Raw genomic sequence first — 114775 nt, 5'->3', positions numbered from 1 at the left:
ATGCCAGCCCAGTAATTCCCGCGTGTGGCAATCAATCACCAAGGCTAGCACCGCCCAGCCATCTCGCCCTGTCCAGATCCGACACAGATCGGTTGCCCAGCGCTGGTCTGGTCCTGTGGCTACCGACGGCAAGGCCTTCACCCTGGGCCGGAAACCAATAGGACGCTTCTTGACCTGCCAACCTTTGATCTGGAAGATCCTCTGCACCGTGTTCTTATTGAACCCGAGCAGGCCAGCCACCGTGCGATAGCCGAAGGACGGCTCTTCCAGGATCATCTTGCGAATGGGTTCGGCAAAGCGCTCCTGCACCTTGGGCTCAGCCTTCACCGGCTTGTAGTAAGCGCTGCGCCTGGCAATCCCAAACCACGCGCATATCTTGCTGACAGCCACATCGAAACCGTCTTGTTTGAGTCCCTGGCGGATGGTCTCGATTACTTGTCTTCCTCGCCCAACAGGGACGCCAATTTTTTTCTGGCGCGCAGCTCCAGCATGGCTTCTCCGTAGGCTTCCTGCAGCTCCTTGAGTTGCCGCTCGTACTGTTCTCTCACATCCAGCGGCTTGGCGCGCAGGGCGTTCTCCATCCCTTTGCGGCCTTCATCGACCCATTCTTCGATCTCGGATGGCGGGATATCAAACGACCGGCTAGCCTCGGCTACCGTCGTCTTTCCCTGGATGATTTCCATCACCAGCGCCGCTTTGCGCTTGGCTGTCCAACGTTTGAATTCTTCTTCCATGACCTTGCTCATTTTGATTCCCTTTTAGGATTATCTACTGAGCAGGTTTTTAGTGGGTCATTACATATCATCCTGAAAGAATAAGTAGAGAAAATAGTTGCTCTAACTTGCCAGCTGGCTTATTGTCGGTCCCACCTGAATTTTTTCCCCTGGAGGATCTATGGCAAATAGCGAATTAGCAAAACTGTTGGCACAGCAAGAAGAATTGGCGCAGAAAATTGAAGAAGCACGGGCCAAGGAAAGGGAGCCCATCATCGAGCAGATCAAGGCCTTGATTGCGCTTCACGATATCACGCTCAAGGAACTGGGTTTCAAGGCGAAATCCGGCAAGGCGACCAAGGTGACTGCCGGGAAAGCCACGCTGCCCGCGCTGTATCAGAATGAGGATGGCCTGACCTGGAGTGGTCGTGGCCGTATCCCATTGTGGCTCAAGGACAAGAATGGCGAAGTCAGCGAACGCCTGAAGAAGAAATACCTGATCAGCCAGGATCAGGAACAGCAATAAGAGAAATATGCAGACATAAGCAGAAATAAGCAGAAATAAAGAACGGGAAGGGAGAGATGGGACATTCTTGTTTCTTCCCGTTCTGATCCAGAGCCAGATTGGCGCTTGTTTCCTCGTTTTCTGCATGGGATATTCCCATCGGTCCATCAGCTGATAGCAATTGACACTGATTTACATCGGTTATCATCAGTCAGCATTAGTTAATATCAGTTAATGAATTGTGCATCTTTTTAATTAATCCCGATCATTCCTGTTTTTATCTGCGGCGGATATGTCAGCAGATTGGAGCGTGAAAAGACCCCCCAGGGATTGGCACACTCATCTGCTCTATCCGATTGAGGATGAAAACTCCACGGACCTGACATGAGCCTGATTGATCATCTCGACCATCTCGTACTGACTTCGGTCAACCCCGATGCCACGACCCACTTCTATGTGGAAGTGCTGGGCATGACGCTGGAAACCTTCGGGCAAGGGCGCATCGCCTTTCGCTTCGGCAACCAGAAAATCAATCTTCATGTGCGCGGCCAGGAATTCGAGCCGAAAGCGCATCTGCCTGTCCCCGGCGCGCTGGACCTGTGCTTCATGGCGTGCGTGCCATTGGAGAAGGTGATCGCTCGCCTGGAAGAAATGAACTGGCCCATCATTGAAGGGCCTGTTCTGCGGACCGGGGCGACGCAGAAGATCCGGTCGGTTTATGTGCGCGATCCGGATTTGAATCTGATTGAGATTTCAGAACCGGTAAATTAAGTCAGGAAAACGCGCTCCGTTATTGGCATTGACAATGCAGACCTGGAATGACCTCAAGCGTGGTCACAATGAGCGTGACCGATACGCGGTGTGCCCGCCACCCGAAATGCTTACGCAACTCGGCGCGGAGCAGATGCCCGTGCTTAAGAACGGGCCAAGCCAGTTTCTGAACGCCGTACCGTGCAGCTTTATTCAAAGAGGCGGGAAAGCTCTCTATCGAGAGAGCGGAGGCTTTATGCGAGAAGCTTCTCACCAAAGGCTGGCTATTCAGACGTGAACAGCTCATAGGTGGTACTTGCAAAGCAAAGTTGAGCAAGCGCTACTTTGGTGTCCGAGCGAAAAGAGAGAGGAGTGCTGGCCGCGACTTAGCCTTGTCCGCGACTCATTGCAGCAACTGATCTAACGTAGCGATGTTGAACGCTTCAACGGCGGTCGCCACTACTCTCGCTGAAGAATCGCTGCCTGGAATTTTGAAGAAGCGGTTCGCCGGCCTGGATGCGAAGCCACGCCTGCGTGTACTCAGCAAGTCCTTGGCTAGTCTCGCGCTGCTCGACGCCTTTGATGACTATTCGGGCACCCTTGAAAGCATCAATTTGGATGGCCGGCCGCGCAGCTTGGGATTGAATAAACGTTCACAGCTCACGTAAAAATTGTTTACGTCGACGACGGCGAATGCCGGGCTCACACCATTCTCCGGACCATGCCAACCACTCCCCCAAATACCTCCAGGATCTCCCCTTCGTTGATGTGGATGGTGGGGAATTATGGATTTTCGGGGTGCAGTTCGTAGATTGAGCCATTCGAAAAAAAAGCCTCTTAATCGTGAATTCATCGTTCTCGATGGCTACAACGATATGGCCGTTCTTTGGGGGGGGGGCGGTGAACGACTACTTTGTCTCCGTGAAATATCCCAGCTAATTTCAATTACCAACCGACAACATCAAATATGAAGGTGCAGGCTACTCGCCCGATGAGACAGCGGTTCAAGTCAAGTTTTTCGGCGGTGTAGTCGGCAGCAGGTGACGGAAAGCCGGCCGGCAATTTCTGAGGAATGCAGAGGGCCAAACCAAAGCTTCTTGGGCCAATTCGGAAATGGGTATTGGCCCGAAGGACAGTGCTGCGCCGTATGGTGGCGGGGTAGGTCATGCAAGCCATTCGAGTCCAAATATACTGTATAAAAACACAGCATATCTGAACCAATTTCATTTATTTGGAAATCCTGGACGGACCTCCGCTGGTTTTCAACGGTGAGAAATGATAATAAACTTAAGCTATTGAATTTAGGTTTAACTACTTGTACTATTATTTATGTGTTCAAGTAATTGGAGCTCTTATGGCAACCCAAGATTCTTTTCCGTACCGCGAATTCGGTGAGCTTTTGGCAAAGTTAAGAGCCGCCGCAGGTTATGCAAAGCAGCAGGAATTAGCCGCCATATTGGGCGTGAAGCAGCAGACGGTTAGTCGTTGGGAGAAGGGGCAGGGGCGGCCGCGAGCAACGGAAATATCGCGGCTAGAGCGTGTCGTAGGTGCAAAAGATGGAGAACTCGCACAGGCCGCGGGTTTCCATGAGATGGCTGTTGAGCCACAGAGAGAAACCTCGACGTCTTTCGATAAACCGCTCCCCCTGTCGGCATTGACGCCTGACACCTTCGAACTCTTCTGCACGGCATTTCTGGACCGCCTCTATAAGCCTATGGGGGGGAATGTCCATCGCTACGGGAGCACGGGGCACAAGCAGCATGGCATCGATATTGTTGCGGATGGTCCGTTCGGAATTCATTCCTTTCAATGCAAACGGGTTATCGAGTTTGGGCCTCAAAAAGTGCATCTGGCGGTAGCGACACAGACTTTTGTTGCTGACCTTAAAGTGCTTTTGTTATCGAGTGTGGCGAGTACGAGTGCCCGGGATGCAATGGCGGCTCATGCAACTTGGCAAATGTGGGACCGAGAAGACATTACGAGGAAGTTTCATGAGCTTCCTTTATGTGACCGGCTGGACCTAGTAGACCGCTTTTTCCATGGCCAGAGATTTGATTTACTCGGTGAAGAAGAGCCGGGTCCGATACAAGATGAAGATAGATTCTTCGCGCAATTCTTAGTCCAAGAGCGCTTCTTTAATCACGCTTGGTCGTTGGTTGGCCGTGAAGATGAGGTTAAGCAGTTGGTCGATTCATTGGGCGACGAAAAAAAGTCACTTACTTACCTGATGGGAAATCCGGGGGCCGGGAAAACACGCTTGCTGCGCGAAATTGCTCGTCAGTATGCGAAAGGGACAATTCGCATGCGATTTGTTTCACCAACTGAGGAGGTAAAAGCTCACCATTTGGATGGGCTCCGCGATAGAGGTGGCGCTGTCAACGTTTTAGTAATTGATGATGCTCATGACCGCGAAGATATGGGCTCCATGTTGCAGTATGCCGCTGACCCCCGAAACAACACGAGGTTGCTGGTGGCTCTGCGCCCGTATGGAGAAGCAAGTCTGGTTAATCAAGCTGCCGGCTTTAGCCTGACTGACTCATTGGTCACACGTGTCGAAATGAAGCCTCAAACCAAGGAGCAGGCGAGAAAATTAGCCGAGTCAATATTGGCAGAAAGCGGTGCAGCACTGGATGCGGCGGCTGAAATCGCGGAGGCGACTTATACCACGCCGCTCGTGACGGTGTTGGCGGCGCAGCTGGTGGCTAAGGATGCAATCTCTCTTCAACTGCTCGGGAATAGTGATGAATTCCGTAAATATGTGCTGTCACGGCTGCAAGATGTCATTACAGCGAAACTCGTGCCTAAGCATGAAGAAGGTAAGCTCAGAGCGGTCTTGCGAGTTACGGCACTGCTTCAGCCAGTGATTCCTGATGACCCCAATTTGCTCAAGATTCTCGCTGACGTCGAGGGGGTAAGTGACTCAGACTCCAAGCGATTGATGATACTTCTAGGTCAAGCAGGTGTTTTGTTCAAAAGAGGTATTCGCTCTCGACTGGCTCCAGACCTTCTGGCTGATGAAATTATTCGTTCAAATTACCTGCAACCGAATGGTGTTGCTGACGAGGGCATCGGGGCCATCTTTGATATTGCGAACACGGACCATCTACGAAATCTTCTTGTCAACTTGGCTCGCCTGGATTGGCGCTTGCGAGAAGGGAAAACCGACGACAGCGTCGTTATGAGTAGTCTCGAGCAGCGGCTGATGTGGCACGGCGACTACGTAAACAGGCATGTGCAAGCGGTCGAGGCAATGGCCTACTATCAACCAAGATTCGCTCTGAATTTTGCCAAACGGCTTATCAATGACGGCCATGGCGATGATTCACACGTATGCAATATCGTCCGTAATGCCTCTTTCACTTATGACCATGTTGAAGAAGGCTGCAGCCTGCTATGGAAGGCGGGCCGTAATGACGGTCGAGCTATGCACCAGCAACCGGGGCATGCCATCCGGATTTTGAAAGAGATGGCAAAGTTTCAGTTGAATAAGCCAGTGGATTATGTGCAGAAGGTGGTGTCCTTCGCATTGACGCTTCTTGAACGACCGGCTGCGCTCACCTCATTGCATACGCCATTTGAAATACTTTTGGGGCCACTGGAGACTGAATTTGAGTCGACGCGCTACACCAGGGGCTCGATGGAAATAACTCGTTATAGAGTGGCATTGGGGCGTGTTAAAGAGGTGAGAAACCAGGTAACAAACGCACTGTTGAAATATTTGAGGCAAGGGAACAGTCGACTGGCATTTCTGGCTGCACAGACGTGGCAAGCTGCGTTAAGCGGAGCGCTGCCAGGAGATGTGAGTGCGGATGAATGGGCAGGGGAACACGCGAATCATCTGAAGGAAATCGGTACGATTGTCGACGAGGTCTATTTGTCTCCGGTGGTACTGGTGCGGCTTGCCCAGTCATTGAGGTGGCATGCATACCATGGCAAGCCCGAAACCGCGTCGCTGGCCAAGCCTATTCTGGATGTGCTCGAGCGAGACCTCCGGACGCGTATGACCCGAGCATTAATTGATGGATGGGGTACTGAAACTTCGAAAACGGAGCAGTACCTTGGTCAGCCCGATTTCGACAAAGCTCGGAGGGAGCTATGCACTGAAATCATGGCAGCGTTCCCTGATGTCTCCGCGCTTTATGGCGAAATTGATTCGTGCTTGGCCGAAATGGAGAGTCTGGGGCCTGGTTACGGAGCACCATTCATTTTCGTTGGATATTTGCTTGATGCATCTCCGGCGTTAGCTACGGAGGTCCTCATTCGTAACGTCAATGGTAGCGCTGGCAACATGGAGAAGTATGTTGCGAAGGCTTTGAGCGTGGTTGTGAGCGCAGGTGACCCAAAGCTGGTTCAGAAGTATGTTGAGCGTTCAATGCAATCAGAAAAGGAGTTGAAGCAACTGACGGAGGCATACGCTGGTTACCAGCCTTCTACCCCATATCGGCCAGACGAAATTGAGCTCTTTGAGCGGATATTTGCGTCTAAGGATGAGTCGGTTCTGTTTGCATCGGCATCATTGTTGCGCCAGATTGCCGTCACCAACCCAGTATTAGCAATGAAACTAGCTTGCAGTGCGGATTTCAATTTGTACCCTCACGTTACACATGAATATTTCATGTGGATTGCAGGCGCCAGTGTAATTCCACCTGAAATCGTAGAAAGCAATCGCGAACGCCTTCTGCAAAAACTTGAGGGTCTAAAGGAATTGGAAGACTACTGGGTGAGGGCATTTTTGGCTCAGTCGGTCGAGAAAAATCCCCGTGCGGTCGTAAACCTGGTCAAAGCCCGGATGATTGAGTGTGCTCGCCAAGGAACGTGGAGGTTTACACCGCTATACAAAGAATATGGCGGCGCGAGCGAGGGAATTGGCTTTGACAAAATTGAGTCGGGGGCACAGTATTTAACTGAATTTTTGGACTGGGTGCTGCTCAACGCGAAAGAGGAAGGGAGTTTGCACAGAGTTGGTGGAGTTGTCGCCGGCATGTGGGGGAGCTACGACGCCGAACTCCTTAAGGCGCTAATTGCATGGATGGAGCAGGGGGCGCTGGACCGAGCTATCATTGTTGCCATGATTGTGCGAGAGGCTCAAAATTCCTTCGTTTATGCATTCCCTGAATTAATTCGGACTTTGTTCAATGTGGCCGAACGCATAGATGACGAAGCAGTTGAAGAAATTCGGGCCGCAGTCGTAGCTGCTACAGGGGGAGGGGTGCGGCATGGCACACCAGGAGAACCATTTCCGGAGGATGTGAAGCTTGAGAAATATAGCCAAGAAATGCTTAAGACCTTAAGCCGGGCTGAGCCTACATATGACCTATATGACAGTTTGCTGAATAGCGCGCGTCGCAATATGTCGATGGATAAGAGAACGCGAATATTTGACGATGATGATGAATAACGATGGATGCACTTGGTTCGGAGCAAAGTGGAAATGCTCCATTCCAGCGCGGTTCACCTTTCCGTCGAAAAGTGTAGTTCTGAAAATTGACCGGAAAAGAAAAATTTCGCCATCGTAATGGCGTACCTTCATAGGCGCGAGCGCGCCTATGAAGGTATTGCGCTCCCAGAACCTGCTTCAATGCGAAGGCTCCAAGCGCTTTAATCGCTTCGAAACTCAGCTCAATGCCTTTCTTCTGGGCCGTATCCTTTATGGCATTCCACACTGTGGCCGAGCGAATCGTGTCTAGGAGGTCATGTCCCTCCATCGTGAGGTGAGGGCTTGACCTGCCCCCAAGATTAGCAACAAGAGTGAGTAGAATCCAATTCTGAAAGGAGTTGGATCATGAAGAAACGCTTTACTGAAGAGCAGATCATCAGGGTTTCTGAAAGAAGCCGATTCAGGTTTGCCAGTTGTTGAGCTGTGCGGCAAGCATGGTTTCTCGAATGCTTCTTACTACAAGTGGAAGGCCAAGTACGGGGGAATGGACGTGTCAGAGGCCAAGCGGCTCAAAGCGCTGGAAGACGAGAACAGCAAGCTCAAGCGTTTGCTGGCGGATGCGTTGCTGGACAATGCAGCTCTGAAGGACGTCGTCTCCCGAAAGTGGTGAGCCCACAGCAAAAGCGCGAAGCGGTTGCCGTTTTGAAAGCGAACTGGCAGCTGTCTGAACGTCGCTGCTGTGGGCTGATGAACATATCGACCTCAGTGCCTCGCTACCAAGCCAGGGGCGATAACAATGCGGCGCTGACTGAGCAAATTACTACACTGGCTGGCCAGCCCCGACGCTTTGGCATCGTGACATCAATCTGTTGGCGCGCGGCATAAATCAGCTGAGTGGTTTCAGCCTCTAACTCGGCATGTCTGACCAACGCAAGGCGGCGGTCTCCGCCAAGCGATTCTTTAAATTCAGCTTTTTTGATAATGTGCCGGACATCAGCGGGAACCACTTTCCGGTATTTGTAGATGCCGGTTTTAGTGATGGAAAGATTGGTAGGCAATTTGACCCTGTCTACTTTCGGGGCCTCAAACTGCTTCCGTGCTTTTGTACCAACGTAATTCAAAAGTACCTGATGTTACGTTAAAACAATGACTTAGGTTAATTGTGGCGGAGGCTGTGAGATTCGAACTCACGGACGGGTCACCCCGTCGGCAGTTTTCAAGACTGCTGGTTTAAACCACTCACCCAAACCTCCTTGCGGTGCGGCCGAGCCAGTTGCCCAGCGCACGAGGGCCGCATTATACATCACATCACTTGCTTTGCATCCACCCCCGTCCCGCTGGCCGAGACCCGCTGCATCACCAGCACCATCGGGATGGCCGCACAGCAAGCCCCAAGCTCCACCGTCAGAACGTCCCCGGATAAGCCCCACCATCCATCAACAGGTTCTGCCCGGTGATGAAGCCCGCCTGCGCACTGCACAGGTAGGCGCAGGCATCGCCAAACTCGGCCGGATCGCCAAAGCGGCCCGCCGGGTTGAGCTTGCGGCGCTCGGCCAGGATCTCGTCGACGCTGCGTCCGCTCTCCTGCGCGGCGCCGCTGGCGGTGGCGCGCAGGCGGTCGGTCTCGAAGGGGCCGGGCAGCAGGTTGTTGATGGTCACGTTGTGCACGACGGTCTTGCGCGCCAGCCCGGCCACAAAACCGGTCAGCCCCGAGCGCGCGCCATTGGACAGGCCCAGGATGTCGATGGGTGCGCGCACGGCGCTGGAGGTGATGTTGACGATGCGCCCGAAGCGGCGGGCAATCATCCCATCCACGGTGGCCTTGATCAGCTCGATGGGGGTGAGCATGTTGCCGTCCACGGCGGCAATCCAGTCCTCGCGGCTCCAGTCGCGGAAGTCGCCGGGTTTGGGGCCGCCGGCGTTGGTGACCAGGATGTCCGGGGCCGGGCAGGCGGCCAGCGCCAGGGAGCGGCCTTCGGGGGTGGTGATGTCGCAGCTCACGGTGGTGATGATGGCGCCGGTGGCGGCAACCTCGGCGCGGATCTCTTGCGCGGCGGCTTCCAGGGCTTCGCGTCCGCGCGCCAGCATGGTCACATGCACGCCCTCGCGCGCCAGCGAATGCGCGCAGGCGCGGCCCAGGCCCTTGCTGGATGCACATACCAGGGCGGTCTTGCCGTTGAGTCTCAAATCCATTGTTTCTTCCTTCCTTTGCTGAGGGGGAGTGCGCTCGCGCAGCCGTGGTCGCGCTGCGCTACACTGACGGGCCTGACCGGCGGGGCTATTTCTTCATCACCATGTAGATCGCCAGCGCGATGAGGGCGACAACGCCCATTTCCAGCGCAAACACGATGATGCCGCTCATGTCAGTCTCCTTTTTTGATTTTCGGTGCTGCCTTGGCGGCAGCGGCACTACTTTACACTCATGACGGCTTCTCTGTTTTTCTCTGGCGTAATCAACTTCCTGCTGGGCGGCCTGCTGGGGGCGATGGGCGGTCTGTTCGGCATCGGCGGCGGCCTGATCGCCATCCCGGTGCTGGGCTACCTCTACGGTATGGACCAGCAATTGGCGCAGGGCACGTCGCTGGTGATGATCGTGCCCAATGTGGTCATCGCCTTCTGGCGCTACAAGCAACGCAACAAGATCGAGTGGAGCACGGCCGCCATGATGTGTGCGCCGGCCGTGGTGGCGACGTATTTCTCGGCGCGGCTGGCAACGGCCATCGATGCGCGCAGCCTGCATTTCTGTTTCGCGGTCTTCATGGCCGTGCTGGCGCTGTATTACCTGTGGACCTTGCTGCGCAGATCGCCGACGGTGGTGCGGCCGGTCGTGCTGGTACGTCGCTGGATTCCTTTCGTGGGACTCTCGGCGGGGGCGTCGGCGGGTTTCTTCAGCGTGGGCGGGGCCATCGTGGCGGTGCCGCTGCTCACCGCCTTCTTCGGCATGACCCAGACCGCAGCGCAAGGACTGGGACTGGCCATGGTCACACCGGGGACGCTGGTGGCGCTGTGGACCTATGCCCATGCCGGCCATGTCGATTGGGCGGTCGGCATTCCGATGGCCTTGGGTGGGGTGCTCAGCATTTCCTGGGGCGTGGCGCTGGCCCATCACTTGCCTGAGCGGCGTTTGCGCATTCTCTTCTGCGGGGCGCTGCTGTTGCTGTCGGTGTGGATGATGGTGGGCGGATAGGCCGCTCAGGCGCTCTTGCCTGATCCGGCCTTGGCCGGGGGCGGCGTGGCGCCGGGCACAAGTGAGTCGTCTTCCGCGCCCTGTGCCGTCTGTTCACGGATGAACTCGACCAGGTTGCGGGCATGCGGTGAGAGGGTGTCGATATCCTGCACCACCATGCTGCGCTCGCGTACGCTCCAGGGATCGCTCAGTTCCACCACCGACAACTGCATGGTCTGCTGATGCCGCTGCGCCGCCGAGCGCGGCAGGATGCCGATGCCCACGTTGGTCTCGATCATGCGGCACATGGCTTCGAAGCTGCGGACCTGGATGCGCAGCTTGAGCCGCTGGCCGTTCTCGGCCACGATCTTGCTGAGGAAGTGATGCAGGGTGCTGCCTTCATGCAGGCCGATATGCTCGTACTCCAGCGTCTGGATGAAGGGCAGGCTGGCGGAGCCGGCCAACGGGTGTTCCAGCGCGGTGGCCAGCACCAGCCGGTCGGTGGAGAAATTCAATATCTGCAAGCCATCGCCCTGCACGGGGCCGGCGACGATGCCGATGTCGGCCGTCCCTTCCTGGATGCCGCGCAGGATGTCGTGGTTCAGGCGCTCTTCCAGCGCCACATTGACCTGGGGATGGCGCGCCAGGAACTTGCCCAGGATCTCCGGCATGAACTCGGTCACGGCGGTGGTGTTGGCAAAGATGCGGATGTAGCCCTTGATGCCGTTGTTGTACTGCTGCATGTCGCTCTTGAGATGCTCGACCTGCTGCATGAACTGCTGGGCATGATGCAGCAGCGTGTGACCGGCCGGGGTCAGTTGCACGCCCTTGCTCTCGCGATAGAGCAGGCGGGTGCCGAAGCGTGTCTCCAGTTCCTTGATGCGGTTGCTGGTGGCGGCCAGCGAGAGGTTCATGCGCTCGGCGCTGCGGGTGAGGCTGTTGTGTTCGGCGATGAGTATGAACAGGCGCAGGTCGGTCAGGTCGAACAGCATGGCGTCTCCACTGGAGCTGGATGAAGAGCTGCCCATCTTACGCCCAATCATGGGCCTGTCGCAGACTTTGCGTGCTGCGCTGCCACACCCGCGACAGCTTCCTGACTTCAGTTCTGCCCAAGCCCCCCTTCGAAAAATACAGATTGTTCACGCGTCATCGCGGCCACACACTGAGGGCCAGTTCATCACTCTATGGCGCGAACACATGGCCTCTCCCGATCTCGACCTGACCCTGCTGCGGCAGTGGCTGGACAAGAGCGAAACCCGACACGATCACCTTCATCCGGCCATGGCCGCCGCGCTGGCGGCGACGCTGGATGGTCCGCGTCGCCCCGTTGCGGGTGAGGGCTTGCCGCCCTTGTGGCACTGGATCTATTTCTGGAATGTCTGCCGCCAGTCCGAGACTGGGCCGGATGGTCATGCGCAGCGCGGTGGCTTCCTGCCGCCGGTGCCATTGCCACGCCGCATGTGGGCGGGTGGCCGCCTGCGCTTTGCGGCAGCCCTGCCGATTGGTGTAATGGCGACCAGGCATTCGCGCATCGCCAGCGTCGACGCCAAGCTTGGGCGCACCGGCGCGCTGGCCTTCGTCACTGTCCATCACACCATCAGCCATGCCGGCCAGACCTGCATGACGGAGGAGCATGACATCGTCTATCGCGAGCTGCCGCAACCGGGCGCCGCCCCGGTGCCACTGCAAGCCGCGCCGACCGATGCGCTATGGTCGCGCCGCATCGTGCCGGATCCGGTGCTGCTGTTCCGCTATTCGGCCTTGACCTTCAATGGCCATCGCATCCATTACGACCGCAGTTACGTGACCGGGGTGGAGGGCTATCCCGGCCTGATCGTCCATGGGCCGCTGATCGCCACCTTGCTGGCCGATCTGCTGGCGCGGCAGATGCCGCAGGCGGTGTTGCGGGCATTCGATTTCCGTGCGGTGGGCAGCCTCTTCGATACCGAAGCCTTCACGCTCTGCGGCAAGCCCTCTGCCGATGGAAAGCACGTGGCGCTGTGGGCGCAGAACGAGCGCGGCGAGCTGGCCATGCAGGCCGAGGCCACGCTTGAGTAGAACGTTTGAGTCAAACGATATAAATCATTTATCTGTTGTGGAGTTGCCTGCATGTCTTATCCGACCGCTTCCGATTCTCATGCCGACCTGCGCGACGCCGTGCGCGACCTGTGCAAGACCTTTCCGCCCGAATACTGGCGCAAGATCGACGAGGCGCGCGGCTACCCCGAGCAGTTCGTCGACGCCCTCACCAAGGCCGGCTGGCTGGCCGCGCTGATCCCGCAGGAATATGGTGGCTCCGGCCTGGGCCTGACGGAAGCCTCGGTCATCATGGAAGAGATCAACCGCACCGGTGGCAATTCGGGCGCGTGTCACGGCCAGATGTACAACATGGGAACGCTCCTGCGCCATGGTTCGCCGGAGCAGAAACAGCGCTATCTGCCGCGTATCGCCAGCGGCGAATTGCGCCTGCAATCGATGGCCGTGACCGAGCCCACCACCGGCACCGATACCACGCGCATCAAGACGGTGGCGGTGAAGAAGGGGGATCGCTATGTGATCAATGGCCAGAAGGTGTGGATCTCACGGGTGCAGCACTCCGACCTGATGATCCTGCTGGCGCGCACTACGCCGCTGGAGCAGGTGAGCAGGAAGTCCGAGGGCATGTCCATCTTCCTGGTCGATCTGAAAGAGGCCATCGGACATGGGATGGAGGTGCGGCCCATCCTCAACATGGTCAACCATGAGACCAATGAGCTCTTCTTCGACAACCTGGAGATTCCGGCCGAGAACCTGATCGGTGAGGAGGGGCGCGGCTTTCGCTACATCCTCGATGGGCTCAACGCCGAGCGTACGCTCATTGCCGCCGAGTGCATCGGTGATGGCTACTGGTTCATCGACAAGGCCACGCAGTATGCCCGCGAGCGCGTGGTCTTTGATCGGCCCATCGGCATGAACCAGGGTGTGCAGTTTCCGCTGGCGGAAGCCTACATCGAGGTCGAGGCGGCCAACCTGATGCGCTACCAAACCTGTGCGCTCTTCGATGCGCAGCAGAGCTGCGGCGCTCAGGCCAACATGGCCAAGTACCTGGCCGCCAAGGCCGCCTGGGAGGCGGCCAATGTCTGCCTGCAGACGCATGGCGGGTTTGGATTCGCCTGCGAATACGATGTCGAGCGCAAGTTCCGCGAGACGCGGCTTTACCAGGTCGCGCCGATTTCGACCAACTTGATTTTCTCTTACGTGGCCGAGCATGTGCTGGGCTTGCCGCGCTCCTTCTGAACCGACCCCGCTATCAGGACACGCCATGTCGCCATCCGACCGCCCGCTGGAGGGCATTACCGTCATCAGCCTGGAACACGCCATCGCTGCACCGTTCTGCACCCGCCAGCTGGCCGATCTGGGGGCGCGGGTGATCAAGATCGAGCGGCCTGGGGTGGGCGATTTTGCGCGGGGCTATGACAGCCGCGTCAATGGCTTGTCGTCGCATTTCGTCTGGACCAATCGTTCCAAGGAAAGCCTGACCCTGAACCTGAAAGACGAGGAGGGCAGGCGCATCATCGACCTGCTGCTGCAGGAAGCCGATGTGCTGGTGCAGAACCTCGCGCCAGGCGCAGCCGCCGGGCTGGGATTGTCGGCGCAGGCCTTGCAGGCCAGACATCCGCGCCTGATCGTCTGCGACATCTCCGGCTATGGCGAGGATGGTCCCTATCGCGACAAGAAGGCCTATGACCTGCTGATCCAGAGCGAAGCCGGCTTCCTCTCGGTCACGGGGACGCAGGATGATGTGGTCAAGGCCGGCTGCTCGATTGCCGACATTGCCGCCGGCATGTATGCCTACTCCAACATCCTGGCCGCGCTGATCAAGCGCGGGCGTGAGGGGCGCGAGGGGCGCGGCAGCCACATCGACCTGTCCATGCTGGAGTCGCTGGCCGAGTGGATGAGCTTTCCGCTGTATTACGCCTACCAGGGCGCCAGCGCGCCGCTGCGCAGTGGCGCCGAACACGCCACCATCTATCCCTATGGACCGTTCAGGGCGGGAGACGGCAAGACGGTGATGCTGGGCTTGCAGAACGAGCGGGAGTGGAAGGTCTTCTGCGAGCAGGTGCTGCAGGATGCGGCGCTGGCCAGCGATGAGCGCTTTTCCAGCAATGCGCGCCGGCATGAGCATCGCGACGTCCTGCGGCAGCGGATCCTGGACGTCTTCGCCGGGCTCAGCGCCGAGCAGGTGGCGGCGCGGCTGGATCAGGCGCAGATCGCCAATGCCCGCGTCAATACCATGCAGGAGCTGTGGCAGCACCCGCAACTGGCGGCGCGCCAGCGCTGGACCGAGGTCGATACCCCGGTGGGCAAGGTGGCGGCGCTGCTGCCACCTGGGGCCAATGACAGCTATGAATACCGCATGGAGGCCATTCCCGCGCTGGGCCAGCATACCGATGCCATCCTGTCGTCGCTGGGCTATGAGGCCGGGCAGATCGCGGCCTTGCGCGAGCGGGGCGCGGTGTGATCGCCAGCAGCTATCTCTTCGTTCCGGCCAACCGTCCGGAGCGCTATGCCAAAGCGCTCGATAGCGGCGCCGATGCGGTCATCGTCGATCTGGAAGATGCGGTGGCCGCGCCGTACAAGGAAGCCGCGCGGGAGACCCTATCGCGCTGGCTGGCGGGGCCGGGCGGGCAGGCGTCGCAGGCGCGCCTGTGGGTGCGCATCAACGCCGCCGATACGGTCTGGCACGATCAGGACCTGTTGACGTTTTCTGCACTGCCGGTAGCGGGCATCGTCCTGCCCAAGGCGGAAGATGCGGCAGGGGTCGGCGCCGTGGCTGGCGTACTGCGGCCCGGATCAGGATTGATCGCGCTCATCGAAAGCGCCGCTGGCCTGGCCGCCATGCGCCAGATCGCCGCCGTGCCGGGCGTGCAGCGGCTGGCCTTCGGTTCCATCGACGCCCAGCTCGACCTGGGCATGCAGTGCGGTCCAGAAGAAGAGGAGTTGTTGTCCCTGCGGGTGGAGATGGTGCTGGCTTCGCGCCTGGCCGGTATCGCCGCGCCGGTCGATGGCGTCACGCCTGGCTTTGATGATGAAGCCCTGCTGGCGCGCATGGTGCAGCGGGCGCGGCGATTGGGCTTTGGCGCAAAGCTGTGCATCCATCCGCGCCAGGTCGAGGTGGTCCGGCGCGGCTTCCTGCCCAGCGAGCAGGAGCTGGCCTGGGCGGCTGAGGTGATGGCGGCGGTGCGGGCCAGTGATGGCGGCGCCATTTCGCTCAAGGGCAGGATGATAGACCGGCCCTTGATCCTGCAAGCCGAGCAGTTTCTGCGGCAGGTGGGGGCGCTGCATGAATGAGCTTGGCAGTGCTCGTGTAATCTAGGCGTTTTCCAACCATCAGGGAGACGACACCATGAAAATCCAGGCCGCCGTGTTGCGCGAAATGAGCGATGCGCATCCATTCGCCGTGAGCCAGCCACTGAAGATCGAAGAACTCGATCTGGATCCGCCCGGCCCCGGCGAAGTGCTGGTCAGGATGAAGGCGGCCGGCCTGTGCCATTCGGACCTGTCGGTCATCACGGGTGTGCGTCCGCGTCCGGTGCCGATGGCCTTGGGCCACGAGGCCTCGGCCGAGGTGGTGGAGGTGGGGAGCGGTGTGACCGATTTACGGGCGGGCGATCTGGTGGTGCTGGTGTTCGTGCCCAGCTGCGGCCATTGCCTGCCTTGCATGGAAGGCAGGCCCGCGCTGTGCGAGCCGGGCGCGGCGACCAATACGGTGGGCGAGCTGCTGTCGGGCCAGCGCCGTCTGCGTGACAAGACGCAGCCGGTGCATCACCACCTAGGTGTGTCGGCCTTTGCCGATCACGCCGTGGTATCGCGCCGTTCCTGCGTGAAGATCGAGGCCGATATCGACCCGGTCCAGGCGGCGCTGTTTGGTTGCGCCGTGCTCACTGGCGTGGGGGCGGCGGTCAACACGGCTGAAGTCAAGGCCGGCACCACGGCCGCCGTGCTGGGCCTGGGCGGCGTGGGCCTGTGCGCGATGCTGGGGGCGCTGGCCTCGGGCGCGCGCGAGGTCATTGCGGTGGACCTGCATGACAGCAAGCTGGCGCTGGCGCGCTCGCTGGGGGCGACGGCCACGGTCAATGCCCGCGATCCGGATGCGGTCGAGAAGGTCAGGGCGCTCACCAGGGGCGGGGTGGATTACGCCTTCGAAATGGCCGGATCGGTCCAGGCCATGGAAGCGGCCTACCGCATGACCCGGCGCGGCGGCATGACCGTCACGGCCGGCCTGCCGGCACCCGGCCAGCACTGGGCCTTGCAGCAGGTCAGCCTGGTGGCCGAGGAGCGCACCGTCAAGGGCAGCTACATCGGTTCCTGCGTGCCTGTGCGCGACATCCCGCGCTACATCGGCCTGTTCCAGGCCGGCAAGCTGCCGGTGGACAAGCTCATGGGCGAGCGCCTGGCGCTGGCCGACATCAATCGCGGCTTTGACCGCCTGCACGGCGGCGAGGGCTTGCGCGACCTGATCGTCTTTTAACGCACGGGGCTGAGGTCATCGGCTCCGGGCTTCACCATAAGGAGACACGCATGACCATCCTCCCGCTGCGCACCGCCCTGGCTGCCTGCGCCCTCGTCACGCTGGGCCTGCCGCATCACGCGGCGCTGGCCCAGCAGCCCCAGCAACCCATCATCATCAAGTTCAGTCACGTGGTGGCCAACGACACGCCCAAGGGCAAGGGCGCCGAACGTTTCAAGGAACTGGCCGAGAAGGCCACCCAGGGACGCGTCAAGGTCGAGGTCTATCCCAACAGCACCCTCTACAAGGACAAGGAAGAGCTGGAGGCCTTGCAGCTGGGATCGGTGCAGATGCTGGCGCCGTCGCTGGCCAAGTTCGGGCCGCTGGGGGCGAGGGAGTTCGAGGTCTTCGACCTGCCCTATATCTTTCCCGACAAGGCGGTGCTCAAGCGTGTCACCGAAGGGCCGATCGGACAGGGCTTGTTCCAGAAGCTGGAAGGCAAGGGCATCAAGGGGCTGGCCTATTGGGATAACGGCATGAAGGTGATGACCGCCAACCGGCCCTTGCACAAGGTCGCCGACTTCCGCGCGCTGAAGATGCGCATCCAGTCTTCCAAGGTGCTCGATGAACAGTTCCGCGCCCTCAAGGCCAATCCGCAGGTGCTGGCCTTCTCGGAGGTCTATCAGGCCATGCAGACCGGGGTGGTCGATGGCAGCGAGAACACGCCTTCCAATGTCTACACGCAGAAGATGCACGAGGTGCAGTCCAACCTGACGGTATCGGACCATGGCTATATCGGCTATGCGGTCATCGTCAACAAGAAGTTCTGGGAAGCGCTGCCGGCGGACATCCGCAGCCAGCTCGAGGCGGCCATGAAGCAAGCCACGCTCTACGCCAACACCATCGCCCAGAAGGAAAACGACGACGCCCTGGCCGCCATCAAGGCCAGCGGCAAGACCCGCGTCTATACCCTGAGCGAGCAGGAAAAGGCCGAGTGGCGGCGCGCACTGCTGCCGGTGCACAAGAGCATGGCCTCGCGCGTAGGGGCGGACCTCATCGAGGCCATCTACAAGGAGAGCGAGGCGGCGGGCGTGAAGATGAACTGAGCGCGGCGGCTGCCGGGCGGCTTATTTTTTCTTCTTCTTGTGCGTCACCACATACTGCTCGGCAGCGGTCACGGCGTTCTGCAGCGCTTCCATCTTGGAGTTGCCGGGCTTGAAGTCGCCGAACTCGTGGGTGCTGCGGTCAGGAAAGTCGATATGGACGAACGCCGTCCACTTGCCGTCAGTACGTAATACCGGGGTCAGCTTGATGGTGGCGTCGAGATACTTGCAGGCTATTGCGCCTAAGGTGGTGGACATCTTGCTTCGAAGCGGGGCGGCGGCGGCTCTTGAGGGCTACCGTCGCCAGCAGTCAGTTGGCGAATCAGGCTGGCATGATGCCACAGCCTGCGGCATTTTGCCGGATTGCCTTTGTCTTCTTTACATCGCTTTACGAGTCGATCCTCTTTCAATGAAGGGTGCATGGCCTCAGGGCTCATGCATGGCGCGCAATCCATGCATGAGCTTCTTCGCCAGATGCGAGTCGGTGATTTGGTCAGCGGGCAAGCATCAGATCCAGGTTCTGCACCGCAGCCCCCGAGGCGCCCTTGCCGAGGTTGTCGAACACTGCGCACAGCAGGATATGTCCATGTCCGGCATGGCCGAACGCCCCCAGGCTCATGTGATTGCTGTGGTTGTGGCGGGTCGGGTCGAGCTGCGTGGTGCTCTCGCTTTGCGCTGCATCCAGTACCGTGACATAGTGCGCGCCGTCGTAATGCGCCTGCAGTGTGGCGCGCAGCCGTTCCAGGCTGGCCTGGGCCGGGAGCAGCCGCGACTGCAGTGCGATGGTGACGACGATGCCCTGGCGGAACGCGCCATAGGACGGCACGAACAGCGGACGTTGCGAGAGGCCGGCGTGCAATTGCATTTCCGGCGGATGCTTGTGCTGCAGGCCCAGTCCATAGGTGACGAAGGGCGCGGCATGGGCCGCTTCGGCCCCCTCGTACTGCTCGACCTGGGCGCGGCCCCCGCCTGAATAGCCCGATACCGCGTGAATGTTCAGCGGATAGTCTGCCGGCACCAGGCCCGCCTGCACCAGCGGACGCAACAGGGCAATCGTGCCGGTGGGATAGCAGCCGGGGTTGCTCACGCGCTGGGCCGTGGCGATGGCCTCGGCCTGGCCGGCGGCCATTTCGGGAAAGCCGTAGACCCAATCGGGGCTGGTGCGATGGGCCGAGCTGGCATCGATGACGCGCACACGCGGATTGGTGATCATGGCGACGGCCTCGCGGGCGGCCGCGTCGGGCAGGCAGAGCAGGGCGATGTCGGCGCTGTTGATGGCCTCGGCGCGGCGCTGTGCATCCTTGCGTTCAGCCGAGGGCAGGGTCAGCACGCGCAGGTCCTGGCGACCGCGCAGGCGTTCATGGATCTGCAGACCGGTGGTGCCTTGGTCGCCATCGATGAAGATCAGGGGGAGTGTGCTCATGGGATTGTCCAGAAGATGCGCCGGGGAAGTTCGGCCAGGCGCGTTACCGATACCGCGTATGCAGTGTATTGAGTGCATGCGGGGTATCTTGCGACAAACCGTATAATTGCAAAAGTTGAATATCCCAAAGCCATGGTTCAGTTTTTCTGAACGATCCCATTGCCCCGGAGCCCCCATGCGTGAACTCAGCCTGGACCGCCTGCGCACCCTGGTCGCCATTGCCGACCTGGGTTCCTTTGCCGCTGCCGCGCGCGAACTGCACCTGGCTCCGCCTACGGTGAGCCTGCACATCAGTGAACTGGAAGAGCGCATCGGCGCGCCGCTGCTGTTGCGCCAGCGCGCCCAGGTGCGGCCTTCGGGCATCGGCGAGACCCTCATCGCCCGCGCCCGGCAATTGCTGGCGGCGGCCGACCAGGCGCTGGAAGAAGTGGGGCGGCAAGTGCAGGGATTGGCGGGAAGGGTGCGGCTGGGGGCTTCCACCGGGGCCATCGCCTATCTGTTGCCGCAGGCGCTGGAGCAACTGGGCCGCAGCCATCCGGGCATTGACGTCCAGGTGATGGTGCTGACCTCGCAGGAAACCCTGGCGCGGCTGGCTGCCGGCGCACTCGATATCGGCCTGGTGGCCTTGCCCCAGGCGCCGGTGGCGGGCTTGACGGTGCAGCCCTGGCGCCGTGATCCGGTGATGGCTTTCCTGCCGGCATCCTGGCGTGCGCCGCGTGTGGTCACGCCGGCCTGGCTGGCGGCGCAGCCGCTGATCCTCAATGCACCCGAGACCCGGCTCTCGCGCCTGACCACGGAATGGTTTGCCCGCGGGGGCGAGCATCCGGCGGCGCGCATCCAGCTCAATTTCAATGATGCGATCAAGAGTCTGGTGGGGGCGGGCTATGGCGCGACCCTGCTGCCACATGAAGCCAGCGCCCAGGCGGCGGCGGTGGCGCTGGATCCGCGCATTGTCATGCGACCCCTGCGTCCGGCGCTATGGCGGCCGCTGGGCATCGCCCACCGGACCGGCCAGCCCGAGCCGGCTACCCGGCACGTGCTGGAGGCATTATGGGCCTTGAAGCAACTGCGTCAGTCTAAGGCGGCGGGCTGATGCGGGCCAGCTCAGTGCATCTCGGGCTGCTTGAGCCGTTGCTGCACGCAGCGCGTGACCAGGTCCATGTAATCGGCGGCACGGGCGGGTTTGGCGGCGTACCAGATGCGGTTGTCCTGTTCGGCAGCGAAGTCGCTGGAGATCGGCGAGGCCGTGAACAAGACCAGCGGAATCTGCGTCAGCTGCGGATAGACGCACAGGGTGCGCAGCAATTCATAACCTTCGGTGCCGGGGAAATTGCGCGGATCCAGCAGGATCAGGGTCGGCTGGTCGCGCAGTTGGCATAGCGCCTGGGTCAGCAGCGAAGCGTTGGCCAGTTCGGCGTCATCGAACCACTCGATACGGCAGGGCAGGCGGCTGCGCCAGAGCGCGAAGCGGGCCGTTTCGATGGCGTCCAGATCGGCGTCGATGATGAGGATGCGGGGAAGTTGTTGTGACTGCACCATGGCGGCCTCCTTGCGTTGATGAGCTCATCTTCGCAGAGCAGGTGCTGGCTGGATATCAGGCACTTCCTGAGGGAGGTTTTTTTTGGGGGGGCAGCCAGGGTGGCCTGGCTGGCGCGCCTGGTTCAGTTGGCCTCACTGGTGCTGCTGGCCTCGAACTGCTTGGCATATTCGGCCCGGCGGGCCTGGTCGGATTCGATCAGCAAGCGGTAGCGGGTTTCCGAGACCCGTTGTTGCAGCACCGCGGCATAGCGCTCGCGTTGCAGCCATTCGATGATGAAGGAGGCGGTCGCCACGATGATGGTGTAGACCAGGATCAGGAAGAGATCCTTGTCGTTGAGGCCATCCATGGTGTAGAAGGGCTTGCGGAAGAAGAACATGGCCGTCGGGATGCTCACCGCCAGGAGCCCCAGCGCATAGAAGCAGCCGAACAGATAGCTCATCACGATGCAGTTGACCGCGAAGAACAGCATCGACAGCGATTCCTCCACGAACGGCGCCAGCGCATAACGCAGGCCAAAGGCGGCGACGAACCCGAAGGCACTCACATACAGGGGGCGGAAGCCCTGCGGACGCCAGCTTCTGGCATTCTTCAGTCGGATCAGGCTCATGATGGCTTTGGAATGGTGACGCGTGGTGTGCATATTCATCTACATTGCCAGGCTGCGCAATGTGCTCATGTTAAGAATCCAGTCTGTCAAAAGGCTTACCGCGCTTGTTTTATGCGCTGGGTGTTGTTTCCTGGCATGTCAGCCGCGCCTGTCCTTCAGGGGCGACGCATGCGCCAGGTGCTTGCGTGAGAATTCGTGACCATGCATCTCGATGCTGCGCCGGATGAACATCACGGTTTCATTGGTCACGATCTCGCGCTCGTTGTCCACGGTAATGATGTGATAGCAGTCTCCCAGCCAGACCACCTTGCGCACTTCGGCATTGATGTACTGCAGGATCTGTTCGGCATTGCGCGGGGACGCGGTCTCGTCGTCGATGGAATGGATGATCAGGGTATCGGTGCGCACCAGCGGCAGGGATTGCTTGACGTAGTCGATCATGCGAAGCGCTGCGCGCAGGTGGCGGGCCGGGATGGAGGCTGCGCCGACGGCGGCCACGCCATCCTTTTCCAGGGCGCTGGCCACGCGGCGGCGCATTTCGAAGTTCTTGATGCCGTAGGGTTCGCTTTCCTTGTAGGACCAGTTGCGGATGCCCAGGTCGTAGACCACGGTCAGCAGCTTCCAGTACCAGGGCACCGACCAGCCGTCGTATTGCAGCACCGGCGAGAGCAGCACCACCGACAGCAATTCCTTGCTGCGGGCGGCCACGGCCAGGGCCAGCGTGGCGCCCATGGACAGCCCGCACAGGGAGACGGTGCGGAATTCTTCCTTCAGGCGTGCGACCCGGCTTTCCACCACGGCGCACCATTCTTCCCAATTCGGGGAGACGCGCGGGTTGGTCAGCGCCGCCGAGTAATTGTCGATATTGAGGGGGATGACGGTACAGCCGGCCTTCTTGAGCTGCTTGGGAATCGAGCCCATCTCCAGTTGCGAGCCGCACAGCCCGTGCAAGAGGATGACGGCATGATCCTTGTGCGGGCCGCCTTGACGGTCTTCTGCGGGGGGCGGTGTGACTGGCCCCGGATGGTCAGTGGATGACAGAGAGTCCATAAATTCAATAAAGCGTGCAGGCTACAAGCCCGTGCCTGGCGAGTCGTTCGCCCCCCGTTTCGTGACAGGCCGTCGCATTGCTGGCATGCGTTCTGTTTCCTGTGACGAATCCGCTACTGTCCCGGGCGGATGATTTTTTTGCGAAAGTCTAACTGTCCGACCGGTCGCTTGTCAGCCTTGAATGACAACTTTTTTTGCTTTCATGCAATGTTACTGGTGTTCGTTCCAGAGCGTGGGAATATGACGCTGCAATAGTCTTGTAACGTTGTAATCCTGCATCTGGTGGACAGCGGGGGATTTCCTGCGAGAAAGAGCACCGGAAAGTGCCGGAAATAGAAAAAGCCCTTCGGGCCGAAGCGCGAAGGGCTTGAGGGGAGAGAGCAGGATCAGCCGCGGCTTTCCAGGTGGCCGTTGACCACACGGACCTGGTCGCCCACGCGCCAGTTGGCGCCGCTTTGCGGGAAGCTGCGCGACTTGCCGTTGTCCATGCGCACATCCACGACATAGCTGGTGGTGGTGCGTACGTTCTTCTCGACCATGTTGCCGGCATAGCCGCCGCCGACGGCGCCGGCGATGGTGGCCAGGGTACGGCCATTACCGCCGCCGATCTGGTTGCCCAGCAGGCCGCCGACCACTGCACCACCGGCGATACCTACGCCGCTGGTCTGGGGAGTGTGTTGCACGGCGCGCACGGCGACCACTTCACCGCAGCTGCTGCAGACGGCGGCTGCACGCGGGGCCTCTGCCGACTGCGACGGATAGGCCGCCTGTTGCGGCGCCAGGCGGGTAGCAGGCGCCTGTTGCGGATTCATCGCGCCGGCATTCTGTTCCACCGCCGCCAGTTGCTGCGGGGAATTGGCGCTCTTGGAGCTGGGCAGCAGTCCCGTCATGGCGGCTACGCCGATGAGACTGACCAGGATCACGGCCACTGCCGCCCCGGCGACCAGGGGATGCAGACGGCTCGATTCAGATTTGACGATTGCGTTGTTGGTTTCCATGATGACCTCTCTAGTTGTTATCTTGTTGATGATGAGTGGATGACTGGATTATGGAGTGGTCATCGGGGAAAAAAAATCCCGATCTTGTGTCAGTTGTAAAAACTTGTAATGTTCCAACATTGCCGTTGGCGGCGGGTTTGCGGCGTGATCATGCCTGCGGCTGGCAGCGTGGCCGGACGCAGGGCAGCAATGAGGGGGGAAGGGGGGAGTCCGCATCCGGAAAGGATGCGGACAGGTGCGTCAGGTAGGACCGGAAGATCAGTCTTCGCGGCGCAGGTGCGGGAACAGGATCACGTCACGGATATTGGGCGAGTCGGTGATGAGCATCATCAGGCGGTCGATGCCGATGCCACAGCCACCGGCCGGCGGCATGCCGTATTCCAGGGCGCGGATGTAGTCGGCGTCGTAGTACATGGCTTCTTCGTCGCCGGCGTCCTTGGCGGCCACCTGGGCGTGGAAGCGGGCGGCCTGGTCTTCGGCGTCATTCAGCTCGGAGAAGCCGTTGGCGATCTCGCGGCCCGTGATGAAGAGTTCAAAGCGCTCGGTGATGCCGGCCACCGTGTCGGAAGCGCGCGCCAGCGGCGAGACTTCGACCGGGTAGTCGATGATGTAGGTCGGATTCCACAGTTGCGACTCGGCGGTCTCTTCGAACAGCGCCAGCTGCAGCGCGCCGATGCCGGCGCCAGCCAGCGGAGCCTGGTCGGTCTTGACGCCGAACTTCTTCAGTTCAGTGCGCAGGAAGTCGATGTCGGCCAGTTGCGCCTCGGTGTAGTTCGGGGCGTACTTGAGGATCGCGCCGGTGATGGTTAGGCGGTCAAAGGGCTTGGACAGGTCCAGCTCGCGACCCTGGTAGCTCAGCACGGCGGTGCCGTGGGCATCGATGGCGGCCTGGCGGATCACCTGTTCGGTGAAGCCCATCAGCCACTGGTAATCCACGTAGGCGGCGTAGAACTCCATCATCGTGAATTCCGGGTTGTGACGCGGCGAGACGCCTTCGTTACGGAAGTTGCGGTTGATCTCGAAGACGCGCTCGAAGCCGCCCACCACCAGGCGCTTCAGATACAGCTCGGGAGCGATACGCATGAACATCTGCATGTCCAGCGCATTGTGGTGGGTGATGAAGGGCTTGGCCGCCGCGCCGCCCGGGATCGGGTGCAGCATCGGGGTTTCCACTTCCATGAAGCCGTGGGTTTCCATGAAGCGGCGGATCGACGACATCGCCGCGGTACGCGCCTTGAAGGTGCGGCGGGTCTCTTCGCTCATGATCAGGTCGACGTAGCGCTGGCGATACTTCATTTCCTGGTCGGCCAGGCCGTGGAACTTGTCCGGCAGCGGGCGCAGCGACTTGGTGATGAGCTTGAGCTTGGTGACCTTGACCGACAGTTCGCCGGTCTTGGTCTTGAACAGCGTGCCTTCGGCACCCAGGATATCGCCCAGGTCATAGTGCTTGAAGGCGGCCATGGCTTCTTCGCCGGTGACGTCGCGGGTGACGTAGAGCTGGATGCGGCCGTCGGCGCGCACGCCCGAGGCGTCCTGCAGGGTGGCGAAAGCGGCCTTGCCCATGACCCGCTTCAACATCATGCGGCCGGCGACGGTGACGGTGACCGGTTCGGCTTCCAGGGCTTCGTTCTCGAAACCGTCGTACTTGGCATGCAGGTCGGCCGCATTGTTGGCCGGACGGAAATCGTTGGGGAAGGCGACGCCCTGTTCGCGGATGGCCGCCAGCTTGGCGCGGCGCTCGGCGATGATGCTGTTCTCGTCGGCTGCCGGCTGGGCGGCGGGGGTGTTTTGCGTGGTCATGGTTGGAATTCTTGAAGGTTGAACGGTCGGTCCGGGAAAGTCCGGTCGCGCAACAGTGCTACGCGACCGGGCTGCATCAGACGCCCTGTTTCAGCGAAGCCGCAATGAAGTCGTCGATGTCGCCATCGAGCACGGCCTTGGTGTTGCCGGTTTCGAAGTTGGTGCGCAAGTCCTTGATGCGGGACTGGTCCAGCACGTAGGAGCGGATCTGGTGGCCCCAGCCGACGTCGGTCTTGGAGTCTTCCAGCTTCTGCTGCTCGCTCATGCGCTTGCGCAGTTCCAGTTCGAACAGCTTGGCGCGCAGCATGTCCCAGGCTTCGGCCCGGTTGCGGTGCTGGCTGCGGTCGTTCTGGCATTGCACGACGATGCCCGAGGGCGCGTGCGTGAGGCGCACGGCGGAGTCGGTCTTGTTGATGTGCTGGCCACCGGCGCCGGAAGCGCGGTAGGTATCGACGCGCACATCGGCCGGGTTGATCTCGATCTCGAAGGATTCATCCACTTCGGGGTAGACGAACAGGCTGGAGAAGGAAGTGTGGCGGCCATTGGACGAGTCGAAGGGCGACTTGCGCACCAGGCGGTGCACACCGGTTTCAGTGCGCAGGAAGCCATAGGCGTATTCACCCTCGACCTTGATGGTGGCGGTCTTGATGCCGGCCACTTCACCATCGGACTGTTCCAGGATCTCGGTCTTGAAGCCCTTGCGCTCGCAATAGCGCAGGTATTGGCGCAGCAGCATGGACGCCCAGTCCTGGGCTTCGGTGCCGCCGGCGCCGGCCTGGATGTCGATGAAGCAGTTGTTGGCGTCCATGGGGCCGCTGAACATGCGGCGGAATTCCATGTCTTCCACCAGCTTCTTCAGGTTCTCGGCATCGGCCTCGATGGCGACGATGGTGTCTTCGTCCTTTTCCTCGCGGGCCATCTCGAAGAGGTCGCGCGCATCCGTCAATTCGCTGTCGATCTTGATGAGGGTGTGGACGATCGCTTCCAGCGATTTCTTTTCCTTGCCGAGGTCCTGGGCCCGCTTCTGGTCGTTCCAGACGTTGGGATCTTCCAGTTCGGCGTTGACTTGCTCGAGTTTCTCCGACTTCACATCGAAGTCAAAGATACCTCCGTAGCTCGGTGGCGCGGGTGGCCAGGTCGTCGAGCAAGGATTGGAGGGAATTGAGGCGTTCTGCTTCCATGATGGTTTCTTTTGCGATCAAACCTTGGATTATACAAGAGGAGCAGGGCAGTTTCATCCCCGTCACGCGCCTGTCATTTTCCATCGCTACCATCGGCGCGCTTGTATGACTGACAAATTCCTGACGGCAGCGCCGCCGCTGCCCGAACCCTGCTAGCCAATACCGGAGAATCCCCGATGAGACAGCCTGCCCCCACCGCCATCCAATCCGCCGCCGACCAGCCGCAAGCCGGCCGCCGCAGCCTGCTCAAGGCCCTGGGCGCGGCCCCGCTGCTGCCGCTGACCGGCGGCCTGTCGGCCTCGGCTCTGCTGGCCGCCTGCGCCACCCCGGGCGCGGGCAAGCCCTTCGCCTCGGCGCGCTTCACCGGCATGCCGGCCCCGACCCTGGCCAACCCGGCAGCCATGGCTTCCACCACCGTCGGCTCGGCCCTGGAAGTGACCTTTGCCGACGGCAGCAAGCAAAGCTACCAGCTGGCCTATCAGCCCTTCTTCATGACCGGCGACATGGTGCCGGATGGCAAGGGCGGCACCATCCTCGCAGGCGGCTACCTGGACATCAACAACCAGCCCATCATCGACCGCTCGGTGCCCGGCAAGGAGCGCCAGTTCTTCTCGGACTGCCCCGATGGCTCCTCGCTCTTGACCGTGGCCGGCGCCAAGGTGCCGGGCGTGAAGGGCAATGCGGTGTTTGCCGTGGTGCAATTCGAATACACCACGCGCGACCAGAAGCAGGCCGCCATGTATGGCCAGTTGCCCTCGCCGATTGCCGTGCTGACGCTGGACCAGGACCCGTCCTCGGGCAAGCTGTCGCTGGTGCAGTATCACAATGTCGATACCTCGCAGGTCAACGGCCTGTGGATCACCTGCGGCGCCAGCCTGTCGCCCTGGAATACCCACCTGTCGTCCGAAGAATATGAACCGGACGCCTCGGCCATCGCCTCCAACCCGCAATTCAAGGCCTTCAGCAAGAACCTGTATGGCGACGAGAGCCGCGCCAACCCCTACCACTACGGCCACCTGCCGGAAGTGACGGTCAACCCGGACGGCACCGGCTCCATCAAGAAGCACTACTGCCTGGGCCGCATTTCGCACGAACTGGTGCAGGTCATGCCCGACCAGCGCACGGTGCTCATGGGCGACGACGCCACCAACGGCGGCCTGTTCATGTTCATCGCCGACCGCGCCGCCGACCTGTCTTCGGGCACGCTCTATGTGGCGCGCTGGGAGCAGGTCTCGGGCGTCGGCCCGGGCGCGGGCAAGCTGTCCTGGGTGCGCCTGGGCAGCGCCACCAGCGCCGAGATCAAGGCCATGGCGGACCGCTACAAGGCCTCCGACATCATGGACATCCGCACCACCGATCCGGCTGACGGTTCCTTCTCCAAGATCCCGTTCAATGGCAAGTTCAACTGGGTGCGCGTCAAGCCGGGCATGCAGAAGGCCGCCGCTTTCCTCGAAACCCACCGCTATGCGGCGCTGGCCGGTGGCAGCCTGGGCTTCACCAAGATGGAAGGCACCACCGTCAACGCCCGCGACAAGATCGCCTACTCGGCCATGTCCTATGTGCAGACCTCCATGCTCAACGGCTCCGGCCACATCAAGGTCGAAGGCCCCAAGGCTGGCGCGGTGTACGCCCTGAACCTGCGCGGCGGCCAGCGCGATGCCGGTGGCAACGCCATCGACAGCGAATGGGTGGCCATCGACATGGCCCCGCCGGCCGCCCTGGTGGGCGTGGACCTGAAGACCCCGGACGCCCTGGGCAACCTGGCCGACCAGGAGCACATCGCCAATCCGGACAACATCAAGTTTTCCGAAAAGCTGCGCACCTTGTTCATCGGCGAAGACAGCGGCATGCACGTCAACAACTTCCTGTGGGCCTACAACGTCGATACCAAGGCGCTCACCCGCGTGCTGTCCTGCCCGGCGGGTGCCGAATCGACCGGCCTGCATGCGGTCGACGAGATCAATGGCTGGACCTATGTGATGAGCAATTTCCAGCATGCCGGCGACTGGGAGAAGGGCTTGCACGACAAGGTCAAGGACACCCTCGATCCGCTGGTGCGCGCCAACTACAAGGACCGTTTCGGCGCCACCGTCGGCTACCTGACCGGCCTGCCGTACACGGCCAAGGCCTGAGCCCGGCCCACCGCCGCCCGAGGGCAGGCGGGCGGCGCAGCGGCAGACAGGGAGGGAACGCATTCTGATAGGATCAGTCCTATCAGCTCGTTTCGTCCCGTCTGCCGATGAGAACAAGAAAGCTGCTTGCCCTCCTGATCCCCTGCACCGCCTTGCTGGCCGGCTGCGCCAGTTCCCCCGCGCCGCATGGCCAGGTCAAAGGGGCCGAGGCCAGTTCGCGCGAGATGGGGCAGTCCGACAGCAACCGCGTGGCTACGCTGGCCATGCGCGCCAATCTGGATAGCCTCTACCTGTTGCTGTCCAAGCTGTATCGGCGCAATCCAGCGGAATGGAAAAAGACCGCCGCCACCCGCGAAGAAGCCGAGAAGAAGGTACGCCAGGCCATCGAAGAGCGCCAGGCCTGGCCGGAACTGCAAGGCAAGCGCGATATCCAGGCCATGACGCTGGCCTTGTCGCCGGAGTTCAAGGGGGACAGGGTGGCCGCCTTCATCGACGCCACCGCCGACATGATCATCGTCGCCCACGGCAACAAGATCGAATTCTTCCTGGTCGACGGCCTGGACGCCCAGCATCTCTACAACGCCGCGCGCAATGTCGAAATCGCCGCCTGGATCCTGGCCAGCCGGCGCACGGCGGCCGGTGCGCCCTTGCTGTTGTCCGACGAGATCGGCGAGCAGGCGCGCAACCTGAGTTTCGAGCGGGAGTTCGGCAAGATCGTCGGACGGCTCGACCTGATGGCCGAATTCATGACCGAGCGTTACCGTCGGGCCGGCATCAGCTATGTGCAGAACCTTCTGGGTGGGTCGTTCCTGCAGTTTCTGCCGGTGCGCTGATCGCCGGGTTGTGGGACGCCGCCCGCGCCGGGGCGATCACGTAGCAGCCTCGGCCATTGGCCTTGGCCGCATACATGGCCTGGTCCGCGGCTTGCAGCAGGCTGTCGGCGTCGCAGCTGCCGTCGCACACGGCAATGCCGACCGAGACGCCCAGCCGGTATTGGCGCTGATCCAGGTAAATCGGTTCGGAAACGGTCTTGATGCATTTCTCCGCCAGCGCTTGTGCGCCTTGCTCGAAGGGCAGCCGCAGGTCGGTCACCAGCAGCACGAATTCGTCGCCGCCGACCCGCGCCAGGGTGTCGCCGTGCCGCGCCACCTGGCGCAGGCGGCGGGTGATTTCCTGCAAGACCTGGTCGCCTGCCTTGTGGCCCAGCGTGTCATTGATGGGCTTGAATCCATCCAGGTCCAGAAACAGCAGGCCCACGCCATTGCGTTCGCGACAGGCATGGGTCAGCGCGGCCTGCATGCGCTCAGCCAGCATCATGCGGTTGGGCAGGCCGGTCAGCACGTCGTGATGAGCCTGGTGCTGCAGCTCGGCCTGGTGCAGCTTGAGGCGCGCCAGCAAGCCGTTGAAGGCCATGGTCAACTGGCCCACCTCGTCGCGCCGGTCGACCGGCAGCGGTGACAGCGGCAGTTCGCCGCGTGTCATGCGGTCGGCCAGCGCTGCGGCGCGCCGCAGCGGGCGGAAGAACCAGAGATAGGCCAGCACCACCATCGCTGCCTGGATCAGGCCGCCGCGGGCGATCAGCGCGCGCGTACGCTCCACCGTCGGCAGCGCTGCCGCCAAGGGCAGCGTGGCCGCTACCAGCCAGCTGGTGCCGGGCACCGAGGCAAAGGCCTTGATCTCGTTGACGCCATTGGCCGCCAGGCCCACGCCATTGCCCCGGAAGCCCTGCAAGGCCTGGTCCATGAGCAGGTCCTGGCCTGCCGCGGGCAAGCGCGTATAGACCAGGGCTTCGTCACTGGAGGCCACGATCATCCGTTGTTCCGGGGAAATCAGCAGGAAGCTGCCGGTCGGTCCCAGTTGCGCGCGCTGCAAATGGTCCAGGAACCCGGCCGCCGTCAGTTCGGTGCTGCCGCCGAGGATGCCGACCACGCGCCCGTCGGCCTCGCGCACGGGCGTGAGCACCGCCATGATGGGTCGGCCCGTGGCCGGACTCAGCAGCGGCGGGCAGATCACGGTGGCGCCCTGCAGGACGCGCTTGAAATCGGGATAGTCCGCCAGCGACAGGGCGCGCCGGCCATTGAGCGTCGGGTAATCGACCAGGATCTGGCCATTGACGTTGGCCACGAACATTCCCTGGGCGAACAGCGGCTGCAGTTCCTGATGTTCACGCAGCCATGCCTGCATGGCACTGCCATCCTCCAGCCTGGCCGCAGGCAGGTGCAGCGCCAGGCGCTCCAGATAGCGGACGCGTTCCTGCACGCGATAGCCGATGTCCTGGGCCAGATAGCTGGCAATGATGCTTTGCTGGTCAGCCGCGACCTGGGCCTGTTCCTTTTCCAGGAAGCCGATCAGGAAGTGATAGCGCAGCACCGCGCTGATCCCGATCAGCATCAGGCCGAACAGGACGAGGCGAGTCACCAGGCTGCAATCGAAGCGCTTGATCTTCATCGAGTGTGGTCTTGTTGTTGTTGTCGTGGTCTGGAGCGCTGCTATTTGCGTTACCACTCGCGCTGCCCCGGCCCCACCCAATGCTGCACGCCGGTTTGTCGCTCCAAACCGGCATTTTGCCATTGCAGACGCTGTTTGTTGAACTTTTTGACAAGCTTCTTGCGCTGCAATCCCGCGTCAGCAAAGCGTCAGCTTTCTGTCAGGCCGGTTCGGCGTGTTCCACCATCAATTGCACCGTGGTGCGGCCGTTGTACTCGTTGGCGTCGAGCCGGAAGGCGACCTTGGCGAGCTCGGGCAGGGAGTCGGTGTGGCCGAACCAGATGGCGTCGTAGCGGCGGCCATCCTTTTCCAGCTGCAGCTTGAGGTGCTTTTCCTTGAGGATGCGCTGGTTGAGCACGCGGAAGTGATCGCAGAAGACTGGCGGCGCGAAGCCCTGGCCCCAGACTTGCTGGTCCATCAGGGTGATGAACTCCACCGAATAATAGGCGTCCTCCAGCACGCCATCGGTCTCGATGACACGCTCCAGCTGGTTCTGCGTGAGCCAGTCGCGACCCACCGCCTCGAAGGCTTGGGAGAAGGCGTCGAAGGCCTCGGCATGGATGGTCAGGCCGGCCGCCATGGCGTGGCCGCCGAACTTGGTCATCACCGAGGGGGCGTGCTTTGAGACCAGGTCGAGCGCATCGCGCAGGTGGAAGCCCGGGATCGATCGCCCCGAGCCCTTGATGAAACCCTCGTCGCCGGGCGCGAAGGTGATGGTGGGGCGGTAGAACTTGTCCTTCAGGCGCGAGGCCACGATGCCGATCACGCCCTGGTGCCAGGACGGATCGAAGACGGCAATGGTGCGGCGGTCAGCCGGGTTGTAGTCGTCCAGTAGCAGCAGGGCGGTGTCCTGCATGCCGGCTTCGATGTCGCGCCGTTCGCGGTTGATGGCGTCGAGCTGCTGGGCGATGGCCCAGGCGCGGCCCTCGTCATCGGTGGTCAGGCATTCGATGCCCAGGGACATGTCGGCCAGGCGACCGGCAGCGTTCAGGCGCGGGCCGACCGCAAAGCCGAGGTCGAACGGGGTAGCGCGGCGCGCTTCCCGGCCAGCGGCGCGAAAGAGCGCGGCAATGCCGGCATGCATCTTGCCGCTGCGCATGCGCTTCAAGCCTTGCGCCACCAGGATGCGGTTGTTGGCGTCCAGCTTGACCACGTCGGCCACGGTGCCCAGCGCCACCAGGTCCAGCAGGCTGTCCAGCCGGGGCTGGGTCTGGGCGTCGAACAGGCCGCGCTTGCGCATCTCGGCGCGCAGCGCCAGCAGCACATAGAACATCACCCCCACACCGGCCAGGTTCTTGCTGGGAAAGCCGCACTGCGGCTGGTTGGGATTGACGATCACGCGCGCTTCCGGCAGGGCGTCGCCGGGCAGGTGGTGGTCCGTCACGACCACGTCGATGCCGCGCCGCTTGGCCTCGGCCACGCCGTCGATGCTGGCGATGCCATTGTCGACGGTGACGATGATGTCGGGATTCTTTTCGCGCACGGTCAGTTCGACGATCTCGGGCGTCAAGCCATAGCCGTATTCGAAGCGGTTCGGCACGATGTAATCGACCTGTGCGCCCAGCAGGCGCAGGCCGCGCAGGCCGACCGCGCAGGCGGTGGCGCCGTCGCAGTCGTAGTCGGCCACGATCACCAGCTTCTTGCGCGCCGCAATGGCGTCAGCCAGGTAGCTGGCGGCGGCATCGATATGCAGCAGGCCGGACGGGGCGATCAGGGCGTTGAGTTCGCTGGCCAGCTCGCGTGCGGTGGACAGGCCGCGGGCGGCATACACCCGCGCCAGCACCGGGTGGACGCCTTCGTTGATCAGTTGCTCGGCCTGGACGATGTCATAGGGGCGGGTGGTGACGCGGATCATGCCGACAACCTCGCCAGCGAGGGCTTGTGCCAGAAGCGCCGCAGCGAGCCGCGCGTGACGTTGACCTCGATGCTGCGGTCGGCGCCGGTCAGCACCAGTTGCAGCGCCTCCAGTGCGCCAGTGCGCAAGGACAGCAGCAGCGGCGCCAGCCAGTCGCGGTCCAGGTGCTCCAGGTGCTGCAGCCACAGGCCCCATTCCTCGGCCAGGGCGGCTTCGGCCAAGGCGTCCAGCACCAGCAGCCGGTGGCCGCTGGATTGGCCGAGCTGGGTGGCATCGCTGGCCGGGTGTTCATCACCGAAGGCGCGCATCCAGCCGCGCAGGCCAAAGCTGGCGGCGTAGCGCTCCTGGGCCAGCACGCCGGCATCGGCGCCGCCCCAGATCCAGATCGAGTTGATGGCCTTCTGGCCGCGCATTTCGCGCTGCTCGTTGAGCGCTTCGGCGAACCATTGCATCTGCACTTCGTTCTGCAGCTTGCGCCAGGCCAGTTCGCCCGGGCCTTCCGGCATCCAGATATCGACATTGCGACCGCTGGCCGCCGATGGCGTGGACGTGCGCAGGCCGGCCCAGGCGTCGGCGCGGATGAACCAGGTGCGGGCGTCGCCATAGACCAGCGCGTGGCCGATCTCGGTAAACAGGGGCAGGGCGGCGTCGAACAGGCGGCGCGACTCTTCCTCTTCCAGCTGCAGCTGGCCGATATCGGTCAGCACCAGGTGGTCCCGGGCCACATGGATGTGGGCCGGGTGCAGCACGAACCAGTGACCGCCATCGGGCGCATGGCCCAGGCGCTGCATCAGGGCAGTCGCCGCGGCCGGGCTGCAATCCTGGGCGGGGGCGGGCAGGCCGAAGCGCTGCGCCAGCCAGTGCTCATGCGGCAGGGCGCGGGAAAACGGATCGTGCGACTGGCGCGGCGCGGCGCGGCCACGGCCCAGCAGCATGGCCAGGGCCGGGGCCTGGCATTGGCGCAGCAGGTCGCGCGCCAGCTCGGCCGGCGGCAGGGCGAAGGGAATGAGGAGATCGAGTTGATTCATGGGGCGCTATTTTAGCGGCTGCCGGGCCGCTTGGCCTTGATGGCCTGCGCAAGTGTTCACTTCAGCATCGGGTCAGGACTTGTTCCAGCTCTGGCGGGCGCGCTGCCGCACCAGCATGCGCACGCTCTCCGGCATGGGCGTGCGGGCGCCGTTGGTCTCGGCGGAGAACCACAGGCTGTCCTCGAAATGCGGCAGCATGCGCGGGGTGATGAAGCGGCTGCGGATGCCGTTGACGTAGCGGTCGCCCTGGGGTGTCTGCTGGGTGATGTAGAAGCGCTGCGGCACCACCAGGTGCAGGTATTGCCGGGCGCGAGTCATGGCCACATAGAGCAGGCGGCGTCTTCAGCGATCTCGGCCTCGCTGCCCGTGGCCAGGTCCGAGGGGATGCAGCCATCGACGACGTTGAGGATATGTACCGAGCGCCATTCCTGGCCCTTGGCCGAATGGATGGTGGACAGGGTCAGGTAGTCTTCGTCGCGCAAAGGCGGGCCGGAAAAGTCGCTGCTGGCCTCGGGCGGGTCCAGGGTCAGTTCGGTCAGGAATTTCTCGCGCGAGGCATAGCCATTGGCCAGCACCGCCAGTTGCTCGATGTCGGCGGCGCGGGCCTGGGCGTCGTCGTAGCGCTCCTGCAGCTGGGGCAGGTACCAGTCGCGCGCGGCCAGGATGTCCGTGGGCCAGCTGGCGCTGGCGCGGCGCATGAGCGCGTAGGTATCGGCGAAGGCTTGCCATTGCAGGGCGATATTGGCGGGCGCGCCGAAGTTGAGCAGGGCGTCGGCGGGATCGGCGGCAGTGGCCATCAGGTCCAGCACCTTGCGCGCCGTGGCCGGGCCGACCCCGGGGATGAGCTGCAGCGCGCGCAGGCCGGCCATGCGGCCGCTGGGATTGTGGGCCAGCCGCAGCAGGGCCAGCAGGTCCTTGATGTGGCCGCTTTCCAGGAACTTGAGACCGCCGAATTTCACGAAGGGGATATTGCGGCGCGCCAGTTCCAGTTCCAGCGCGGCGCTGTGGGTGGCGGTGCGGAACAGGACGGCCTGGGATTTGAGCGTGAGGCCTTCTTCCCGGTGCGCCAGAATGCGGTTGGCGACCCAGCGCGCCTGTTCGGCTTCATCCGGGATCACCACCAGCTGCGGCTTTTGCGACGAGGGCTTGTCGCTCCAGAGGTGTTTGACGTGGCGCTCCGGCGCATCGGCGATCACCGCATTGGAAGCGTGCAGGATAGGCTGGGTGGAGCGGTAGTTCTGTTCCAGCGTCAGCAGGCGCACCGGTTGGGTGAACAGCCCGGGAAAGTCGAGGATGTTGCGCACCGTCGCGCCCCGGAACGAATAGATCGCCTGGGCGTCATCGCCCACGGCGGTCACGCCGGCGCCGTCGGGCTTCATCCGCTGCAGGATCTCGGCCTGCAGGCGGTTGGTGTCCTGGTATTCATCGACCAGCACATGGTCGAAGCGCTGTCCCACCGATTGCGCAATCTGCGCATCACCGAGCATGTCGGCCCAGAACAGCAGCAGGTCGTCGTAGTCCAGCACATGCTGTTCTTCCTTGGCGTCTACATAGCGGCCAAAGAGTTCGCCCAGCGGCCTTTCCCACTCGCAGCACCAGGGAAAGTGCTGTTGCAGCACCTCGCCCAGGTCTTGCCGGGTGTTGACCGCGCGGGAATAGATGGCCAGGCAGGTGGCCTTGAGCGGAAAGCGCTTCTCGGTGGCCGACAAGCCCATTTCATGACGCAGCAGGCCCATGAGGTCTTCCGAATCGCCCCGGTCCTGGATGGTGAAGTCTTCTTCCAGCCCGATCACCTTGGCGTATTCGCGCAGCAGGCGCGCGCCGATGGCGTGGAAGGTCCCGGACCAGTGCAGTTGCGGCGGCGTGTCGCTGGCCGCCAGCCCCAGCACCTGGGCGATCACCTGGCCGACGCGCCGGCCCATGTCGGCGGCGGCGCGGCGCGAAAAGCTCAGCAGCAGGATGCGCTGGGGATCGGCGCCCTCCAGCACCAGCCGCGCCACCCGGTGCGCCAGGGTATTGGTCTTGCCCGAGCCGGCCCCGGCCACGATCAGCAAGGGTGGCTGCTGCGATGGCGGCAGCTTGCCGCCATGCTCGACGGCCTCGCGCTGCTGCGCGTTCAGGCGGGCGAAGGGATCGCTCTCCCGGTCAGGCAGGCTGGTGGTGTCGGGGGCGTCCTGGATGAGTTCGGGCGGCATGGGCGTGCAAGAGAATTCAGGTGAGCGGTGGGGCGGTAGAGCGGTACTGTATATATAACCAGTCCAGGGCGCAACATGCAGCGCGTTTTCTATATGAATCGCTGCAACGCGAACCTCTGCCGTGGAAGTGAATCTATAAGCTTCACCGCGGGCGACCGACGGGTCAGGTGCGAGCATGGGGCAGGTGGTCAGGGATGGGCCGTCGCTCCAAACTGTGGCAAACTTCGCGCTTCGTCTTCGCCCGTGTCAGCGCGTGGCCGGCCGGCTGTTCCCTATGCCTCTCCAGATAGGCAGCCACGTCCGCGCATTGTGCAGGCCCACACCCGGAGCAATTTTGAGTCTGATTAAAAACCTGCCGTTCGAATGGCTGGTCGGCATCCGCTACACGCGGGCCGGCAAGCGCAGCGGCCGCAACAGTTTCATTTCCTTCATTTCCCTCATTTCCATGGCCGGCATTGCGCTGGGCGTGGCTGCACTCATCGTGGTGCTGTCGGTGATGAACGGTTTCCAGAAAGAAGTGCGTGACCGCATGCTGTCGGTGCTGGCGCATATCGAGGTGTTCGACGCCTCCGGTTCCATGAAGGACTGGCAGGCCGTGGCCAAGCAGACCTTCCAGAATCCGGAAGTGCTGGGTGCGGCGCCCTATGTGGCCGCGCAGGCCATGATGACGCGTGACGACAGCGTGCGCGGCGTGCTGGTGCGCGGCGTGCTGCCCCAGGAAGAGCCCAAGGTCTCGGACGTGGCCAAGCAGGTCAAGCAGGGCAGCTTCGATTCCTTGAAGCCGGGCGAATTCAACATCGTCATCGGCGGAGAACTGGCCCGTGGCCTGCGCGTGGGCCTGGGCGACAAGGTCACCCTGATCGCCCCGCAAGGCCAGGTCACGCCGGCCGGCGTGCTGCCGCGCCTGAAGCAGTTCACCGTCACCGGCATCTTCGAGGCTGGGCATTATGAATTCGATTCCTCGCTGGCCTTCATCGACCTGCAGGACGCCGAAACGCTCTTCCGCATGGACGCGCCCACTGGCGTGCGCCTGCGCATCCGTGACATGCTGCAGGCCCCGCAGGTGACCCAGGAACTGGCGCGTACACTCACCGGCGACCTCTACCTGCGCGACTGGTCGCAGCAGAACAGCAACTGGTTCGCCGCCGTCAAGACCGAAAAGCGCATGATGTTCATCATCCTCACGCTCATCATCGCCGTGGCCGCCTTCAACCTGGTCTCTACGCTGGTCATGACGGTCACCGACAAGCAGGCCGACATCGCCATCCTGCGCACGCTGGGGGCCTCGCCGGGCTCCATCATGAAGATCTTCGTGATCCAGGGCGCCCTGGTGGGCTTGATCGGCACTGGCATCGGCGTCGGCCTGGGCGTGCTGGTGGCCTTGAACATCGACGTGGTGGTGCCGGCCATCGAACGTCTGTTCCATGTGCAGTTCCTGCCCAAGAGCATCTATGTGATTTCCGAATTGCCTTCCGACCTGATCTGGTCGGACGTCTACACCATCGGCGGCGTGGCCGTGGTGCTGGCTTTCCTGGCTACCCTCTACCCGAGCTGGTCGGCAGCACGCGTCAAACCGGCGGAGGCCCTGCGTTATGAATGATCCCCTGAAAAACCGCCAGGCCGTGCTGGCCGCCCGTGGTCTGGGCAAGACCTTCACCCAGGGCAAGTACTCGGTGAAGGTGCTGGGTAATGTCGATATCGATGTCTATCATGGCGAGCAGGTGGCCATCGTCGGTGCTTCCGGCTCCGGCAAGTCCACGCTGCTGCATCTGCTGGGCGGGCTGGACACGCCCAGCAGCGGCACCGTCAGCCTGCTGGGCAAGGATTTCGCCAGCCTGGGCGAGAGCGAGCGCGGCGCGCTGCGCAACCAGTCGCTGGGCTTCGTCTACCAGTTCCACCATCTGCTGCCGGAATTCTCGGCGCTGGACAACGTGGCAATGCCGCTGATGATCCGCCGCGTCAAGCGCGCCGATGCCCAGGAGCAGGCCCGCGAGATGCTGGGCAAGGTCGGCCTGGCCCAGCGCGTGACCCACGTGCCGGGTGAGCTCTCCGGCGGCGAACGCCAGCGCGTGGCGCTGGCGCGCGCGCTGGTCACGCACCCGGCCTGCGTGCTGGCCGATGAGCCGACCGGCAACCTGGACCGCAGCACGGCCGATCGCACCTTCGAACTGATGATCGAACTCTCGCGCACCCTGGGCACGGCCTTTGTCATCGTCACCCACGACATTGAACTGGCCGGTCGTTGCGGGCGCGTCCTGCGGCTTTCCGAGCAGGGTTTGCAGGCGGCTGCGCAGCAGGCCTGACGTAATCCGGGTAAGCTTGCATCCTGATCTACCTGATCTACCTTTACACCGCCGTCTCCACGAGACGGCGGTGTGTTTTTGAACCATGGAGTCGCTGAACATGAACACCCGCCAATGGCTAGAAACCCTGGTCGCCTTTGATACCACCAGCCGCAATTCCAACCTGGAGCTGATCACCACCGTGCGTGACAGCCTGCAACAGCAGGGCGTCTCCTCCTGGTTGGCGCACAACAAGGACAAGACCAAGGCCAACCTGTTCGCCACGCTGCCGGCCACGGCCGGTCCCAATGCGGGCAGCACCGAAGGCGGCATCGTGCTCTCCGGCCATACCGACGTGGTGCCGGTGGACGGGCAGAAGTGGGATACCGATCCCTTCAAGCTGACCGAAAAGGACGGCGCACTCTATGCCCGTGGCAGCTGCGACATGAAGGGCTTCATCGCCACCGCCCTGGCCCTGGTGCCGGAATACCTGGCCATGCCGCGCGTGAAGCCCATCCACCTGGCTTTTTCCTTTGACGAAGAAATCGGCTGCATCGGTGCGCCGGTGATGCTGGAAGAAATCGTCAAGCGCGGCATCAAGGTCGATGGCTGCGTGGTGGGGGAGCCCACCAGCATGAACGTGGTGGTGGCGCACAAGGGCATCAACGTATTCGCCTGCAAGGTGCATGGCAAGTCGGCGCACTCTTCGCTGACCCCGCAGGGCTGCAACGCCATCGAGCACGCTGCCCGCCTGATCTGCGCCATCCGCGACTTCGCCGACGGCTACAAGGCCAATGGCCCTTATGACCAGTTCTTCGACGTGCCTTTCAGCACCATGACCACCAACCAGATCCGGGGCGGCATTGCGGTCAACACCATCCCAGAGCTGTGCGAATTCACCTATGAGTTCCGCAACCTGCCGGGCATGAGCGTGGACGATATCCAGGCCCAGATCGACAAGTACATTGCCGAGGTGCTGCTGCCCAAGATGCGCACCGAGTTCCCCGATGCCCGCGTGGAGATCGACAACTTCGCCGGCAGCCCGGCGCTGGAATCGGTGGAACAGGCCGCCATCACCGAACTGGTGCGCGCCCTGACCGGGGATCGCGAGACCCGCAAGGTGGCCTATGGCACCGAAGCCGGCCTGTTCCAGCAGATCGGCATTCCTACCATCGTCTGCGGTCCCGGCGACATCGGCAATGCCCACAAGCCCAATGAGTTCGTGACCCTGGCGCAGATGGAGCGTTGCGAACAGTTCCTGCGCAAGCTGGGCAAGTCGCTGCAGGCGGCCTGAACGGCGCGCACTGCTCGGCAGCAAGCGGAAAGGACGCGTGATCGCGTCCTTTTTGCTGGACTGCTGGGCTGCGGTCATTCTTGAATGCAATTCTTTACGTCTGTTAAGTGTTGCAAGGACCGGTTAAACGGTAAACTGCGCGCTTGAATGCCGGCCAGACCGGCTATGCTGTCAAAAAAATATGCGCTTCGGGGGATGCAGGCCAGGTCAGACCAGGACCACCCTCGGTGCGCGTGTCGTCATCCGGAACCAGCGTCGTCGCGCGCCGGTCTTCCGATTTTCGTCTGAGCAGCCAGCACATGTGGGTCGATACGCACTGTCATCTCGACGCCGGGGAATTCGGCGAGCGCTCCGCCATCCTCGCCGATGAGGCGGCCCAGGCGGGTGTGCGCGTGATCGTCATCCCGGCCATCGCCCGGGCTAACTTCGCACGGGTCGGCCAGCTGGCGCGCGAGGTCGGCAATGCCGTCTACGCGCTGGGCATCCATCCGCTCTACGTCCCGACCTCGCAGGAATCCGACCTGGCCTTGCTGCGCGAGGCCATTGCGGCGGCGCTCGATGATCCGCTCTTCGTAGGCATCGGCGAGATCGGCCTGGACTTCTTCGTGCCCGCGCTCAAGGAGCCGCCCTTGCGCGAGAAGCAGGAATTCTTCTTTGCCGAACAGCTCAAGCTGGCGCGCGACTTCGAGCTGCCGGTGCTGCTGCACGTGCGCCGCTCGCAAGACATCATCCTCAAGCACCTGCGCCGCATCCGCGTACCTGGCGGTATTGCCCACGCCTTCAATGGCAGCGACCAGCAGGCTCGCACCTTCGTGGAACTGGGCCTGCACCTGGGCTTTGGCGGCGCCATGACCTTCCCGCGCTCGCTGCAGATCAGGCGGCTGGCGGCAGCGTTGCCGCTGTCATCCATCGTGCTGGAAACCGATGCGCCCGACATTGCGCCGGCCTGGCGGCATCCGGAGATCAATACGCCCGACCAGATCCCCCGTATAGGCCAGGTGCTGGCCGAGTTGCGCGGCCTGCCGCAGCAGGAGGTGGCCGCCGCTACCACGGCCAACGCCCGCGCCGCGCTGCCGCGACTGGCCCGTTCCGGACTGAGCTTCTGATGCGGTCGCTGATCATCGGTTTTGCCATCGGCATTGGCTTGCTGCAGATGCAGGCGCAATTACCCGGACTGGAATGGTACGGGGTCGGCCTGGTGCTGGCGGCCTTGCTGGGCTTCACCGCCTGGAAATTCTGGCAACCCTTCCTGCGCGTGCCGCTGCTGCTGACCTGTGGCGCCTGGCTGGGCTTTTTGTGGGCTGCCGGTTTTGCCGCCTATTATCTGGACCAGGAGTTGCCGACGGCCTGGGAAGGGCGTGACATCACCGTCATCGGCACCGTGGCCGACCTGCCGGACCATAGCGCCCAGGGCTTGCGCTGGCGTTTCGACGTGGAGCAGGTGGTGCTGCAGGGTGGCGTGAAGCCGCCGGTGCCGCCGCGTCTGGCCTTGTCCTGGTATGGCAACCAGCGCTACCAGTCGCCCGCCGAGGATGGCGAACAGGCCGCCCCGGCGCGGCTGGCCTTGCCGGACATGCGTCCGGGCGAGCGCTGGCGGCTCAAGGTGAGGCTCAAGCGTCCGCATGGCAATGCCAATCCCGGGGGCTTCGACTATGAACTCTGGCTGTTGCAGGACGATGTACGCGCCACCGGCTACGTGGTCGGTGCGCCGGCCGCGCCAGGTGCGCCGGCCACGGCCATCAACCGGCGTCTGGAAGCCTTCGTCTGGACGCCTTCCCACGCCATCGACTATGCACGCGGCTGGCTGCGCGACGGCATCTACGCCGCGCTGCCGGGCGCGCCCTATGCCGGCGTCATCGCCGCCCTGGTCATCGGCGACCAGCGCGGCATCAGCCAGGCCGACTGGAGCATCTTCAACCGTACCGGCATCGGCCACCTCATGGCTATTTCCGGCCTGCACATCACCATGCTGGCGGCCTTGTTCGGCGGACTGGCGAGCTGGCTCTGGCGGCGCTCCTTCTTCACCGGCGCGCAACTGCCGCTGCGCCTGCCGGCCCAGAAGGTGGCGGTGCTGGCGGGCATGGCGGCGGCCTTGCTGTATGTGCTGCTGTCGGGCTTCGGCGTGCCGGCCCAGCGCACGCTGTACATGCTCATCGTGGTGGGCATCGCCTTCTGGCGCGGGCGTATCGTGCGCGTCTCGCTGGTGATGAGCCTGGCGCTGGGGCTGGTCTTGCTGCTGGACCCGTGGGCGCTGTTGTGGCCCGGCTTCTGGCTCTCCTTTGGTGCCGTCGGCCTGCTGCTGTATGGCTCGGTAGGGCGCATGCAGCCCCCGCGCGCGATGGCCGCGGCAGCCTCGCGCAAGCATTGGTGGCCGGCGCTGGTGCAGCGACTGAAGGAAGCCAGTCACGCCCAATACCTGGTGACGCTGGGCCTGGTGCCCTTGACCGTGCTGCTGTTCGGCCAGTACTCAATGATCGGTCCCATTGCCAATGCCGTGGCGATCCCGCTGGTGTCGCTGGTGATCACGCCGCTGGCGTTGCTGGGCAGCCTCTTGCCGACGGTGCTGGCGCAGTTCGTGTTGCAGCTTGCGCATGCGCTGCTGGCCTGGCTGGCCGGTTTCCTGCAAGGGCTCAGCGCCATGCCCTGGGCGGTCTGGCAGACGCCGGTGCCGAGCTGGTGGATGTTCGCCCTGGCCATGGGCGGCACCATGCTGCTGCTCGCCCCGCGCGGCTGGCCGGTGCGCTGGCTAGGCTGGTTCGGCTGGCTGCCGCTGCTGCTCAATGCGCCGGTGGCGCCAGCCGAGGGCAGCATGCGGGTGACCGCCTTCGACGTCGGGCAGGGCATGGCGGTGCTGGTGGAAACGCCCACCCACCGGCTCCTGTATGACACCGGGCCGTACTACACGCCGGAGTCGGATGGCGCCACGCGGGTGATCCTGCCTTACCTGCGCGCACGCGGCATCGATCACCTGGACCGCGTGGTCATTTCGCATAACGACAACGATCATTCGGGCGGCGCACTGTCGCTGTTCGGCAGCCTGCCGGTCGACAGCGTCTATTCTTCGCTGGCCGAGGACAGTCCTATCCTGCGCGCCGCGCCCCTGCACACGCGTTGCCAGGCTGGGCAGACCTGGAACTGGGACGGCATCGGCTTTTCCATGCTGCATCCCACGGCAGCCAGCTACGACAGCGACAAGTGGCGGCCCAATGCGCACAGTTGCGTGCTGAAGGTGCAGATCGGCCGCCAGTCCATTCTGCTGGCCGGGGATATCGAGGCGGTGCAGGAAGATGAACTGGTCAACGGGCCCATGGGCGAGCGCTTGCCCGCCACGGTCTTGCTGGCGCCCCATCATGGCAGCGCCACCTCGTCCACCGAGCCCTTCCTGCGGGCGGTGCGGCCGGAACTGGTGATCTTCCAGGTCGGCTACCGCAATCGCTTCCGCCATCCCCATCCGGACGTCGATGCGCGCTACCAGCGCCTGGGCATCCGTCGCCTGCGCACCGATGAAAGCGGCGCGGTGACCATGGTCCTGGGCGACCAGTTGCAGGTTGAGCAATATCGCCAGCAGCGCCGCCGCTACTGGCAGGGGCACTGAGGGAGCGGGGCAGGTCCGCATTTCGCGATGCGGGAAAATAGCACGCTCGCGGCGCTGGCCGTTTTGCTATGCTGCCGCCATTGTAATCCTGCTTCGCGGCCCGCTTTGTCATGTCTCTTCCCATTCTTCATTTCGCCCACGCCAATAGCTACCCGGCCGGCACCTATGGCATGTTCTTCGATCAATTGCGCGCTCATTACGATGTGTGCGCCTTGCCCATCCATGCCCACGATCCGCGCTTTCCGGTCGATGACGGCTGGCGCACCCTGGCGCGGGAACTGCGCGAAGAGCTGGAGCGCAGCTATCACGAGCCGGTCATCCTGGTCGGCCATTCCATGGGCGGCATCCTGTCCCTGATGGCGGCCCGCAAGCGTCCGGCGCTGGTGCGCTGCGTGGTGCTGCTGGATTCGCCCATCGTGGCCGGCTGGCGCGCCCATGTGCTGCGGTTGTCCAAGATGCTCCGGTATGACGGTCGTTATTCTCCGGCCAATGCCTCGGCGCGCCGGCGCGAGCACTGGCCCGACCTGGAGGCGGCCTACCAGCACTACGCCGCCAAGTCCGTGTTTGCCGCCTGGCCGCAGCAGGTGCTGCGCGACTACGTACAGCATGGACTGGCGCCGCAGCCCGGTGGCGGCGTGCGCCTGCGCTTTTCCCGCGAGACCGAGACCGCCGTCTACCGCACCATCCCGCATCACCTGGGCCGGCTGGTACGCCAGCCTTATCCCTTGCCCATCGGCTTTGTCGGCGGCATCGATTCGGTCGAGTGCCGGATGGCCGGGCTGGAGGCGACGCGGCGGCTGGTCGGCCGGCATTTCCGCCAGATCCCCGGCGGTCACCTGTTCCCCATGGAAGCGCCGGTGGCGGCTGCCGAAGCGACGCACGCCATGATAGGCGAGCTGTTGGGACGATAAAAAGCCAGCGCCAGGGCAGGGCGGCGCAGAACCAATCCCTTGATGGCGGGTCAAGTCCTTCAGCCCCTGCCTGCCTGTTTGCCTGCTGCAAGTTTCACCAGGCCGAGACACTTATCGCAGGGTGGCTTAAAAAACGAGCGAATTTTGGGGTATAATTTGAATTTCCCGCATGTGCCGTCCGGCACTCATCTGTAATGACCAAGTTTGTATTTGTCACTGGCGGCGTCGTGTCTTCCCTGGGTAAAGGGATTGCCGCCGCGTCCCTGGCTGCGATCCTCGAATCGCGCGGCCTCAAAGTCACCCTCCTCAAGCTGGACCCCTACATCAACGTCGACCCCGGCACGATGAGCCCGTTGCAGCACGGTGAAGTGTTCGTCACCGACGACGGCGCCGAGACCGACCTCGACCTGGGTCACTACGAGCGCTTCATCTCGGCCAAGATGAAGAAGGTGAACAATTTCACCACCGGCCAGGTGTATGAATCGGTGATCCGCAAGGAACGTCGTGGCGAATACCTGGGCAAGACCGTCCAGGTGATCCCGCACATCACCAACGAGATCCAGGAATTCATCCATCGCGGCGCCGAAGGCTTCGAGGTGGCGCTGGTGGAAATCGGCGGCACCGTCGGCGACATCGAGTCGCTGCCCTTCCTGGAAGCGGCGCGCCAGCTGAGCCTGCGCTCGGGCCGCAATGCCACCGCCTTCGTGCACCTGACCCTGGTTCCCTTCCTGGCCTCGGCCGGCGAACTCAAGACCAAGCCCACCCAGCACAGCGTGCAGAAGCTGCGCGAGATCGGCATCTTGCCCGACGCGCTGCTGTGCCGTGCCGACCGCCGCATCCCCGACGACGAACGTGACAAGATCTCGCTGTTCTCCAACGTTCCCGCCGACGCCGTCATCTCGGTGTGGGATGCCGACAGCATCTACAAGATCCCGCAGATGCTGCACGACCAGGGCCTGGACACGATCATCTGCGAAAAGCTGGGCCTCTCGCCCAAGCCGGCCGACCTGTCCATGTGGGATAAGCTGATCGATGCGCAGAACAACCCCTCGCACGAAGTCACCATCGGCATGGTCGGCAAGTATGTCGACCTGACCGAGTCCTACAAGTCGCTGACCGAAGCGCTGCGCCACGCCGGCATCCATACCGGCAGCCGCGTCAATATCGAGTACCTGGATTCGGAAGAGATCGAAGCCAACGGCACCGACAGCCTGGACAAGTACGACGCCATCCTGGTGCCGGGCGGCTTTGGCAAGCGCGGCGTGGAAGGCAAGATTGCTGCCGCCCGCTATGCCCGCGAGAACAAGGTCCCCTACCTGGGCATCTGCCTGGGCATGCAAGTGGCGCTGCTGGAATATGCGCGCAACAAGGCCGGCCTGTCCAAGGCCAATTCGACCGAGTTCGATCCCGACACCGAGCAACCGGTGGTGGCCCTGATCGACGAATGGCAAAACCATGACGGCAAGGTCGAGCGCCGCGACGCCAACTCCGACCTGGGCGGCACCATGCGCCTGGGCGCGCAGACCTGCGCGGTCAAACCGGGCACCCTGGCCGCCGAGATCTACGGCGACAGCGTCACCGAGCGTCACCGCCATCGCTATGAAGCCAACAACTTCTACCTGAGCCGCGTGGAAGAGGCCGGCATGGTGGTCTCGGCCCGCACTCCGACCGAAGATCTGTGCGAGATCATGGAACTGCCGCGCACCGGCGAGAACGCTCACCCGTTCTATATTGGCGTGCAGTACCACCCCGAGTTCAAGTCCACTCCGCGTGACGGCCACCCGCTGTTCATTTCCTACATCCGTGCAGCCCTGGCGCATCACGCCCAGGCGCAGCAGGATGCCGCTGCAAAGGGCAAAGCATGAAACTGTGCGGATTTGATGTCGGGCTGGATCACCCGTTCTTCCTCATCGCCGGCACCTGCGTGATCGAGTCCGAGCAGATGGCGCTGGACACCGCCGGCACCCTGAAGGAGATCACGGCTGAACTGGGCATCCCGTTCATCTACAAGTCCTCCTTCGACAAGGCCAACCGTTCCTCGGGCAGCTCCTTCCGCGGCCTGGGCATGGAAAAGGGTCTGGAGATCCTGGCCAAGGTGAAGAAGGAAATCGGCGTGCCGGTCCTCACCGACATCCACGAGATCGACGAGATCAAGCCCGTGGCGGCCGTGGTAGACGTGTTGCAGACCCCGGCCTTCCTGTGCCGCCAGACCGACTTCATCCGCGCCTGTGCGCAGTCGGGCAAGCCGGTCAACATCAAGAAGGGCCAGTTCCTGGCGCCGCACGATATGGTCAATGTCATCGACAAGGCCCGTGCCGCCGCCAAGGAAGCGGGCCTGCCGACCGACCAGTTCATGGCCTGCGAACGCGGTGTCTCGTTCGGCTACAACAACCTGGTGTCGGACATGCGCAGCCTGGCCATCATGCGCGAGACCGGTGCTCCGGTGGTCTTCGACGCCACCCACTCGGTGCAACTGCCGGGCGGGCAGGGCACGTCCTCGGGCGGACAGCGCGAGTTCGTGCCGGTGCTGGCGCGCGCGGCCATTGCCGTGGGTATTTCGGGCGTGTTCATGGAAACCCACCCGAACCCGGCCGAAGCCAAGTCGGACGGTCCCAATGCCGTACCGCTGGCGCGCATGAAGGATTTGCTGGGCACGATGATCGATCTGGACCGCATCGTGAAGAAGGCAGGCTTCCTGGAAAACCATTTTTCCTGACCTGAGCATGAAACGGCTGCCGCCCGGCGGCCGTTTCATCATCGGCGCACGCGGTGAGGCTTGCATTGAAGAACTCACCGCTGCCCGTTCACCGGGCCTGCACCCGCCAACAATTTTTAAAACCTCGATGGAGATCTGGAATGAGTGCAATCGTTGATATTATCGGCCGCGAAGTGATCGACTCCCGCGGCAATCCCACCGTGGAATGCGACGTGCTGCTGGAATCCGGCGTGCTGGGCCGCGCTGCCGTGCCTTCGGGCGCATCCACCGGTTCGCGCGAAGCGATCGAACTGCGTGACGGCGACAAGAGCCGCTATTTCGGCAAGGGCGTGCTGCAAGCCTGCGAAAACATCAATACCGAGATCTCGGAAGCCATCATGGGCCTGGACGCCAATGAGCAAGCCTTCCTGGACCGCACCCTGATCGACCTGGACGGCACCGAGAACAAGAGCCGCCTGGGCGCCAACGCCATGCTGGCCGTCTCGATGGCCGTGGCCAAGGCCGCTGCCGAAGAATCGGGCCTGCCGCTGTATCGCTACTTCGGCGGCAGCGGCTCCATGCAGATGCCGGTGCCGATGATGAACGTCATCAACGGCGGCGCGCACGCCGACAACAACCTGGACATCCAGGAATTCATGATCATCCCGGTGGGCGCACCGAGCTTCCGTGAAGCCCTGCGCTATGGCGCCGAGGTGTTCCACACCCTCAAGAAGATCCTGCATGATCGCGGCCTGGCCACCTCGGTCGGCGACGAAGGCGGCTTCGCCCCCAACGTCTCCAGCCACGAAGAAGCCATCAAGCTGATCATCGAAGCCATCGAGAAGGCTGGCTACGAGCCGGGCACCCAGATCGCCCTGGGTCTGGACTGCGCCGCGTCCGAGTACTACAAGGACGGCAACTACCACCTGGCCGGTGAAAACATGGTGCTGACCCCGGCCCAGAAGACCGGTTTGCTGGCTTCCTGGTGCGACAAGTACCCCATCATCAGCATCGAAGACGGCATGGCCGAGAACGACTGGGCTGGTTGGAAGCTGCTGACCGAAACCCTGGGCAAGAAGGTCCAGCTGGTGGGCGACGACCTGTTCGTCACCAACACCAAGATCCTGAAGGAAGGCATCGACAAGGGCATCGCCAACTCGATCCTGATCAAGATCAACCAGATCGGCACCCTGACCGAGACCTTCGCCGCCATCGAAATGGCCAAGCGCGCCGGCTACACCGCCGTGATCTCGCACCGTTCGGGCGAAACCGAAGACTCGACCATCGCCGATATCGCCGTGGGCATGAACGCCCTGCAGATCAAGACCGGCTCCATGTCGCGTTCGGACCGCATGGCCAAGTACAACCAGCTGCTGCGTATCGAGGAAGACCTGGGCGACATCGCCAGCTACCCCGGCCGCGCTGCGTTCTACAACCTGAAGTAAGAAGCTTGCGGCGCCGACCCTAAAGGCAGGCGCCGCATCGAGAGCTCCCGGCTATGCGCCTGATCATCCTCTGCCTGTCCTTCCTGCTGGTGCTGATCCAGTATCCGCTCTGGCTGGGCAAGGGCGGCTGGTTCAAGGTCTGGGAGCTCGACCGCCAGGTGCAACTGGCGCACAAGAAGAACGACGAACTCAAGGAACGCAACGCCAAGCTGGCCTCTGAAGTGGATGACCTCAAGCAGTCCAAGGGGGCCGTGGAAGAGCGTGCGCGTTTCGAGCTGGGCATGATCAAGCAGAACGAGATCTTCGTCCAGCTGCTCGATGGCAGTTCCGGCAAGCCCGCCGGCGCCGTCAATCCCAATCCCTACATGCCCGGTTCCGGGCAACCCAATAGCGTATCGGTACCTGCCAATGCGCCGAGCTCGCCTGCCCGTACGGCTGCGCGCTGAGTGCGCCGGTCCTCGACGCCTTCACGAGCAACTGCATGAGTCCTGATACACCCCTGAGCCTGCTGGGCCTGAGCACCACGCCCCTGGAGCTGGTTTCCTTCGGTCTGGCCGTGCTCACGGTCTGGCTCAATATCCGCCAGAACCACTGGGCCTGGCTGTTTTCCATCCTCTCGTCAGTGCTCTATGCGGCCGTCTTCGCCGATGCTCGCCTGTATGGCGACGCCGGGCTGCAATTCGTCTTCGTGGCGGTCTCGATCTGGGGCTGGTATCAATGGCTGCGCGGTGGCGTAGCGCACCAACCGCTGGCGGTCTCGCGCCTGCAGCGCGGCGGCTGGGGGCTGATGCTGGCGGCCTGGCTGGCGGGATGGTGGCTGCTGTCGTGGTTCCTGCAACGCTACACCGACACCGATGTGCCGCACATGGACGGCTTCCTTACGGCGGGCAGCCTGGTGGGGCAGTTCCTGCTCTCGCGCAAGAAGATCGAGAACTGGCTGGTCTGGATCGCGGTGGACGTGCTCTACGTGGGCCTGTATGTCTACAAGCACCTGAGCCTCACCGCCATGCTCTACGCGCTCTTCGTGCTGATGGCCGCGGCCGGCTGGCGCAGCTGGCGCCGCGCCGCTGCCCAGGCGGGCAGGCCGGCCTAGTTGCCCAACTGCTCCGGTGCGGGCGGGTCGGCGAAGACGATGCGGTTCTTGCCGGCGTTCTTGGCCTTGTACAGCGCTACGTCGGCGCGCTTCAACAGGTCGGCCTGGCTTTCCCCAGGGTGATACACGGCCACGCCGGCGCTGAAGGTGATCAGCAGGCGCTGGCTCTCATGCATGAAGATGCGCTTGGTCAGTTCGCGCTGCACGCGGGTGATGATCTGCACCGCATCCTGCGGCACCGTCTCGGGCATCAGCACCAGGAATTCCTCACCGCCGAAGCGGGCGATCACATCCAGCTTGCGCAGCGTCTCGCGGATCACCTGCACCATGTGCACCAGCACCTCGTCACCGGTGGCATGGCCATGGGTGTCGTTGATGCGCTTGAAGTCGTCCAGGTCCAGCAGGGCCACGCACAGCGGCGTGTCGCGGCGCAGGGCGTTGGTGATCTCGCGGTCCAGCGACTCATCCATGCCGCGCCGGTTCAGGCTGCCGGTGAGCTGGTCTTCGCGCACCAGTTCGCCCATCTGCAGCAGCTGCTGCTCCAGGGTCTGGATGCGTTCCTCGGCTTTTTCCACCTCCTGGCGCGCATCTTCCATGGCGTCGCGCGAGCGGGTGGCTTCTTCCTGCGCCTTCTGGGTCTCGGTCATGATCTCGCTCAACACGCTGTTGAGGTCGGCGATGTTGCCCGCCTGGCTGATCTGCTGCGAGAAACCACGGATGGTGCGCTGGTAGTTGTCGGTGGTGGAGACCATCGCCGAGAGCCGGTCCACGAAGGTCAGCATCATGTTCTTGACCACCACCTTTTCCTCGGACAGGGTGTTCTTCAGCAAGCCCTGCTTGTAGATCACTTCCTTGAGGTTCTTGGTGGCGTCGGCCAGCGAGGTCGTGCTGAGCGGGCCGGCGATGAGGCTTTGTACGGTCTCGATCTGGCTGGACAGCCAGGAGCCTTGCTCAAGCAGGCCATTGATGTTTTCCAGCAGCAACTGGAACAGGCGCATCAGCAGGTCTTGCTGCTGGGCCATGTCGTCGGTCTTGAGTTCGATCTGGAAGCTCAACTGCTTGACCCGGGCGATGATCTCGTTCATCGCCTGTTCCGAGAAGGCGGTCTTGAGCTCCTGGCCGCTGTTGCGCGATTCATTGGCCAGTTCCGGTGCGGTCGACAGCAGCGACGGCAGGTTGAACACCAGCACCCTCGCCAGCATTTCGCGCAGCATCTTTTCCTTCTTGCTGTCGCGGATGAACTCCCGTTCCAGGTCGATGGGCACCAGCTCGCCATGCTGCACCTGGGGTGCAAGAGGGCGGTTCTGCCAGTTTTCTTCAGCGAACTCGATCAGCTGGCGCTCGAATTCGACCCAGTCATTGTTCTCCCTGGCGCGCACCAGGCGCGTACCCAGCAGGCCGTTCTCACCGGGCTGGCGCGAGAGCTTGGTGGCGAAAGCCGCCAGTACGGTCTCGGCGCTGGCGCCGGCTCCGTCACCCTGGATTTCTTCATAGGCGATGCGATAGGCATCCGGGGTAGGCGCGATGCGCCGGGCCCCGAGCCGCTGGAAGGCTTCACGGGCAATCTCGACGGGCGTGAGCGTGGACGGTTTCTTGGACATGCCGACTGACAGTGTTCAGTGTTGTTGGTGTAGTTGTCTTGGTGCCACAGGGATCGTGCTATCGGTATCGGCAGCGTAGCGGCCAGGCTTGAGCGCCGCCGGCCGCCTGATGCTCTCCCAGCGTGCTGCAAACGGGGGAAAGCGACGATGCATTCTACGTCAGCCGGCATTGGCTGCATCCCTTTAATAGCGGGAGAAAACGCCCGCATCGGCCCGCATCAGCCGGCCTGGGAGCCTGTGCGGATTGGTGACTTTTCCTTCTTTTACTTTTATTCCACCAAGGCGTTCTTGAGCGCGTAATGGGTCAGCTCGGCATTGTGGCGCATCTTCATCTTCGACAGCACCCGCGAGCGGTACATGCTGATGGTCTTGACCGACAGCGTCAGCTCGGCGGCGATGTCGCTGACCGTCTTGCCGGAGGCGATCATGACCATGGTCTGGTATTCGCGATCGGAGAGGGTCTCATGCAGCGGCGTTTCGTGGTCGAAGCCGATCTGGTTGGCCAGCTCCTGGGCCAGCGAGGGACTCACGTACTTGCGCCCCGAGGCCGCCTGGCGGATCGCCGCCAGCAGTTCGGCCGGCGCGGCCTGCTTGTTGAGGAAGCCCGCCGCCCCGGCCTTGAGGGCGCGGATGGCGTACTGGTCTTCGCGATGGATGGACAGGATCAGCACCGGCAGCTCCGGCTGTTCCTTGCGGATCTGCTTGAGGATGTCGATGCCATTGCGGTCCGGCAGGACGATGTCCAGCAGCAGCACGTCGCCATTGCCTTCACGCGCCAGCTTGATGGCTTCCAGGCCGTTGGCCGCGTTGCCTGCGACCATGATGTCCTTGCTGCCCGCGCAGATCTGACGCAGGCCTTCGCGGACGATGGCATGGTCGTCGGCGATCAGGACCTTGATGGTGGCGGTGACTTTCTTGCTCATGGGCGGTGCATGCAGGGCGGATTATTCAAAGCGTATTCTCTTGGCTGCCCACAGGCAGGAGCAGGCCGTATTCTATAGCGTTCACTCAGCGCGCAACAGGGATGAGCATTCTGATGACCGTGCCGCCGTCCTGGCCGGCCTCGATGAAGAGCTCTCCGCCCAGCGCCTGCACCCGTTCGCGCATGTTGCGCAAGCCATGTCCGTGGTGCGTGGCGTCGCCCTTGGCGTGGGCAGGCGCGATGCCGCAGCCATCATCGGCGATCTGCATTTCCAGCCTGGCTTGGCGCATCCGCAGGTCCACCCTCAGCGCGCTGGCGCGGCCATGGCGCGCGGCATTGCTGGCCGCTTCGCGCAGGATGCGCAGCAGGCCCAGGATCAGGAAGCGATCTTCCTGCTCCAGCGCGGGCGGACCATCCAGCTGGCAGCGCATGCCGTACTGGCGCTGGATCTGCTGGCATTGCCACTGCAAGGCGTCGAGCAGCCCGAACTCCACGATCGGTGGGTGCAGTTCATCGATGATGCCGTGCATGCTGGCCATGGCTTGCTGCAGCAGTTGCCGGGCCTGTTCGGCCTCGGCCAGCGGGGCGGCCAGGCCTTGCGCAGCCAGTTGCTCCTGCAGGCGGCCCAGCGCCATGCCCACGCCCGCCAGAAGACCGCCCAGATCGTCGTGCAGGTCGCGGGCGATCCGTTCGCGTTCCTGTTCGCGGATATGCACGGCAGTGGCAGAGGGAGGAAGAGGATGTGACATGAACGCAGCTACAAGCGAATAAAGCTTCATCATAGCGGCCTCCCGCCTGCAGGTCATCCGCCTGTACCTGCCAATTGGCCGGGCGAGGGCGCTTGGGGCTGCAGCAAGTGCAACAGGAATCGCAACAGTAAACACAACAACAAGCGCAACAAGATAGGCGATAAGTGTTGTCTAAAGTATAATTCCGCTCGCAGTGGGGGCGGTCCGGGGGAGTTTGCCTGTTCAGGCGAGCAGCGGGCCGGATGAGCGAGCACGAGCGGTTCGGGAGGGAACGCGTGGAAAGTATCCTGTGGGCAATGGACCTGTTGGCGGTCCTCTACCTGTGCCGGTGGGCGCTCAAGAACGACCGGCGCGATCCGGGCGAGCAGTAGTCGCAACCGGAGCCCAAGACCCGCCATGCGCGACATCATCCTGCTCTGCGTACTGCCTTTCCTGCTCTACGCCACCCTGAAACGCCCCTTCATCGGCCTGGGCCTCTGGATCTGGACGGCCATGTTCTATCCCAATGCCTGGGTCTACGGCATGGCCGCCGGGATCCGCTACAACCTGCTCATCTCGGCCTCGGCCATCCTTTCCTATCTCTGTTCGCCCAACAAGAAACGTTTCGAGGTCGGCAATACCGGCGCCTTCGTGCTGCTGTTCTTCGCCTGGACCACGGTGACCTCGGTGTTTGCCCTGGCCATGCCGGACCGGGTGTGGGGCTTCTGGAACGATTTCCTCAAGACGGTGGTGCTGTTCGTGCTCATCACCCTGGTGCTGACGAAGAAGGAGCACATCGAATTCGTGCTCTGGTGCCTGGTGCTGTCGGTGGGTTTCTACGCCGGCCTGGAAGGCCTCAAGTTCATCGCCAGCGGCGGCGGCCACAAGATCGAAGGCTTCGCCACCCACACCCTGGGCGACCGCAACGAGCTCTCCATCGCCTTCGCCATGATGCTGCCGCTGACCTTCTACCTGCTGGCCGAATACGGCAAGCGCTCGCGGCTGCTGCGCCTGGGGCTGCTGGGCAGCATCCTGCTGCTGGTGGTGTCCATCATCGGCACGCAGTCGCGCGGCGGCTTCATCGCCCTGACCGTGGTGGGCGGCTATCTCTTCCTCAAGAGCCGGCGCAAGATCCTGCTGCTGGCCTCGGTGCTCATTGCCGGCAGCCTGGTGGTGGGGCTGATTCCCTCCGAGTGGTTCCATCGCATGGATACCATCGAACGGGTCGGTGGTGACAGTTCCTTCATGGGCCGGGTCGTGGCCTGGAAGCTTTCCACCCTCCTGGCCTTGCAGCATCCGCTGCTGGGCGGCGGTTTCAAGTCGCTGGAATATTGGCCGGTGTGGACGTTGCTGTCGCTGGATTTCCATACGCTGTCCTTCTTCCCGAGCGGCGATGCGGTGCCTGACACGCGCGGCGCGCATGCCGCCCACAGCATCTATTTCCAGGTGCTGGGCGAGCATGGTTTCCCGGGGCTGCTGCTGTTCCTGTGCATCCTGGTGACCGCCTTCCGCAAGGCGGCACGCGTGGCCCGCACTGCGACCGAGGTGGGTGCGCCGGAATGGATCGCCAGCCTGGCCACGGCGCTGCAGCTCTCGCTGTTCGCCTATTGCGTGGGCGCGGCCGCGCTCAGCTTTGCCTATTTCGACATGACCTATACCTTGTGCGCGCTGATCGTGGTCCTGGAAAAACGCATCCTGCCCGCCTATCTGCCCGGCCAGGGCAAGCCCGGAGGCCTCGCATGAACCAGAACGTCATCAAGGCCGTGCTGATCCTGCTGGTCATGTTCGACCACAACGAATACGCCCACCAGCTCTTCCCCTTGTTCCTGACCGGGTTCGCCTTCCATGTCCTGGGCTTTCTGGCCTTGCCGCTGCTGCGGCCTGCGCCGGCGCTGGACTGGGACTATGTCGGCAAGATCGTCTGCCGCTACTACTATCCCTTCCTCTTGATCGTCTGTGCCATGGCCGTCCTGACCATGGTCACGCAGATCGGCGTATCGATGGCGGCAGCGGGGCGCTTGCTGCTGGCCCTCTACAGCGGCAACAACGACGCCCTCAAGAACGCCACCCAGATGGCCTTGCTGTGGTTCCTGCCGTCCTTGCTCTCCCTCCTGCTGCTGCGCGCCTTCATCGATGCGCGCAGCCCGGCGCTGCGCCGCATCTGCCTGCTGGTGCTGCTGGCGGCGCACCTGGTCATAGGTCCGGTCGCGCCGTTCATCCGCGACTATCTGCCGTTGGGCCTGCTGCCAGCGGTCTATGCCTTGCCCTTGTGTTACCTGCTGGTGTGGCTCAACACCCATTGCAGCGCGCGGCTAGGCCCGGTGGCGGGGGTCTTGCTGACCGGACTGGTGTTCGTGGCGGTGAAGGCCGCGCAGATGAAGGCGGGTCTGAGCCAGGAGCTGGGGTTTGCGCTGGTGAGCGACTATCGTAGCCTGCCGGCGCTGTTGCTCAACGACCTGGAATCGGTGTGCGGGGCGCTCATGCTGTTCCAGCTTGCGCGCCTGCGCCTGCCGGCGCTGCTGGCCTGGGGCGGACAGCATACCTTGCCGGTCTACCTGATCCATCCCTTTGTCGCCCTGATGGTATACCGGCTCTGCGAGAAGGGCTTGCCGCAAGTGGGGCAGGGCAGCAAGTTCGTGCTGTCCATGCTGGCCACGATGATCATCAGCATGGGCCTGGCCCACGGGCTCATGCGCCTGGGCGGGGTGCGCCGTTTCGTTTTTCCTGGCGATGCGGCAACTCTGCTGGGGCGGAAGTGAATTCTCATGTTTTTATAAAAAGCGTTTGCATTGAGCAAAAAATCCCTTATAATTTCATTCTTTCGCGGCTGTAGCTCAGCTGGATAGAGTACTTGGCTACGAACCAAGGGGTCGTGGGTTCGATTCCTGCCAGCCGCACCAGATATAAAGGGTCCATCGCAAGATGGGCCCTTTTTTCTTTCTCCCTCCGTCTTTCCCCCCCCCCACACCACCTTTCCCGCTGCCGTGCATTACGATGCGGCTGCATCAGCCGTTTGTTCCTATCTTCCTGTTATCTTGCGGCAACTTTCGTCAAGGTCGCCTATCGTCTGCGCGCGACATTTTTGTCATCCTTGTTGACGAAATATAAACACTTGCTTATCCTGCCACTCAATCAACCAGGCGCGATCTCGTTTTGCGCGTTTGGTTCGGGGGAAATCTCACTTCATTGACGACAACAAAAAGGAAAGTCCATGCGGCCTCAACTCGTGCGCTATGCCAGCTACATCCTCGCCTCCACCTTGTTGCTGGCAGGTTGTGCCAGCCGTCCCGTGGCCGATACCGCCAGCACCCCGGCTGCGGCCGTCAACAGCGAGTATCGCATCGGACCGGGCGACAACCTCAACGTCATCGTCTGGCGCAATCCCGAGGTCTCGCTGGCGGTGCCGGTGCGTCCGGATGGCAAGTTCTCTACGCCCCTGGCCAACGACATCGAGGCTAGCGGCAAGACTCCCAAGGAGGTCGGCGCTGAGATCGCCAAGGCTTTGGCGGCCTACATCACTGACCCAGTGGTCACGGTGGTGGTAACGGAGTTCTCGGGCGTCTACGGCGACCAGATCCGTGTCATCGGTCAGGCCGCCAAGCCGCAGGCGCTGCCCTATCGCAAGGACATGTCACTGCTGGATGTGATCATCGCTGTGGGCGGCACCACCGAGTTCGCCGCTGGTAACCGCGCCAACGTGATCCGCCTGGTCGACGGCAAGCAGACCAAGATCGCTGTGCGCCTGGACGACCTGATGAAGGATGGCGACATCTCCGCCAACCTGGCCATGCGCCCGGGCGACATCCTGGTCATCCCCGAAAGCATCTTCTGATCGACGGGGATCAGGTCGCATCGCCTGACCTGATCCCGTTGGCCTCTGCCTTTGCCTTTGCCGGCGCCCGCCGGCTCCTCAGTGTCAGTTGGTCTTGCCAGCGGTGCGCGGTATCACCGAAAACTGCGGCCCCAGGCCATAATCCGGCTTGACCGTGCGCCGCATGAACTTCTCCCAAGCCTGTTTCGCCCCAGGCGCATCGCTGTCGACGCTGTAGGCCAGGGCCGGCTGCAGGTTGGATGGAAATCCGGCCGGCTGGCTGGAATAGCCCGTCATTTCTCCTCCCCGCAATTTCAGCTGCTGCGCCATGGCGTCGCTGGCGCAGGCCGTCTGCGCCAGCGCCTGTGCGTTGTCGCGGTAGTTGGCGGCTAGCATGGCCTGGTAGGCCTGGCCCAGGTCGGTGTAGAGCGCCGCATTCTGGTCGGGCCGCACCGGGATGCTGTAGGCCGCGCCGAAGATCCAGCAGTAGCCGGGATGCGTCATCCGCGCCACCGGGAAGGCCGCCTTGTAGCGCAGCAGCGGCAGGGCTTCCTGGTATCCAAGATCATTCAGATAACCTATTGAGGATGTGAAGAAATCATCCATCCAGGGGGCAATCCCGGTGTTGCCGTGATAGACGATGGCGTTATCGACGATGATGCCCAGGCGGTTGGCCTGGCTGTTGTTGACGTATTGCGCGGTGTACCAGTCCAGGTTGTTCTTGACGATGTCCTGCAGCTCCTTCTTGAGCGCATCGTCGTCGGGCGTGATGTAGGCCGCCTGGCCCAGGCTGCGCAGGGTCCAGGCCTGGTCGCGCACCTGGCTGCGATGCACCAGCCCTTGGGCGTAGCCGCGATAGGCGGGATTGCTCTTGAACACCGCCCAGGTGGCCCAGAACTGCAATTCCTCGAGCTGGTAGTAGTCGCCCGTGAGCAGGTAGGGCAGGTAGTTCATGGCCGGCATGTGGGCCGAATCGGCGATGTTGGGGTTGCTGCAGCCCTGGCAGGGCGGAAAGGCTTCGCTCTTGCCGGTGCGCGGATTGCGCGCATCGCCGGGCTGGCCCAGCAGGGTCAGGGCGGGGAAGCGCGAGAGGCTCACCGGACGGTCGCTGCCGCGGTCGCGGTAGTGGATCGACCAACTGCCTGCCAGGTCGCCGGTGCCCAGGCTGGCCTCGCGCGCGCGGCGGTCCATGCTCAGCAGCCAGAGCACGCTCCAGCCCGGCAGCAGGCCGATATCGGGGCGGCCCCCGGTGGTGGGCATGGCCGGGTTGGCCACGCCGGCGCCCATGGGTTCGGTCTTGGGACCGCTCCAGGCGCTGGCCAGGTCGCGCAGGGCTTTTTCAGCCACCATGCTGCTGCGGTCATAGTTGGGCAGGGCGCGGCTGGCGATGAGGTAGGCGGTGTCGCTGCGCACATTGACCTGCGGCGCGGCCCCGCGCCAGAACAGCTTGCGCCAGCGCGTGTGGTGATAGTGGGTCAGGCCGGTCTTCTCGTAGACAGTGTGGCCGTCCAGATCGATATGGACGTCGTAGCTGAAGTTGCCCGGCGCGGCCTCGAACGCCCAGTCGTTTTCCACCGTCACATCGACCCGTACGCCCCCCTTGCGGCCATAGTCGCGGATGGCGTAGCGCACCTGCAGGTGCGGATGCGGCCGATTCTGGGCGTCCAGCAGCGGCGCATTGACCAGCCATTCGGTGACCACTGCACCGTCCAGCCACAGCCGGTAGGCCCCTTGCTGCAAGCCCTGGCGCGGGCTGGCGCGGTAGCTGCGGCCATCGATGGTGATGGTCACGCTGGCGTCGAAGGGCTCGGCGAGCAAGGCCTTGAGGCGTTCTGCGGCCAGGCTGGCTGCCTTGCTCTTTGCCTTTTCCGATCCCGATTCTGTGGATTGCGCCGGCTGGCCCGGGCCTGCTTCCATCTTCAGCTCCAGCGGCTTGCCTTCGGCCAGCACTGGCAGCACCGTCGACAGGATGGCGTGACGTACCGAGCCATCGGCATGCCTGGCTTTGATGTCCAACTGCAGTGGCAGGTCCTGGCCGTCTGCAAGCTTGAGCCTGATGGTGCTGTCACGCTTGAAGTCGCCGGGCTTGAAGACTTGGCCGAAGGTGAGGGCGACGTCCTTTTGCTCGGTCCGGGCGGTGTTTTCGATGCGCACGGAGGGCAAGGCGGGTGCCGGATCGGGGGTGGCAGCCTGGGCCGGGAGCAGGCCAGGCAAAGCCATCCAGGCCAGCAGCAGGAAGGAACGTAGCAGCTGCCGGAATTCTTGACACGGACCCATGATTTTTCCCTTGAGAATTTTATAAGTGATTGATTTTAATAATGTTTAATTATTGGCACAGTGCTTGCTTAGATGTCTGGGTGTCCACCACTTTTATTATTAAATCTACCATGAAAAAGTTTTCCTCCCTTCTGGTTTCTTTTGCCGCCGCCGCCAGCTTCATGGCTGCCGCGCCGGCCCACGCGACCCTGACGACGGTGACATCGGCTTGGCAGCAAGCCGCGTTCGATCTGCCCACCATCGATGCCAGCGCCACCGTCCAATTCAATGGCTTCAATGCCTCCCTGGGCAAGCTGATCGGCGTGACGGTCAAGTTCATCATGGATGAAACCCTCACCGATACCATCTACAACTTCAACACCCACGCGGTCACGGTGGGCAACCCGCGTCCGGTCTTTGCGACCTCGACCATTACCGCCACCGGTCCCCTGGGCCTTACCACCGTGAACCAACTGAACACTACCCCGCAATTCGCTGGCGTGGTCCCGGCCGCGCCCTCGGTGGGCAGCTTCAGCAGCAAGGTCATCAGCAACACCGTGACCGGCATCCAGTCCGGCCCGGTGACCGTGAACGGCACCCCCGCCTCGCTGGCTGCCTACATCGGCGGCCAGAACAGCGTGACCATCAACGTCGACGGCGAAGGTAGCCAGTCCGGCTCCCTGCCGCCCAACGTGATGAATGGCTACTCGGCCAGCGCCAACGGCATGGTCTACCTGCAATACATCTACCAGGTGCCGGAACCCGCCTCCATGGCCCTGTTCGCGCTGGGCCTGCTGGCGCTGACCCAGCTGCGTCGCCGCAAGTCCTCCTGAGGATCAGGCCGCAAGCGCCCGACAGGGTGCGCATGGCTCCTGCGACAAGGGCGCTACCGAATCGGTAGCGCCCTTGTCGCTTTTGGGGAGGGAGCTGGGGCGGATGCCGGTTTTCTTTACACTTGTCTCGAGGCTGTTTGCTAAGTATTTGTTTTTTCTATCATTTTTTTCTGGCCCGCTCCTTGCTATGGTGGTATTGACAACAACTTTCTGTCATTTGGGAACAAACAGAGGAGTGGGTATGAAAAAGCAGATTCTCTCCATCGTCGCCGCCATTCTGGCTTGCGTCGCCATGTCGTTGCACGCACCCGCCCAGGCCGGGGCGATACTGAGTTCCAACTGGCAGAGCGCCGCCTTCAATCTGGCCTCCATCGATGACGACACCACCTTGAGCTTCCACGGCTTCAACTCGGGGCTGGGCAGCCTGATCGGCGTGGTCATGAAGTTCACCCTGTCCGAGACCCTGTATGACCGTGTCTTCAATCTGGGCTCCAAGGCCAGCAACATCGGCAATCCCAGCCAGATCTTCGCTACCTCCATCATCACCGTGTCCGGCCCCCTGGGCCTGCAAAGCGTCAACCAGTTGAGCACCACGCCGTTCCGGGGCAAGGTCCCGAGCGGCCTGAGCACCATCGCTACGGCTTCGCTGACCAATCATCAGGTGGCTCCGGTGCAGCTCAATGGCACCCCGGCCTCGCTGGCCAGCTATATCGGCGCCAACCACCAGGTGACCATCAGCGTGGATGGATTGGGCGTGCAGAGCGGTTCTCTGGCCCGCAACGTGCTGACCGGCTACGACGGCACGGCTAGCGGCGTGGTCTACCTGCGCTACATCTACAAGGTGCCCGAGCCTGCCATCCTGGCCTTGTTCGGCCTGGGCTTGCTGCTGCTGGCCGCGATGAGCTGGCGTCGCCGCCAGGGCTGAAGCCGGCTTGCCACGTAGTCCATTGTCGCCACGCCGTGCGCCCGATCAGCGCACGGCGTTTTTACTTGCGCCGTTGCGGTGTCAGCGTTCCAGCCTCGTCAGCCAGCGCAGGCAGGCTTGCGCCACCTGTTCACGCCAGAGGCGGGTAGAAAAGGTGTGGTTGGCCTCGGGCAGGTCGATGCGGGTAGTGCGGGAGGCCAGCAAGAGGGCTTCCCAGCGGCTGCCAGGCGTGGCCAGGTCGGCAAACTCGCGTGCGGTCAGGTCCGCGCCCGACAGGATCAGCAGCACCGGACCGCTGAAGCGCTCATAGGCCTGTTGCAGCCGCATCGGCAGCAGCTCCGGTGTGGCCGCTGGTGCGCTGGCGGCCCGGCGCCACTGGCCGAGCAAAGAGCGCAGCGCTGCCACCGCATTGAATCGCCCGCGCAGGATCTTGTTCCACAGGTCAGGACTGGTCAGGCGCGCGCGGTAATAATGTGTCAGATAGGCCTGGGCCTGGCCGGCTTCCGTGCGCGCCCAGGGGTTGACCAGCACCATGGCGCGCACCCGCGCATCGGCGCTGGCATGCAACAGCGCCGCCGAGGCGCCGTCGCACAAGCCCCACAGCACCACGCCGTCCAGTCCCGGCTGGGCCTTGAGCAAGCCGTCCAGGGCGCAGTCGATGTCCGCCGCTACGCCTTCGAAGCCGGCCGCTTCGCCCTGGCTGTCGCCCATCCCGCGAAAATCCATCCGCAGCACCGTAAAACCGGCGGCCGCGAAACGGCGCGCCAGCAGGGTGAACTGACGATGGCTGCCGGCGCGATACTGCGCACCGCCCACCAGCATGAGAATGCCGGGCCGCCGCACGGCAGCCTCCGACAGTGCCGTCTCGGGCAGCGTCAGGATGCCCATCAACTGCTGCCCCTGGCAATGCAGCGGGCAGACGTGTTCTTTATAGGCCATGGGCATGGGCGTGCTCCAGCGTGGTTCGCACCCAGGCGCAACTGGCCTCGATCAGGGCGGGGCAGGTGGTCACCTCCGGGGTGGACCAGAAGGCCGGCCCCGTCACTGTCTGGGGCGTGACCGACCAGGCTTGCGCCAGCCGTGCGCTGGCCGGAGCCAGTGGCAGCGCCGGGTCGCGCACCAGCTCCAGCCAGTGCAGCGGCAGTCCCGCCGGCGGCGCAGTGGCCTGCAGGCCATCGATGCTGGCCACCAGTGCGCCATTGAGTTCGTAGCCGCCCACTTCCAGCAATTGCCCTTGCTGCAATTGCGCGCGCAGGGCGGCCACGCTGTTGGCCGCTGGTCCACTCGCGCTGCCCATGCCGGCGGCCAGTTGCAGGCGCAGGAACTGCGTCATGTAGGCCTGCGCATCGGCCAGCGGATTCCACAACAGCAGCAGCCCCAGGTCGGCTGCGCGCAGGCGCGCCACCTCCAGCGCCAGCAGTGCGCCCAGACGCAGCCCCCACAGTCCGACCGGCGCATGCGTGCGCTGCTGCAGCCAGTCGATGGCCAGGCCGATATCGTCGCGCCACACCGCCCAGCTGGCCTCGGCCAGTTCACCAGCGCTGTCGCCGCAACCATAGAGGTCGATCAGCAAGACCCCCACGCCCTGCCGCGCCAGGGCCTGGGCTTGCAGGGCGGCCATGCGACGGCTGCGGTTCATTTCCTCGGCAAAGGGGGCGACATAGACCAGCCCGCCGAGACAAGGACCATGGGCGGCGGGGGCGTGGTACAGGCACAGCCGCCCGCCGTGCGCGGCGCTCAGGTAGAACGGCAACGGCGGCGCGGCGGCGAGCGGTTTCATTGCGCCAGCTTGCCCTCGACCAGCGCGGTGAGCGCACCGACGGTCTCGAAATGGGTGGCCTGGATGTCGTCGTCGTCCAGATAGATGCCAAAGCGCTCCTCCAGCGAGGCCACGATATGGATCACCGCCGCCGAATCCAACTCGGCCACGCTGCCCAACAGTGGCGTCTCGCGTTGCCACTGGGCGCAGCGCTGTTCCAGTCCCAGGGTTTCACCCAGCAGTGTCCTGATGTCGGCAAGGATATCCATGGGCGTGCTCACAGCTGGGCCAGCAGGGCGCGGGCCTGCTCATTCTGGGCGCTGCCCTTGGGGCTGGCCAGGATCTTTTCCAGCTCGCTGCGAGCAGCGCTCTTGTCGCCGGTCTTCATCAGCGCCTGCGCCAGGTGCAGACGGATATCCATGGCCTCGGGGGCGGCCGCGACAGCCTTCTTCAGCAGTGGCAGGCCGCGTTCGGCATGGCCTTTCTCGACCAGCATCCAGCCCAGGGTATCGATCACCGGGGCGCTGTCTCCCGCCGCAGCGTAGGCTTTTTCAGCCGTCGGCAAGGCGCGCGCATCGCCTTCCTGCTGATAGGCCCAGGCCAGGTTGTTGAGCGCCCCGGCATTGTCCGGTTGCTGGCGCAGCGCCAACTGGTATTGCTCGATGGCCTGCTTGTTCTGCTTGCGCGAGAGCGCCGTTTCGCCCAGGTAGAGATGCAGGGCGACATCCTTGGGATGGCTCTTGAACCATTGCGCGGCCAGCGTATCGGCGGCCGCGTTCTTGCCTGCCAGCAGCAGCGCGCCGTGCAGCTTCATGAGCAGGCGCACGTTTTCCTTGTCGCGCGCAAAGGCCTGGTCGAAGGCCGCTGCGGCCAGCTCAGGCTTGTTCTGGAAGGCTTGCAGATTGCCTTCCAGCTCGTAGCCCACCAGTGCCTGGGTGGGGCGCTTCTGCATCTGCTGGGCGATGGCCAGGGCCTTGGCCGGTTCGCCATTTTCGCTGTACAGCGTGGCGCGGAAGATCTCGGCATCGGTGTAGTCGGGCTGGATCTCCAGCGCCTTGCGTGCCGCGTCAGCCGCGCCCTGCACATCCTTGGCGCTCTGGTAGAGCGAGGCCAGACGCAACTGCGTCGGCGCCGAATCCGGCTGCAGCGTGGCCAGGCGCTGGTAGCTGGCCAGCGCACCCTGGGTATCGCCGCTGGCGAACTGGGCCTGGCCCAGCATTTCCAGCGCCGCCGCATCGCCGGGATTGCTGGCCTGCAGCTTGCGGGCCATGGTCAGGCCTTTTTCCTTCTGGTCGGTCAGCAGGTAGCGGGCGATCAGTTGCGCGCTGGCCTGCACCGATTCGGGATTTTCATTGACCGCCCGTTCCAGCCACTGGGTCGCTTCCTGCGGATGCTTGTCACGCTCGGCCAGGGTTGCCAGCGCGGTCATGGCGGGGATGCTCTTCTTGTCCTTGGCCAGCACTGCCTCAAAGCGCTTGCGCGCCGCCTCGGGCTGGTTGTCCTTCAGGTCGAGCTGGGCCAGGTTGGCGGTGGCGGCAAAGAAGCCCGGATCGATCGCCAGCGCCTTCTCGAACGCCTTGCGGGCATTGGCGTAGTCGTTCTGGGCCAGATAGACGCCGCCCTTGAGGTTCTGCACGATGGGGTTGGCGGGCTGTTCCTGTTCGGCTGCGTTGGCAGCGACCAGCGCCTTGTCGTATTCCTTCTGGCGCATGTGCGTCATCACCAGCAGCACGCCCGCCTGGGATGACTTGGTGTCCAGGCTGGCAGCGGTCTGGAACTGGGCGGCGGCGCTGTCGGTCTGGCCGCGTCCCAGGTTGCTCAGGCCCAGGCCCATGTGATAACGCGCGCTTTGCGGCGCCAGGGCGCTGGCCTTTTCATAGTAGTCGGCGGCCTTGGCGAAGTCCTTGTTTTCGATGGCGATCTCGCCGGCCAGGGCCAGCAGTTCGGCATCCTGCTGGCCAGTCTTGAGGGCCGGCTCCAGCGTCGCGGCGGCCTTGGCCTTCTGGCCATTCTTCAGTTGCGCCGACGCCAGCAGCTTGCGGGCGTAGTTGTCATCGGGGACCTTGTCCAGGTACTTGCCCAGGTTCAGCTCGGCCTGCGGCATCGAGCCCAGCGCGTACTGGATCGCACCGGCCAAGAGCGCCGCCGGCAGGTAGTCGGGCGCGCCAGCCTGCACCTTCTGGATCTCGGTCAGAGCGTCGGCATGCTTGCCCTGGCTGAAGGCCAGCAAGGACTGCATGTAGGTCGACAGCAGGTTCTTGGGATTGGCCTTCTGCGCGGCCTGGATATCGGCCTGGGCTGGCGCGAATTTGCGCTGGCGGATCTCCAGGTCAGCCCGCGCCAGCAGCGCATCGACCTGGTCCGGCTTGCGCTTGATCACCTGGCCCAGCACGGCGGTGGCCTCGTCCATGGCGCCCTGGCCGCGCAGCAGGTTGGCCTTGAACATGAGCACGTCATTGTTGTCGGGATTCTTGGCAATGGCCTCGTCGGTGTAGCGGGTCGCCGCTTCCAGGTTGCGCTCCAGCAGGGCGCTGCGGGCCAGCCCGATCAAGGCGGTGGGCAGCTTGGCATCGCTCTGCAGCGCCGTCTCGAACGCGGCCTTGGCCTCGGCGGACTTGCCCAGTCCCAGGTAGGCGTTGCCGCGCAGCGCCGCGATCTCGCCTTGGGCTGGCAGGGCGGCAGTCTGTTCCAGCGCCTTGGCGAACTGGCCCTGCAGCAGCAAGGACTGGGTCAGCGCCGGCACCACCTGCTCGGGCTTGATCCCTAGCGACAAGGCGCGCCGCAATTCCTTCTCGGCCGAGGCGGCGTTGCCATTGGCCAGGTAGATCTGGCCCAGCAGCAGGCGCGCCTGGGCGTTCTCGCCGTCCTTTTGCAAGGCGTTCTTGAGCTGGATCTCGGCGGCGGCGTTATCGCCTTTCTGCTGGTACTGCCGGGCTTCGTCCACCAGCGAATCGGCCGACTTGAAACGTTCGCAGGCCGTCACCCCCACACACACCATGGCCACGGCCAACACCACAGCGCAGAGGCGCCCCGTGCGTTTTGACTCTAGCATCGTCCATCCCATTTTATGATCCCTCGATCCGGTGATTGTTGTAATTTCGATAACTATCGTGGATGCCACTATAGCCTATCTGGCAAGTTTTTCGCGCAGTGCGCAGGTAAATTTCCCGGTCAGCAAACTGCTCATTGCTGACGCTTCCGTACGAAAGGCCAGCGTTGCAGCCGTGCCGCAGGTACGCCCAGGTCAATCAGGATCTGGCCGATCTCGCCCACCGCGTGGCGGTCCACATAGACGATCCAGGCCAGGTAGGTCAGCGCCCCGCTGAGGATCTCCAGCGCCAGGATCAGCGGCGCCGGCAAGGCCAGCGCATACAGCCCGGCGCGCACGCCCAGCACCACCGCCAGCATGGCCAGGGCGCCGGCCAGGATGGGCAGCAGGGCGCGGTAATAGCCTCGCATCGACAGTCCGGTCAGCCGCGCCACGTCGTGCAGCAACTTCACCGACAGCAGCGGATAGACCAGCACCCAGGCCGCCGACACCCCGCGCAGCCCATCGGCCCACGCGCCCACCGCAAAGGCCAGCGACATCGTCGCCGCGCACAGCGCCGTATAGGCCACCAGCCGCTTGACCTGGCCGATGGCGGTAAGCACCTGGGAGAGCAGCGGATCGACCGACTTCACCAGCCCCATCAGGCAAAGCGCCGAGAACGGCACCTGGCATTGCAGCCATTTCGGCCCCAGCACCACCAGGATCAATTCGTGCGAACAGGCCAGCATGCCCATGAGCGCCGGATAGACCACGTAGGCAATGCCGCGCGTCATGTTGACCAGCACCGCATTGAGCCGCGCCGGCTCATGCTGCAGCTTGGCAAAGAGCGGCGCGGCCACATTGATGACCAGTGAAGTGATCTGGCTGCTGGGCAGCGTGGCCAGTGAAAACGCCATGCCATAGATGCCCAGCGAGGCCGCGCCCAGCACGCGTCCGACGATGGCGCGGTCGGCATTGCTGTAGAGGTACCAGAACACCCGGCTGGTGATGACGTGCAGGCCGAAGAGCACCAGTTCCACCGCTTCGCGCACGCCATAGCGACCGCGCGGACGCCAGGGCGAGAGCAGGAAGTAGCCGCCGCTGTAGGTGGCCGTGGCCGCCAGCGAACCCCACACCAGCGACCACACGCCCATGCCCGCCAGCGCCAGCCCCAGGCTCACCGCGCTTTGCAGCACGATGCCCAGGATGGTGATGCCGGCCATGGCCTTGAACTGCATCTGCTTGCGCAGGAAGGCTTCCGGCACGCTGCCGGCCGCCCCCATGATGAAACCGACCGCCAGCGTGGAAATCATCGGCTGCAGCTGCGGCTGGCGGAAGAAGCCGGCGATGGGGCCGGCCGCTAGCACCGTCAGCAGGAACAGCACCACGCTGCATCCCATGGCGATGAGGAAGCAGCCGTTGACCTGTTCCTGGCTCAGTTGGGGCCGCTGCACGATGGCCGTGGTCAGGCCGATCTCGTTGAAAAAGCCGATGAAGGCGATGAGCATCATGGCGATCTCCATGAGCCCGTACTCGGCGGGACTGAGCAACCGCGCCAGCACCAGCGTGGTACTGAGCGAGACCAGCTTGCCCACCGCATTGCCCAGGCCGACGTGGCTGATGGCCTTGACGGTCTTGCTGCGCAGATCGTTGTGCATGGTCTGGCTCACGGCGCGCTCTGGGAGAACAGTTCGGCCAGCTGGCGCGTGCGGTGGGTGCGCGAACTGGCCGCCACCAGGGCTTCGCTGGCTACGTGCGCCGTGCCATCGGCGATGGCCCGCAGGAAGCGCGTGAGCACTGGCGCGATGGCCTCGGGATCGGTCATCTCGACCAGATCAGGAAAGCCGGCGCTGCGCAGCATGCCGGCGGTTTCTCCCTCCAGGTCCAGCAGCCCCAGCACGGGTTTGCGGGCGCGGAAGTATTCGTAGATCTTGGCCGGCGCCTGGCGGTTGAAGGGCCGCCCCTGGAACACCAGCAGGCCATCGGCTTCCAGCATTTCGTGCAAGGCCTGGCGATACGGCACGGGCGGCGCGATGTGGACCAGATCGATGACGCCGCAGCGTTGCGCCAGCTGGGTGAAATAGTCCAGGTCGCCAGGTGCGCGCAGGATCACCCGCAAGCGCTGGGCATCGACCAGCCCACGCGCGCGCAGCATGGCCAGGGCCTGGAAGAAGGCGCTGGGGTCGCGTCCCTCGGTATAGAGCACGCCGCTGTGGACCAGCGTCAGCGGGCGCGTCTGCCCAGGCTGACCCGGCAGCGCGCAGGCGTGCGGTTCCTGGGCGAAGGTCTGTTCGTCATAGCCGTTTTCGATCACCACGAACTTGTGGTGCAGGGCTGCGGGAAAGCGCGCCCGGTAGGACTCCAGCGCCCCCTGCGTGGTGAACGTGGCGTGGGTGCAATGCTTGATCGCAAGCCGCTCGATCCAGCCGAACAGCTTGCGCTGCCAGCGGTTGCTGGGAAAGTCCGATTGCAGCATGGGGTCACGGAAGTCGGCTACCCAGGGCAGGCCAGTGAGCCAATGTACGGACAGGCCAATCAGGTGCGCCGTGGAGATCGGGAAGGTGGACCAGATCACCTTCGGCTTGTGCTGGCGCACCATCGCCAGGGCGCAGGGCAGGGCGAACAGCCACCAACTGATCCAGCGGTCCGGCAAGGCGGTGATCTGCAGATAACGGCCCTTCCAGCCCAGGTGACGCTTGGCGTCCAGCGCCAGTGGACGGCGCACGATCAGCTCCGGCGGCAGGCTGGCCAACTGCGAGGCATTCTTGCGTTCATAGGCCATCGGGTGGGCAGAGAGCACCATGGGCGTCCAGCCGAACTGGGCCAGGTGCCGCGAAAAACTGAGGGTGCGCTGGATGCCGCTGCTTTCCGACTGCGGCGGAAAGTGGAAGGCGATCAGCAAGGCGCGCGGCAGCGTTGCGCCTTCTTGGGAGGGGGAGGAATGCTTCTGCATGGTCGTCAGGCTCCAGGCCGGGCCAGCCAGCGCAGCAGGCGCAGGCCGAACATCAGGGGGCGGCGGTCCCAGGGACGGCCGCGCGGGATCTGGTAGCAGTCATGTTCCGCTCCGGCCGAGCCGCCTGCGGTGGTAAAGGCGGCCTCATAACCGGCGCCGCGCACCATGGCGACGTGGCGCTGGTCATAGTCCAGCCCCGGCTTGCCGTTGGGATAGGCGAACAGCCGCAGCCGGCGGCCCAGGATGCTCTCCAGCGCCACCTTGTTGTCGCTGATCTCATGGCGCGCCTGGGCGTCGTCGAGCCGGCTGAGGATGGGGTGCGAGGTGGTATGGCCGCCGATTTCCACACCCGCCTGCGCCAGGGCGACCAGCATGTCGCGATCGAGCATGAGGTCCTGGTCGGCCTGATCGGTCTGGCTGGCTGGGCCGGCGTGGCGTTCCAGCGTTTCGATGACGCGCTGGCGCTCTGTGGGCGGCAGGTACTTGACGTGGGCATCGAGCAAGGTCGCCAGGTGGGTGCGGGCGTCCGGGTCGTGGCGCAGGTCCGAGGCGGTCGGCAGCAGAGCCTGCGGCAGGCCCAGCGCCTGCCAGTCGGTTGCATCGGCGGGCAGTCGCCGCACGGCGTGGAGGATGCGGTCGTTCCACATGCTGCCGTGTTCGACGAAGCCGGTGGTGGCGAAGACGGTGGCCGGCAAGCCCAGTTGCTGCAAGACCGGCAGGGCCAGCGTATGCACCGAGCGATAGCCATCGTCGAAGGTGATGCTTACCGCGCGCGGCGGCAGGCTGTTCTGCTGCAGCCGTTGCAGCGCCTCGGCCAGCGGCAGCACGGTGAATCCCTTGGCCAGCAACTGCATCTGCCAGCGGAAACTGGCCAGGTCGATCTCGCCTCCCAGCAACGGGTCCGGCTGCGCCAGCACGCGGTGATAGGTCAGGATGCACAGCCGGCGGCGCCGGACCAGCGCCAGCAGATTGCCAGCCAGCCGCAGCAGCAGCGCCAGCAAGCCCAGATGGACAGGGAGAGGGGGCAGGGCAGCGTGCATGGCTCAGCGTCCTCGCCCCAGGATGCGGCGGAACAACTGCAACTGGCCCTGGGTGGTGGCGTCCCAGCTGAAGCCTTCGGCATAGCGGCGCGTGGCGGCCCGCGCCGGCGCGGCCGCCTGCAGGGCGCGCACGGCGGTCGCAATGCCAGCGGCGCTGCGCTCCTGCATCAGCAGACCGGCATCGGGGTGCGCCACCACCTCGGGCGTGCCCCAGACCTTGCTGGCCACCACCGGTGTGCCGCAGGCCATGGATTCGAGCAGGACATTGGCCCAGCCCTCGCGGGAGGAAGCCAGCACCATCATGTCGGCGGCGTTGTAGTAGCTGCACAGGGCGCTCTGCGGCAGCGCACCCAGGAAGCGCACCCGCTCGCGCACGCCCAGTTGCGCGGCCAGCGCTTCCAGACGCGCCTGTTCGGGGCCGCTGCCGGCAATGAGCAGGCGCGCCTCGGGTAACAGCGGCAGCGCGGCGATAGTCAGGTCGTGGCCTTTGACCAGCGCCAGATTGCCCACCGAGAGCAGGGTGAAGCCGGTGATCTCCAGCTCGCGGCGCACGGCCTCGCGCTGCAGTGGCCGGAACAGCTGCAGGTCCACGCCATTGCGCAGCGCGACCACCTTGGCGGGGTCTGCGCCCAGCACGATCAGTTCATCACGCAGCGCATTGCAGACGGTGATGATGGCGGCGGCCTGGTCGGCCGCCCAGCGGATCATCTTGCCGGGCCAGCGGTAGTGCGGCAGCAGGGTGATGTCGGAACCGCGCGCGGTGATCACCACCGGCTTGCCGAACTCCCGCGCCAGCATGGCCGCAGCCACCCCGTCGGGATAGAAGTAGTGGGCATCGATGGCGTCGAAATCGAAGCCCTCGGCTATCAGCCGGCGCAGCACCGGCTTGACCGCCATGGCCATGAGCAAGGGCGCGGGCGTCATGCCCACCTTGGGCAGCAGCGCATAGCGCGGATGCAGCACCGGGATGCCGCTGCGCACCTCGCTGCGCGGTACCCGCGCAAAGCGTGCATAGCTGCCAAAGCGGGGATGGCGCAGCGGGAACCACGGCACCGGCGCCACCACGCGTGACTGCACCTGTCCACTGGCGACCAGATGGCGCAGGCGGGTCTCCACGAAGATCCCGTGGCCGGGACGTTCGAGGTTGGGAAACAGCGTGGAAAAGGTCAGCAGCTTCATCGGCTTCATCTGCTTCAGGCGGTGCATGCGGCTGCAGCCACCAGGCGCGGATAGATCTGCTGGTAGCGCGCCACGCTGGCGGCCCAGTTGCGTTCGGTCTCGACGAAGTGGCGACCGGCGGCGCGCAGTTGCGGCCAGCGGGCCGGTTCGGCCAGCAAGGTCAGCACCTTCTGCGCCAGCGCCTCGGGCGAACCGGCGGCAAAGAGCACCCCGGTCTGGCCATCGCTGATCAGTTCGCGATGCCCGCCCACATCGGAGGCCACCACCAGCCGGCCTTGGGCCATGGCTTCCAGGGGCTTGAGCGGCGTGACCAGGTCGGTCAGGCGCATCTTCAGGCGCGGATAGACCAGCACGTCGATCAGGTTGTAGTAGCGCTGCACCTGCTCATGCGGCACCCGGCCGGCAAACACCACCTTGTCGCTCACCCCGAGTTCGGCGGCCAGGGCATGCAGGGCCCGTTCTTGCGGGCCGCCGCCCACCAGCAGCAGGCGTACGTCGGGATTGCCCGCCAGCAGTTGCGGCAGCGCCCGCACCAGCACCGGCAAGCCCTCATAGGCATAGAAGGAGCCGATGAAGCCCAGCAGCGTCTTGCCCTCCAGCCCGAGCTGGCGCGCCAGCGCGGGGTCGGCCTGCTGGCCCAGGCTGAAGTCGTCGATGTTGACCGCGTTGGGGATCACCGTCATCTTGGCCAGCGGTACGCCGCGCGCGGCGATATCGGCGCGCAGGCCTTCGCAGATGGTGGTGACGGCGTCGGCGCGCTTCAGAGCATAGGTTTCCAGCGCGCGGGTGAGGCGATAGCGCAGGCCGCCGGCGCGGCTGGTGCCATGGTCCACGGCGGCGTCTTCCCAGAAGGCGCGCACTTCATAGACCACCGGAATGCCCAGGCGGCGGCCCACCCGCAGCGCGGCGATGGCGTTCAAGGCCGGCGAATGGGCATGCAGCACATCGGGCCGGACCTGGCGCGCCACGTCTTCCAGCCGCCTGGCCAGACCATGGATCACGGCCAGCTGGTTCAGCACCGGCAGCCGCGCCAGTGGGCCGGTCGCGGGCGGCGTGCGATAGAAGCGCCAGCCATCGACCTCTTCTTCGGCAGCGGCGGCGGCACCCTGCTTGGCGCTGGTGATGTGCGAGGTCTGCCAGCCCAGCGCCCGCTGCTGCTTCAGGATGGACAGCGTGCGGAAGGTGTAGCCGCTATGCAGCGGGATGGAATGGTCGAGGATGTGCAGGATATGCATGGCGTGGCGTCTAGGTGCGTTTCAGGCCGCGCGGGCCGTAGGTTGGGGCTGTGCGGCGCTGGCCTGCAGGACATTGCGCAGGAAGGCCGCGAACATCAGCAGCGCCCACAGCGGCGCGGCATGGTCGCGGCGACCGCTCTGGTGCTGCTCCACCAGCTCTTGCACGAAGTCCATGTCGAACAGTCCGGTCTGGCGCAGCAACGGTCCCAGGAGACTCTCCTGTACCACCTGGCGCAGCGGTCCGCGCAGCCAGCTCGAGAGCGGGATGGAAAAGCCCATCTTGCGGCGATAGAGGATGTCTTCGGAGAGGGTCCCTTCGAGGGCTTTCTTGAAGATGTACTTGCCCTGGCCTTCGTGCAGCTTCAGCGCAGGCGGCAGGCCCGACACCCATTCCACGAACTGGTGATCCAGCAGCGGCACCCGCACCTCCAGCGCATGGGCCATGCTGGCGCGATCGACCTTGGTGAGGATGTCGCCGGGCAGGTAGGTCTTCAGGTCCAGGTACTGCAGCAGCGAGAGCGCGTCCTCAGTGGGGGCCTGCGCGGCATGGCCGCGCATGACGTCGATGGCCTGGTAGCCCTGCAGCTCGCGCCGCAGGCCAGGACTCAGCAGGCGCTGGCGTACCCGGTCGGGCATGATCGACACACCATGGAAATAGCCTTCCACGGTGTCGCGCGCCAGGGCTTCGAAGGTGGTCTTGGCGCGCAGCACGCGCGGCGCCCAGTCGGCCTTGGGATAATGGCGTCCGAGGAAACCGAACAGCGGCTTGCGCAAGCCCTCCGGCAGCCGGGCGCGCACCTTCTCTTCATTCATCGCATAGCGGTAGCGGCGGTAGCCGGCGAAATTCTCGTCGCCGCCGTCGCCGGACAGCGCCACCGTCACGCTCTCCTTGGCCAGCTGGCAGACGCGATAGGTGGGGATGGCCGAACTGTCGGCATAGGGTTCGTCGTACAGATTGGCCAGCAGGTCGATGAGGCTGTAGTCGTCCTTGTCCACGGTGCGCATGTGATGGCGCGTACGGAATTGCTGCGCCACTTGGGCGGCGTATTGCGACTCGTCATAGGCAGGGTCGTTGAAGGCGATCGAGCAGGTATTGACGGACTCGCCCGTCAATTGCGCCATCATCGCCACCACCGCGCTGGAATCGACGCCGCCGGAGAGGAAGCCGCCCAGGCTCACATCGGTGACCAGATGGCTGCCCACCACCTCGCGCAACCGTTCCAGCAATTCGGCGGCGATTTCCTCGGTGGGGCGCTGGCTGCCGGGCTGGAAGGGAATGTCCCAGTAGCGTTGCTGCTGCGGCTGGCCCAGCGTCACGCCCCGTTGCAGCAACAGCGTATGGCCAGGACTGAGCTTGTGCACGCCACGCAGGATGGTGCGCGGTTCCGGCACATAGCCGTAGGCGAAATACTCTTCGACGGCGCAGGGGTCGAGATCCCTGGGCAAGGCCGGATCGGCCAGCAACGCCTTGAGTTCGGAGGCGAACAGGAAACGGCCATCCGGCAACAATGCATAGAACAGCGGCTTGATGCCCAGCCGGTCGCGCGCCACGAACAGGGTCTGGCGCTGGCGGTCCCAGAGGGCGAAGGCGAACATGCCGCGCAGGCGCGTCACGCAATCCCGGCCCCATTCTTCCCAGGCATGGACGATGACCTCGGTATCGCAGCGCGAGCGGAACTGGTGGCCCAGGGCGGTCAGTTCGCGCATCAGTTCGCGGTAGTTGTAGATCATGCCGTTGAAGACCACCACCACGCTGCCATCCTCGTTGAACAGCGGCTGCTGGCCGCTGGACAGATCGACGATGGACAGGCGGCGATGACCCAGGCCGAGGCCGGCTTCGACATGCAGGCCGCCTTCATCGGGACCACGATGATGCTGGGTCTCGTTCATCCGCTCCAGCAGCTTGCGGTCGATCTCGGCCTGGCCGTGCAGGGAAAAGATGCCGGTGATTCCACACATGATGCTCAGTGTCCTTGTACGGTAGGTTGGCCGCGCTTGGCCGCCAGCATGCGGTCATACATGCCGGCATAGGCTTGCAGCATGGCCGCCATGCTGTGCTGGCGCAGGCAGCGTTCAAGGCCGGCCGCGCCATGGCGGGCCGCCAGCGCCGGTTCATCGACATAGGCGGCCATGGCCCGGGCCAGCGCCGCCGCATCACCCGCCGGGGTGAGCTGGCCGGTGGCGCCCTCGGCCACCACTTCGGGCACCCCCCCGACCGCCGTCGAAATGACCGGCAGACCCGTGGCCATGGCTTCCAGGATGGTCACCGGCACGCCCTCGGCAATGGAGGACAGCATGAAGACCGAGAAGCGCCGCATCATCACCTCCACATCCATGCGCGCACCCGGCAGCCACACCAGATCGGCAATGCCAGCCGCCTGCACCTTGGCGCGCAGGGCCGGCAGCAGCGGACCATCGCCGACGATGGCCAGCCGCAGGCGGCCACGTTGTTGCGGCCGCATGGCCAGCAAGGCGATGAAGGCATCGACCAGGGTAGCGTGGTCCTTGACGTCCTGGATCCGGCCCACGGTGCCGAACACCATGCAGCCAGCCGGCAGCTCGGGCGTGGTCTCGCGCAGACCCTCTGCGGGCGGATGGAAGCGGGCCGTGTCCACCCCATTGGCCAGCAGCAGGTTCTTCTCCGCCGGCACCTTGATGGTGTCGCGCAGCCAGTCGCGCAGGTCCGCCGAGACGGCGTAATAGCAGTCGTAGAAGGGCAGCACCAGCCGCCGCAGCAGGTTGTGGCGGGCGTTGCGGCCATGCGGGTCGCGCGCGTCGCGGCCATGCTCGCCATGCACCCGCACCGGCACCCCGGCCAAGAGCGCCGCCGGCGCATATTCGATGGTGGGCAGGTTGTAGGTGTGCAGCACGTCCGGACGCAGGCGGCGTAGCAGCCGCCACAGCTGCAGATGGGTCTGCGGCGCCAGTCCGGGCGGCTTGTGCAGGGCGTGGATGGCCACATCGGCCTTGTCGATCTTGCGGGCGAAGTCGGTGTAGTCGGTCAGGCAGATGATGGCGTGGCGATAGCGCTGGGCAGGCATGCGGTTGATGCAATCGACCAGCAAGGTCTCCAGCCCGCCGAAGTCGAGCCGGTAGATCAGATGCACCACCAGTGGAATATCCGGTTTCACGTCGCGCCTATCGCTTGCCATTGTGGTTGAGGGTGACTTCGATGCCGGCCAGGTTGTCCGCCAGGTAGCGCCGCAATACCGCGCGCGCCGCTTCTGGGTCTTCGTCCACTGGGGTGAAGACGAACAGCGCAGCGCCGTCGTCGCCCTGCATCTCCAGCTGGCTCTTGGTCTGCAGCAGCTTGGCCAGGTAGTCGTTCTCGACGAAGCGGCGGTCGATCCAGTACCAGCGCCAGATCAGCAGGCCTTGGCTATTGCCGCGAATGAGTTCTTCCCGCACCGCCAGCTGGCGCTCGCCTACGCGCTCCTGGCGGACCTCGCTGGCCGCCCGTGTCCAGGGGCTGTCCTTGACCGGCAGGATGCGGTTGACCGAGCTGACCAGCGCCGCCCCCGGCCCTTGGGCGCGGTAGTAGCGCAGGTAAAGGCCGACTTGCATGTCCTGCTGCCGATAGGCGCGGCTCAGTTCGGCCACGCCCGGCAGGAAGGCCGGCGTCCAGCTGCTGAAGGCGGGCGCTTCGCTCCAGCGGCTTGGCAGCGGGCTCAGTTGCACCGGCGCGCCCTCGGCGTCCAGCGCATGCATGCTGTGCGCATAGAGCGGCCCCAGCAGGATGGCGGCCAGCGCCAGCAGTGCGTACACCAGCAGGCGCACCGGCCTGGCTTCTGGCGTAGGGGGTGTGACGGGCGCGGTGGGCGGCGTGTCCTCGCGCGGCGCTTTGCGGCCTTCGATCCAGAAGCCGCCGATCCAGAACATCAGGAACATCACCAGCCCGAAGAACAGCCAGCCATAGATCAGGTGATCTACGCCGGTGGCCAGTTGCATGCTGCTCAGGTGGCCGATCATGACGATCAGGTAGGCGCGTACACCGTTGGCCAGCACCGGCACCACCACCGAGAGCAGCACGAAGCCCGCCTGGCGCCAGCGCGAGCGGTAGCTCAGGTGGGCATAGAGCACGCCCAGCGTGACCGAGGCGATCAGGTAACGCACCCCGCTGCAGGCTTCCACCACCGACCAGCGGCCCGAGGGAATGGCAAAGGTATTACCCTCGCGCCAGACCGGGATGCCCGTGAGCTGCAGGGCGGCGATGGTGAAGTCGGCGGTGAAGCCGATGAGCGGCTCCAGCAGCACCTCTCCCACCGGCACCGCCAGCAACAGGAACAACAACGGGAAGGCCAGCAGCCGCGCCATGCGCAGGCCCAGCAGCGTCACCACGCCCGTCACCATCAGCGCCACCAGGGCGAACTGCTTGACCACCTGCACATCGGCCAGCTCGCCCAGCAGCCAGCCCACACTGCACAGCGCCAGCACGGCCAGGCCGGGCAGGAAGGGCTGCGCAGGCAGGCCACGCAACTGGGCGCGTTGCCGCCAGATCAGCCACAGGCTGATGGGCAGGATCAGGTACTGGTGGGTGAAGGTCTCGGAACTGTTCCAGATCGCCACCATGGACCACAAGGTCTGCGGCAGCACCAGCAGCGGCGCCAGCAAGGCCAGCGCCAGCAGCGCCAGCGTGGCGGGCGCAATGCGCTCGGTGCGCGGCAGCGGCAAGGGCAGGTCGTTGGGTCGCATGTTCAGCTTTCCGTCACAAGAGAAGACGCTGCGGCGGGTTCCATCAGCGTATCGAGCACGGCCAGCTGCTGAGGCCAGGCGTACTGCCGTTCGATCAGACGGCGGCCCTCTGCGGCCAGCGCCAGGGCCGGGTCGCGCGGCTCCTGCAACAGGGTCAGCGCCGCCTCGGCCAGGGCGCTGGCGCCATCGGCCACCAGCAGGTCGCGCCCGGGTGTGGCCGAGATGCCTTCGAAGGCCTGCGGCGTGGCCAGCACCGGAATGCCCATGGACATGGCCTCCAGCACCTTGTTCTGGATGCCGCGGGCGATGCGCAGCGGCGCCACGGCGCAGCGCGCATGGGCCAGATAGGGGCGGATGTCGGGCACGGTGCCGGTCACGCTCACGCCAGGCAGCTGGGCCAGCGCCAGCACCTGGGCTGCGGGACGCGCACCGACGATGACAAAGCGCGCCTGCGGCTGCCGGGCGAGGATCTCTGGGAAGACCGCCTGGGCGAACCACTGCACCGCATCGATGTTGGGCCAGTAGTCCATCGCACCGGTGAAGACCAGCACCTGTGCTGGTGCCCGGTAGGGATTCTTGAAAGAATGCGCGGGCGAAAAGTAATCGAGATCCACGCCATTGTTGAGATGGCCGATGCGCCCGGCCGACTCCGGCGCGAGGCGGCGAAACAGCGCAGCCTCGGCCTCGGAGACGAACAGCGACACATCGCTGAAGGCGGCGACCTGCCTTTCGTAGTCCAGCAGGCAGCGGCCTTCGCGGCGATACAGCCAGCGCATGGGCCAGCGCTTCTTTTGCGCATACTGCAGCCACTTGTCCGAATCGACATCGACGAAATCGATGACCCGGCGCGTGAGCCGTGGGTCCTGCGCGTATTGCGCCATCACCGAGGAAAACACCAGCGCCCGCGAAACCGGCGCTGCCGCCAGCGTCTGGGCCACCCAGCGCCGCATGCTGGCGTCGCGGTAATAGTCCAGGCTCAGCGCGCGCGTCGTCGCCAGCGCCGGCAGGCTGCGCAGGCGCGCCCGCAGGCTGTCCAGACGCACGAAGTGGGTCGAGGCGCAATAGGCCTTGACGGTCTCCACATACTGCCAGTCGGTCGCATCATCGATGAAGGCGCCCAGGTGCAGGTGATAGCGCGCGGCCAGGTGCTGCAGCAGATGGAAGGAGCGTATCTTGTCGCCCTTGTTGGGCGGATACGGGATGCGATGGGCCAAAAAGAGCAGGTGCTGCATGGCCTAGCCCAACTGGCGCACGATGTGCGGCCCGATCAGGTTGGCCGCCCACAGCGGCAGCCGCTGCCAGGTCTTGATCATCAACTGGTACCTGGGATTGAGCGGATTGGTGTCGGGCACGTCCTGGCCGCGCAGCAACTGGTATTCGTAGTGCAGCGGGGTCGGCGTGAAGCCCCAGTTCTTCTTGAAGTCGTAGGCGCCGGTGCCTTCCTTGCTGCGACCGAAGTCGAAGACCCGGATGCCACGCGCGGCGGCGCGACGCATCAGTTCCCAGTACATGAAGTCGTTGCCGGCCAGTTCGCGCGCGCTGGCATTGCCGCCACCGTAGTAGGGCAGCACTTCGTCGCGGAAATAGAAGCTCATGACGCTGCTCACCGTCTGGCCGTTGTGGGTGATGGTGAGCACTTCGCAATCCTTGCCGAACACCTCGGCCAGCACCTTGAAGTGCTTGCGCGAGAACACCGGCGTGCCCAGCCTGTGCACGCTGGCCGAATAGGCCGCGTAGAAGCGCTCGGTATCGCTGTCGATCTCGCTCTGCAGTCCGAACTTGATGCCCTTGCGCACCATGGCGCGCTGTTTGCGCGGAATGGCCTGCATATTCTCTTCGTCGTCGGCCGAGATGTCCTTGCGGAAGGTGACGTAGAGCGCCTTGCCGGGCCAGTCACCATGCTGCGCCTCGATGTTGCGGTACTCCAGGTAGTCCACGCCCAGCTCGCGGGCCAGCTCGAGGGCGGCCAGTTCCAGCAGCGCGCGCGCCTGGGCATCGTCGCCGGCGATGCCGCCATAGACGCAGAAGGGCAGCGAGCCCAGCCAGTGACCGAACAGCGCACTCTTAATGCGCGCCAGCGGCAGCACTGCGCAGATCTGTCCGGCGCGCTCGGCATAGAGGAAATAGGTGCGATGGCCGAAGGAGCGCTCCATCACCTCTTTCCAGCCGGCGCGATGGAAGAAGGTGGCTTGCGGGCATTGCAGCACGAAGGCGTCCCAGCGCGCCGCGTCCTCGGCCTGCATCAGGCCTACCACGGGCTCGGCCGCAGCGGCGGTGGCGTGCAGTTCGCCGGGGCGGATAGTGGCGTTCATGGCGTCCCCAGGTAGATGCGGTCCATGCGATCCCACTGGAAGTCGCTGGCCAGCGCCTTCAGACGATCTTCGGTGCGATGCAGGTTGACGTAGTGGCGGAACCGGGTCTTGGTGCTGATGCCGTGCTGGCGCGGCTGATGCGGGTCCAGTTCCCAGGGATGGAAATAGAAGATGGCCGACTGGCCGTCGCGCTGGTTGACCTGGCGCAGCAGCCAGCGCGACAGGGCGTACGGATAGAAGCGGAAGAAGCCGCCGCCGCCCGCCGGGAAGTTCTTGCGGCCCAGGCGCACCGTGCTTACCGGCACTTCCAGCAAGCCGCCGCTGCCGCTGGGTCGCCAGGCGAAACGGGGCGCATCGGGCAGCCCATAGTGGTCGTGCTTGACCGGGTAGATGCTGGAGCTGTAGAGGTAGCCCGTTTCCTGCAGTACGTCCAGCGCCCACAGGTTGTCGCGGCCGATCGAAAAGCTCGGCGCCCGATAGCCCCGCACCGGCTGTCCGCCCAGGTCTTCCAGAATCATCTTGCTGCGGCCTACGTCCTGGGCGAACTGGACGTGGTCCTGGTCGCTGGCGCGCAGGTGGCCGTAGCCGTGGCTGGCCAGCTCATGACCCTGGGCGACGATGCGCCGCACCAGTTGCGGGTAGCGCTCGGCGATCCAGCCCAGGGTGAAGAAGGTGGCGCGGATGCCGTGTTGCTCGAACAGCGCCAGGATGGTGTCCATGTTGCGTTCGATGCGGCAGGGCTGCTGCTCCCAGCTGCTGCGCGCGATGGTATTGGCGAAGGCCGAGACCTGGAAGTAGTCTTCGACATCGACTGTCATGGCATTGCGGATGGGCGCTGGCATGTCCGTGCTCCTCGTCGTTCTCAGGCCGCGCGCCGCTGGTCCAGCCAGTCGCACAGGTCTTGCGCAATGCGTTGGGCGGCGTGGCCGTCCCAGAACTCGGGGATGCGGCCGGCCTTGCCGCCGTGCTCCATGACCTCGGCGAAGATCGCCAGGATGGTCTGCGGATCATTGCCGGCCAGGGTGTTGGTGCCTTGCTCGACCGTGATGGGGCGCTCGGTATTGTGGCGCAGGGTCACGCAGGGCACGCCCAGGGCGGTGGTCTCTTCCTGGATGCCGCCGGAGTCGGTCAGCGCCAGGCGCGCATCGCGCATCAGGCCCAGCATTTCGAGGTAGCCCATGGGCGGCAGTTGCAGGATCTGCGGGAGGTCGATCAGCCCGGCCAGGCCGAACTTCTCGATCATGCCGCGGGTGCGTGGATGCAGCGGGAACACCACCGGCAGCGTGGCGCTGATGGTGCGCACCGTCTCCAGCAGTGCGCGCAGCACCTCGGGGTCGTCCACATTGGAGGGACGATGCAGGGTCAGCACCGCATACCCGTTGTCGTGATGGAAATCCTCGCGACCCTGGGCGGCCAGGATCTGCGGCAGGCTGATGGCGCGCGCCAGGTTGTGGCGCAGGGTATCGATCATCACATTGCCCACGAAGCGCACGCGCTCGGCGGCAATGCCTTCGCGGGTCAGGTTCTGCAGGGCATTGGCCTCGGTGGTGTAGAGCAGGTCGGAGATCTGGTCGGTCAGGATGCGATTGATTTCCTCAGGCATGCTGCGGTCGTTGCTGCGCAGGCCCGCTTCCACGTGCACCACCGGCACGCCCTTCTTGACCGCCACCAGGGCGCAGGCCAGGGTCGAGTTGATGTCGCCCAGCACCAGCACGGCGGCGGGCTGGACCTGGTCCAGCGCGGGCTCGAAGTGCTGCATGATCGCCGCGGTCTGCTGGGCGTGGCTGCCCGAACCGATCTCCAGGTTGATGTCTGGCGCGGGGATGCCCAGCGCGTCGAAGTACTGGTGGTTCATGGCCACGTCATAGTGCTGGCCGGTATGCAGCAGGACCGCCTGGACGCGCTCGCCCAACTGGCTGAAGGCCGCCATGATGGGAGCGATCTTCATGAAGTTGGGGCGGGCGCCGACGATGCAGAGGATGCGATGCGGGGAGCTCATGACTTGGATTCCTGGACAGGGTAGCGGGAGGTGTGCGAGGTGATGTCGCGCAGTATCTTGAGGATGGAAGCCGTCGCGTTTTCCAGCTTGCCCACGCGCTGCTGCAGTTCTTCCAGCGCGTCATCGGCGAACTGCCGTTCCAGCGAGCGCAGTTCGGCGTCGGTCTGGGCGCTGGCGTCGGACAGAGGCTGCTCGAATTCTTCCTGGATGTCACGGATGACGTCCTGCACGTGCTCGCCGCCGAAGGCGCGCAGTTCTTCCAGGTAACCCATCAGCAAGAGCCGATCGCACAGCGAATTGATCTTGCGCGGGATGCCGCCGCTGTAGGCATGGATGACCGAGTAGGCGGCCGCATCGAAGGCCGGATCGTTCTCCCAGCCGACCGTGCGCAGGCGGTGCTGGATGTAGGTGATGGTCTCTTCCTCGTCCATCGGCCCCAGGTGATAGGTGGCGATGACGCGCTGGCGCAACTGCAGCATGGCCTCGCTGTGCAGGGTGATGCGAAATTCCGGCTGGCCCAGCAGGAAGGTCTGCAACAGCGAGCGTTCACCGCTCTGGAAGTTGGAGAGCATGCGCAGTTCTTCCAGCGTGGTGGGCGAGAGGTTCTGCGCCTCGTCCACCACCAGCAGGGCGCGGATGCCTTTCTGCTCGCAGTGCAGGAAGAACTGTTCCAGCTGGGTCAGCAGGGCGGCCTTGCTGGCGTTCTCGGCAGGCAGGCCAAAGGCGGCGGCCACCATGCGCAGGGTATTGTCCGGGTCCAGGTGGGTGTTGACGATGTGGGCCGAGACGATCTGCATGGGATTGATCTTGCCCAGCAGCTTCCGCACCAGGGTGGTCTTGCCGGCCCCGACCTCGCCAGTGATGATGATGAAGCCCTCGCCCTGCGACAGGCCGTATTCCAGATAGCTCATGGCGCGCTTGTGGCCCTTGCTGCCAAAGAAGAAGCTGGGGTCGGGACGCAGGCGGAAGGGCTTGTCGCGCAGGCCGTAGAAGGATTCGTACATGGATGCGGGCTCTCAGAGCTTCATGTTCAGGAAGGCGCTGATCGCGTTCTCGCGATAGGCCACGCCGGATTGGGTGGACTGGCCCTGGTTGCGGCGCAGCTCCACCGTGCCTTGCACGTCAGGGCTGAGCTGGCGCGTCAGGCCCAGGCGCAGGGTCTGGGTGTTGTCGACCCGGCCGCTGGTGAGCGACTTCACACGCGTAGCCGCCAGCGAACCGTTCAGGCGCACCCGTTCGCTCAGGCGGCGCGAGAGCACGGCGCTGGCGCCCAGTTGTTCGGTATGGTCATTGGCGCTGCCCACCAGGCTGCCCAGGCCATTGTTGGACAAGGGCTCGCGCTCGACATCGAACACCGACAGCAGCAGGGTGGTGCGCACGCCGCTGAGCAGCACCGAGGCCTGCAGGCGCTTTTGCAGGAACACCGTGTTGGTGAAGGAATTGATGGACGAATCCAGCGAGGCCGGCAGATTGCCCTGGCGGATCATGTTGGCCACGGCGGCCGCGCGTGCGGCGGGGTCGGTGATCGAGGCCGAGAGCAATTTGTCGAGGAAGGACGCGGTATCGCTGGTCACCGGCAACGAGAATTGCGCCGGCGTGGTGGTCACGTCTTCGGCATAGCTGAGCATCCAGTTGGCCATGCGGCTGCGGGTGCTGGCGGTGAGCGCATAGGTGTTGCCGTAGTACTTGTGGCCGAGCGAAGCATTGAGGCTGGTGCGCTGGCTCACCTTCCATTCCACGCCGCCGCTCCAGGAGTAGCCGGCGGTGGCCTTGTTGGTCACCGAGTAGTCATTGCTGTCATGGCCCAGCGTGCCCACCAGGCGCAGGCGCGGCGCCAGCAGATAGCTCAGGCGTCCCACGATGTTCTGCAGCGCCACCCGGTTCTGGCCGCTGTAGTGCGTGGTGCGGTCGCTGGCCTGCAGGCCCCAGCCGATCAGGTGATAGGCCGGGCCGCTGTCGGCCTTGAAGGAGAGTTCGTCGGTGTTGCTGCTGGCCAGTCCGCCACTGCTGGCGTTGACGCTCTCGCGGGCATAGCGCAGCTCGGCGCTGGCCGCTTGGCCGAACTTGTGGCTCAGGTAGGGGCTCACGCGGGTGGTGCGCACGGTGCTGGTGCGGTCGCCGCCATTGGTGTTGTCGACCGGCTGCGGGCCGAAGGCCGAGATGGTCTGCTGGCTCACCGAGGCGGCGCTGTCGAGGTAGAGCAGGTTGTCGGCCAGGCGCGCCTTGAGGTCGGCGCGGCCCAGGTTCACTAGCGAGGAGCCGGCATTGTGGTTGCCGTAGTAGGTTTCCTGCACGCCCACATTGGCGTTGAGGGTCAGGTCCGGCCCCTTGGCCTTGACGCCCAGGCCCGGCGTGACCTGGGTGACGAAGTCGCTCTTGCCTTGCGCCTGCAGGCGAACGTTGTCGGTATAGGTTTCGCGCAGGTCCAGGGTGGGCGTGAAGCGCCATTCGGCAGCCTGGGCGCAGCCGGCCGCCAGCATGGCCACGGCGGCGGCGATGGCGCGGCGGCGCGGTGCTCCCGCCATTTCAGTAACCATGGCCATAGCCATATCCATATCCATACTCTTGCGAGCCTGCAAACGCCATGCTCTTGTTGTAGATCAGGCTGACGTTCTGGCAGCCCTTGAGCTGGTTCAGCGCCGACTTGACGGCTTGCTGCGAGGTGCTCTCGGCGGCCACCACCACGGCGATCTGGCCCATGCGGCTGGCCAGCACGCTGGCTTCGCTGGTCACCAGCAGGGGCGGCGAATCGAAGATGACGATGCGGTCCGGATAACGATTGGCGATCTCCTCCAGCAGCAACTGCATGGACTGGCTGGCCAGCAGTTCGGAGGAATGACTGTGGCGCGCACCCACCGGCAGCACGCTGAGGGTATCGACATTGGTCTTGAGCAGCACGTCGGCCATGTCCACCTTGTCGTCCAGCAGCAGGTTCATCATGCCGGCGCCTTCGTCTTCGGCCAGGTCGAAGGTGCGCAGCACCGAAGGCCGGGCGACATCGGCATCGACCAGCAAGACCGTATGGTCCAGTTCCATGGCGATGCTCAGGGCCAGGTTGATGGAGCAGAAGGTCTTGCCTTCGTCGGGCAGCGAACTGGTCACCATGATCAGGTTGCCCGGCTTGCTGCCGGCCTCGCGCGGGACGAAGGCCTGGCGCAGCAGCGAGCGCTTGATCATGCGGAACTGTTCCGACACCAGCGAACGGCTGCCGGGCGTGAGAAAGCCCATGCTGGCCAGGCGTTCCAGGTTGATCTCGATGCGCTTGGCCGAACTGCTGCGCACGGCCGGCGCAGGTGCTTGCACGGCGCTGGCCTGGACAACGGGTTCGGGTTGCGCCAGCGTTGCCATCGGCGCCACCGTTGCCGGTTCGGCGGCAGCGCTGGCGGCGATCCCGGACTGGGCCTGCAGTGCTGCTTGCAACTGCTGTTGCTGGTGCTGCGCCGCCAGTTCGGCCGCCGACAGCAGTTCGCTGCTGCCGGCCGGTTGTTGGGCCGCCGTGGTCTTGAGGCGGCTGGCCGCGCGTTCGATGAGGCTCATGCAAATTCTCCTGAAGGGCGGGCGCGGCCGCGATGCAGACGGACAGTGAGGCGGCAGGGCATCATCAGTACCTCAACAGCAGCACCGCCATCATCACCACATAGGTGGTGAAGAAAGCGCCCACCAGGGCCACGAACTTGCGCACGCTGCGCTTGCGCCTGGCGATCTCGGCCTCGGTCCAGTTCATGGCCACCGCGCCCAGCACGGGCAGGCCGGTGACCTGTTGCAGTTGATGCTGGCTCATGAAGGACGGGCGCACCTGGGCGATCACCACGGTCACGCCCACGCCGGCGGCAATGGCCACCAGCAGGAGCAGCGACATCAGGCGCAGCCGCTTGGGACCCACTGGCAATCTGGGCACCACCGGCGGATCGATGACGCGGAAGGTCAGCAGGTCGGTGGCCGAACTGAGGTCGCCGGAGAGCTTGGCGGCGTCGCGGCGGGCCACCAGCTTTTCGTAGTTTTCCTTGTTGATCTGGTAGTCGCGATTGAGCTGGGTGAATTGCGCCTCCACATCGGGCGCGGCAATGCTCTTGACCTTCAGGCGCGCCACCCGCGCCGCATATTCATCGACCCGGGCGCGCAGGCTGGCGGCCTTGGCGCGCGCATCGGCCAGCGACACGCTGAGCTGTTGCATCATCGGACTGTAGTTGGCGCCGGGGTCGCCACCAGTGGGGCGGGCCTTGGCTTCTTCGCGCTTGCGCTTTTCCAGTTCGGCGATCAGGCGACGCGTGCCGACCACGTCCGGATGCTGCTCGGTGTACTTGGTGCGCAGGTCGTCCAGATGCTTGTTGGCTGCATCCAGGCGCGAATCCAGTTCAGGCGTGGGCGCCCGTGGCAGTTCCTCGCCGTTGCCCCCGCTCATCTGCTTCTGGATGGCGTTGCGGGCCTGCTCGGCCTCGGCCAGTTCCAGCCTGGCCTGGCTGAGCTGGTCGGAGGCTTCCTGCAGCTTGTTGCCGTAGTCACTGCCGGGACGCGGCAACAGCTCGGCGTTCTTCTGCTTGAATTCCTTGAGGTTGTTTTCCGCCGTGACCAGCTTTTCTTCATAGCTCTTGATCTGCTCGCCGATGAAGCGCACCGCCTTGTCGGAGTCTTCCTTCTTGTCGCCGACGCTACCCTCGACGAAGATGGTCAGCAGCGACTGCACCACATCCTTGCCCAGCTTGGGATTTTCATTGTTATAGGTGATGGTGTAGATGTCGTCGCGCCCGGTCTGGATGATCTTGATGCGCTGGGCCAGTTCATCGACCAGTTTTTCCTTTTCGCCCACGGTCTCGGCGCGGATGTCCAGGTCGGCCATGCGCGTGACCCGTTCCAGGTTGGGACGGCTGAGCAGGGTGCGGCTCATGATCGAGACCTGCTGTTCGATATTGGGCACCGTGGTCATCCCCGCCAGCAGCGGCTTCAAGATGCTCTGCGTATCCACGTAGATACGCGCCGAGGCCTGAAAGTCGTTGGGCAGGCGGAACACCACGATGCTGCCCACCACCAGCACCCCCCAGGCCACGCTCAGCGCCAGCCAGCGATGCTTCCACGCGCTCTTGATGAGCGCCATGAGTTGCGATACCAAATCCGCCATTGAGCAGCTTCCCCCTGCAATACGCACCGTACGTGCAATACGCACAGCAAAAATTGACCCGGCGGCCATCGGCGCGCCCATGCATGCGCCTGCCGGCGCGCTCTGCGAGCGACCGATCAGGCCAGTCTATGGATCAGTGATTTTTCCCTGCCGCCCCCCGGCAGCCCCAACGATTTCCCCCTGCCATCTCTCCCGAATGTCGTTGTCGGAAGGCCCCACGTTTACTAACTAATAGTGCATTTTTGACAATGTCAGGATCATACCATCACGACTCCTGTTTTTAGTGCGGAAAAGACAATAAATTCAGCGAAAATTTACACTGTTTCCTGTCATCACTTTCTGCCCGCAAAGCCGCGCCAGAACTGGAAAGTGTTGCCCGTTCGCAAGCCCTCGGGAAGGCCTCGTTCCAGCCGGCGGAAAAGCTGCCCGCCAACATGACGCGCGTACCCTGAAAGACCATCCAATGTACTTAGATTGAAGGCCATCAATCCCCAGCGTTCGCGACGGTGCGACATCCAGTCCTGCTTGTAGCGATCGTCGCCCATCAGATAGTCCACCTGGTGCACGCGGTCGATATCGATGACGTGTTCCATCAAGGCGGCGGTGAGCACCGAGCCCACCGAGAGCGCCGCCACTCTTGCGTCATAGGCCAGCTTGTAGATGGCGGCCACGCCGTGGTGGACGATCCATACCTGCGCCGCCACCGGCTGGCCGTCGATGCGCACCACACCCAGGCGCAGCTTGCCCAGTTCGGCGCACAGGCGCATGAGGCCAGGCATGAAATCAGGATAGGGCTCGGGCTTCTTCCAGCTGGCCAGGTAGACGGCCTGGTAATCATCGATGACGCGATCCAGCGCCGCGCCGCCGGTGACGATCTCCAGTTCCACCTGGCCGCTGGCGCGCAATTGCTGGGTCTTGCGCGCCAGCGTATTGCGCAGGCGCGAAGGCAGGCCCGCATGGTATTGGGCGTAGCTGCGCCCGGCGACGTCCAGATACCAGTTGCCGAAGCAGAAGTAGGGCTGCACCGCCAGGCCGCTGTCGTCCAGCGCACGCTGCAGCTGCTTGAAGCAGACCGCCTCGGGCGCCAACGGGCGCAGGTCGATGCGCTCCCAGCGCGGGCGCTCGGCGGCGATGGCCGCGATCATCTCACCCAAGGCATGGCCATCGATGGTCGGCGCCACCATCAGGGGACCGGCCAGGGCCGAATAATAGTTGGACGGCGAGGCCAGCCGTTGTCGTCCGCGCGCCTGCTCTTGCTGCATCAGCGGCAGCAGGATGCGCGGGGCGCCGTCGCGGTACAGGCAATAGAGCCGCAAGCGGCCCTGTTGTGCCAGGGTGGACTGGGCCAGATAGCGCAGCCAGGCCGGCGAGAGGAAGAAGTCGGCCGACTGCGCCGCGCGTTCGAAGACCGCCAGCGTCTCTGCTGGGATGGTCGCGAAGCTGTCGTAGCGCTGGATGCCGTCCATGGTTGATCGCTTCAGGTGTTGCAGGCAGTGCTGCCCAGGTGATCGATATACCAGGGCATGGCCTGCTCCAGCCCGGCGCGCAGGCGATGGGTAGGCGCATAGCCCAGGCGCTGGCGCGCCTTGCCGATATCGGCCTGGGAGTCACGGATGTCGCCGGCGCGAAATCCCACATAGCTGGGCCGGTGCTCTTGCAGATGCGGGAAGCGCTGTATCAGCAGTTCGCGCATCATCGCGTACAGATCGTTGAGACTGGTGCGGTCGTTCAAGGCCACGTTGTAGACCTGGTTGGCCGCCTCCTCGCCGGCGGTCGCGGCCAGCAGGTTGGCCTGCACGACATTGTCGATGTAGCAGAAATCGCGGCTGGTCTGGCCATCGCCATTGATGCGCAGTTCACCATTGCGGATCATCGCTGTCACCCATTGCGGGATCACGGCGGCATAGGCGCCGTGCGGGTCCTGGCGGCGGCCGAAGACGTTGAAGTAGCGCAGGCCGATATTGTGCATGCCATAGCAGCGGGCGAAGACATCGGCATACAGTTCATTGACATACTTGGTCACGGCATAGGGCGAGAGCGGCTTGCCGATCACCTCTTCCACCTTGGGCAGGCCGGGATGGTCGCCATAGGTGGAACTGGAGGCGGCATAGACGAAGCGCGCCACGCCCGCATCGCGTGCGGCCACCAGCATGTTGAGGAAACCGTTGACGTTGTTCAGGTTGGTGCGCACCGGATCTTCGATGGAGCGCGACACCGAACCCAGCGCCGCCTGATGCAGCACATAGTCCACGCCGTCGCAGGCGCGCGCGCAGGCAGCGCCATCGCAGATATCGCCTTCGATGAAGCGGAAATTGGCCCAGGCGGCTGCGCCCACTTCGGCGCGCACCTCGTCCAGGTTGGCCTGGCGGCCGGTGCTGAAATTGTCCAGGCCGGTCACCTGCTGGCCCAGCGTGAGCAGCCGCGCCAGCAAGTTGGAGCCGATGAAGCCGGCCACGCCGGTGATGAGCCAGCGCTTGGGATGCTGGGGCAGTTGCTCGCAGAGTGTGTCGTATCGTGTCATCTTGCTTGTCGTGTGAGGCTGCGCTTTACAGACGCCAGACGCTGTAGCCGGCCTGCTCCAGCGCCGGCTGGTCGAAGGCCGACTTGACGTCGATGAAGCAGGCGCCGTCCTTGAGCTTGCTTTGCAGCTCCGCCAGCGGCCGCGCCAGCAGCTCGCGGTGCGAGACGGCGGCGATGACGGCATCGGCGCGCGGCAGGTCGGACCAGTTCTCCAGGGCGATGCCATATTCGTGCTCGGCATCCACGCCGGCCGCCACCGGGTCGTGCACGTGCACCTCGACGCCGTAGGATTGCAGTTCGGTGACGATGTCGACCACCTTGGAGTTGCGCAGGTCGGGGCAATTCTCCTTGAAGGTCAGGCCCAGCACGTTGACCTTGGAACCCTTGATGGGGAAGCCGGCGGCGATCATCGACTTGACCGTCTTCTCGGCCACGAACTTGGCCATGCCGTCATTGATGCGGCGACCGGCCAGGATCACCTGCGGGTGATAGCCCAGCATCTCGGCTTTGTGGGTCAGGTAGTAAGGATCGACGCCGATGCAGTGGCCGCCCACCAGGCCCGGACGGAAGGGCAGGAAGTTCCACTTGGTGCCGGCTGCCTGCAGCACTTCCAGGGTGTCGATGCCGATCTTGTCGAAGATGATGGAGAGCTCGTTCATCAGCGCGATGTTGAGGTCGCGCTGGGTGTTCTCGATTACCTTGGCCGCCTCGGCCACCTTGATGCTGGAGGCGCGGTGCACGCCGGCGGTGATGATGGATTCGTAGAGCTGGGCGATGCGTTCGAGGGTGTCGGCGTCGTCGCCCGAGACGATCTTGAGGATGTTGGTCAGGGTGTGCTGCTTGTCGCCGGGGTTGATGCGCTCGGGCGAGAAGCCCACATGGAAGTCGTCGCGCCACTTAAGGCCCGAGTGCTTTTCCAGCAGCGGCACGCAGACTTCTTCGGTGGCGCCGGGATAGACGGTGGACTCGAACACCACGATGGCGCCGCGCTTCATGTGCTTGCCCACGGTCTGGCTGGCGCCGGCGAGAGGGCCGAAGTCGGGGTTGTGAGCCTCATCGACCGGCGTGGGGACCGCCACCACGATGTAGTCGGCGTCGGCCAGGATGGCGGGGTCGGTGCTGACCGTCAGCTGGCTGGCCGCGCGCAGCTCTGCGCTGCTCAGCTCTCCGGTGGGATCGATGAACCTGCGGTAGTTCTCGATCTTGCTCTTCGACAGGTCGAAGCCGACGGTGGCGCGCTTCTTGCCAAACTCCACGGCCAGCGGCAAGCCCACATAGCCCAAGCCCACGACTGCAACGATGCTCATGATTCCATCCCCCAAAATAAATGCAATAAATGCAAACGAGCGGGCCAGCTCTGCCCGTCCATCCTCGCGGCGCGACCCCCGTCGCGCCTCATCAAGGCTGCCTGCGGCAGGCAGCGAAATCCTCGAACGCCCCGTAGGACGCTTGCGTGCTGCGCGGCGCGCCGCACAGGTCCGGCGCCGGCGCGGCCAATGCCTGGCGCAGCGGTGCTCGCGTCCTCCAGCCCAGCGCCAGCGTGGCCGGCTCCTGGAACAGATCGCGCACCGGATGGCTGCCCAGGTACAGCCTGGTCACGGCAGTAGTACTGTTGTCGGTGCTGCGCAGCAGGCCCTCGTCACGGCTGCGCACGACCCCATCGACCAGATTGCCTTCGACGTCGGCGCTGCTTTCCGGGAAGCGCACGGTGACGCCGCCGGTATCGATCAGGGTGTTGTGAAGGATCTGGCTGGCTGCGGCGCGGTTGAGGTAGATGCCATCGTCGGAGCAGGCCGCAATGAGATTGCCGGCGATCACGCCGCCATCCTGTTCGGTGATGCAGCGGCGGTCGCGGCAATAGGCCGGGCCGGTGCCGCCGCCGCCCAGCGAGAGGCCGACCTGCTGGCCGCGCTGGCCCAGTAGCTTCTGCTCGCACAGCACCAGGTTCTGTTCCATGCGGTTGCGGCTGCCGCCGCCCTTGACGAAGGCGCCATAGCTGATGCGGTCGCCCCCGGCCTTGATGAAATCACTGATCTGGTTGCGCGCGATGCGCCAGCCGCTGGCGGCCACCAGGTCGATAGGCGTGACCGGGCCCAGCGTCTGGCGCGGGGCGGTGTTGGTCAGGGTATTGTTTTCGATGACGCCGTCATCGGGGAATTGGCCAGCGTCGCCGTTGATCTTGAAGTGCGCGTTGAAATCGACGATGCGATTGTTGCGCGCCGTGAAGTGCGCCGCCCGGCCTACGATGTGCAAGGCGTGTTCGCAGAAGTGCTGGGTCGGGCAGACGCCCTGGATGACCAGGTTTTCCACCCGCCACCAGGGTGCATCGATGCGCAGGCCTTCGCCGGTATTGATCTCCAGGAATACCGTACCCGGCTGTGCGGCACGCAGTACGATGGGCAGCTCGGCGCTGCCGGACTGATGCAGGCTGAGCGGGCGATCGATGCGATAGCGCCCGGGGCGCAGCGTGATGGCTTGTCCGGGCGCGGCCTGGGCCAGCGCCTGGTTCAGTTCGGCCACGCTGGCCACCTCCACCACGCTGGCCGACGGCGTGCTGGCGGGCGTGGCTTGCGCACCAATGATGAGACCGTCCAGCGTCGCGGCCGACGGGCTGCTGCGCGGGCCTCGGTCAGCGTGCTGCAGTTGCGCCGCAAGCAGCGCCGCCAGTGCGGTGATGGCGGGTTGATGGCCTGCAGCGCGGTGTTCCAGATAGGGGGCGAGCTGGCGTGGCGGGATGTTCAAGCGTTCCAGCAGCAGCACGCCTGCGCCCAAGGCCAGCAGCATGATCAGCAGCAGGGCCAGCGCGATCCTGGTAGGTCGGAAGTATCGGTTCATGGTGTGGGCGGCCTCATTGCCTGGCCTGCGCGCAGGCGATACCAGCCCAGGCCCAGCCATTCGTAGCTGGCGTACCAGCTGCGGCGCAGGCCTTCGGCGCTGGGCAGCAGCGCCGGCCAGCGCCAGCGCGGCAAGCTGAAGAAGGCCGTGGGCGCTGCCGTGGGAACCAGGCCGGCCTGTGCGAAGGCCAGCATGGCGCGCGGCATGTGCATGGCGTCGGTCACCAGCAGCACGCGCTGCACGCCATCGGCGCGCAGCAGGGCGGCGCAAAGCAGGGCGTTCTGTTCCGTGTTTTCGGAGCCACCCTCGATCCAGCGCACCGGTGTGCGGAAATCCTCGCGCAGCGCCTCGGCCATGGCCTGCGCCTTGTTCTGTTCAGGCGCCTCCTCGCGGGCATTGCCGCCGCTGACCAGCACGGGCAGGCCGGTCTGGTGCTGCAGCCGGGCGGCGTAGCGCAGGCGCGCCAAGGCCACGTAATCGGGCTGGTCGCGTCCCTCGTATTCCGGCGCTTGGTCCAGGCTGCCGGCGGCCAGCACGACGATGGCCTGGGCTTGGCGCGCGGCCTCGGCCGACAGCACCGGGTAGCGTTGTTCCAGCGGGCGCACCATCAGGTCAGCCACTGCCGGCATGCAGATCAGCGTCAGCAGCGCTACGCCCGCGGCGACCATGCCGCGGCCGATATGTCCGATCGGTGCGCGCAAGCGCCAAAGCAAAAAACCCGCTGCGATCAATAGCAGCAGGTTCAGGGGCGGCAGCAACAGTGTCCTGGCCAACATCGACATCCACATCGTCAAACTCATGGGCGGCGATCGGCAGGAGCGCTAGGACTGGTCCTGGAGCAAGTCATCTTAAGCAAGTCATCGGTGCAATGGCTGACATGGCTTGATGCAGTGATCAGGCGCAAGCACGATGCCGCTTGCGCCTGCCGTGCATCAGAAGGCCGAAGATTGCTTGCGCTTGCGCCAGCCCAGCAGCGCCAAGAGGCCCAGGCCCATCAGGGCGATCGAGCCCGGTTCCGGCACGGCGTGGGTGGAGAGGATGGAGGCCGAGAAATAGACGGTGTTGAAGTCGTCGCCATTGTTGCTGTAGTAGTTCCACACCCATTGCGGCGACAGCGAACCATAGCCGCCACGACCGCCCCACGGGCCCACGCCATTGCCGCCTTCATTGACGGTGGCGTTGCCGGGAGCGCCCACGCCGGTGAGGTTCTGTGTGAGACCGGCGTCACCGGTCAGCAGAGTCTGGGTGCCGTTGGCGAACTTGAAGTTGCCATCCGAGAGCGTGAAGGCGCCCAGCAGGCCGCCAGGGCCGCCCTGATTGGTCGCCACGATGTGCAGGAAATTGGTTACGCCTGCGGTCAGCGCGCTGCTGAAGCTGTAGGTGGTCGGCCAGTCGTTGCCGCTGCCCACCAGCGTGCCCAGGGTGTTGTTGCTGGTGCTGAGGTAGAGGCTGAAGGTGTTGTCCACGTTCAACGTGGAGTTCAGCGTGGTCGCATTGGCTTGGCCGGTGCTGATGTTGGCGGCCAGAAACAAGGCGGCGAGCAGGAATTTTTTCATGGCAAGACTCCGAGGTCGTTGAGCAGGTGAACGATGCGTTCGTTGTCGATATAGCAATTCCTGTGCCCGCTGCCAAAAGCGCTTAGATTTCAAGCGTTTGCGTTTTTGACGAATAAAATTTTAAAGAGACTGTAAATTTTTCCGACACCATAAAAATTTCCTTGCGTCATTGCTATTCCCTATTTCTTGGTGGAAACAAGTCGTCCTACGATCCAGAGGTGGTGTCCGGCAACTTTTCTTTGATGCATGAAGGTCGCTCTGGCAAAGGGATAGCAGCCGATACATGCCTCTCGGAAACGAAAAAAAATCTTTGGAATAATGTTGCAATTTTGACCAAAAACACTCATTCTTCAGCGCTGTGAATGGCTGGTCCGGACGCCGCGCGCTCTTGAACGCTGTAAAAACCGGCTTAAAAAATTCACATGGCATCCAGGGGTGTCAGAGGGAAAGTGTTGTCGCCAGTGTGAGCCCCGGGGCGGGGCGGACCGTCCGGGTGGGCAGTCCATATCTGCGCGGCAGCGACGAGTCTGCAAAGGCGGGGGAACCAATGTTTAGAATCTCGAACCACTATGTCTCGAAGATAGTGGCGGTCTTGCTGTTGATTGAATTGGGCGTGTTGTTCGCCGCAGGTTACCTGGGGGTGAACCTGCGTTTCATGGGCAAGCCGGAATACCTGAGTGATTTTCGCCAGTTCTGGGTGCCGGTGGGGGTGACCGCACTGTCCATCCTGCTGGGCATGAGCGCGGTGGGGATGTACCAGCGCAACATCGATGAAAACCTGCGCGCCACGCTGCTGCGCCTGATGCCTTCCTTCGGCATTGCGCTGCTGGTGATGATGGTGGTGTTCTACGCCGCGCCGGAACTGTCGCTGGGCCGCGTGCTGCTGGTGATCGTGCTGCTTTTGTCGGCGCTGGGCATCCTGTGCGTGCGCACGATCTTCTTTCGCCTGGTCAATTCGCCCATGCTGGCGTCGCCCATCCTGTTCCTGGGCAGCAGCGACCTGGTGCGCGATTGCATGGAAACCTCGCACCAGAACCTGCGCAACCACAAGTACAACATCGTCGGCACCATTCCCGTGGCCGGCGAGGACAGCACCCTGGCCATGCTGGTGGAACCGGCCGGCAGCCTCCTGGAAACCGCCCGCAAATACAAGGCTGAAGAAATCGTGGTGGCCGTGCAGAACCGGCGCGGCGGGGCGCTGCGCATTCAGGAACTGCTGGAGTGCAAGATGAAGGGCGTGCGCGTGACCGACGCCGCCGGCTTCTTCGAACGCGAGGCTTGCCAGATCCGGCTCGACTCGCTGCATCCTAGCTGGCTGGTGTTCGGCAGCGGCTTCGACCAGAGCCTGCTGCGCACCTTCTTCAAGCGCAGCTTCGACCTCATTACCAGCTGCATCATGTTGCCGCTGCTCTCACCGCTGATGTTGGGCGCGGCCATCTGCATCTGGCTGGAAGACCGTGGCCCCATCCTGTATCGCCAGGAGCGCGTGGGCAAGAACAACGAGAACTTCATGGTCCTCAAGTTCCGCAGCATGCGGGTGGATGCCGAGAAGGCCGGCACGCCCCAGTGGGCCTCTTCGGACGACCCGCGCGTCACGCGCGTGGGCAATGTGATGCGCAAGTACCGCATCGATGAACTGCCGCAGCTGTTCAACGTCCTGCGCGGCGACATGAGCTTTGTCGGCCCGCGCCCGGAGCGCCCCTATTTCGTCGAGCAGTTCGCCCGCGAGATCACCTTCTACAACGTGCGCCACTGCGTAAAGCCCGGCATCACGGGGTGGGCGCAGGTGCGCTACAAGTACGGCGCCTCCAAGGATGATGCGATCCAGAAGCTGCAGTACGACCTCTACTACGTCAAGAACAACAGTCTGTTCCTGGATGTCCTGATCCTCATCGACACCCTGAGCGTGGTCATCTTCGGCGCTGGCACCTAGGACCCTGGCCCATGTTCGGCATGTTGATGGAAGTGGCGCTGGTGAGTTATCTGGTGGCGGCGCTGACCTTTTCGGTCTTCGGCGTCTTCCTGTTCGTGCGCCATCATGGTCAGCCACGGCGGGTGGCGCTGGGCGCGATCTGCGCGGTCAATGCACTGTGGGCCTTGCTACTGGCGCTGCCATTGTGGGCGCCAGCCAACTGGCCGATGGCGGCAGCCTTGCTGGAGGGCGCGCGCAATCTCGCCTGGGACCTGTTCATCCTGTTGCTCATCGGCGCCTTTGGCCGCGCTGGTGGCAAGGGTGGAGAGGGGCGGCGCACTGTGCCCCATGCCGATCGCTGGCTGGTCCTGGTGGCGGCCTTCTATGGGCTGCAGCTGGCCTGCACCCTGGCCGTGTCCTGGCGCTATGGCTATCCTTTGCAGCTGGGCGAGTTCACGGCGATGACGCTGCTGCGCACGACCTCGGCCATCCTCGGCCTGTTCTTGATCGAGCAGCTCTATCGCAATACGGTCGATGCGCAGCGCTGGGGCATCAAGTTCGCCTGCCTGGGCATGGGACTGATGTTCGCCTATGACTTCTATCTCTACAGCGATGCGCTGCTGTTCCGTCACTTCAGCGCCGATACCTGGGCCGCGCGCGGTTTTGTCAATGCGCTGGCGGTGCCGCTGATCGCCATCTCGGCGCTGCGCAATCCGCGCTGGTCGCTGGGGCTGAAGGTGTCGCGCCATGTGCTGTTCCATTCGGCGGCGCTGTTTGGCAGCGCCGCCTATCTGCTGGTCATGGCCTCGACCGGTTACTACGTGCGGCTCTTCGGCGGCAGCTGGGGGACGGTGGCGCAACTGGCCTTCCTGTGTGCGGCGCTGGTGCTGTTGCTGGGGGCGCTGTTCTCGGGTGGGGTCCGCTCGCGCCTGCGGGTGTTCATCAGCAAGCACTTCTACCGTTACAACTACGACTACCGCGAGGTCTGGCTGGCCTTCACCGGTTCGCTCTCGGCCAAGGGGCCGGACCTGGAGCGGCGCGTGGTGGAAGCCATGGCGCGCCTGGTGGAAAGTCCGGCCGGGGCGGCTTTCGTGGTGCGCGCCGAGGGCATCGAGACGGTGGCGCGCTGGAACATGGCGGTGGCGGCCCAGCCCGATGCGGCCAATGCCGAACTGCTGCGCTACCTGGGCGAGAAGCAATGGGTGATCGATCTGGTCCAGCATCGCGAGCATCCCGCCCACTACGATCATCTGGTGCTGCCGGCCTGGCTACGCGAGGTGCCGCGCGGCTGGCTGGTGGTGCCGCTGCATGTGCAGGGGGTGCTGTTCGGCTTCGTGCTGCTGGCGCAGTCGCGCAGTCCCGTCAAGTTGAACTGGGAAGTCACGGACCTGCTCAAGATCGCGGGCCGCCAGGCCGGCAGCTTCCTGGCCCAGCACCAGGTCGCCACCGATCTGATGGTGGCGCGCCAGTTCGAGTCCTTCAACCGCATGTCCACCTTCGTGGTGCATGACCTCAAGAACCTGGTGGCGCAGCTCTCGCTGCTGATGGCCAATGCCGAGCGGCACAAGGACAATCCCGAGTTCCAGCGCGACATGATCGATACCGTCGATTTTTCCGTGCAGAAGATGCGTCTGCTGTTGCACAAGCTCAGTCGCAAGGACTCGGCTGAACGCAATGAAGTCATCGCGCTGGAGCCGCTGTTGCAGCGCATCTTGCACGCCAAGGCTGGTTTCGGCCCGGCGGCGCGGCTGATCGTGGCGGCTAGCGGCGTGCAGGTGACGGCCGATGTGGAGCGCCTGGAGCGCGTCATCGGCCACCTGGTGCAAAACGCGCTGGAGGCGGTCTCGCCCGTGACCGGTCAGGTCGATGTGCGGCTTGATCGCGTGGGCGAGCAGGCGCTGGTGGAGATCATCGACAACGGCCATGGGATGAGCGAGCAATTCATCCGCGAACGCCTGTTCAAGCCCTTCGAGACGACCAAGTCGGCCGGCATGGGCATCGGCGTGTTCGAAAGCCGAGAATACCTGCATCTGCTGGGAGGCGAGCTGCAGGTCCAGAGTACCGAAGGGGCCGGCACGCGCATGGGCATGCGGTTGCCATTGCATGTGCCAGCGGCGCAAGCCGCCCCGCAACTGCTAGAGGAAAATCCGTGAGTGAAAACAAGCCGAAACTGTTGATCGTGGAAGATGATCCAGGCCTGCAAAAGCAATTGCGCTGGAGCCTGGACGCCTATGAAGTGCTGGTCGCAGGCGACCGCGAAAGCGCCCTGGCCATGGTGCGCCGGCATGAGCCGGCGGTGGTGACGATGGACCTGGGCCTGCCGCCTGATCCCGACGGCGCCAGCGAAGGTTTCGCCACGCTGCAGCAGGTGCTGGCGCTGGCGCCCGATACCAAGGTCATCATGCTCACCGGCAATCAGGACCACGCCCATGCGGTCAAGGCCATCAGCATGGGCGCGTACGATTTTCATCAGAAGCCATGCAATGACGAGACCCTGCGCCTGGTGGTGCAGCGCGCCTTCTACCTGCACGCCCTGCAACGCGAAAACCAGCGCATGCAGCAGGCTGGCGGTCATACCGCCCTGGGCGGCCTGATCACGCGCGACGCCGGCATGCTCACGGTGTGCCGCAGCATCGAAAAGGTCGCGCCTTCATCGGCCTCGGTGATGCTGCTGGGCAGCAGCGGCACCGGCAAGGAAGTGCTGGCGCGCGCGCTGCATCAGCTGAGCCCGCGCAGTGGGCGGCGCTTCATGGCCATCAACTGCGCCGCCATTCCAGAGAACCTGCTGGAGAGCGAACTGTTCGGCTACGAGAAGGGCGCCTTCACCGGCGCGGCCAAGCAGACCATCGGCAAGGTCGAGCTGGCCCATGGCGGCACCTTCTTCCTCGATGAAGTGGGCGACCTGCCCATGCCCTTGCAGGCCAAGCTGCTGCGCTTCCTGCAGGAGCGGGTGATCGAGCGGGTGGGCGGCCACACCGAAATCCCGGTGGATGTGCGGGTGATCTGCGCCACCCACCAGAACCTCAAGGAACTGACCGCCTCGGGGGGCTTTCGTGAAGACCTGTATTACCGCCTGTGCGAGATCATCATCAAGATCCCGGCCTTGAAGGATCGGTATGGCGACGCGGTCCTGCTGGCGCGTCATTTCGTCCAGAAGTTCTGCGCCAAGGAAGGCCGCGCCACGCTGCACCTGAGCCAGGATGCGGTGGCCGCCATCGAACGCTATGAATGGCCGGGCAATGTGCGGGAGATGGAAAACTGCGTCATGCGCGCCGTCATCATGGCCGATGGCCAGCAGATCACGGCCGAGGACCTGGGCTTGTCGGTAGAAGGCCGCGAGGCCGAACCGCTGAACCTGCGCCAGGTGCGCGACGAAGCCGAGCGCAAGGCGGTGGTCAAGGCGCTCACGCGCATGGACGGCAATATCCTCAAGGCCGCCGAACTGCTGGGCGTGAGCCGTCCGACGCTGTATGACCTGATGAGCCGGCACGAAATCAAGTAAGCAAGCCGTGACGCCTACGCTCATCCACGACACCCTCTTGGCCAGCGCGCAGGCGCGGCCCCAGGCGACGGCCTTGCGCTATCGCGGCCAGCAGCTGGACTATGCCGGCCTGGCCGCGGGCGTGGAGCAGGTGGCAGCGGCCTTGCTGGCGCTGGGCCTGGCGCCGGGCGAGCGCGTGGCGGTGTATCTGGAAAAACGCATGGAGACGGTGCTGGCGCTCTTTGGCGCGGCCGCTGCCGGGCTGGTCTTTGTGCCGATCAATCCCTTGCTGAAACCGGCCCAGGTCAGCCACATCCTGCAGGATTGCGCCGTGCGCGTCCTGGTGACCTCGGAACCACGCCACCAGGCGCTGGCGGATCGGCTCAGCCAATGCCCGGCCTTGCAGACGGTGGTGCTGGTCGATGCCGCCGCAGCCGCGCCGTCCACACTGGCCACCCCGGCCACGCTGGACTGGACGGCCTTCCTGCAGGCTGCTAATGGCCAGGGCGGTTTGCGCGCCCATCGCCGCATCGATGCCGATCTTGCCGCCATCCTCTATACCTCCGGCAGCACCGGGCAGCCCAAGGGCGTGGTGCTGTCGCATCGCAATCTGGTGGCGGGCGCGCAGAGCGTGGCCGGCTATCTGGGTAATCATCCGCAGGACCGCCTGCTATCAGTGTTGCCACTGAGCTTCGACTATGGCCTGAGCCAGCTGAGCACGGCTTTCCTGAGCGGTGCGTCGGTGACGCTCTTGAACTACCTGGCGCCGCGCGACATCCTCCATGCAGTGGCCAGCGAGGGCATCACCGGGCTGGCCGGCGTGCCGCCGCTGTGGCAGCAACTGGCCGGCCTGCCATGGCCGCAAGGATGCAGCCTGCGTTATCTCACCAATTCCGGCGGGGCCCTGCCGCGCAGCGTCTTGACGCAGTTGCGCCGCGCCTTGCCGCAGGCCCAGGTGTTCCTGATGTATGGCCTCACCGAAGCGTTCCGCTCGACCTACCTGCCGCCGGCGGAACTGGATCGTCGTCCCGATTCCATCGGCCGCGCCATTCCCAATGCCGAGATCATGGTGGTGCGTCCCGACGGCAGCCCTTGTGCGCCCGGCGAGGTGGGCGAGCTGGTGCATCGCGGCGCGCTGGTGGCGCAAGGCTACTGGAATGATCCGGTCAGGACGGCGGAACGCTTTCGTCCCGCGCCGGGGCGCGAGGCGGCGCTGGGCACGCTGGAACTGGCCGTGTGGTCGGGGGATTCGGTGCGCATGGATGAGCAAGGCTATCTCTATTTCGTCGGACGGGCGGACGACATGATCAAGGTCTCCGGCTACCGCATCAGCCCGCACGAGGTCGAAGACGTGCTGCACGCCACCGGCCTGGCCGATGAGTTCGCCGTGGTCGGCGTGGCCCATCCGCAGCAGGGGCAGGCGGTGGTGGCGGTGGCGCCGTCCTCGTGCACGGCAAGCCTGGAGGCCGTGCTGCAGGCTTGCCGCGCCCATCTGCCGTCCTACATGTTGCCGGCCGCGCTGCATCACTGGCCTGGCGAATTGCCGCGCTCGCCCAATGGCAAGCTGGACCGCAAGCTGATGCAGCAGACCCTGGCAGATCATTTCATGAAGGCAGACCATGCACGCTGAGCCACGCCAGAAACCGCTACACGCCGAGCAGACTGCCTTCCCCATCGTGGACGGCATGCTGCACGTGGGCGGCATGCCGCTGGACCGGCTGGCCTTGCGGGTGGGCGCGACTCCGTTCTACGTCTATGACCGCGCCTTGCTGAGGGCGCGCGTTGCGCATCTGCGCACCCATCTACCGGCGCAGATTGCACTGCATTATTCGATCAAGGCCAATCCCATGCCGGCGCTGGTGCAGGCCATGGCGCAACTGGTCGATGGCTTTGACGTGGCCTCGGGCGGCGAACTCTCGACGGCGCTGGATACGCCCATGCCGGTGCGGCACATCAGCTTCACCGGACCGGGCAAGTCCCTGGCCGAGCTGCGGCGCGCGCTGGCGGCCGGGGTCATGCTGCATGTGGAATCCGAACGTGAGGCCGAGGCGGTGGCGGCACTGGCGCAGGAGCTCGGTGTACGCCCTGGCATCACGCTGCGCATCAATCCACCGTTCGAACTGAAGTCCTCGGGCATGCGCATGGGCGGCGGGGCCAAGCCCTTTGGCGTGGACGCCGAAGCCGCACCAGCGCTGCTGCGGCGGCTGGCGGGGCAGGGCGTGCAGGTGGCGGGATTGCAGATCTTCTGCGGCTCGCAGAGCCTGGACGCCCAGGCCATCATGGCGGCGCAGTCCAGCAGTTTCGAACTGGCCTTGCAACTGGCCGGCGAGGCGGAGCTGTCGCTGCGCGTGCTCAATATCGGCGGCGGCTTCGGCATACCGTATTTCCCCGGCGAGCGGGCGCTGGAGATTGCGCCCATCGGCGCGCATCTGGCGCAGTGGTTGCCGCGTCTGCGCGCGGCCCAGCCGCACCTGCGAGTGGTCATGGAGATGGGCCGGTATCTGGTGGGCGAGACCGGCCTCTATGTCAGCCGCGTGATCGATCGCAAGCAGTCACGGGGAGAGGTGTTCCTGGTGGTCGATGGCGGCTTGCATCATCATCTGGCGGCTTCCGGCAATTTCGGCCAGGTGATCCGCAAGAACTATCCGGTCACGATCGTGCCGCTGCAGCCGCAGCGCTCTGGTGGAGCTGCGACCGAGCGGGTCTCGGTGGTCGGTCCCCTGTGTACGCCGCTCGATGTGCTGGCTGCGCAGATGCTGTTGCCGCCGGCGGCGGTGGGCGACCTGGTGGTGGTTTTCCAGTCGGGCGCCTATGGCCTGAGCGCTAGCCCGACTGCGTTCCTCGGGCATCCGGCGCCCGCTGAGGTGCTGGTATGAGGCTGCTGCGCCCACGGCGGGCGTTGCTGGTCCTGTGCTGGCTGGGCGCGTGCGCGGGTCGCGCCGGGGCCGCCGATCTGGTGCAGACCATCGCGGCGATCAAGCCCGCCATCGTCGGCGTCGGCAGCTACCAGGCCATGCGCAGTCCAGCGGTGAGTTTCGTGGGAACGGGCTTCGTGGTCGGCGACGGGCTCACGGTGGTCACCAATGCCCACGTGGTGGCGGCGGCCAGTGGTGATGAGCGCAAGGACAGCAAGGAAGACCTGCGCGTGCTGGTAGCGCGCGGCGCCAATGTCGAGGCGCGCGAGGCCGCGTTGCTGGTCATGGACAAGCTGCATGACCTGGCCCTGCTGCGCATGAGCGGTGCGCCCGAGCCGGCGCTGCGGGTGGGCGATTCGGACAGCGCCAGGGAAGGGCAGATGCTGGCCTTTACCGGTTTTCCCTTGACGGCCATCCTGGGCTTTCATCCGGTCACGCACCGCGCAATGATCTCTGCCATCACGGTCGTGGCCACGCCCGCGCCTAATGCGCGCAGCCTGGACGCCAAGGCCATCGTACAGTTGCAGCGCAGCGCCTACCCGGTCTTCCAGCTCGATGGCACGGCCTATCCGGGTTTCAGCGGCAGCCCGCTGTACGACCCCGAAAGCGGAGTGGTGCTGGGCGTGATCAACAAGGTGCTCAATGCCACCAAGGAATCGGCCATCAGCGCACCCAGCGGCATCACCTATGCCATTCCCGCCAAGTTCGTGCAGCAATTGATGGCGGGACGCTGAGCGGGAAGAGAGCGACTGTCGGAAAATTTGACAGTGTCGCAAGCGGTGTTGCAGGCAGTGTGCCCTGGCTGCGATCAAAGCAGAAAGGGCGCGTCCGAGGATGCGCCCTTTGACTTCGTCAGACGGAGACTTGCCTCAGAACTGTTCCCATGAGCCGCCGTCCTCTGCCGCACCGCCCGGCAAGCGTGATCCGGAAGCCGGCTTGGCCGGGGCCGTCGAGGCTGCAATGGCGACAGCAGGTCGCGCTGCCGGCGCGTGACGCACTGCGGCGGTGCGGGCTACGCTGGCGGCGCGCACGGGCGGGCGCGACGCCCCCTCGTCCTGTTGCTGTTCCAGCTTGAAGAAGCCGACCGTCTGGGTCAGGGTTTCCGCCTGTTCCTGCAAGGACTGGGCGGCGGCGGCGGCTTCTTCCACCAGGGCGGCGTTTTGCTGGGTGACTTCATCCATTTGCGCGATGGCCAGGTTGACCTGCTCGATCCCTTCGCTCTGTTCCTGGCTGGCCGAACTGATCTCGCCGACGATGTCGGTGACCCGGCGCACGCTTTGCACCACTTCGCTCATGGTGATGCCGGCGCGCTCGACCAGCTTGCTGCCCATGTCCACCTGGGCCACCGATCCTTCGATGAGTTCCTTGATCTCCTTGGCCGCACCGGCCGAGCGCTGCGCCAGCGAGCGCACTTCCGAGGCCACCACGGCGAAACCGCGTCCCTGTTCCCCGGCGCGCGCGGCTTCCACCGCCGCGTTCAGGGCCAGGATGTTGGTCTGGAAGGCGATGCCATCGATGACGCCGATGATGTCGGCAATCTTGCGCGAGGAGGCATTGATGTTGCCCATGGTGTCGACCACCTGGTTGACCACGTCGCCGCCTTGGGTGGCCACTTCCGAGGCCGAGACGGCCAGCTGGTTGGCCTGGCGGGCGTTGTCGGCGTTCTGCTTCACGGTGGAGGTCAGTTCTTCCATGGCCGAAGCGGTTTCTTCCAGGGAACTGGCCTGTTCTTCGGTGCGCGAGGACAGGTCCAGGTTGCCCGAGGCGATCTCGGTGGAGGCGGTGGTGATGGTCTGGGTGCCCATGCGGACCTGGCCGACGATGCCCACCAGGCTGTCATTCATGCTCTTGAGGGCCACCAGCAACTGGCCGGTTTCATCCTCGCCCGAAGGTTCGATGTGGGTCGTCAGGTCGCCGCCGGCCACGCGCTGCGCTACCGACAGGGCCTGTTCCAGCGGCCGCGCGATCAGGCGCGAGACCCATACCGCCAGCAGCATGGCCAGGGCGATGCAGGCCGTCACCGTGACGATGATCCATAGCCGGGCCTGGGCATAGATGTCGTCGGCCTGTTTGTTGGAGCTGTCGGCACCCTTGTTGTTGACTGCGGCGAGCTTGTCGATCTGTTGCAGAGAGGTGCGATAGGCCTTGGTGGAGTCGCCGCGTTGCAGGTTGCGGGCTTCTTCATCCTTGCCTTGGCGTGACAACGCGATGATCTTGTCATGTTCCGAGACGAAGGTGGCGATGAGCTTCTCGACTTCCGGATAGATCGTCTTTTCCTCAGGCTCGGAAATCTGCGTCAGGTATTCGGCCTGGGCGCTCTTGATGCTGCTCAACTGCGCCTGCATGCTGCGCTCGACCTCTTCGTATTCCTGGGCGTCCTTGGCCAGGATGTGCTGCAGCTCGAAGCTGCGCAGGCGCGACATGGCCAACTGCAGCCGGGACAGGGTGCGGATGCTGGGCAGCCAGTTGGTGGAGATCTCGGTGGAGGCGCTGTTGACCTGATCCAGCTGACGAATCGAAAACACGCCCAATGCTGCCACCATGGCCACGACCACCAGGAAGGTGGTAATCAGCTTGCGGGAAATCCTGAGGTCGTAGAACCATTTCATGTTGCTCTCCTTGTTGACATCTGCTCCCGGCGGGCCGGTCGCCTCCATCCTGATCAAATCTCCTGCGCCTGCGCCGGGGCGCTCTCAGCGTGTGTTGTCTGGATTGTAAGAAAGAGCGTTGCGAATAAATATCAGGATTTTCCCGGTACGGGACGGGCGCGGGGCTTAAGACGTTGCGCCCGGCAGCCAGCGGCGCACGGTCTGGCTGACCAGTTCCATGAAGGCGCGTGCATCCACTGGCTTGACCAGGTAGTCATTGGCGCCGGCGGCGCGGGCGCGGGCGGCGTCGGCATCGTCCTGGGCAGTGGCGAACATGATCACCGGCAGCGCCCGGGTGTGGGCATGGGCGCGCAGCATGTGCAACAGCTCCAGCCCCTCCATGCGCGGCAGGCGCGGTTCCAGCAGGATCAGGCAGGGCAGGTCGGCAGGATGGGCTTTGGCTTGCGGCTTGAACAGCGACTGGGCCGCGCCCTCGGCATCCTCGAACCAGCCGAAGGCGCAGTCCAGCTTGTTGCGCCATAGGCTGAAACGCGCCAGCTCAACTGACTCCGGGCTGGGATCAACCATCAATATGCTGGGGCGGGACATGCTGGCAATGGCAAGACGATGCGTGGTTTTTTCGGATGATCCGCTTGTAGGTGCGGCAAGTGTGACATAGCGACTTGCAGAAAGCCATTGCTAATTGGCACGTTGCCGGCGCACCGGTGCGGCTTGCGCATGTTGCGTCGCAATAAAGCAGCCAGCTTACATGAACATTACACGCGCAGCTCATGAGCTGGGTTTATGTCAGGATCGCAGCGCTATGGCGGATGTGCCGAGGCTCATTAAATTTCTGAATGCCTGTTATGAGGGAATAAAATCGCGCAGTGCAACATAGAAAAGTTGCTGGTGGGCTATATTCCTGACGTACGCAAGAGTTACGTTGACGGAACGCCGTCCGACGCCACAACGCCGCCCACGAAGCGGCGCAGACAATGCGAATACGAGGGGTTATCAATGGGAATATTGCCAGGTCGCAAGAAAAAGGCGCTGGTCATCGGGGGCGGCGCCCCCAATTCGACGCTCATCGCCGGTGCGCTGGCCGCGTTCCTGGCCGAAGGAATCGAATTCGATGTCATCTCGGCCTCGGGGGCCGGGGTGCTGATGGGCTTGCTCTACACCGCTCCGCGCGATGTCGGGCCGCGCGAGGCGCTGATGAAGTGGGCCGAAGTCGGGGTGGCCGACAGCATCTACAAGCTCTTTCCGGTCAATTACAAAGTCTTCAAGAAGCCCGGAGCACAGGCCGAGAGCTATCGCGAGTCCATGCTGGCGCAGATGCAACAGCTGCCGGGGCTGGGCGCGCATGCCTTTACCGACATGTTCACGCGCCATTTCGCCGATGCTTCGGCCAAGTGGAACGACTGGATGCATCTGCTGATGTCGGCGCTGTCGCCCTCGGACCTGCATTCGGGCAGCCTGGGCCTGTGCGCGCACCTGCCTTTCCTGGAGCAGTCCATCGATTTCACGGCGGTGCCGGCCATGCGCCCGGAGTTCTACATCAACGCCTACAACATCGATCGCCATCGCATGCAGATCTGGAACAAGGACCAGATCACGCCGGCCCATGTGCGGGCCTCGCTGTCCTTCCCCTTCCTGTATGCGCCCACCGAGATCGACGGCGAGCACTACATTGAAGGCGCGGCCCTGGATACGCTCAACTTCACGCCCTTCATCGCTGGTGAAGACGGCAGCCCGGCCCCGGCCGGCGATGTCGATACCCTGGTGGTGCTGGACATCCTGGGCGAGGACCGGCTCATCCGTAAGCCCCGCAATCTCTACGATGCCTGGGTGCGCTCCATCATCACGCCACTGGTGAAGATCTCCAAGGCCGAGCAACGCCTCTTCGAGCTGGAGCACAACACCGACGCCGCCACCGGCAAGCCGCGCCGCCAGGTACTCAAGGTCGATCTCATGGAGGGCGTGCCGGAGTCGCACTGGCCGCAGGTGCTGGACTGGTCGTCGTCCAACATGCAGTTGCTGTTCGACGTCGGCTATCGCGCTGGCGTGGCCTTCTGCCGCGAGCATGGCGACGTGCTCGATCCCGAGCGCGCCACGGCCCTGGCCGCCTAGACCGGCGGCCAGCGGTGCTGCCGTCCTTTCCATTTCTTTTCATGGATGTTCAATCATGACCATTACCAAGCGCCTCATCATTACTCTCTCGACAGCCCTGCTGGCGCTGCTGTTCGTTGGCGCCGATGGCCTCTGGCAGCTGCAGCGCGCCCAGCAGCGCCTGGAGCTGATCCAGAACCGCATCATTCCGGGCATGGACAGCCTGAACCTGCTGAAGGGCTACCTGGCCGATTCGCGCCTGGCCGGCTATCGCCTGTCGGTGTTCGCCAACCTGTCCGACAAGAGCGGCCTGCAAAAGGCCGTGGATACGGCCAACAAGCTGCTCGATGAAGAGTTCGCCCACTACGAGCGCGACCTGATCTTCGATGAAAAGGACCGCGCCCTGATCCAGGCCGACAAGGCCAACATCGAAGCCTACCGCAAGGCCCTGGTGCCGTTCTTCGCTGCCGCCTACGCCAATGACATGGATGGCGTGCGCGCCACCTTGCAGGCCGGCACGCCCCTGGCGGTCTCGGCGGCGGCTGCCAAGAAGGGCTTCGAGGACCACATCCTGATCGGTCGCAAGATGATCGACACCATCAAGCAGGAAAGCGACGAGGCCTATGCCTTCGCCCTGCGCACCATGATCGCCGTGGTGGTGGCGGCGGTGCTGCTGACGGGTCTTCTGGGCCTGCAGGTGGTGCGCAGCGTGATCCGTAGCCTGGGCAAGATCCAGCACACCTTCGAACACGTCAGCCAGACCCTGGACTTGTCGCGTCCGGTGCCGGTGGAGCGCATGGATGAGATCGGCCGCACTGCCGCGACCTTCAACAAGCTGCTGGCGCGCATCGTCGATGTGGTCGCCACCACCCGCACCTCGACCGACTCGGTGACGGTGGCTGCGCGCCAGATCGCCGCCGGCAATGCCGACCTGTCGGCGCGCACCGAGCAACAGGCTGCGGCGCTGGAAGAAAGCGCTTCCAGCCTGGAACAACTGACCTCGGTGGTGCTGCAGAACACCCAGAATGCGCGCCAGGCCAACGAGCTGGCGCAGTCGGCCTCGCACATCGCCTCGCAGGGCGGGGACGTGGTGCGCCAGGTGGTCGATACCATGAATTCCATCAACGAATCCTCGCGCAAGATCGTCGACATCATCGCCGTGATCGACGGCATCGCCTTCCAGACCAACATCCTGGCCTTGAACGCCGCCGTCGAAGCGGCCCGTGCCGGCGAACAGGGGCGTGGCTTTGCCGTGGTGGCCTCGGAAGTGCGCTCGCTGGCACAGCGTTCGGCGGCGGCCGCCAAGGAGATCAAGGAGCTCATTGATGATTCCGTGAACAAGGTCGGCAGCGGCAGCAAGCTGGTGGAACAGGCCGGCACGACCATGAGCGACATCGTCGACAGCGTGCAGCGCGTGACCGTCATCGTCGGTGACATCGCCAACGCCAGCGAAGAGCAGAGTGCCGGCATCTCGCAGGTCAACCAGGCCATCGCGCAGATGGACCAGGGCACCCAGCAGAACGCTGCCCTGGTGGAAGAAGCTGCGGCGGCCGCCCATGCCCTGCAGCAGCAGGCCGAGACGCTGGAAAGCGTGGTCGCGGTGTTCAAGCTGGAGGGTCGCCTCAATGGCAGCATTCCCGTCATCCAGGCGCCTGCCAGCGCGGCGCGGCTGCCGGCCAACCCGGCGGCGCGACAGGCAGAGCCGGTGCTGGAAGAGTTCTGAGGTTCCCAGCCGCGCTTCTTGCTGCTTCGTCTCATCCGACCGCCCGGTGCATGCCGGGCGGTTTTTTTTGTCCTGGCGCTGGGCAGGCGTGGCGCAGAGGGAGGCGGGCATGACTGGTCAGCATTGCTGTGCCGTCTGCCACAAACTGGTCATGCCGGAACGCTCAAAGAGTGATATACTTAATGCTAATCATTATCATTTGAGTCCATGTTGACTCGGATGGGCCTCGAATTTGATTCAACCGACCTCAGGAGAACAAGCAATGATGGGTATCAAGAAACTCGCCGCCGCCGTCGCACTGACCTTGTGTGCCGCCGGGATGGCCTCCGCCGCTGAATATCCGATCGGCAAGCCGCAAATCCAGAACGGCTTCGAAGTCAACGCCGTCTACCTGCAGCCGGTGAAGATGGAACCGGACGGCATGATGCGCAAGGCCGAAGAGTCCGATATCCACCTGGAAGCCGACATCCGCGCCGTGGCCAAGAACCCCAACGGCTTTGCCGAAGGCGACTGGATGCCCTACCTGGCCATCAAATACGAACTGACCAAGGTCGGTTCGACCAAGTCCATCAAGGGCGACATGATGCCCATGGTGGCCAATGACGGTCCGCACTATGGCGACAACGTCAAGCTGGAAGGCCCGGGCAAGTACAAGCTCAAGCTGACCATCTCCTCGCCACAAGCCAATGAACACGCCCACTTCGGCCGCCACGTCGACAAGGAAACCGGCGTGGGTCCCTGGTTCAAGACCTTCGAGCTGAACTACGACTTCACCTTCGCCGGCATCGGCAAGAAGGGCGGCTACTAAGCCTGACGCTGGCCCGTCAGGGCTGGCCCCTCGTACTTTGGTTTGTGCCTTGTAATGATGCCGGCTCACCGCCTTGTCGGTGCAGCCGGTTTCCCGTTTTTGATATTCCGGAGTCTCCATGATCGCAAGAACAGTCCGCCTGACCCTGCTGGCCGCCGCTCTCCTGGGCGCTGCGGCGCAGGCCCCGGCGTCGGAGCTGCCGACCTTCAAGCTGGAGATGCAGGACGGCAAGCTGATCCCGCCGCGCATCGAAGTGCCAGCCGGGCAGCGCATCAAGATCGAAGTGCACAACATCGGCAAGTCCGCCGCCGAGTTTGAAAGTGTGGAACTGCGCAAGGAAAAGGTGCTGGCCCCCGGAGCGCAGTCCTTCGTGGTGATCGCCCCGCTGCGTCCGGGCGAATACAAGTTTTTCGATGACTTCCACCTCAACATGCCGCAAGGCGTGATCGTCGCCAAGTAACAGGGCAGCGGCGGAAGTCCGGTTTCTAGCAAGGGAAGGGTTTCATGGGACAGGTCATGTTCATCGTCTGGCGCGAAAGCGTCGAGGCGCTTCTGGTGGTCGGCATCCTCTATGCCTGGCTGAAGAATGGCGACGTTGCGGCACGGCGCGGCCTGCCCTATCTGTGGGGCGGCGTGGTCGCTGGCGTGGTACTGGCCGCAGCGCTGGGCGCGGCGCTGCTGGGCTTTTCGGAACTGCTCTCGGGCGACGCCCAGACCTACTTCCAGATCGCCATCGTGCTGATCGCGGCGGTGCTGATCGTGCAGATGGTGTTCTGGATGCGCAAGCATGGCCGCACCCTGAAGAAGGAAATGGAAAGCTCCATGCAGTCCAGCTATGAGAGCGGCAACTGGTGGGGCGTGTTCGTGCTGGTGATGCTGGCCATTGCCCGCGAAGGCAGCGAGACGGCGGTGTTCCTCTACGGTATCGGCCTGGGTCAGCAGGACGCCAGCACGGCCTCGCTGGTGCTGGCCGGCGTGATCGGCTTCGGCCTGGCCTTCCTGACCTTCTACCTGCTGCAACTGGGCGGCAAGATATTCTCCTGGCGGCGCTTCTTCCAGGTCACCGAAGTGATCCTGCTGCTGCTGGCGGCGGGCCTCCTGGTCACGGGCGTGGAAAAGCTCTTCGACGTGCTGCTGGAAAGCTCGGACATGCTGGCCTCGGCCGACTGGACCATGACCCTGACCGCACCCGTCTGGGACACCTCCATGCTGCTGGACGACTCCACCACCCTGGGCAGCCTGGTCTCCACGCTGACCGGCTACCGCGCCCGCCCGGCGCTGCTGTCGGTGATCGTCTATGCGCTCTACTGGGTCGTGGTATGCTCGGCCCTCTATCGAAAACCCCAGCCTCAGCCCAAGAGGCAAGAAGCAGTCTGAAGACCTGATGACGACCTGTACGCAATCGCCGACTCTGCTCTCGCGTACCGGAGAATGGATGCGCCGCCATGGCGCATTCATCCGCTCCCTGCAATGGATCGTGGTGGCGGTGTACGCCTTGCTGATCCTGGTACCGGTGTTCCTCCCGCTGCCCGATGAGACGGCCCACCTGTGGTCCAACCTCACCCTGATCGCCCAGTTCGCCTTCTGGGGCATCTGGTGGCCCTTCGTGCTGGTGAGCATGGTGTTGATGGGCCGCGTGTGGTGCGGCGTACTCTGTCCGGAAGGCGCGCTCACCGAGTTCGCCAGCAAGCACGGGCGCGGCAAAGCCATTCCCAGGTGGGTGCGCTGGGGCGGCTGGCCCTTCGTGGCCTTTGCCCTCACCACCATCTATGGCCAGATGGTCAGCGTCTACCAGTACCCCAAGGCGGTGCTGCTGGTGCTGGGCGGCTCGACGGTGGGCGCTATCATCATCGGCTACCTCTACGGGCGCGACAAGCGCGTCTGGTGCAAGTACCTCTGCCCGGTCAATGGCGTCTTCGGCTTGCTGGCCAAGCTGGCGCCGCTGCACTACAAGGTCAACGAGGACGCCTGGCGCGCCTCCTATCATCCCGAGCACAAGATCATCCCCATCAATTGCGCGCCGCTGGTGCCGCTGCGCAATATGAAGGGCGCGTCGGACTGCCACATGTGCGGCCGTTGCAGCGGCCACCGCGACGCCATCGCGCTGACCTTCCGGCCGCCGGCAGTCGAGGTGGTGCAGTTCGGCAAGACCGAGAACAATCTCTGGGAAAGCGCGCTGGTGCTCTATGGCCTCTTGGGCATCGCCATCGGAGCCTTCCACTGGACGGTCAGCCCTTGGTTCATCGCCATCAAGCAGGACATCGCCACCTGGCTGATCGACCGCGACATCATGTGGCCCTTCGGCACCCAGGCGCCCTGGTGGCTGCTGACCAATTATCCGCAGCAAAGCGATGTGTTCACCTGGCTCGACGGGGCCATGGTGGTGGGCTATATCCTGGTCACCGGCCTGGTGCTGGGCAGCGGGGTGGCGTTGATGTTCGCCCTGGCCACGCGGCTGCTGGGCAAGTGGCAGTGGGGCCGCTTCAATCATCTGGTGCAAGCGCTGATCCCGCTGGCGGGTTGCGGCGTGTTCATCGGCCTGTCGGCCACCACCATCAGCCTCTTGCGCGCCGAACACCTGCCGGTGTACTGGGCCAATGACGTGCGCGCCGCGCTGCTGGCGGCCATGACGCTGTGGAGCCTGTGGCTGTGCTGGAAGGTGGTGGCGCGTCACGCCGGCCACTGGGCGCAGCAGTGCCTGGCCATGCTGCCGCTCATGGGCGGCCTGGCCCTGGTCAACACGGCCTGGTGGCTGATGTTCTGGGGCTGGTAGCGCTGATTCTCCCAGTCGCGCAGTCGCTCAGGCGAGAGAACAACGGCAGACGCTGTAGGCGGCCTGCCGTTTTTTATCTTCCGTTGCCGGTAAACTGAACAGGATCATGGCGCGCTTGCATGCAGAAGCAGTACAATCGCTGCTTTTTCACGCTAATTGCCGGAGTTTTCCATGAGTACCTTGCCCGCCTGTCCCCAATGCCAGTCCGAATACACCTATGAGGATGGCGGCCAGTACGTCTGTCCCGAATGCGCCCACGAATGGAGCGCCCAGGCCGCACCGGCCGCCGAGCAGGCGCGCGTCTGGCGGGATGCTTCCGGCAACGTCCTGCAGGATGGCGACACCGTGACCGTCATCAAGGACCTGAAACTGAAGGGCGGCGGTGGTGTGGTCAAGATGGGCACCAAGGTCAAGAACATCCGCTTGGTCGATGGCGACCACGACATCGATTGCAAGATCGACGGCTTCGGCTCCATGGGCCTGAAGACCGAGTTCGTGCGCAAGGCCTGATCCGGCTGCGTCCGTGAGGGGAGGGCGCCAGCAGGCGCCGGCTCCTCTCACGTAGAATGGCGGTTTGCCTGCGCCGCGGTGTGGGCAGATTTTCGCAACCGAACCGATAACGCCATGGCCCGTCCCCGCTTCCTCCCCGATAACATGACCCTGCTGCTGCTCGCCGTGGTGGTCACAGCATCCCTGCTTCCCTGTACCGGCCAGGTGGCCGAGGTCTTCGATGGCCTGACCACCTTCATGATCGGCCTGCTGTTCTTCATGCATGGCGCCAAGCTCTCGCGCGAAGCGGTGGTGGCCGGTTTCACGCACTGGAAGCTGCATGTCACGGTGCTGCTGTGTACCTTCGCGCTGTTCCCGCTGGTCGGCCTGGCCTTCAAGCCGCTGCTCACGCCCTTCATTACGCCCGAACTCTACCTGGGCCTGCTGTTCCTGTGCGTGCTGCCGTCCACCGTGCAGTCCTCGATCGCCTTCACCTCGGTGGCGCGCGGCAATGTGCCGGCGGCCATCTGCGCGGCTTCGGCTTCGAACCTGCTGGGGATTTTCCTGACGCCCTTGCTGGTGGGCGTGCTGGTGGTGGCGCATGACGGCGCGGGGCATTCCTCGCTCGATTCCATCCTCAAAATCGTTTATCAATTATTGCTGCCCTTCGTCGCCGGCCAGATCGCCCGCCCTTGGATAGGTCGCTGGATCGAGCGCAACAAGTCCTGGCTCAAGTTCGTGGACCAGAGCTCGATTTTGCTGGTGGTCTATGTGGCCTTCAGCGAAGCAGTGGTGCAGGGGCTGTGGCATCAGGTGCCGATGTCGATGCTGGTGGCGCTGCTGGTCATCAATGCGGTGCTGCTGGCGCTGATCATGGCGCTGACCACCTATGGCAGCCGTCGCTTGGGCTTCAGCAAGGAGGACGAGATCACCATCGTCTTTTGCGGTTCCAAGAAAAGCCTGGCCTCGGGGGTGCCGATGGCCAAGGTGCTGTTCTCCAGTGGTGCTATCGGTATGGTGCTGCTGCCGGTGATGCTGTTCCACCAGCTGCAGCTGATGGTCTGCGCGGTGCTGGCGGCGCGCTATGGCGCGCGCCAGGAAGAGGTGGAGGCCGCCGTGGCCAGCGAGAGCGGCGGCGATTGAAGAGGCGCGCTTGCATACAGGTGCAGGCGCGCCTTCGATACGGCCCTGATGGGCCTACTCAGTCCGAACGGTAACCGGTAGGTCGACGCTACCAGGTGGACGGATCAGGGCGCCGGATTGGGCTGGCTGCGGTGAATCGCTTCGATGGCGGCCAGCACATCTTCACCCAGTTGCAGCTCGGCGCTGTCGATGTTGCTGCGCAGTTGCTCCAGCGTGGTGGCGCCGATGATGTTGGAGGTGAGGAAGGGGCGGCTGTTGACATAGGCCAGCGCCATCTGCGCCGGGTCCAGTCCGTGCTGGCGCGCCAGGGCGACATAGGCAGCGGTGGCGCGTTCGGCTTGCGCATTGGTGTAGCGCGAGAAACGCTCGAACAGCGTCAGGCGGCCGCCGGCCGGACGCGCGCCATCCAGGTACTTGCCGCTCAACATGCCAAAGGCCAGCGGCGAATAGGCCAACAGGCCGACCTGCTCGCGATGGGCGAACTCGGCCAGGTTGATTTCAAAGCTGCGGTTGAGCAGGTTGTACGGGTTCTGGATGGTGACGATGCGCTCCAGCCCATGCTGCTCAGCCGCGCGCAGGAACTGCGCCACGCCCCAGGCGGTTTCGTTGGACAGGCCGATGGTGCGGATCTTGCCGGCTTTGACGAATTCGCTCAGCACGGTCAGCGTTTCCTCGATGGGAACGGTGCTCTCATCGTCCACGTGCTGGTAGCCGAGCTGGCCGAAGCTGTTCACGCTGCGGTCCGGCCAGTGCAGTTGGTACAGGTCCACGTGATCCAGTTGCAGGCGCTCCAGGCTGCCATGCAGGGCCTCGGTGAGACCCTTGCGGTCGAGGTTGTTGATGCCGCCGCGCACGTGGCGCGGATTGTGCGGCTTGCGCGCCGGACCGGTGCACTTGGTGGCGATGAGCAACTGGTCGCGCTTGCCCGATTTCTTCAGCCAGGTGCCGAGATAGCGTTCGGTCAGACCCTGGGTCTCGGCCTTGGGCGGGACCGGATACATTTCGGCCACGTCGATGAGGTTGATGCCGCGTTCGACGGCGTAGTCCAGTTGCGCATGGGCGTCGGCTTCGCTGTTCTGCTCGCCCCAGGTCATGGTGCCAAGCGTGATCAGGCTGACCTGGAGGTCGGTGCGGCCGAGTGGGCGATACTGCATGGGTTCTCCTTGTGATGATGCGGGCGGGCCGGTGGTGTGGCCTGCCGGCGGGCGCGGGATCGGGTAGTATAGCTGCGCCCGTTCCGGCTTGCAGGAGCGCGCCGCAGCGGCGTCAAGACCGCTTGTGTCATGCCGGCCAGCCTTGCTTGCGCCGGTCTTCATTACGCCAGATCATCTTCGTCCAGACATGTCATCCACCCCCGCCGACGAGGCCGGAGAAACTTCCCAAGAGTCTCTGCCGCCCCTGCGCCACCATACCCCCTTCAAACTCTTCTGGTGCGCCAGCGTGGCCTCGACCATCGCCTTGCAGATGCAGATCGTGGCCGTGGGCTGGCAGGTCTATCAGCTCACCCATAGCGCCATGGACCTGGGCATCGTCGGCCTGGTGCAGTTCATTCCTTCGCTGATCCTGGTCTTCGTGGTCGGGCATGTGGCCGACCGCTTCGACCGCCGCAACGTCGCCCGCGTCAGTGCGCTGGTCGAGGCCCTGGCCGCCGCCACGCTGGCCGCCGGCAGCCTGGGCGGCTGGCTCAACCGCGAGATCATCTTTGCCATCGTGGCCGTCATCGGCGCGGGCCGGGCTTTTTCCAAGCCGACCATGTCGGCGCTGCTGCCCAGCCTGATGTCGCCGCGCCAGTTGCCTGGAGCAGTGGCGGGGTCGGCCT

The 114775-nt window shown here is 64.0% G+C and carries 97 protein-coding genes, 2 tRNA genes and 2 pseudogenes (2 of these 101 only partly in view); 48 read left to right on the top strand and 53 right to left on the bottom strand.

The genetic code is table 11. The features are described from left to right. Positions 1-390 carry the 5' portion of an IS3 family transposase gene (locus tag BGK68_RS21700; RefSeq protein WP_075255802.1) on the bottom strand. 387 nt of this gene lie to the left of the window's left edge, so only the first 390 of its 777 coding nucleotides appear in the window; the start codon lies at positions 388-390; the stop codon falls past the left edge of the window. 41 nt (positions 391-431) lie between these two features. Beyond that, entirely contained in the window at positions 432-746 is a 315-nt protein-coding gene (locus BGK68_RS21695) for a transposase (RefSeq protein ID WP_017455550.1), read from the bottom strand. Positions 747-894: 148 nt separating this feature from the next. On the opposite strand from BGK68_RS21695, the gene BGK68_RS21690 reads away from it, so the two are divergent. The 4 genes from BGK68_RS21690 (at position 895) to BGK68_RS21665 (ending at position 7366) form a co-directional block, all read left to right on the top strand. After that, positions 895-1239, top strand: a complete 345-nt coding sequence (locus BGK68_RS21690) for an H-NS histone family protein (RefSeq protein ID WP_075258778.1) — start codon at positions 895-897, stop codon at positions 1237-1239. A 363-nt stretch (positions 1240-1602) separates the two neighbouring features. After that, positions 1603-1989 carry a VOC family protein gene (locus BGK68_RS21685; RefSeq protein ID WP_075258777.1) on the top strand — a complete coding sequence of 129 codons (387 nt, stop codon included), beginning with the start codon at positions 1603-1605 and terminating at the stop codon, positions 1987-1989. 410 nt (positions 1990-2399) lie between these two features. Beyond that, positions 2400-2636, top strand: coding sequence for a hypothetical protein (locus BGK68_RS28085; RefSeq protein ID WP_075258775.1), 237 nt, complete (start codon positions 2400-2402; stop codon positions 2634-2636). A gap of 686 nt (positions 2637-3322) precedes the next feature. After that, the gene (locus BGK68_RS21665; RefSeq protein WP_075258774.1) at positions 3323-7366 is read left to right on the top strand and encodes a helix-turn-helix domain-containing protein; all 4044 of its coding nucleotides are present in this window, start codon (positions 3323-3325) and stop codon (positions 7364-7366) included. Here BGK68_RS21665 and BGK68_RS21660 read toward each other — a convergent pair. Continuing rightward, positions 7272-7673, bottom strand: a complete 402-nt coding sequence (locus BGK68_RS21660) for a DUF2513 domain-containing protein (protein WP_075258773.1) — start codon at positions 7671-7673, stop codon at positions 7272-7274. The genes BGK68_RS21665 and BGK68_RS21660 overlap by 95 nt on opposite strands. Before the next feature lie 77 nt (positions 7674-7750). On the opposite strand from BGK68_RS21660, the pseudogene BGK68_RS28430 reads away from it, so the two are divergent. Beyond that, a pseudogene (locus tag BGK68_RS28430) lies at positions 7751-8131 on the top strand (transposase); the annotation flags it as partial. On the opposite strand, the gene BGK68_RS27660 reads toward BGK68_RS28430, so the two are convergent. The 4 genes from BGK68_RS27660 to BGK68_RS28550 form a co-directional block, all read right to left on the bottom strand. Continuing rightward, a complete protein-coding gene (locus BGK68_RS27660; RefSeq protein ID WP_143433134.1) occupies positions 8119-8403 on the bottom strand; it encodes a DUF6538 domain-containing protein in 285 nt (94 codons plus the stop codon). The pseudogene BGK68_RS28430 and the gene BGK68_RS27660 overlap by 13 nt on opposite strands. A gap of 105 nt (positions 8404-8508) precedes the next feature. Beyond that, positions 8509-8598: transfer RNA gene (locus BGK68_RS21645), tRNA-Ser, on the bottom strand. A gap of 151 nt (positions 8599-8749) precedes the next feature. Then, the gene (locus BGK68_RS21640; protein ID WP_075258771.1) at positions 8750-9538 is read right to left on the bottom strand and encodes an SDR family oxidoreductase; all 789 of its coding nucleotides are present in this window, start codon (positions 9536-9538) and stop codon (positions 8750-8752) included. 85 nt (positions 9539-9623) lie between these two features. Further along, on the bottom strand, positions 9624-9755 hold the full coding sequence (locus BGK68_RS28550) for a hypothetical protein (protein WP_257785535.1): 132 nt from the start codon (positions 9753-9755) through the stop codon (positions 9624-9626). 12 nt (positions 9756-9767) lie between these two features. Between BGK68_RS28550 and BGK68_RS21635 the strand changes: the two genes are divergently transcribed. After that, entirely contained in the window at positions 9768-10532 is a 765-nt protein-coding gene (locus BGK68_RS21635; RefSeq protein WP_075258770.1) for a sulfite exporter TauE/SafE family protein, read from the top strand. A gap of 5 nt (positions 10533-10537) precedes the next feature. Here BGK68_RS21635 and BGK68_RS21630 read toward each other — a convergent pair whose 3' ends face one another. Then, complete coding sequence (locus tag BGK68_RS21630; protein WP_075258769.1) at positions 10538-11503, bottom strand: LysR family transcriptional regulator; 966 nt, start codon at positions 11501-11503, stop codon at positions 10538-10540. 205 nt (positions 11504-11708) lie between these two features. On the opposite strand from BGK68_RS21630, the gene BGK68_RS21625 reads away from it, so the two are divergent. The 6 genes from BGK68_RS21625 to BGK68_RS21600 are packed head-to-tail and all read left to right on the top strand — an operon-like array spanning position 11709 to position 18107. Then, the gene (locus BGK68_RS21625) at positions 11709-12569 is read left to right on the top strand and encodes an FAS1-like dehydratase domain-containing protein (RefSeq protein ID WP_075258768.1); all 861 of its coding nucleotides are present in this window, start codon (positions 11709-11711) and stop codon (positions 12567-12569) included. 51 nt (positions 12570-12620) lie between these two features. Next, positions 12621-13787 (top strand): acyl-CoA dehydrogenase family protein, encoded by a 1167-nt coding sequence (locus BGK68_RS21620; protein ID WP_075258767.1) that lies wholly within the window; start codon positions 12621-12623, stop codon positions 13785-13787. A 25-nt stretch (positions 13788-13812) separates the two neighbouring features. Continuing rightward, the gene (locus BGK68_RS21615; protein ID WP_075258766.1) at positions 13813-15012 is read left to right on the top strand and encodes a CaiB/BaiF CoA transferase family protein; all 1200 of its coding nucleotides are present in this window, start codon (positions 13813-13815) and stop codon (positions 15010-15012) included. Beyond that, positions 15009-15842, top strand: coding sequence for an HpcH/HpaI aldolase/citrate lyase family protein (locus tag BGK68_RS21610; protein ID WP_075258765.1), 834 nt, complete (start codon positions 15009-15011; stop codon positions 15840-15842). The genes BGK68_RS21615 and BGK68_RS21610 overlap by 4 nt, the downstream gene beginning before the upstream one ends. Before the next feature lie 55 nt (positions 15843-15897). Then, on the top strand, positions 15898-17022 hold the full coding sequence (locus tag BGK68_RS21605) for a zinc-dependent alcohol dehydrogenase family protein (RefSeq protein WP_075258764.1): 1125 nt from the start codon (positions 15898-15900) through the stop codon (positions 17020-17022). Between the two features lie 50 nt (positions 17023-17072). After that, entirely contained in the window at positions 17073-18107 is a 1035-nt protein-coding gene (locus BGK68_RS21600; RefSeq protein WP_075258763.1) for a TRAP transporter substrate-binding protein, read from the top strand. A 21-nt stretch (positions 18108-18128) separates the two neighbouring features. On the opposite strand, the gene BGK68_RS21595 is transcribed toward BGK68_RS21600, so the two are convergent. Together BGK68_RS21595 and argC are read right to left on the bottom strand one after the other, a co-directional pair. Further along, complete coding sequence (locus tag BGK68_RS21595; protein WP_041310885.1) at positions 18129-18362, bottom strand: hypothetical protein; 234 nt, start codon at positions 18360-18362, stop codon at positions 18129-18131. Positions 18363-18597: 235 nt separating this feature from the next. Further along, a complete protein-coding gene (gene argC, locus BGK68_RS21590) occupies positions 18598-19527 on the bottom strand; it encodes an N-acetyl-gamma-glutamyl-phosphate reductase (RefSeq protein WP_075258762.1) in 930 nt (309 codons plus the stop codon). Between the two features lie 175 nt (positions 19528-19702). Between argC and BGK68_RS21585 the strand changes: the two genes are divergently transcribed. After that, positions 19703-20620 (top strand): LysR family transcriptional regulator, encoded by a 918-nt coding sequence (locus BGK68_RS21585; RefSeq protein WP_075258761.1) that lies wholly within the window; start codon positions 19703-19705, stop codon positions 20618-20620. Positions 20621-20631: 11 nt separating this feature from the next. Here BGK68_RS21585 and BGK68_RS21580 read toward each other — a convergent pair whose 3' ends face one another. The 6 genes from BGK68_RS21580 to prfB form a co-directional block, all read right to left on the bottom strand. Beyond that, complete coding sequence (locus BGK68_RS21580) at positions 20632-21066, bottom strand: response regulator (RefSeq protein WP_075258760.1); 435 nt, start codon at positions 21064-21066, stop codon at positions 20632-20634. A 122-nt stretch (positions 21067-21188) separates the two neighbouring features. Continuing rightward, positions 21189-21707 (bottom strand): DUF4118 domain-containing protein, encoded by a 519-nt coding sequence (locus tag BGK68_RS21575; RefSeq protein WP_075259945.1) that lies wholly within the window; start codon positions 21705-21707, stop codon positions 21189-21191. A 105-nt stretch (positions 21708-21812) separates the two neighbouring features. Beyond that, positions 21813-22724, bottom strand: coding sequence for an alpha/beta hydrolase (locus tag BGK68_RS21570; RefSeq protein WP_075258759.1), 912 nt, complete (start codon positions 22722-22724; stop codon positions 21813-21815). Positions 22725-23110: 386 nt separating this feature from the next. Beyond that, on the bottom strand, positions 23111-23722 hold the full coding sequence (locus BGK68_RS21565) for a glycine zipper 2TM domain-containing protein (RefSeq protein ID WP_075258758.1): 612 nt from the start codon (positions 23720-23722) through the stop codon (positions 23111-23113). A gap of 258 nt (positions 23723-23980) precedes the next feature. Further along, positions 23981-25522, bottom strand: a complete 1542-nt coding sequence (lysS, locus tag BGK68_RS21560) for a lysine--tRNA ligase (RefSeq protein ID WP_075258757.1) — start codon at positions 25520-25522, stop codon at positions 23981-23983. Positions 25523-25598: 76 nt separating this feature from the next. Continuing rightward, positions 25599-26703, bottom strand: a protein-coding gene (gene prfB / locus BGK68_RS21555; RefSeq protein ID WP_143433132.1) for a peptide chain release factor 2 whose coding sequence is annotated in 2 segments (ribosomal slippage) — positions 25599-26621 and positions 26623-26703 — 1104 coding nt in all. Because the reading frame shifts where the segments join, the coding sequence is not laid out codon by codon here. A gap of 176 nt (positions 26704-26879) precedes the next feature. Between prfB and BGK68_RS21550 the strand changes: the two genes are divergently transcribed. Both BGK68_RS21550 and BGK68_RS21545 read left to right on the top strand, forming a co-directional pair. Continuing rightward, positions 26880-28835, top strand: a complete 1956-nt coding sequence (locus BGK68_RS21550; RefSeq protein ID WP_075258756.1) for a PhoX family protein — start codon at positions 26880-26882, stop codon at positions 28833-28835. Between the two features lie 107 nt (positions 28836-28942). Then, positions 28943-29668, top strand: a complete 726-nt coding sequence (locus tag BGK68_RS21545; protein ID WP_075258755.1) for a hypothetical protein — start codon at positions 28943-28945, stop codon at positions 29666-29668. Here BGK68_RS21545 and BGK68_RS21540 read toward each other — a convergent pair. From BGK68_RS21540 to BGK68_RS21525, 4 genes and pseudogenes are all read right to left on the bottom strand, one after another. Continuing rightward, positions 29610-31283 carry a diguanylate cyclase domain-containing protein gene (locus tag BGK68_RS21540; protein WP_075258754.1) on the bottom strand — a complete coding sequence of 558 codons (1674 nt, stop codon included), beginning with the start codon at positions 31281-31283 and terminating at the stop codon, positions 29610-29612. The two genes, BGK68_RS21545 and BGK68_RS21540, sit on opposite strands and share 59 nt — an antisense overlap. 199 nt (positions 31284-31482) lie before the next feature. Next, complete coding sequence (gene recJ / locus BGK68_RS21535; protein WP_075258753.1) at positions 31483-33177, bottom strand: single-stranded-DNA-specific exonuclease RecJ; 1695 nt, start codon at positions 33175-33177, stop codon at positions 31483-31485. Beyond that, positions 33174-34205, bottom strand: coding sequence for a hypothetical protein (locus BGK68_RS21530; RefSeq protein WP_075258752.1), 1032 nt, complete (start codon positions 34203-34205; stop codon positions 33174-33176). The genes recJ and BGK68_RS21530 overlap by 4 nt, the downstream gene beginning before the upstream one ends. A gap of 72 nt (positions 34206-34277) precedes the next feature. After that, positions 34278-36400 (bottom strand): annotated as a pseudogene (locus BGK68_RS21525) (ATP-dependent helicase). Positions 36401-36734: 334 nt separating this feature from the next. Here BGK68_RS21525 and BGK68_RS21520 point away from each other — a divergent pair. The 12 genes from BGK68_RS21520 to pnuC all read left to right on the top strand — a co-directional run bounded on the left by BGK68_RS21520 (position 36735) and on the right by pnuC (position 49715). Beyond that, positions 36735-38000 (top strand): lipoprotein-releasing ABC transporter permease subunit, encoded by a 1266-nt coding sequence (locus BGK68_RS21520; RefSeq protein ID WP_013234751.1) that lies wholly within the window; start codon positions 36735-36737, stop codon positions 37998-38000. Beyond that, the gene (gene lolD, locus BGK68_RS21515) at positions 37993-38703 is read left to right on the top strand and encodes a lipoprotein-releasing ABC transporter ATP-binding protein LolD (RefSeq protein WP_013234750.1); all 711 of its coding nucleotides are present in this window, start codon (positions 37993-37995) and stop codon (positions 38701-38703) included. Before BGK68_RS21520 ends, lolD begins: the two co-directional genes overlap by 8 nt. A 100-nt stretch (positions 38704-38803) precedes the next feature. Beyond that, positions 38804-39976 carry an acetylornithine deacetylase gene (gene argE / locus BGK68_RS21510; RefSeq protein ID WP_075259944.1) on the top strand — a complete coding sequence of 391 codons (1173 nt, stop codon included), beginning with the start codon at positions 38804-38806 and terminating at the stop codon, positions 39974-39976. Positions 39977-40275: 299 nt separating this feature from the next. After that, positions 40276-41082 carry a TatD family hydrolase gene (locus BGK68_RS21505; RefSeq protein ID WP_075258751.1) on the top strand — a complete coding sequence of 269 codons (807 nt, stop codon included), beginning with the start codon at positions 40276-40278 and terminating at the stop codon, positions 41080-41082. Beyond that, positions 41082-43571 carry a DNA internalization-related competence protein ComEC/Rec2 gene (locus BGK68_RS21500; RefSeq protein ID WP_075258750.1) on the top strand — a complete coding sequence of 830 codons (2490 nt, stop codon included), beginning with the start codon at positions 41082-41084 and terminating at the stop codon, positions 43569-43571. The genes BGK68_RS21505 and BGK68_RS21500 overlap by 1 nt, the downstream gene beginning before the upstream one ends. Positions 43572-43681: 110 nt before the next feature. Further along, positions 43682-44482: an alpha/beta fold hydrolase gene (locus tag BGK68_RS21495; RefSeq protein ID WP_075258749.1), complete on the top strand. Its 801-nt coding sequence runs from the start codon at positions 43682-43684 to the stop codon at positions 44480-44482. Positions 44483-44676: 194 nt separating this feature from the next. Then, positions 44677-46347, top strand: a complete 1671-nt coding sequence (locus tag BGK68_RS21490; RefSeq protein WP_075258748.1) for a CTP synthase — start codon at positions 44677-44679, stop codon at positions 46345-46347. Continuing rightward, positions 46344-47198, top strand: a complete 855-nt coding sequence (kdsA, locus tag BGK68_RS21485) for a 3-deoxy-8-phosphooctulonate synthase (protein ID WP_013234744.1) — start codon at positions 46344-46346, stop codon at positions 47196-47198. Before BGK68_RS21490 ends, kdsA begins: the two co-directional genes overlap by 4 nt. Positions 47199-47205: 7 nt before the next feature. Beyond that, entirely contained in the window at positions 47206-47355 is a 150-nt protein-coding gene (locus BGK68_RS27895; RefSeq protein WP_158035495.1) for a hypothetical protein, read from the top strand. Then, the gene (gene eno / locus BGK68_RS21480) at positions 47339-48622 is read left to right on the top strand and encodes a phosphopyruvate hydratase (protein WP_013234743.1); all 1284 of its coding nucleotides are present in this window, start codon (positions 47339-47341) and stop codon (positions 48620-48622) included. Before BGK68_RS27895 ends, eno begins: the two co-directional genes overlap by 17 nt. A 53-nt stretch (positions 48623-48675) precedes the next feature. Then, positions 48676-49068, top strand: a complete 393-nt coding sequence (ftsB, locus tag BGK68_RS21475; protein ID WP_075258747.1) for a cell division protein FtsB — start codon at positions 48676-48678, stop codon at positions 49066-49068. Between the two features lie 35 nt (positions 49069-49103). Then, positions 49104-49715, top strand: a complete 612-nt coding sequence (pnuC, locus tag BGK68_RS21470) for a nicotinamide riboside transporter PnuC (protein WP_075258746.1) — start codon at positions 49104-49106, stop codon at positions 49713-49715. Here pnuC and BGK68_RS21465 read toward each other — a convergent pair. The 3 genes from BGK68_RS21465 to BGK68_RS21455 all read right to left on the bottom strand — a co-directional run bounded on the left by BGK68_RS21465 (position 49712) and on the right by BGK68_RS21455 (position 52987). After that, positions 49712-51316, bottom strand: coding sequence for a GGDEF domain-containing protein (locus BGK68_RS21465; protein ID WP_075258745.1), 1605 nt, complete (start codon positions 51314-51316; stop codon positions 49712-49714). The genes pnuC and BGK68_RS21465 overlap by 4 nt on opposite strands. 269 nt (positions 51317-51585) lie before the next feature. Beyond that, entirely contained in the window at positions 51586-52239 is a 654-nt protein-coding gene (locus tag BGK68_RS21460; RefSeq protein WP_075258744.1) for a response regulator, read from the bottom strand. An 85-nt stretch (positions 52240-52324) separates the two neighbouring features. Continuing rightward, the gene (locus BGK68_RS21455; protein WP_075258743.1) at positions 52325-52987 is read right to left on the bottom strand and encodes a sensor histidine kinase; all 663 of its coding nucleotides are present in this window, start codon (positions 52985-52987) and stop codon (positions 52325-52327) included. 396 nt (positions 52988-53383) lie between these two features. Between BGK68_RS21455 and BGK68_RS21450 the strand changes: the two genes are divergently transcribed. The 4 genes from BGK68_RS21450 (at position 53384) to BGK68_RS21435 (ending at position 56798) form a co-directional block, all read left to right on the top strand. After that, on the top strand, positions 53384-54709 hold the full coding sequence (locus BGK68_RS21450) for a putative O-glycosylation ligase, exosortase A system-associated (RefSeq protein WP_075258742.1): 1326 nt from the start codon (positions 53384-53386) through the stop codon (positions 54707-54709). Next, on the top strand, positions 54706-55725 hold the full coding sequence (locus BGK68_RS21445) for a hypothetical protein (protein ID WP_075258741.1): 1020 nt from the start codon (positions 54706-54708) through the stop codon (positions 55723-55725). The genes BGK68_RS21450 and BGK68_RS21445 overlap by 4 nt, the downstream gene beginning before the upstream one ends. Before the next feature lie 64 nt (positions 55726-55789). Beyond that, positions 55790-55866: transfer RNA gene (locus BGK68_RS21440), tRNA-Arg, on the top strand. Between the two features lie 311 nt (positions 55867-56177). Continuing rightward, positions 56178-56798 carry an XrtA/PEP-CTERM system exopolysaccharide export protein gene (locus BGK68_RS21435; protein WP_075258740.1) on the top strand — a complete coding sequence of 207 codons (621 nt, stop codon included), beginning with the start codon at positions 56178-56180 and terminating at the stop codon, positions 56796-56798. 84 nt (positions 56799-56882) lie between these two features. Here the strand turns inward: BGK68_RS21435 and BGK68_RS21430 are convergent, their stop codons facing one another. After that, on the bottom strand, positions 56883-59054 hold the full coding sequence (locus BGK68_RS21430) for an RIFT barrel domain-containing protein (protein WP_233149377.1): 2172 nt from the start codon (positions 59052-59054) through the stop codon (positions 56883-56885). A 110-nt stretch (positions 59055-59164) separates the two neighbouring features. On the opposite strand from BGK68_RS21430, the gene BGK68_RS21425 reads away from it, so the two are divergent. Both BGK68_RS21425 and BGK68_RS21420 read left to right on the top strand, forming a co-directional pair. After that, entirely contained in the window at positions 59165-59866 is a 702-nt protein-coding gene (locus BGK68_RS21425; RefSeq protein WP_158035493.1) for a choice-of-anchor E domain-containing protein, read from the top strand. 241 nt (positions 59867-60107) lie between these two features. Beyond that, positions 60108-60791 (top strand): choice-of-anchor E domain-containing protein, encoded by a 684-nt coding sequence (locus tag BGK68_RS21420; RefSeq protein ID WP_075258739.1) that lies wholly within the window; start codon positions 60108-60110, stop codon positions 60789-60791. Between the two features lie 81 nt (positions 60792-60872). Here the strand turns inward: BGK68_RS21420 and BGK68_RS21415 are convergent, their stop codons facing one another. From BGK68_RS21415 to BGK68_RS21290, 26 genes are all read right to left on the bottom strand, one after another. Beyond that, complete coding sequence (locus tag BGK68_RS21415; protein ID WP_233149376.1) at positions 60873-61736, bottom strand: hydrolase 1, exosortase A system-associated; 864 nt, start codon at positions 61734-61736, stop codon at positions 60873-60875. Further along, positions 61720-62571, bottom strand: coding sequence for a hydrolase 2, exosortase A system-associated (locus BGK68_RS21410; RefSeq protein ID WP_083657866.1), 852 nt, complete (start codon positions 62569-62571; stop codon positions 61720-61722). Before BGK68_RS21410 ends, BGK68_RS21415 begins: the two co-directional genes overlap by 17 nt. After that, positions 62568-62819 (bottom strand): acyl carrier protein, encoded by a 252-nt coding sequence (locus BGK68_RS21405; RefSeq protein ID WP_075259940.1) that lies wholly within the window; start codon positions 62817-62819, stop codon positions 62568-62570. Before BGK68_RS21405 ends, BGK68_RS21410 begins: the two co-directional genes overlap by 4 nt. Positions 62820-62827: 8 nt before the next feature. Next, the gene (prsT, locus tag BGK68_RS21400; protein WP_075258738.1) at positions 62828-65602 is read right to left on the bottom strand and encodes an XrtA/PEP-CTERM system TPR-repeat protein PrsT; all 2775 of its coding nucleotides are present in this window, start codon (positions 65600-65602) and stop codon (positions 62828-62830) included. 131 nt (positions 65603-65733) lie between these two features. Then, positions 65734-67248 (bottom strand): lipopolysaccharide biosynthesis protein, encoded by a 1515-nt coding sequence (locus BGK68_RS21395; RefSeq protein ID WP_075258737.1) that lies wholly within the window; start codon positions 67246-67248, stop codon positions 65734-65736. Next, positions 67245-68531, bottom strand: coding sequence for a glycosyltransferase (locus BGK68_RS21390; RefSeq protein ID WP_075258736.1), 1287 nt, complete (start codon positions 68529-68531; stop codon positions 67245-67247). Before BGK68_RS21390 ends, BGK68_RS21395 begins: the two co-directional genes overlap by 4 nt. A gap of 5 nt (positions 68532-68536) precedes the next feature. Further along, entirely contained in the window at positions 68537-69571 is a 1035-nt protein-coding gene (locus BGK68_RS21385; protein WP_083657864.1) for a polysaccharide deacetylase family protein, read from the bottom strand. 3 nt (positions 69572-69574) lie between these two features. Continuing rightward, on the bottom strand, positions 69575-70750 hold the full coding sequence (locus BGK68_RS21380; RefSeq protein WP_075259937.1) for a glycosyltransferase family 4 protein: 1176 nt from the start codon (positions 70748-70750) through the stop codon (positions 69575-69577). 14 nt (positions 70751-70764) lie between these two features. Further along, positions 70765-71985, bottom strand: coding sequence for a TIGR04063 family PEP-CTERM/XrtA system glycosyltransferase (locus tag BGK68_RS21375; RefSeq protein WP_075258735.1), 1221 nt, complete (start codon positions 71983-71985; stop codon positions 70765-70767). A 21-nt stretch (positions 71986-72006) separates the two neighbouring features. Next, positions 72007-73944: an XrtA/PEP-CTERM system amidotransferase gene (locus BGK68_RS21370; protein ID WP_075258734.1), complete on the bottom strand. Its 1938-nt coding sequence runs from the start codon at positions 73942-73944 to the stop codon at positions 72007-72009. Between the two features lie 5 nt (positions 73945-73949). After that, a complete protein-coding gene (locus tag BGK68_RS21365) occupies positions 73950-75116 on the bottom strand; it encodes a TIGR03088 family PEP-CTERM/XrtA system glycosyltransferase (protein WP_083657863.1) in 1167 nt (388 codons plus the stop codon). A 7-nt stretch (positions 75117-75123) separates the two neighbouring features. Further along, positions 75124-76677, bottom strand: coding sequence for an exosortase A (xrtA, locus tag BGK68_RS21360; protein WP_075258733.1), 1554 nt, complete (start codon positions 76675-76677; stop codon positions 75124-75126). 2 nt (positions 76678-76679) lie between these two features. Beyond that, entirely contained in the window at positions 76680-77909 is a 1230-nt protein-coding gene (locus BGK68_RS21355; RefSeq protein WP_075258732.1) for a TIGR03087 family PEP-CTERM/XrtA system glycosyltransferase, read from the bottom strand. A gap of 3 nt (positions 77910-77912) precedes the next feature. Next, a complete protein-coding gene (locus BGK68_RS21350; protein WP_075258731.1) occupies positions 77913-78989 on the bottom strand; it encodes a FemAB family XrtA/PEP-CTERM system-associated protein in 1077 nt (358 codons plus the stop codon). Further along, positions 78986-79831, bottom strand: a complete 846-nt coding sequence (locus BGK68_RS21345) for an XrtA system polysaccharide deacetylase (RefSeq protein ID WP_075258730.1) — start codon at positions 79829-79831, stop codon at positions 78986-78988. The genes BGK68_RS21350 and BGK68_RS21345 overlap by 4 nt, the downstream gene beginning before the upstream one ends. A gap of 20 nt (positions 79832-79851) precedes the next feature. Next, entirely contained in the window at positions 79852-80988 is a 1137-nt protein-coding gene (wecB, locus tag BGK68_RS21340) for a non-hydrolyzing UDP-N-acetylglucosamine 2-epimerase (protein WP_075258729.1), read from the bottom strand. Further along, a complete protein-coding gene (locus tag BGK68_RS21335) occupies positions 80985-81992 on the bottom strand; it encodes an XrtA/PEP-CTERM system-associated ATPase (RefSeq protein WP_075258728.1) in 1008 nt (335 codons plus the stop codon). Before BGK68_RS21335 ends, wecB begins: the two co-directional genes overlap by 4 nt. 12 nt (positions 81993-82004) lie before the next feature. Continuing rightward, positions 82005-83531, bottom strand: a complete 1527-nt coding sequence (locus tag BGK68_RS21330; protein WP_158035491.1) for a TIGR03016 family PEP-CTERM system-associated outer membrane protein — start codon at positions 83529-83531, stop codon at positions 82005-82007. Beyond that, complete coding sequence (locus tag BGK68_RS21325) at positions 83515-84525, bottom strand: XrtA-associated tyrosine autokinase (protein ID WP_075258726.1); 1011 nt, start codon at positions 84523-84525, stop codon at positions 83515-83517. Before BGK68_RS21325 ends, BGK68_RS21330 begins: the two co-directional genes overlap by 17 nt. Before the next feature lie 64 nt (positions 84526-84589). Next, positions 84590-86104: an XrtA system polysaccharide chain length determinant gene (locus BGK68_RS21320; protein WP_075258725.1), complete on the bottom strand. Its 1515-nt coding sequence runs from the start codon at positions 86102-86104 to the stop codon at positions 84590-84592. A 332-nt stretch (positions 86105-86436) separates the two neighbouring features. Then, entirely contained in the window at positions 86437-87570 is a 1134-nt protein-coding gene (locus BGK68_RS21315) for a GNAT family N-acetyltransferase (protein WP_075258724.1), read from the bottom strand. An 11-nt stretch (positions 87571-87581) separates the two neighbouring features. Next, complete coding sequence (locus tag BGK68_RS21310; protein ID WP_075258723.1) at positions 87582-88625, bottom strand: SDR family oxidoreductase; 1044 nt, start codon at positions 88623-88625, stop codon at positions 87582-87584. A gap of 25 nt (positions 88626-88650) precedes the next feature. Further along, entirely contained in the window at positions 88651-89931 is a 1281-nt protein-coding gene (locus tag BGK68_RS21305) for a nucleotide sugar dehydrogenase (RefSeq protein ID WP_075258722.1), read from the bottom strand. 91 nt (positions 89932-90022) lie between these two features. Continuing rightward, positions 90023-91459 (bottom strand): chondroitinase-B domain-containing protein, encoded by a 1437-nt coding sequence (locus BGK68_RS21300; RefSeq protein ID WP_075258721.1) that lies wholly within the window; start codon positions 91457-91459, stop codon positions 90023-90025. Beyond that, positions 91456-92259: a YdcF family protein gene (locus BGK68_RS21295; RefSeq protein WP_075258720.1), complete on the bottom strand. Its 804-nt coding sequence runs from the start codon at positions 92257-92259 to the stop codon at positions 91456-91458. Before BGK68_RS21295 ends, BGK68_RS21300 begins: the two co-directional genes overlap by 4 nt. 132 nt (positions 92260-92391) lie before the next feature. Continuing rightward, positions 92392-93015, bottom strand: coding sequence for a PEP-CTERM sorting domain-containing protein (locus tag BGK68_RS21290; RefSeq protein ID WP_075258719.1), 624 nt, complete (start codon positions 93013-93015; stop codon positions 92392-92394). 547 nt (positions 93016-93562) lie between these two features. Between BGK68_RS21290 and BGK68_RS21285 the strand changes: the two genes are divergently transcribed. The 6 genes from BGK68_RS21285 to BGK68_RS21260 are packed head-to-tail and all read left to right on the top strand — an operon-like array spanning position 93563 to position 102057. After that, the gene (locus BGK68_RS21285; RefSeq protein WP_075258718.1) at positions 93563-94948 is read left to right on the top strand and encodes a TIGR03013 family XrtA/PEP-CTERM system glycosyltransferase; all 1386 of its coding nucleotides are present in this window, start codon (positions 93563-93565) and stop codon (positions 94946-94948) included. Positions 94949-94959: 11 nt separating this feature from the next. After that, positions 94960-97080, top strand: a complete 2121-nt coding sequence (prsK, locus tag BGK68_RS21280; RefSeq protein ID WP_075258717.1) for an XrtA/PEP-CTERM system histidine kinase PrsK — start codon at positions 94960-94962, stop codon at positions 97078-97080. After that, positions 97077-98429 carry a PEP-CTERM-box response regulator transcription factor gene (gene prsR / locus BGK68_RS21275; RefSeq protein WP_075258716.1) on the top strand — a complete coding sequence of 451 codons (1353 nt, stop codon included), beginning with the start codon at positions 97077-97079 and terminating at the stop codon, positions 98427-98429. Before prsK ends, prsR begins: the two co-directional genes overlap by 4 nt. A gap of 7 nt (positions 98430-98436) precedes the next feature. Continuing rightward, positions 98437-100038: an acyl-CoA ligase (AMP-forming), exosortase A system-associated gene (locus BGK68_RS21270; protein WP_075258715.1), complete on the top strand. Its 1602-nt coding sequence runs from the start codon at positions 98437-98439 to the stop codon at positions 100036-100038. Beyond that, positions 100028-101284, top strand: a complete 1257-nt coding sequence (locus BGK68_RS21265) for a pyridoxal-dependent decarboxylase, exosortase A system-associated (protein ID WP_075258714.1) — start codon at positions 100028-100030, stop codon at positions 101282-101284. The genes BGK68_RS21270 and BGK68_RS21265 overlap by 11 nt, the downstream gene beginning before the upstream one ends. Next, on the top strand, positions 101281-102057 hold the full coding sequence (locus tag BGK68_RS21260) for a S1 family peptidase (RefSeq protein ID WP_075258713.1): 777 nt from the start codon (positions 101281-101283) through the stop codon (positions 102055-102057). The genes BGK68_RS21265 and BGK68_RS21260 overlap by 4 nt, the downstream gene beginning before the upstream one ends. Before the next feature lie 135 nt (positions 102058-102192). Here the strand turns inward: BGK68_RS21260 and BGK68_RS21255 are convergent, their stop codons facing one another. Both BGK68_RS21255 and BGK68_RS21250 read right to left on the bottom strand, forming a co-directional pair. Then, positions 102193-103932 (bottom strand): methyl-accepting chemotaxis protein, encoded by a 1740-nt coding sequence (locus BGK68_RS21255; RefSeq protein ID WP_075259935.1) that lies wholly within the window; start codon positions 103930-103932, stop codon positions 102193-102195. 165 nt (positions 103933-104097) lie between these two features. Next, positions 104098-104499, bottom strand: coding sequence for a response regulator (locus BGK68_RS21250; protein ID WP_233149375.1), 402 nt, complete (start codon positions 104497-104499; stop codon positions 104098-104100). Positions 104500-104928: 429 nt separating this feature from the next. Between BGK68_RS21250 and BGK68_RS21245 the strand changes: the two genes are divergently transcribed. From BGK68_RS21245 to BGK68_RS21210, 8 genes are all read left to right on the top strand, one after another. Next, positions 104929-106041, top strand: a complete 1113-nt coding sequence (locus BGK68_RS21245) for a patatin-like phospholipase family protein (RefSeq protein WP_075258711.1) — start codon at positions 104929-104931, stop codon at positions 106039-106041. A 55-nt stretch (positions 106042-106096) separates the two neighbouring features. Continuing rightward, a complete protein-coding gene (locus tag BGK68_RS21240) occupies positions 106097-107743 on the top strand; it encodes a methyl-accepting chemotaxis protein (protein WP_075258710.1) in 1647 nt (548 codons plus the stop codon). A 262-nt stretch (positions 107744-108005) separates the two neighbouring features. Then, positions 108006-108551: an iron transporter gene (locus BGK68_RS21235; RefSeq protein ID WP_013234696.1), complete on the top strand. Its 546-nt coding sequence runs from the start codon at positions 108006-108008 to the stop codon at positions 108549-108551. Positions 108552-108669: 118 nt separating this feature from the next. Then, positions 108670-109011: a cupredoxin domain-containing protein gene (locus BGK68_RS21230; protein ID WP_075258709.1), complete on the top strand. Its 342-nt coding sequence runs from the start codon at positions 108670-108672 to the stop codon at positions 109009-109011. A 44-nt stretch (positions 109012-109055) separates the two neighbouring features. Further along, a complete protein-coding gene (locus BGK68_RS21225) occupies positions 109056-109928 on the top strand; it encodes an FTR1 family iron permease (RefSeq protein WP_075258708.1) in 873 nt (290 codons plus the stop codon). A 58-nt stretch (positions 109929-109986) separates the two neighbouring features. Continuing rightward, entirely contained in the window at positions 109987-111324 is a 1338-nt protein-coding gene (locus tag BGK68_RS21220) for a 4Fe-4S binding protein (protein ID WP_075258707.1), read from the top strand. Positions 111325-111495: 171 nt separating this feature from the next. After that, entirely contained in the window at positions 111496-111834 is a 339-nt protein-coding gene (locus BGK68_RS21215; RefSeq protein ID WP_013234692.1) for a zinc ribbon domain-containing protein YjdM, read from the top strand. A gap of 114 nt (positions 111835-111948) precedes the next feature. Further along, positions 111949-112956 carry a bile acid:sodium symporter family protein gene (locus BGK68_RS21210; protein WP_075258706.1) on the top strand — a complete coding sequence of 336 codons (1008 nt, stop codon included), beginning with the start codon at positions 111949-111951 and terminating at the stop codon, positions 112954-112956. A gap of 104 nt (positions 112957-113060) precedes the next feature. Here the strand turns inward: BGK68_RS21210 and BGK68_RS21205 are convergent, their stop codons facing one another. Continuing rightward, on the bottom strand, positions 113061-114110 hold the full coding sequence (locus tag BGK68_RS21205) for an NADP(H)-dependent aldo-keto reductase (protein ID WP_075258705.1): 1050 nt from the start codon (positions 114108-114110) through the stop codon (positions 113061-113063). A gap of 187 nt (positions 114111-114297) precedes the next feature. Here BGK68_RS21205 and BGK68_RS21200 point away from each other — a divergent pair, with 187 nt between their 5' ends. Further along, positions 114298-114775, top strand: partial view of an MFS transporter gene (locus BGK68_RS21200; protein ID WP_075258704.1) — the 5' end (the start) only. It continues 794 nt past the right edge of the window; only the first 478 of its 1272 coding nucleotides appear in the window; its start codon is at positions 114298-114300; its stop codon lies beyond the right edge, outside the window.

The sequence above is a fragment of the Herbaspirillum camelliae genome (genome assembly GCF_001929405.1).
Lineage (GTDB): Bacteria > Pseudomonadota > Gammaproteobacteria > Burkholderiales > Burkholderiaceae_D > Herbaspirillum > Herbaspirillum seropedicae.
This window is presented reverse-complemented; position numbering and strand designations above follow the sequence as displayed.

Excerpts from the sequence above, each read along its gene's own strand:
- BGK68_RS21350 (WP_075258731.1), bottom strand. The coding sequence starts at position 78,989 with ATGAACGCCACTATCCGCCCCGGCGAACTGCACGCCACCGCCGCTGCG.
- BGK68_RS21240 (WP_075258710.1), top strand. The coding sequence starts at position 106,097 with ATGACCATTACCAAGCGCCTCATCATTACTCTCTCGACAGCCCTGCTG.
- BGK68_RS21230 (WP_075258709.1), top strand. The coding sequence starts at position 108,670 with ATGATCGCAAGAACAGTCCGCCTGACCCTGCTGGCCGCCGCTCTCCTG.
- BGK68_RS21695 (WP_017455550.1), bottom strand. The coding sequence starts at position 746 with ATGAGCAAGGTCATGGAAGAAGAATTCAAACGTTGGACAGCCAAGCGC.
- BGK68_RS21540 (WP_075258754.1), bottom strand. The coding sequence starts at position 31,283 with ATGAAGATCAAGCGCTTCGATTGCAGCCTGGTGACTCGCCTCGTCCTG.
- BGK68_RS21255 (WP_075259935.1), bottom strand. The coding sequence starts at position 103,932 with ATGAAATGGTTCTACGACCTCAGGATTTCCCGCAAGCTGATTACCACC.
- BGK68_RS21305 (WP_075258722.1), bottom strand. The coding sequence starts at position 89,931 with ATGAGCATCGTTGCAGTCGTGGGCTTGGGCTATGTGGGCTTGCCGCTG.
- BGK68_RS21335 (WP_075258728.1), bottom strand. The coding sequence starts at position 81,992 with ATGTACGAATCCTTCTACGGCCTGCGCGACAAGCCCTTCCGCCTGCGT.
- BGK68_RS21285 (WP_075258718.1), top strand. The coding sequence starts at position 93,563 with ATGTTTAGAATCTCGAACCACTATGTCTCGAAGATAGTGGCGGTCTTG.
- BGK68_RS21505 (WP_075258751.1), top strand. The coding sequence starts at position 40,276 with ATGTGGGTCGATACGCACTGTCATCTCGACGCCGGGGAATTCGGCGAG.
- BGK68_RS21465 (WP_075258745.1), bottom strand. The coding sequence starts at position 51,316 with ATGTCCAAGAAACCGTCCACGCTCACGCCCGTCGAGATTGCCCGTGAA.
- BGK68_RS21620 (WP_075258767.1), top strand. The coding sequence starts at position 12,621 with ATGTCTTATCCGACCGCTTCCGATTCTCATGCCGACCTGCGCGACGCC.
- BGK68_RS21380 (WP_075259937.1), bottom strand. The coding sequence starts at position 70,750 with ATGAAGCTGCTGACCTTTTCCACGCTGTTTCCCAACCTCGAACGTCCC.
- BGK68_RS21585 (WP_075258761.1), top strand. The coding sequence starts at position 19,703 with ATGCGTGAACTCAGCCTGGACCGCCTGCGCACCCTGGTCGCCATTGCC.
- BGK68_RS21295 (WP_075258720.1), bottom strand. The coding sequence starts at position 92,259 with ATGAGTTTGACGATGTGGATGTCGATGTTGGCCAGGACACTGTTGCTG.
- BGK68_RS21570 (WP_075258759.1), bottom strand. The coding sequence starts at position 22,724 with ATGGACTCTCTGTCATCCACTGACCATCCGGGGCCAGTCACACCGCCC.
- BGK68_RS21415 (WP_233149376.1), bottom strand. The coding sequence starts at position 61,736 with ATGCCCATGGCCTATAAAGAACACGTCTGCCCGCTGCATTGCCAGGGG.
- BGK68_RS21690 (WP_075258778.1), top strand. The coding sequence starts at position 895 with ATGGCAAATAGCGAATTAGCAAAACTGTTGGCACAGCAAGAAGAATTG.
- BGK68_RS21545 (WP_075258755.1), top strand. The coding sequence starts at position 28,943 with ATGAGAACAAGAAAGCTGCTTGCCCTCCTGATCCCCTGCACCGCCTTG.
- BGK68_RS21495 (WP_075258749.1), top strand. The coding sequence starts at position 43,682 with ATGTCTCTTCCCATTCTTCATTTCGCCCACGCCAATAGCTACCCGGCC.
- BGK68_RS21405 (WP_075259940.1), bottom strand. The coding sequence starts at position 62,819 with ATGGATATCCTTGCCGACATCAGGACACTGCTGGGTGAAACCCTGGGA.
- BGK68_RS21205 (WP_075258705.1), bottom strand. The coding sequence starts at position 114,110 with ATGCAGTATCGCCCACTCGGCCGCACCGACCTCCAGGTCAGCCTGATC.
- BGK68_RS21445 (WP_075258741.1), top strand. The coding sequence starts at position 54,706 with ATGAACCAGAACGTCATCAAGGCCGTGCTGATCCTGCTGGTCATGTTC.
- BGK68_RS21265 (WP_075258714.1), top strand. The coding sequence starts at position 100,028 with ATGCACGCTGAGCCACGCCAGAAACCGCTACACGCCGAGCAGACTGCC.
- BGK68_RS21425 (WP_158035493.1), top strand. The coding sequence starts at position 59,165 with ATGAAAAAGTTTTCCTCCCTTCTGGTTTCTTTTGCCGCCGCCGCCAGC.
- BGK68_RS21660 (WP_075258773.1), bottom strand. The coding sequence starts at position 7,673 with ATGGAGGGACATGACCTCCTAGACACGATTCGCTCGGCCACAGTGTGG.
- pnuC (WP_075258746.1), top strand. The coding sequence starts at position 49,104 with ATGAGTCCTGATACACCCCTGAGCCTGCTGGGCCTGAGCACCACGCCC.
- lolD (WP_013234750.1), top strand. The coding sequence starts at position 37,993 with ATGAATGATCCCCTGAAAAACCGCCAGGCCGTGCTGGCCGCCCGTGGT.
- xrtA (WP_075258733.1), bottom strand. The coding sequence starts at position 76,677 with ATGCGACCCAACGACCTGCCCTTGCCGCTGCCGCGCACCGAGCGCATT.
- wecB (WP_075258729.1), bottom strand. The coding sequence starts at position 80,988 with ATGAGCTCCCCGCATCGCATCCTCTGCATCGTCGGCGCCCGCCCCAAC.
- BGK68_RS21370 (WP_075258734.1), bottom strand. The coding sequence starts at position 73,944 with ATGTGTGGAATCACCGGCATCTTTTCCCTGCACGGCCAGGCCGAGATC.
- BGK68_RS21460 (WP_075258744.1), bottom strand. The coding sequence starts at position 52,239 with ATGAGCAAGAAAGTCACCGCCACCATCAAGGTCCTGATCGCCGACGAC.
- BGK68_RS21500 (WP_075258750.1), top strand. The coding sequence starts at position 41,082 with ATGCGGTCGCTGATCATCGGTTTTGCCATCGGCATTGGCTTGCTGCAG.
- BGK68_RS21300 (WP_075258721.1), bottom strand. The coding sequence starts at position 91,459 with ATGAACCGATACTTCCGACCTACCAGGATCGCGCTGGCCCTGCTGCTG.
- BGK68_RS21215 (WP_013234692.1), top strand. The coding sequence starts at position 111,496 with ATGAGTACCTTGCCCGCCTGTCCCCAATGCCAGTCCGAATACACCTAT.
- BGK68_RS21355 (WP_075258732.1), bottom strand. The coding sequence starts at position 77,909 with ATGCAGCACCTGCTCTTTTTGGCCCATCGCATCCCGTATCCGCCCAAC.
- BGK68_RS21385 (WP_083657864.1), bottom strand. The coding sequence starts at position 69,571 with ATGCACGCTGCCCTGCCCCCTCTCCCTGTCCATCTGGGCTTGCTGGCG.
- BGK68_RS21435 (WP_075258740.1), top strand. The coding sequence starts at position 56,178 with ATGCGGCCTCAACTCGTGCGCTATGCCAGCTACATCCTCGCCTCCACC.
- BGK68_RS21315 (WP_075258724.1), bottom strand. The coding sequence starts at position 87,570 with ATGGACGGCATCCAGCGCTACGACAGCTTCGCGACCATCCCAGCAGAG.
- BGK68_RS21575 (WP_075259945.1), bottom strand. The coding sequence starts at position 21,707 with ATGCACACCACGCGTCACCATTCCAAAGCCATCATGAGCCTGATCCGA.
- BGK68_RS21290 (WP_075258719.1), bottom strand. The coding sequence starts at position 93,015 with ATGAAAAAATTCCTGCTCGCCGCCTTGTTTCTGGCCGCCAACATCAGC.
- BGK68_RS21250 (WP_233149375.1), bottom strand. The coding sequence starts at position 104,499 with ATGGTTGATCCCAGCCCGGAGTCAGTTGAGCTGGCGCGTTTCAGCCTA.
- argC (WP_075258762.1), bottom strand. The coding sequence starts at position 19,527 with ATGAGCACACTCCCCCTGATCTTCATCGATGGCGACCAAGGCACCACC.
- BGK68_RS21345 (WP_075258730.1), bottom strand. The coding sequence starts at position 79,831 with ATGCCAGCGCCCATCCGCAATGCCATGACAGTCGATGTCGAAGACTAC.
- BGK68_RS21225 (WP_075258708.1), top strand. The coding sequence starts at position 109,056 with ATGGGACAGGTCATGTTCATCGTCTGGCGCGAAAGCGTCGAGGCGCTT.
- BGK68_RS21420 (WP_075258739.1), top strand. The coding sequence starts at position 60,108 with ATGAAAAAGCAGATTCTCTCCATCGTCGCCGCCATTCTGGCTTGCGTC.
- lysS (WP_075258757.1), bottom strand. The coding sequence starts at position 25,522 with ATGACCACGCAAAACACCCCCGCCGCCCAGCCGGCAGCCGACGAGAAC.
- ftsB (WP_075258747.1), top strand. The coding sequence starts at position 48,676 with ATGCGCCTGATCATCCTCTGCCTGTCCTTCCTGCTGGTGCTGATCCAG.
- BGK68_RS28085 (WP_075258775.1), top strand. The coding sequence starts at position 2,400 with ATGTTGAACGCTTCAACGGCGGTCGCCACTACTCTCGCTGAAGAATCG.
- BGK68_RS21390 (WP_075258736.1), bottom strand. The coding sequence starts at position 68,531 with ATGCAGAAGCATTCCTCCCCCTCCCAAGAAGGCGCAACGCTGCCGCGC.
- BGK68_RS27895 (WP_158035495.1), top strand. The coding sequence starts at position 47,206 with ATGAAACGGCTGCCGCCCGGCGGCCGTTTCATCATCGGCGCACGCGGT.
- argE (WP_075259944.1), top strand. The coding sequence starts at position 38,804 with ATGAACACCCGCCAATGGCTAGAAACCCTGGTCGCCTTTGATACCACC.
- BGK68_RS21455 (WP_075258743.1), bottom strand. The coding sequence starts at position 52,987 with ATGTCACATCCTCTTCCTCCCTCTGCCACTGCCGTGCATATCCGCGAA.
- BGK68_RS21595 (WP_041310885.1), bottom strand. The coding sequence starts at position 18,362 with ATGTCCACCACCTTAGGCGCAATAGCCTGCAAGTATCTCGACGCCACC.
- BGK68_RS21220 (WP_075258707.1), top strand. The coding sequence starts at position 109,987 with ATGCGCCGCCATGGCGCATTCATCCGCTCCCTGCAATGGATCGTGGTG.
- BGK68_RS21450 (WP_075258742.1), top strand. The coding sequence starts at position 53,384 with ATGCGCGACATCATCCTGCTCTGCGTACTGCCTTTCCTGCTCTACGCC.
- prsT (WP_075258738.1), bottom strand. The coding sequence starts at position 65,602 with ATGCTAGAGTCAAAACGCACGGGGCGCCTCTGCGCTGTGGTGTTGGCC.
- BGK68_RS21635 (WP_075258770.1), top strand. The coding sequence starts at position 9,768 with ATGACGGCTTCTCTGTTTTTCTCTGGCGTAATCAACTTCCTGCTGGGC.
- kdsA (WP_013234744.1), top strand. The coding sequence starts at position 46,344 with ATGAAACTGTGCGGATTTGATGTCGGGCTGGATCACCCGTTCTTCCTC.
- prsK (WP_075258717.1), top strand. The coding sequence starts at position 94,960 with ATGTTCGGCATGTTGATGGAAGTGGCGCTGGTGAGTTATCTGGTGGCG.
- BGK68_RS21320 (WP_075258725.1), bottom strand. The coding sequence starts at position 86,104 with ATGGCGGATTTGGTATCGCAACTCATGGCGCTCATCAAGAGCGCGTGG.
- BGK68_RS21210 (WP_075258706.1), top strand. The coding sequence starts at position 111,949 with ATGGCCCGTCCCCGCTTCCTCCCCGATAACATGACCCTGCTGCTGCTC.
- eno (WP_013234743.1), top strand. The coding sequence starts at position 47,339 with ATGAGTGCAATCGTTGATATTATCGGCCGCGAAGTGATCGACTCCCGC.
- BGK68_RS21325 (WP_075258726.1), bottom strand. The coding sequence starts at position 84,525 with ATGAGCCTCATCGAACGCGCGGCCAGCCGCCTCAAGACCACGGCGGCC.
- BGK68_RS21490 (WP_075258748.1), top strand. The coding sequence starts at position 44,677 with ATGACCAAGTTTGTATTTGTCACTGGCGGCGTCGTGTCTTCCCTGGGT.
- BGK68_RS21530 (WP_075258752.1), bottom strand. The coding sequence starts at position 34,205 with ATGAATCAACTCGATCTCCTCATTCCCTTCGCCCTGCCGCCGGCCGAG.
- BGK68_RS21685 (WP_075258777.1), top strand. The coding sequence starts at position 1,603 with ATGAGCCTGATTGATCATCTCGACCATCTCGTACTGACTTCGGTCAAC.
- BGK68_RS21600 (WP_075258763.1), top strand. The coding sequence starts at position 17,073 with ATGACCATCCTCCCGCTGCGCACCGCCCTGGCTGCCTGCGCCCTCGTC.
- BGK68_RS21565 (WP_075258758.1), bottom strand. The coding sequence starts at position 23,722 with ATGGAAACCAACAACGCAATCGTCAAATCTGAATCGAGCCGTCTGCAT.
- BGK68_RS21430 (WP_233149377.1), bottom strand. The coding sequence starts at position 59,054 with ATGGGTCCGTGTCAAGAATTCCGGCAGCTGCTACGTTCCTTCCTGCTG.
- recJ (WP_075258753.1), bottom strand. The coding sequence starts at position 33,177 with ATGATCCGCGTCACCACCCGCCCCTATGACATCGTCCAGGCCGAGCAA.
- BGK68_RS21615 (WP_075258766.1), top strand. The coding sequence starts at position 13,813 with ATGTCGCCATCCGACCGCCCGCTGGAGGGCATTACCGTCATCAGCCTG.
- BGK68_RS21330 (WP_158035491.1), bottom strand. The coding sequence starts at position 83,531 with ATGGCCATGGTTACTGAAATGGCGGGAGCACCGCGCCGCCGCGCCATC.
- BGK68_RS21245 (WP_075258711.1), top strand. The coding sequence starts at position 104,929 with ATGGGAATATTGCCAGGTCGCAAGAAAAAGGCGCTGGTCATCGGGGGC.
- BGK68_RS21260 (WP_075258713.1), top strand. The coding sequence starts at position 101,281 with ATGAGGCTGCTGCGCCCACGGCGGGCGTTGCTGGTCCTGTGCTGGCTG.
- BGK68_RS21665 (WP_075258774.1), top strand. The coding sequence starts at position 3,323 with ATGGCAACCCAAGATTCTTTTCCGTACCGCGAATTCGGTGAGCTTTTG.
- BGK68_RS21235 (WP_013234696.1), top strand. The coding sequence starts at position 108,006 with ATGATGGGTATCAAGAAACTCGCCGCCGCCGTCGCACTGACCTTGTGT.
- BGK68_RS21625 (WP_075258768.1), top strand. The coding sequence starts at position 11,709 with ATGGCCTCTCCCGATCTCGACCTGACCCTGCTGCGGCAGTGGCTGGAC.
- BGK68_RS21550 (WP_075258756.1), top strand. The coding sequence starts at position 26,880 with ATGAGACAGCCTGCCCCCACCGCCATCCAATCCGCCGCCGACCAGCCG.
- BGK68_RS21410 (WP_083657866.1), bottom strand. The coding sequence starts at position 62,571 with ATGAAACCGCTCGCCGCCGCGCCGCCGTTGCCGTTCTACCTGAGCGCC.
- BGK68_RS21375 (WP_075258735.1), bottom strand. The coding sequence starts at position 71,985 with ATGCATATCCTGCACATCCTCGACCATTCCATCCCGCTGCATAGCGGC.
- BGK68_RS21310 (WP_075258723.1), bottom strand. The coding sequence starts at position 88,625 with ATGACACGATACGACACACTCTGCGAGCAACTGCCCCAGCATCCCAAG.
- BGK68_RS21580 (WP_075258760.1), bottom strand. The coding sequence starts at position 21,066 with ATGGTGCAGTCACAACAACTTCCCCGCATCCTCATCATCGACGCCGAT.
- BGK68_RS21630 (WP_075258769.1), bottom strand. The coding sequence starts at position 11,503 with ATGCTGTTCGACCTGACCGACCTGCGCCTGTTCATACTCATCGCCGAA.
- BGK68_RS21605 (WP_075258764.1), top strand. The coding sequence starts at position 15,898 with ATGAAAATCCAGGCCGCCGTGTTGCGCGAAATGAGCGATGCGCATCCA.
- BGK68_RS21640 (WP_075258771.1), bottom strand. The coding sequence starts at position 9,538 with ATGGATTTGAGACTCAACGGCAAGACCGCCCTGGTATGTGCATCCAGC.